Origin of the sequence: Sporosarcina sp. P12(2017), assembly GCF_002743035.1 — a bacterium.
Lineage (GTDB): Bacteria > Bacillota > Bacilli > Bacillales_A > Planococcaceae > Sporosarcina > Sporosarcina ureae.
On sequence record NZ_PDYL01000015.1, the window covers coordinates 1 to 93,053 of the forward strand.

The window sequence follows — 93,053 nt, forward strand, 5'->3', positions numbered from 1 at the left end:
GTTTCTGTCACAGTAGCCAAAAGGTATAGTAAAAAAATGGATGTTGACTGTCTCTGTTCAGCTGTCTTCGATTTTTTCCTTGTGGACAGAAAAGTATAGACGGAATATTGTGAACTCATTTATGCGACGCTAGTGACACGAGAAGGAAATAGTAGGGATTTTCCATTCATCGTGATCCGCCAAAATATAAATCAGCTATGAATCTATAGAAGAAAAACTAGTGCAATGCTCAACATTCAATTTTTTACTCCGATACTATACATAACGATTGTTCATTGAAGACGGGGGGAACCAGTATGATCAGCCGAATAGGCGATGGTCCCGCAACGCAACCAGTGCAAACATCTTACGAGAGTGGGTCCGTTGAAAACAAAAGAGAAGTTTCAAACATTCAACCCATTGGTCAGCCAACTCAACAGACGACACCAGAACGAAAAGCGGAGTTGTCAAAGAGTGAAACGAAAGAATTAACGGATGGCATGAACAAATTCCTTGAAAGTGCGAATGTCCAGTTACGATTTAAATTTCATGAACAGCTAAATGAATACTACGTAACGATTGTGGACCCAGATACAGAAGAGGTAGTTCGTGAAATACCGCAAAAAAAATTGCTCGACATTCACGCAGCAATGAAAGACTTCATTGGATTACTAATTGATCATAAAATTTAACAAAAAAGGTGTGAGGCACGATGAGAATCGGTGGATTAGCATCGGGAATCGATACAGAATCAATCATCAGAGACATGATGAAAGCGCATCGGATTCCTCTTGATAAAATTACACAAAAGAAACAATACACACAATGGCAACTGGACGACTATCGTTCCACGAACCGTGACTTAAGAAAATCAAGCGACAAGCTATTTGATACCGTCATGAAGCAGAGTACGTATATGAAGAAAAACGTCAGTGTATCTGATGAGAAGGCAGTTAGTATTACGGCGAAAGGTTCTACTTCTGACTTTTCGGGGACGATTGAAGTAAAACAATTGGCTACGCAGGCTAATTTACAGAGTGGTGTGATGAAGCATGACTCAGAAAAGATTTCAGATACACAGGCAAAGACATTACAATTTAAAGATATGAAGAATTCAGATGGTAGCCCTCTGATATCAGGCAAAGATACATTAAAGATTACAGCACCTGGAAGAGAAGCAGTCGATATTGAAGTACTTGAAACAGATACAATTGATTCTCTATTAGCTAAGATTAATGAGAAATCAGGAGTTAGCGCATTTTTTGACTCTGGAACTGGAAAAATAGCGATGAGTGCTAAAGATAGCGGGAAAGGTATAATTGAGATTTCAAGTAAAACAAACCTAGTAGAGAACCTAAAATTAAATGCTCCAAAGCCACCTGACCCTGATAATCCAGATGCTTTAGTTCCTCTTTTTGAACCTGAAGGACCTAGAGCATCGTATGGAGCAGATGCAAAATTCACCTTTAATGGTTTGGAAACAACCCGACCTTCAAACACGTTCACTATAAATGGATTTGAAATATCACTAAAGCAAAAAACGGACTCCCCAGTGACATTCAGTTCCTCTACAGATACTGATAAAATTTTAGATTCAGTAGTAGAGTTCGTCAATGACTATAATGAAATGATTGAAAAACTCAACAGTAAAATAAAAGAAAAACAATTTAAGTCTTTCCATCCACTATCCGCTGAACAAAAAGCCGATATGAAAGAAAAAGAAATTGAACTGTGGGAAGAAAAAGCTATGAGCGGTACGTTAAAAGGTGATCCAGCACTTTCTTCTATGTTAAATAATTTACGTTCTATTATGAGTAGCACTGTTACAACTACTGATAAAGATGGAAAAGAAATAGAAATCAGTCTAAATGATTTAGGGATTGAAACAACAAGTAATTATTTAGATAACGGTAAATTGACGATAAATGAAGATAAATTACGTGCTAAAATTTCAGAAAATCCAAACGCAGTCTATGATTTAATTGGTGGAACAGACAATGGAATTGCACAAAAATATCGTACAGAATTACAAGACGCTCAAAAAAAGATTACCGTAAAAGCAGGTAGTTCTACAGCGGTCAATGATAGTTTTGCACTTGGTCGTTCTATTAAGAACATGGACAAACAAATCGAGCGCTTTGAGAGTAAGTTAGAAATGATGGAAAGTCGTTACTGGAAACAGTTTAACGCAATGGAGCAGGCTATCCAGCGTGCAAATTCACAGTCTGCTCAGTTAATGAGTTCACTTGGCGGCGGCATGTAACGCAACTTAGCTAGAAAAAGGAGAATGACATAAATGGCTACTAACAACCCTTATGCAGCATATCAAACAAATACGGTGACAACTTCCACGCCTGGCGAGTTGACGTTAATGCTTTATAACGGATGCCTCAAATTTATTCAGCAAGCGAAGATGGAGCTGGCTAAAGGTAATTTGGAGCAAAAGAATATTGCGATTCAAAAAGCACAAGCAATCGTGACTGAATTGATGCTGACATTGGATACATCCTATGACGTATCCAAGAACATGCTCGTTCTGTACGAATTCGTTAATAGCCGCTTGATCGATGGCAATATCCAAAATGATCCGGCAATGTTCGAGGAAGCAGCAGGGATCATTACAGAATTTCGCGATACGTGGAAACAAGTCATCCAGATTAATCGTTCGAAACAATACTCCAACGTGAGTGAGATATGATCCGACCTGCAATGACGATGTGGCGAGACCTTTCACTTCAATTGATTGCGCTTGTCCAAGTAGTAGATGAAGAAAAACGTGACGACGTGATCGAGCAAATCGACAAGATACTAAATGAACGTGATCTGTTGCAGTCACAAATAGTCCAGCCATTCACAGCGGAAGAAGATGAATTTGGTAAGGAATTGATTCGTTTGGAGAAAGATGTACAGACTAATCTGGAACGCTTTACCAATACGATACGCACAAATATTTCACAATCCCAAGCCAAAAAAGAAAACATGAATAGCTATGTAAATCCATATGGTAAGATGTCTCAAGACGGTGCCTATTTCGATTCGAAGCACTGATGACCGGAAGAGAGGAATCTCTTTCGGTTTTTTTACATATAGGTATTCAGAAGAGGGGAATTATCCTATGCGTTATAATCGCCATGATTACTTTCGGTATTCATTCAATTCATACATACCTGCCACATTCCGAATTCAATTAAATAATGAAGAGAAAAGCCTGTCTAATGAAGGCCAATGTGAAATTTTAGATATTAGCACAGGCGGAGTAAAGTTTGTGACGCATCTAGATCTGCCTGTACGTTCAGAAATTCTTGCATTGCAATTAGTGTTTACAATCGTTAACCACCCCTTTGAAATCTTAGGGAATGTGGCTTGGAAAAATGAGACCGAATTTGGCTTTGAGTATGGATTCGAGTTTGGTGAAGATCAACAAGTAGATGCGCTGATTACGGAAGAATTAAAACATCATGCCCGAAAAGAGAAAGAAACAGAGTGAAATCAACAAATACCAGAAGTTTCTTTACAATTCCGCATATTTCATAAGTTTTAGAAAGGGATTTAAGGGTACTATGAAGAAGTAAGGTAGTGAGGGTTTAAACAAAGGAGGAGTTCATATGTTAGACTTCAATATTCGCGGTGAAAACGTCGAGGTTACTCCGGCGATCAGAGAGTACGTTGAAAAGAAAGTTGAGAAACTGGAGCGTTATTTCACTGAAGGTGTAAACGCTACAGCTAATGTTAACTTGAAAGTTTATAGTGATAAACAAACAAAAGTGGAAATTACGATTCCAATGAAGAATTTGACACTTCGCGCAGAGGAGCGTCACAACGATATGTATGCAGCGGTTGATTTAATCGTCGACAAGCTCGAGCGTCAAATTCGTAAATATAAAACACGTGTGAATCGTAAATCACGTGAGCGCGAAGGCGTAGCAGCTTTCTTCCAGTCAGTTGAAAACAATAATACCGAAGAGCTTGAGGACGACAATGAGTTCGACGTCGTACGTACAAAGCAGTTCGATTTGAAGCCAATGGATCAAGAGGAAGCGATCCTTCAAATGAACATGCTAGGCCACAGTTTCTTCATCTTCACAGATGCAGATTCCGACGGCACACACATCGTCTACAAGCGTAAAGACGGCAAATACGGCCTAATCGAAACAAACTAATAAGCACCCAAACAAGTCCAGCTTAGGCTGGGCTTGTTTTTCGTTCTGGACATATGAGTGACATAGTGAGTAAGAGGGATTGAAGCTCCAGCTGGGGGACGCTTTCCCATGGGCGTGGCCTTGAGCCGCTTCCTACGCTTCGCTTCGTCCAGGGTCTCAAGGCGCACGCTGATCCATCGGGAGTCGCCCCCAGCTTCCGCTTCAATCCTAACTATATGGTGGAGGACGTATATCATTCACTTTCGATAGTATGTGAATGGATAAAAACCTTGGACCTGGTTAAGTTTAAAGGTGGGTCAAGAACTATTATAGAAATGATTACTACCCCATATTCAATGGACTATAGAAAGTGTCACCCACTCAGATTGCAAGGGTTTGGCGCGCAGGAGGGGCGACTCTGGGAGGATCAGTCCGATCAGGTAAGACCACTAAAGGAGCGCAGCGACTAGGGGGCTTACCGCGGGCCCTCCAGAAAGCGTCCCCTCCGAAGCACCAATCCTTACCCCAACAGCACCTCCAGCCTATCCCACGCAAATTTAGGAAAAAAGATACAGCGCCCCATTTGCACCTAGCTTTTTACAATGCTAAAATGGACTGTGACTCAAAAATACCTAGACAACGAACTTACAACTAGCAGGCGCGTCCTGCTAATTAAAGAAGCTATGAGGAAGTGACAATAAATGCTTGGCGTATTAAATAAAATGTTCGACCCAAACAAACGTGACCTAAAACGACTTGAGAAAATTGCCGATCAAGTAGAACTATTGGCTGACGATATGGAAAAGCTGTCTGACGAACAACTGACAGCCAAAACAGATGAATTCAAAGAACGCTACCAACAAGGCGAAACAATCGATGACCTGCAACCTGAAGCGTTTGCTGTCGTGCGTGAGGCTTCCCGCCGCGTGCTTGGACTATACCCATTCCGTGTGCAAATCATGGGTGCTGCGGCTCTTAACGAAGGGAATATCGCAGAGATGAAGACCGGTGAGGGGAAGACATTGACTTCTACACTCGCCGTTTATTTAAATGCACTGACTTCCAAAGGCGTTCACGTAGTAACAGTCAACGAATACTTGGCTAGCCGTGACGCGGAAGAGATGGGGCAGTTGTATTCATTCCTTGGCCTGAACGTAGGCTTGAACTTGAACAGTCTCAGTAAAGAAGAGAAACGTGAAGCGTACGAAGCAGACGTAACATACAGTACGAACAACGAACTCGGTTTCGACTATTTGCGTGACAACATGGTGTTGTATAATGAACATAAAGTACAGCGCCCGCTTCATTTCGCCGTAATTGACGAAGTCGACTCGATCTTAGTCGATGAAGCACGGACACCCTTAATTATTTCCGGTCAGGCAGCGAAAGCGCAGGAATTATATCGCTTAGCTAACCGCTTTGTGATCACGTTGAAAAAAGAAGAAGATTATTCATTCGATGAGTCGACTAAAGGTGTTGTGTTGACCGAACAAGGTATTGAAGCGGCTGAGAAAGCGTTCAGTATCGACAACTTATTCGATCTGCAACACGTAACGCTCAACCACGCAATCAATCAGTCATTGAAAGCACATGTAAGTATGCATAATGACGTAGACTATGTGGTGGAAGAAGGCGAAGTGGTCATCGTTGACTCCTTCACGGGTCGTTTGATGAAAGGCCGTCGTTACAGTGACGGATTGCACCAAGCGATTGAAGCGAAGGAAGGACTTGAAGTTCAGAACGAGTCGATGACACTTGCGACGATTACGTTCCAGAACTATTTCCGTATGTATGAAAAGCTGTCCGGCATGACAGGAACAGCGAAAACTGAGGAAGAAGAGTTCCGCAATATCTATAATATGAACGTAATTGCGATTCCGACCAATCGACCGATTGCTCGTGATGACCGTCCAGACTTGATCTTTGCATCGATGGATGGAAAGTATAAAGCAGTAGCGGAAGATATTAGAGATCGACACAAAAAGGGCCAACCGGTGCTAGTCGGTACGGTTGCAATTGAGACATCAGAAATTATTTCAGCATTCTTGAAAAAATACGGTATTCCGCATAATGTTTTGAACGCGAAGAATCACGAGCGAGAAGCCGAAATCATTCAAGATGCTGGTAAAAAAGGTGCCGTAACGATCGCAACTAATATGGCCGGTCGTGGTACGGATATTAAACTGGGTGAAGAAGTCCAAGACGTTGGCGGTTTAGCGGTCATCGGTACGGAGCGACATGAGTCACGACGTATTGATAATCAGCTCCGTGGACGTTCAGGACGTCAAGGTGACCCAGGTGTTACGCAGTTTTATCTTTCATTAGAAGATGAACTAATGCGACGTTTCGGTTCTGAGCAAATGAAGTCGATGATGACTAAACTCGGTATGGACGATGAAACGCCGATCCAATCAAAAATGGTGTCACGTTCAGTTGAGTCTGCTCAGAAACGGGTAGAGGGGAATAACTTTGATTCACGGAAACGCTTATTGCAATATGACGATGTACTTCGTCAACAACGTGAAGTGATTTACAAAGAGCGTAATGAAGTACTTGGTTCAGAAAATATTCGCCCCGTTCTTGAAAATATGTTAAATTCCGTGATTGAACGCGTAGTGGCGACCCACACTGCAGACAATACGGTGTATTCAAAAGGCTTGAAAGACTATCTGGAAGCAAACTTACTAGCTGAAGATACGGTGACGATCGAAGACTTAGAAAGTAAAACACCAGAAGAGTTGCAAACATTTATTCACGAATTGGTTATTGCGCGCTATAATGAGAAAGAGCAAGAAATGTCCGAAGAGCGTATGCGTGAATTTGAGAAGGTGGTCTTGTTGCGTGCGATTGATACCAAGTGGATGGATCATATCGATGCGATGGATCAGCTTCGTAACGGAATTCATTTACGTGCCTATGGACAGAATGACCCACTTCGTGAATACCAAGCAGAAGGGTTTGCGATGTTTGAAGATATGCTACTGGCCATTGAAAACGATGCGACGAAGTATGTCATGAAGGCAGAAATTCGCAATAATTTGGAGCGCGAAGAAGTAGCAAAAGGTCAAGCGAACAATCCGAAAGAAGACGGCGCGCCGGTTGCTAAAAAGCCGATCCGACGTACGGTCAATACCGGACGCAATGAACCTTGTCCGTGTGGTAGCGGCAAGAAGTACAAAAACTGCCACGGTAAAGCATAAAGAGAAACAACCACTCAGGAGGAAACAATTATGATAGAATTATCCGATGTTCGTAACGATCTCGACAAAACAGCTAAGAAATTAGCGGACTTTAGGGGGTCTCTTTGACTTAGAAAACAAAGAGGCTAGCATGCAAGAATTAGAAGAAATGATGATGGAGCCAGGGTTCTGGGATGACCAGGACGCAGCGCAGAAAGTTATTTCACAATCGAATGCATTGAAAGACATTGTCGGCGAATATAACGAATTGAACGAAATACAAGAAAATTTGGAGATGACGCTTGAACTTCTGCGAGAAGAAGCAGACGCAGAGTTACAAGAGGATCTTATTTCCGAATTAAAAGAGTTCAAAAAGAAGATGGAGCAATTTGATCTTCAAATGTTATTGAGCGATGAATTTGATAAAAATAGTGCAGTAGTTGAAATACACTCAGGCGCAGGCGGCACCGAGTCCCAAGACTGGGCGTCGATGTTGCTTCGCATGTACACTCGGTGGGCTGAGCACCATGGCTTTAAAGTTGAAACTCTCGATTATCAAGCAGGTGACGAGGCGGGCGTGAAGTCTGTCACACTTGGCATCAAAGGGCATAATGCCTATGGCTACTTGAAAGCAGAGAAAGGTGTGCACCGACTCGTTCGGATTTCACCATTTGACTCTTCAGGCAGACGCCATACATCCTTCTCTTCTATTGAAGTCATGCCGGAATTTGATGGCGACATCGAATTGGATCTGAAGACGGAAGATATCAAAATTGATACGTATCGTTCAAGCGGTGCCGGCGGACAGCACGTTAACACGACGGACTCTGCTGTGCGTATGACTCACATTCCTACGGGTGCGATTGTTACGTGTCAGACGGAACGTTCACAAATCAAGAACCGTGAGCGTGCGATGAATCTTTTGAAGGCGAAGATTTACCAGATTCGCGTGGAGGAAGAGGAAGCGCGCTTGGCGGATATCCGTGGCGAGCAGAAGGAAATCGGTTGGGGCAGTCAGATTCGTTCTTATGTGTTCCATCCGTATTCGATGGTCAAGGATCATCGTACGAATGAGGAGACGGGTAACGTTAGTTCTGTGATGGATGGCGAGATCGATCAGTTTATCAATGCGTATTTACGTTCGAGAATTTCTTAATTATAGAAAGGCAGCCGGACAGGTCATTTTTAATGACTTGGTTCGGCTGTTTTTTAGTTAATTTGGGTAGGTTCATTGTGGGTTTGGAGGTAGAGAGGCTGAATGGCTGTTGGGGTGAGGATTTACGCTTCGGAGGGGACGCTTTCCTGAGGGCTCGCGGTGAGCCAACCAGGTCGCGAGCTCCCTCTTGGTTGTCTCGCCTGTCGAGCTGATCCTCTGGGAGTCGCCCCCTCCTACGCGTAAATCCCTACAATGTAAGTGGGTAGCAATTCGTGCGGTTCATTATTCGTTCGCTTGGCTGTCATTTTTAATGACTTGGTTCGGCTGCTTTTTAATTAATTTGGGTAGGTTGATTGTGGGTTTGGAGGTAGAGAGGCTGGCGTGGCTGTTGGGGTGGGGGATTTGCGCTCTAGGCGGACGCTTTCCCGAGGGCGTGGCTTGAGCCAAGCGAACAGCGAAGGGTTCGCTTTGCCGTATTTCTGCGTACTTTGAAGAAATTAAGGCACCTGTCCAGGGTCTCAAGGCACACGCTGATCCTCCGGGAGTCGCCGCCTGCCGCTCCAATCCCTACAATCCATCATAATCTGGCTTGGCTGTTCATTGTTAAAAGAAGTTACATGCGTATTGAGTTAAGGATTTAGGGAATATTATACCTTTAGCGTTGTGTTGATACATATAAAAAGTTTATGGAATGATTTTTTCTGTTTCAAGTGAAAATGAATCATGATAAATGATAACTTGTTTTGTTATTGTATATGGATATGAGTTTTTGTCACATTTGTGCTTTAAATATTACAGAGAGGTTACAATATTACAGATTGTGACAAAGAACGATCTACATCGAACTAATTTTTCTGTAAAATTTTACGGAAAGAGACTCCAGCTGCCGTGGAAATCTCCTCGTGGATGCTGAATGTATTCTCTATTTTCACCACTTAACAAGATATTATGTTTAATAATTGGATGTTTGGTCAATACTATATATGTATTAACTACCAGAAGGGCTTTTTATGGCGTGAAATAGTAGGAGAACACAATTGTCCAGGATAGTTTGTAACTTTATCATCTATTTTCACCATAATTCGGTCGTTATTTGGTATACTACTTGTTGTGTTAGAAAAATTTAAGTAAAAGGGAGGATATTACATGAAGAACAAACTATTAGCTACACTCTTCGGAGCAGCACTAGTTCTCGGCGCTTGTGGTGGAGGCGACGATAACGCTGCCCCAAAAGATGACGCTGCAAACGACAATGGTGCAGCTACTACTGATGTAGATGCAGAAGCAGTTGTACAACAAAGCTGTGCGTCATGTCACGGAGGAAACTTAGAAGGTGGAGCAGGTCCAGCACTAGACAAAGCTGGAGCTACACACTCTGAAGAAGAAATCCATGATATTATCATTAACGGTAAAGGCGCTATGCCTCCTGGTATTATTCAAGGCGAAGAAGCAGACGCAGTTGCTGCTTGGTTAGCTGAAAAGAAATAATGAGAATTCCGATCGTCTCCAAGATTTTCTTGGGACGATCTTTTTTTGTACATAAATCCGTAAAACACACTATTTTTTACTATTATGCTTGCTTGATCAATTGATACATAACTGTAATACTTGGTAGGGGAAAGCCCATGCTATAATTAAAATGGCGAATATGAGAGAAAAACAAAATTCAGGTGGTTATGATGTATGATTGTAATGAAAAATGTATACAAAAAGTACCCGAATGGTGTTGTAGCCTCTAACGGAATTCATGTCGAAATCGAAAAAGGGGAATTTGTATATGTTGTCGGGCCGAGTGGGGCAGGTAAATCCACGTTCATTAAAATGATGTATCGTGAAGAAGTCCCGTCTAGTGGACTGATTTACTTCAACAATACGGAACTGACAAAAATGCATAGAAAAGACGTCCCTTATTTGAGAAGACAAATTGGCGTAGTATTTCAAGATTTTAAACTACTGCCGAAACTGACTGTCTACGAAAATATTGCGTATGCGCTAGAGGTAATTGAAGAATCACCGAGCGTCATACGTCAAAAAGTGACAGAGGTGTTGAAATTAGTAGGGCTCACCAGAAAAACTAGAATGTTTCCAAATGAACTGTCAGGTGGAGAACAGCAACGCGTGTCGATTGCACGATCGATCGTCAATCAACCGAAGCTTGTCATTGCCGACGAACCGACAGGGAATTTAGATCCAGAGACTTCATGGGAAATCATGAAGATTTTTGAACGGATAAATGCACAAGGCACAACGATCATTATGGCTACACATAATAAAGATATTGTGGATAATCAACCACATCGCGTGATACAGATCGAAGGCGGACTCATCACACGAGATGAGCACGAAGGAGAATACTCCAATGAAATCTAGAACAGTACGACGTCATATTCGGGAAAGTTTCAAAAGTCTTAGTCGAAACGGCTGGATGACCTTTGCATCAGTTAGCGCTGTGACCGTGACTTTATTATTGATTGGCGTATTCATCGTCATCATGATGAACTTAAATCAACTGGCGGATAACATCGAAAACGATGTGGAGATTAAAGTCGTCGCGGAACCAGGAGCGAGTGAAGTAGAAGTCCAGGAACTATTGAAGGAAGTTAAAGAAACCCCAGGTGTTGCCGAAGTCAAGTATTCCTCACGCAAACAGGAATTGGAGCGAATGATTCAATCATTCGGTGATGAGTTAGCGCTCTACAAACAAGACAATCCCCTCGGTGATGCATTATATGTTAAAGCGGATGATCCGAAAAACACGGCATCCGTCGCCAATGAAATCGCAACGTACACGTATACTTTTGACGTGGAGTACGGTGAAGGTAAGGTAGAGAAACTTTTCAATGTCTTAAAAATAGGACGAAACGTCGGACTAGGCTTAATATTAGCCCTGCTGTTTACTGCCATGTTCCTCATATCGAACACGATTCGACTCACCATTGTAGCGAGGCGGACAGAAATCGATATTATGAAACTGGTCGGTGCAACAGATAGTTTCGTGCGGATTCCTTTCATGCTCGAAGGCGTGTGGCTTGGAATTTTTGGTGCGATCCTTCCGATGACTCTCATGACAATATTTTATTCGAAATTGTATGATTTCTGGGAAGGTCGTTTGCAAAATCAGTTATTCCATTTGCTCGATCCTAACCCGTTCCTATTACAATTAAACTTTTTACTACTATTCGTCGCTGTCTTTATTGGCGTCTGGGGTAGCTTCATGTCAGTTAGGAAATTCTTAAAATCGTAATTTTTACTAAGGGGAGAACACGGATTTGATAAAAAGACATAGAATCATTTCAAGTGTCCTTGCGGTTTGTTTGCTTACCACAACGGTTGGAAGTGCAGACGTATTCGCGGACTCTCTGAAAGATTTGCAGAATGAAAAAAATGCAGCAGAAATGAAGAAGAAAAATTTAGATTCGACTATTCAAAAGAAAGAGATTCAAATACAGGAGAAGCAGTCAAAAGTCGATGTGCTGATCACTCAAATCAAAAAACTGAATGACAAGATTGAAGAAACCAATCAAAACTTGGATCGAATCATTGCAGAAATGAATCAGACCAAAATTGAAATTGATGAACTTCAAGCGTCTATTAAAGAATTAGAGAATCGGATCGAACAACGAGACGAAGTATTGCGTGAGCGTGTTCGCGTTATGCAAGTCAAGGGGAATAAAGTCAGTTATTTGGACGTACTTCTTGGTGCTAATAGTTTCGCAGATTTCATTGACCGCTTCTCGGCAGTATCTACATTGATGGATGCAGATCGAAAAATCATTCAACAGCAAGAAGAAGATATGGCGTTACTTGAAGAAGAAAAGAAACTTGTAGAGCAAAAATTAGCTGAACAACAAGAGCGCAAGAAAAAAATTCAAGCCATGAAAGACGAATTGGATAAACAAAAGCTCGAAAAAAGAGATGTTGTCAATGAGCTTGAAAAGAGTCAGGAAAAACTATCAAGTGAAAAAGGCGCGTTGGAAGAAGAATATAGCGATACGGTAGCATTCAGTTCAAAACTCGAAAAGAAAATTATCGCAGAACAAAATCGTTTAGCGGAAGTCGCTCGTAAAGAGCAAGCGAGAAAGCACAAGTTGCAGCAAGAAAGATTGGCAGCACAAGCAGCGTCTGCAGCAAATAGCCGTTCAGGTGCTTCTTCAAGTTCAAGTGCCGCTCCGCCCGTCTCCAGCGGATCGTGGACAAAACCGACAACGGGTAGATTCAGTTCAGGATTCGGCTGGCGGACTCATCCGATATCGAAAGTGAAAAAACAACACCGTGGAATGGATATTAGCGCCCCTACAGGAACTCCGGTTGTAGCAGCAGGAGATGGCGTCGTATCGTACGCGGGCACTATGGAAGGATTCGGTAACGTGGTTATGATCACGCACTCCATGAAAGGTCAAATTTTGACGACGGTCTATGGTCACCTCTCAACGATTGGTACAAGCTCAGGACAATCTGTCGATAAAGGTCAGTTAATCGGAGCAGTCGGTTCGACAGGTTACTCTACAGGTCCACATTTGCACTTTGAAGTGCACGTAGGAAACTTCTCTGCGACAGGTCCGAGTGCAGTCAACCCTTTGCATTACGTTTCTTTTTAATATAGCATGAAATGAAAACCTGCCTGAAAAGGTGGGTTTTCATACGTTCGTAGAAAGAATAGGAGGATTGACGATGCGGGTTACGCAGTATTATCCAATCGGTTCCATTACAATGCCTTCGTCATGGATTGCGTTCATTGTGGGTTTTATAGTTACCTATCTATTCATTCGCTTATACTTTGGGAAAGTACATGGTGCACGAATTGGTGATCTATTTTTCAATGTTGTAATCATCTGGAAATTATCAGTGATTTTAACAGATTTCTCTATGGTCATAAAAAATCCACTCTCTATTCTTTATTTTCACGGGGGAACGTTTGGCTGGATACTCGGGCTCGTCGTAGCTGGTTTATGGATGCTCCGGCAAGTATATAAAGAGAAGTGGAAGCGTATCGATAAATGGTCGCTATTGCTCGCATTGATTTGCTGGCAAGCTGTCTATCAAATCGCTATGGCCTTACTAAATGAAGGCAGTCTGATAGTGAAAAGCGCAACGATTGTATTATTTGTCGCCATCTTTGTGCTGTCATGGTGGAGTGAACGAAAGAAAGTCAATACAGTGAGCGAACTTGCTAGTGTTTTGATAGCGGTTCATTTTCTCGTATCCGCCATTCAAGGAAATCTACTGAATACAGCATTCATCACGACTATTTTCATCGGATTGTTCCTATGGAGAATAGAGAGAGTTGCGGCACAACCGATTAGCAGAAAGGAAGAGGTAGAGTGAGTAAGAAAACGCTTGGGTATATCATTACGGCATTAATTATCGGTGCATTGATCTTCATTATGGTACAAAATACAGTTGGACAGAAAGATCCGGTGGAAGCACCGATTACACAAGTACATCCTGAAGAAGCATTGCAAGAGGAAGGTTTGGAGCAATATTCACCTGCACCAGACTTTACACTTGAAACACTTGCTGGCGAAACGGTGACGCTTTCCGAGTTGAAAGGCAAGAAAGTTATTTTGAACTTCTGGGCAACGTGGTGTCCTCCGTGTAAAGCAGAAATGCCGCATATGGAAAGTTTTTATTCGAAACTAACGGATGAAGACCAAGTAGAACTCATCGCTGTCAACGTTACGGAATCCGAGAGGCTTGGTTTAGGTGAAGTGGAAACGTTTGTGGATTCTTATGAATTAAGCTTCCCGATTCCACTAGATAAAACGGCGGAAGTCACACATACATATGGTGTGTTCTCGATGCCTACAACGTATATGATTGATACACAAGGGCGCATTGCACAAAAAGTCATTGGGCCTTTAGATGAAAAAGCATTGAATGAATTAGTCAATTCCATGGACTGAAAAAAGAGTCTGTTCTCGTGTCGTAACTTCTTGTCTCCCTTCATATAGTGAAGAGAGGAGGAGGTTATGAATGCGTAAGAGCAGGCTTTTTTTGGTGGGGGTGTTATTACTAATCGGCGTCATATGGCTAAATGGATGTGGTAAGGAAGAAGCTGCAAAGAATGAGTCGATCAGTAAGTTGCCTGTAGTGGATGAGGTGTTTGAAAAGATTCAGGAGAGAGCTGTATACCCGGTGAAAAAGGACGAGCTGATTGAAGGGGCATTGCGTGGTATGACCGATACGATCGGCGACCCGTATTCGACGTATCTGACCGGGCAGGAAGCAGAGTCTCATCGGGAATCACTCGCAGGATCACGTGTAGGGATCGGTGCGGAAATGACGCGGACGAACGGCAAGTATGTTATCGTAGCCCCAATCAAAGGGGGGCCAGCAGAAAAGGCAGGATTACTGCCGTATGATGAAATTGTACGTGTCAACGGGGAACGTTTGGCCAATGAAACATTACGCGATGTAGTGAATATGATACGCGGTGATAAAGGAACAGAAGTGAAATTGACGATTTTTCGACCTGAAGCGGATAAGCATATGGAATACACGATCACACGCGATCATATGCCCGTGCAGTCTGTGTCGCATCAGCTGATTAAAGAACGGGATGCTAAGCTCGGGTACATAGCGCTAAGCATGTTTGGTGAAGAGACTGCAAAAGAGTGGCAAAAGGCTACGTCTGACGTCATCAAAAAAGGTGCCCAAGCTATCATCATCGATCTCCGAGGTAATCCAGGCGGCTATTTGAAGGCAGTATCTGAAATTTCCAGTAGTCTATTAGAAGAAGATCGAACGTTCGTCGTGATGCAAGATGCACAGGGGAATTTGACGCCTGTCTCAACGGAGAAAGACGAGAAGCTTTCATTCAATGAACGCTTGAAACAAATTCCGGTTGTCGTCATACAAGACGTCGGCAGCGCATCGGCGAGTGAAGTATTGAGTGCAGCAATCAAAGATCTAAAACGTGGTGAGATCATCGGCACAACAAGTTTCGGAAAAGGAACGGTGCAGGAAACGATGGAATTATCCAATGGCGGAGAATTGAAGCTGTCGACGAGTAAGTGGTTGACGCCTAAAGAGAAATGGATTCATGGTAAAGGGGTCACAGCGGATATTGAAGTAAAGCAGCACACGTTATTCACAGAGCACTTGCAGATGGTGACGGACACGATGAAAGAAGGGCATTTCAATGATCAAGTGGCTTATGCGCAACGCATGCTCAAAGCATTTGATCACCTTCCAGGCAGAACGGATGGCTATTTCGATCGTGAAACGGCAGAAGCTGTGCATGCATTCCGTGCGGAGTATGAAATCAAGGAAGGCTATGATATGGACAGAGAATTCTTCACTGCATTGAAAACAGCTGCAGAAGAATATCGAGCAGAACGAAAGAACGACAAACAGTTGCGAATGGCGGTCGATTTCCTCGTCAATGAACTGGAAAAATAATAGTAGAGGCGGTTCGGCAAGGTCTTGGCAACAGGACACTCGCGGACAGCCTCTTTTTTTGTTGTGCAATTTAGCTTAAATTGGAACTTCCTTAAGAACTCTCTCGCTATTTTCCTTCTTTTTTTGTACAATGAAGAAAAGAGCTGTAAAGATAAGCGAGAAAGGTGACAGAAGATGTCTAGCGAACTATTACTCAATTTACAAGAAGCATTACTTTACTTTTTTCTGAATCCAGTCTGGCTAATCGCTTTAGTGGCTGCCTATATGCTGGGCAGTAAACGGGTAAGCCGCGAACGAACAGATTTCAATGTGGGCATAAACAAAGGTTCCACTGAAATGAAACACATTCTTTCAGTAGGTTGGTTGCACGGTCTCGTCCTGTCGATTCTAATCGCAGGTGTAGGGTTGATCGTCGACTTTAACTGGATCATCATTTTATCCGTTATCATGTTGCTCGTTATTGTCTCATTCTCTTATAAACTAGCATCACCGATCTACTATGTTACTCTCGCGTTTTTTGCGCTATGGGCATTGGATCGTTTTGCAGGAGACTTTTCAATCGGCACATGGTTCGTTCTAGAAGATCTGGACTTCTTCGGTACATTAGCCATAACGGTACCGATTATTGCAGGATTATTGTTAATTTCTGAAGGCCTATTGGTTCGTCGTCACGCGGCGCGTCATACGTCTCCAACATTCGTTCCGACTCAGCGCGGAATGCGTGGGGCAATTTATCAGTCGAAGTTACTTTGGCTCGTGCCTGTTGTATTTTTAGTACCTGGACATATGGTGGCGGAATATGCTCCATACTGGCCACAATTCACATTAGGTTCAGAGCAATTTTCATTCATTCCCGTACCTCTAGTGATTGGATTTTCGCAACTGGTACGTTCTACGTTCCCAGACGTGCTGCTTCCTAAGATGGGAAAAGCAATCGCTTGGCTTGGTGTAGCTGTCGTGCTTGTAGGTATTGGTGCGATCTGGATGCCAGTACTTGGTTGGGCTGCATTAATTGCGGGTGTTCTATGCCGTATCTTGTTGAGCGCTATGACTTCACTATCAGAACGCAACAAGCAAGTGTTGTTAGTGCCTCAATCGGAAGGTGTATATGTAGTAGCCGTTCTTGCCGATTCACCAGCAGAGAAAATGGGCATTGTTCCAGGTGATTTGATCAAGTCGGTGAACGGGATCTCGATTCATAATGAAGATCAACTGTATGAGGCCATCCAAGTCAACGCTGCACATTGTCGTTTACAAGTAATCGGCCGCGATCAAGAGGTACGACTGAAGCAACAAGTGCTGTTCCGTCATGATCACTTCCGTCTAGGTATTGTGGTTGTACGATAAAAGGGGAGAACAATATGCATGATTTCGAAACGAAGTTGATGTTTGCGATGTTGTTGCCAGGGATTTTAGTTGTATTTTTTACGCGCGTGACATTTCATCACGTCGTTGGATTAATTTTGACAGTATCTCTCATTGCAGCTTCCGTCTATGCAGGATATACGCATAACTGGATGTTGTATGTGGCGGATGCTGTGTCATTGACAGTAGGTTTTTGGTTTGCATCGCGCATGGTGAAGAATGCGCGACTGAATCAAGCCGAGGAATGAAGAAAAGCGGTTTTCAAAGAGCATATATGCTTTGAAAACCGCTTTTTTGTTACGAATACTAGCTAGTAACTGTTTTAATTGTCTGCGCTGTGGGGAATAGTGAGAGTAAGAGTTAAAATAAACTGTAGACAGCGAGCGTGGCAATTGTACCAATCACGACAAACATTACGTCGAGGCCGATGAACGCTAAAACGAACGCTGTGACAGCACCTATTATGCCAAAGAGAATATCATCTTGGACATGTAAAATAGCCGGGAAAATAAGTGCACCGAGTACTGCATAGGGAATGTTGCGTAATACACCGCTAACAATTGGCGGCAATTCCTTGCCATCGAGAATGGTCAACGGAATCATTCGAGGCACGTATGTGGCGATGGCCATGCCGAGCAACATCCACCAATAAGTAGATCCCATCAGTTTTCCTCCTTTTGTTCAGTAAAGCGTTCAACGTTTTTATTACTCTTTACATATAGAATCTCAACAAAGATAGCGGAAGCGAGCGTCGCGACCAATATCGACCATCCAGTAGACAATAGATGCGTGTAATAGAGCACGCAATGAATGGCTGCTGCGATCACTGCGAGCAACACCACTTTGCGATTGCCTTTCATAGACGGGACGAGCAAGCCGATGAACATTGCATACAGCGCAACAGACATGGCTTGTTGTAGAAATTGCGGTAAGTTGGCCCCAATGACGTGACCTACCGCTGTGAAGATCACCCAACTGCTATAGGCGATCAAAGCAACACCGAATGCGAAGGCGGTCGTGATCTGTCGATTCTGTTGTGTGGCGAGAACGGAAAACGTTTCATCGGTGATGCCAAAAGCATAAATAGCCTTCTTCCATTTAGGTGCGGGTTCCACTTTTTCACTTAGTGCAGCCGTCATGAGGAAGTGCCGGATATTGACGATAAATGTATTCGTCACGATGAGCCACGGAGCAACGCCAGTCGCAAGTAAACTAAGCGCCATATACTGAGCCGCTCCTGCGTAGACGAATAGACTCATTGCAGTTGCTTCCATAATAGAGAGACCGGTCGTTTTAGCGAGCAGTCCGAACGTCAGTGCGACGGGAAAGTAGCCGATAGCAATGCTCAATCCTGCTTTCAGGCCATGAGAAAAGGTTGTATTCACTAGGCAGCCCATCTTTCTTTTACCAATCTAGGAGCTAGTATACTATAATTCAACATATTCTACAGCATTATGACTAAAAATTATGAAAACCAGTGAGGGTGTCAGCGATGAATGAATGGCTAACAATTGATAAAGTGGAAGATTTGGCAGAGGAGTATGAGGCGCTAGGTTTTTTGATGGGATTAATTCCGACGTTTTTGGAAGCATTCCTACCGTTCCTGCCGCTCTTCGTATTCGTCATTGCCAATGCCATCGCGTTCGGTTTTTGGCTAGGCTTTGCACTTTCCTGGGCAGGAACCGTTGCGGGTTCATATGTCGTGTTCTTGCTCGTCCGTAGGTTTGGCGGCAACAAGTTCTTCTCGTTCCTGACGCGTCCTAAAAAAGTACAACAGCTGATTCAATGGGTAGAGCGTAATGGCTTTGGTCCGTTATTTGTCTTAATTTGTTTTCCGTTTACTCCTTCTGCTTTGGTGAATCTCGTGGCGGGCTTGTCGAATATGAATAAGAAGAATTATTTGTTCGTGTTGATGCTTGGTAAGCTCGTGATGATTATGATGATTACGTTTATCGGCTATGATGTGCGAGCGCTCGTTACGCAGCCGATCCGGACGTTGATTATGTTCGTAGTCATTTTCTTGCTTTGGTTGGTTGGGAAATGGTTTGAGCGTAGGCTGACGCGGAAGGTGGAGGACGATTTTAGGAGTTTTTCTAGTGTGCATGGTAATGGTGAAAAAGAATAGAGGTTAACGGTTCCTGTCTCTCTTTTCTTTCGGTACAATGGAAGAAAGAGTGGCAGGATTTTTTCTTTCTGAAATAGAGAGAAGTGATGGAAGTGTGAGGACGCTGTTGATCTGCGTTCCAGGCGGATCAACTACATTGTGGTTTTGGTCATTGTGTTGTGGATAAATCCTTCTTGTAGAAAGTTAAAGTGAATACACAAGATATAGTGTTGGGGCGTAGCTCGACTGGTTGTTGGGCTCTAAAGTTAGTGAGTGTTTGCTTTCTGGACCCACACAGGCACGTGGGGGATTGCCTACAGCCAGGAGCCAGCTGGCGGTGGAGCTGCCAGTTGTCTCCTGGCCACGGCCTACCCCGCAGTTGTGCCTGTGCTACTAAGTGGTAGTTATTTTAGTTGTGGTTCTAATAGTAAAAAATATCAGCTACATCATGATATCTAGTATGTATTGCTTGCGAAAGAAGTCTACGAACTGCCCTAGACTCGACGCAACGAAGGCGCCTGCTGTGGTAGGCGTAGCGAGGAGACAGAGACAGGCGCACTTTCCTGTCTGTGGCTCATCGCGAGAGCCATCCACCAGCGCCGTAGTGATGACTATGAAGTTGCCACTTAGATTGCCAGCTAAACCACAACCTCCTAATTGAACAGGAAAAAGAAAAGCACGTGCAAGAACCACAACCACAACCGAACGCCGCTTATTAGGCATGCTAAATAGAAACGGAATACAAAAGCACTTCGACGATTAAAACAACTAGTCGAACTGCCCTACACCTAATGCAACGAGAGCCATCCACCAGCGCCGAAGTGGGTACAATGAATTTGCCACTTAGATTGCTAGCTAAACCACAACCTCCTAATTGAACAGGAAAAAGAAAAGCAAGTGCAAGAACCACAACTGAACGCCGCTTAATAGGCATGCTAAATAGAAACGGAATACAACAGCACTTCGACGATTAAAACAACTAATTACTTTAAAAACCTTATATAAATCCAACATCCAACGAAAGGGGAGAAAAATATGACACTGCGCTTTATTACAGGTCGTTCCGGAACAGGGAAAACGACTTTTATTGAGCGAGAAATCGCGCAAGAATTGAAAGAACGACCGATGGGGGCGCCTATTATCGTCATCGTACCCGATCAGTTATCTTATTCTATGGAATATAGTCTGTCGGTCAAATCTGGACTGTCTGGCATGATTCGTGCCCAGGTGCTGACATTTAAACGATTGGCATGGCGAGTGTTACAAGAGGTCGGCGGCATCACGCGCGAAGAAGTAGACAGCTTCGGCTATCGCATGCTCGTCCGCAGTGTGCTAGAAGACAATAAAGACTCGTTCAAGCTATTTAAACAAGCGGCTTCGAAGCATGGATTCGCTGAGCAGATTAGTGACATCATGAAGGAATTCAGTAAATATTGTATCGATCAGCAGGCGTTTAGTGAATTGAAAAATTTACTGGCGGATCAGCAAGCTCCTCGGATTTTGCAGGACAAGGCGCATGACTTGCAGTTGTTGCTAGAGAAAATTGAAGAACGTCTTGGCACGACCTATATGGACAGTGAAGGGCAACTCAATGCGCTAGCAGATCAGTTGGCACATTCGGAGTGGCTACAAGATGCGTCGATCTACATAGACGGCTTCGGCGATTTCACGACTCAGGAATATACGATTATTACGCAATTAATGAAATATACGAAACGTGTGACGGTCGTGTTGCCAATGGAGGAAAAAGTGCATAACGGTGAGCATGAATTATTCCATACGGCGCAGCAACAGTACGAAACGCTTCAGCAACTAGCGTACAGTGAGTCTGTCGATCGTGAAGAACGCGTTCATTTGACGGAGTTGCAGCGCTTTTCAAATCCAGAATTGGCCCATTTAGAAGAGCAGTTTGATCACTATCCTCCTGAATCGTTTGAATCGGAAGGGGCGATTCAAATAATTGAAGCGTCGAATCGACGTGCGGAAGTTCATGCAGTGGCACGTTCGATTCGCAGGATGATGCGGGAAGGCAAGCGGTACCGAGGGATGACGGTGTTAAATCGACAACCGGATGTCTATAACGAATTGATTCAGAACATATTTACGCAATATGATATTCCAGTGTTCATTAGCCAGAAGAAACCGATGCTTCATCATCCATTGATCGAATTTGTGCGTTCATTACTTGAGGCAGTGCGTACCGATTGGTCATATGAAGCGGTGTTTAGAGCAGTGAAGACCGATCTGTTTTTCCCTGTCAATGAAAGCAAGCAAGTATGGAGAGAGCGGGCAGACCGCTTGGAAAATTTCGTACTGGCTAAAGGAATTCATGGCAAATCTCGCTGGCAAGATGAAGAGCGTTGGAAGGTCAGTCGCTATAGAGGTTTGGAAAAAGTCCGTACTGTACAGACAGATGAGGAACTCGCGACACAAGCGGAGTTTGCTGAGACGCGCGATATGATTCGCGAGCCGATCGAGCAATTGCAGCAGAAGTTACAGTCTGCACGTACTGGTCGGGATGTAGCGGAAGCGTTGTTTTACACAATAGAGTCTCTTAGTGTCTACGATAAAATTATAGAGTTGCAACAAACGGAACATACAAATAATCGTTTGCAAGCAGCAGCGGAACATGAACAAGCGTGGACGAGTTGGATTAATGTGTTGGATCAGTTTGTCCTGATGTTTGGAGAGAAGCAACTACCGATTGCAGAAGCGATTAAAATATTGGATGAAGGATTCGATACACTTGAATTCAAATTGATTCCGCCTTCGCTTGATCAAGTCACTGTGACAACTATGGAATTATTTAATTCGATGGGTGTCGAAGCAGTGTTTGTACTCGGTGCGAATGAAGGGGTATTACCACTGCGCAATGATCACGAAGGGTTGCTGTCGGACAGTGACCGAGAGTTGTTTAGTGAAATTGGCATTACGCTTGCGCCTACGACAAAGCTTCAGCTCATGCGCGAATCGTATATGGCGTATCGTGCGTTTACCGGAGCGAGTGCGCGTTTAATTGTCAGCTATCCTATTGCGGATGAAGAAGGGAAAGCGTTGATTCCCTCTCTTTATATTCCAAGACTTCAGCAGATTGTATCGAATATTCCTACGGAGATCGCTGTCATGGAGCCAACGGAATTGTCCGAAGTAGAAGACAAGCTTGCCTATATCGAACATCCTGACGTGGCACTATCTTATGCGATTCGTACTATGCGGCAAGCATCAATACAAGAAGAAATTGCGCCTGAATGGCAAGCGGTTCTTGCGTATTATAAAGAAGATCCACTGTGGTCTTCAGTTATAGAGTCAATCGTACAACCAGCATTGAAGCGTCAGAAGACCGAGTTACTGGATACAGATCTGACAACAGGTTTATACGGGTCGTCCTTTACGACGAGTGTCTCGAGAATAGAATCGTATTACAGTTGTCCGTTCCAACATTTCACGACATATGGACTGAATTTGCAAGAGCGTTTTGAATTCCAGCTTGAAGCACCGGATATCGGGGATTTATTCCATGCGGCATTAAAGTGGGTTTCCGATGAAGTTATGCGCCAAGGTTTGTCTTGGGCTGCGTTGACGAAAGAACAGTGCTGGCAGTTAGGCCGTGAAGCGATCGATGCACTCGCGCCGAAGTTCTTCCATCGAATTTTATTGTCGAGTCAACGCTATGCGTATATTCAGCGAAAGTTGATGCAAATCATTCAACGGACGATCCGTGCCCTGCAGTCGCAGGCGCGCAATTCAAGCTTCACGCCAATTGCGATCGAAGCTGGTTTTGGTCCGGATGAAGAAATTGCACCGCTTGAAATCAATCTAAAAAATGGTCAACAGATGCATATTCGAGGGCGAATTGACCGAATTGATACGATGAAAAAAGAAGATCAAACGTATTTGCGGGTAGTCGATTATAAATCGTCGGCACGTGCACTTGATTTGACCGAAGTGTATTACGGCTTATCGTTGCAAATGCTGACGTATTTAGATGTTGCACTTGAGCATGCGGAAGATTGGCTCGGTGTCTACGCAAATCCCGCGGGTGTGTTGTATATGTACGTTCACAATCCGATGCTGCGTTTGACGAAAGAGTTGAACGAAGATGCTGTGGAAAAAGAATTATTGAAATCCTATAAAATGCAAGGTTATATACTGGAAGATGCAGACGTCGCGCTGGCAATGGATGACAACATCGAAAGTGAGTCATTAATTATTCCAGCGCGCTTAAAGAAAGACGGCTCGTTTTATTCGAGTTCAAAAGTCGTACCTCCTGAAGATATTAATATTTTGCGTTCATATGTCCGCAAGAAACATCAGCAGGCAGGGGACGGCATGTTGTCAGGTGATACACGAGTGTATCCGTACCGCCTGAAAGAACATATGCCGTGCACGTTCTGTTCGTATCAGTCGATATGTCAGTTTGATAGCACGGATCCGACACAGCCTACACGAAACTATACAGCCTATAAGCCGGAAGATTCATTAGAAAAGATGAGGAAGGAGATCGATCCAGATGCGAATTCCAGATAAGCCGCCACATGAGACCTTTACGGACGATCAATGGAAAGCCATCCACGCGTCCGGGAAAGATATTCTCGTATCTGCTGCGGCAGGTTCAGGGAAAACAAAAGTCCTCATCACGCGGATGATTGAAAAAGTATTGAACACGGAACAGCCGATAGATGTGGATCAGCTACTCGTTGTGACGTTCACAAATGCAGCAGCGGCCGAAATGCGTCATCGTATGGCTAGTGCGCTCGAGGAAGCGATCGTTCAAGATCCTTCTTCCGTCCATTTGCGCAGACAGTTGAATCTACTTAATAAAGCACAGATTTCTTCCTTGCACTCATTTTGTCTGCAAGTTGTTCGGCAGTATTCGTATGTACTCGATATAGATCCTGGGTTCCGTATTGCCGATGCAACCGAGGCGGCGATTTTACGTGATGACACGATTGCACTTGTTTTAGAAGATGCCTACAGTCAGCCGGATCCCGAAGCGATTTATCGTCTAAGTGATAGTTTCACAGCAGACCGTAATGATCAGGCGATCGAGACGCTGATTGATAAACTCTATGATTATTCGCGTGTACATCCGAATCCATCACAGTGGCTAGAGCTCATTCCGCAACAATATGAAATTGGAGATAACGCGACGATCGACGGCTTATCATTCATCGATTCGCTGAAAGTATCGATCCAACATACGCTTGAAGAAGCGAAAACGGTCACGCGTGATTTACAGCGAGTGGCGGAAATGAATGACGGACCGCTGCCTTTGCTTGAAACTGCGAGAGCTGATGAAGCGTGGATTGATGGAGCACTTGACTATATGCTTCACGGCAAGTGGGAAGATGCCTTTGCATATTTCCAGACGTTGAAGTGGGTCAAGGCAGGTACGATTCGCAAAGATACATGTGACGAAGACTTGGCTGCGCGTGGTAAATCGATGCGTGATCAAGTGAAGAAAATCGTCAATGCATTGAAAGATACGTACTTTACTCGAACGCCTGCACGATTACTAGAAGAAATCCGTTTGATGGCGCCACTTATGCACACGCTAGTCGGTTTGGTAGAAGATTTCACGACGCGTTACCAAGCGATGAAAGAAGAGCGCGGCTTAGTAGACTTCTCGGACCTCGAGCACTATGCGTTACAGATTTTATCCGAAGAAGTAGACGGTGAGCGCGTTCCTTCTGATATTGCGAACGATTACCGAAATCGATTTGCAGAAGTATTGGTGGACGAGTATCAAGATACGAACTTCTTGCAAGAAGCGATATTGCAGTTAGTGAAGAAAGGCGGAGAAACAGACGGCAATTTATTCATGGTAGGGGACGTCAAGCAGTCAATTTACCGATTCCGTCTGGCAGAGCCCGGCTTGTTTTTAGGAAAGTATGATCGGTTTACATCAGGTGTAGGGGATCAAGGATTGAAAATTGACTTGAATGCCAACTTCCGGAGCCGAAAAGAAGTGCTCGATGCAACGAACTTTATTTTTAGTCAGATTATGGGGACACGCGTTGGAGAAATTGAATATGACGATGCGGCTGCGCTAAAGTACGGTGCGCAATATCCCGAAAAAGACGTTTCAGCGGGACTGACAATTTTGTATGAGAATGAAGAAGAGGACATGTCTGAAGAGCAAGAAGCACAGCAAGAGCTGAAGAAATCTCAAGTGGAAGCGCGGTGTATTGCACAGAAGATCAAGGCGTGGAAAGAGGAGCAAGCACAAGTGGCGGATGCATTTAGCGGTAAGCAACGTCCGCTCGAATACAGGGATATTGTCATTCTCATGCGCTCGATGACGTGGTCAAGTGAAATTGCGGATGAACTAAAAGCCGCTGGGATACCCGTTTATGTCTCCTTATCTTCCGGTTATTTTGACGCTATTGAAGTGATGATTATGCTCAATACATTGCGTGTCGTCGATAATCCATATCAAGATATTCCGCTTGTGTCAGTGTTACGTGCGCCATTCGTTGGCATGACTGAAAATGAATTAGCGCAAATTCGTCTCGTCAATCGTAATGCCACGTTTTATGAAGCACTGCAATTATTCATGCAGACAGGTGGTGCAGGAGTGAACCCTGCTACACAGGAAAAACTTCAACGCTTTTTCCTATTACTTGAAGACTGGCGGAATATGGCGCGGCACGGTTCGTTATCGGAATTGATCTGGCAAGTGTATCAAGATACGCATTATTATGAAATGGTTGGAATCTTGCCGAACGGTAAACAGCGTCAAGCCAATCTACGTGCGTTACATGACCGGGCGATGGCTTATGAAAAGACGTCTTTCCGTGGATTGTTCCGTTTCCTGCGCTTTATCGACCGCATGCGTAAACGCGGCGATGATCTCGGAGAAGCACGGTTCATGAGCGAAAAGGAAAACGTCGTGCGGATCATGACCATTCACTCATCAAAAGGGTTGGAGTTCCCGTATGTATTTTTAGCGGGAATGGGACGTCCGTTCAATAAAATGGACTTCCATAATCCGTATTTATTTGATCAGCATTTCGGACTCGCTGTCAAAGCGATCGATCCCGATAAACGTATTATGTTCACGTCACTACCGTTCCTAGCGATCAAAGAGAAAAAGGAGCTAGAGATGCGGGCAGAGGAAATGCGCGTGCTCTACGTAGCGATGACACGTGCTAAAGAGCATTTGGAATTAATAGCTTCCGTTAAAGACATTGAAAAGACGATGAACAAGTGGCAAGAAGCACAGTTGTTGGATGAAAATGAACCACTGCCGGAATACACACGTTCACGGGCGACCGGTTATCTCGACTGGATAGGTCCAGCCGTTGCGCGCCACATGGATTTTGGTAAGTTTGGTAAGACGACTGGTGGAACACTGATGGATGATCCGTCATCATGGGAAGTAAATGCCTATCCGTTTTCTGCTTTCCACAGTACGAATGAAGTGGAGATTGAGGACTGGATACCTGTCGATCAAGAAGCAGCCGTGGAGGATCCGAAGCTGGTAGAAGAAGTGCGAAGTCGTTTTGATGCGTATTATCCGTTTGACTTTGCGGTGGAACTGTCTTCCAAACAATCCGTCAGTGAGTTGAAACGGATTGCGTTGCTGGAGATCGAACGAGGAGATGCCGATCCATTTGAAGAAATGGAACCTGACGTCACAAAACGTATCTCGAACCTTCATTCACGGCCATCATTTCTGCAGAAGCGTTCATTGACGAAAGCAGAAATTGGAACGGCGATGCATACTGTCATGCAGCATCTTGATTTGAAGGCGGAACTTGATCATGCGAGTGCAACGGAATTTGTTAAGCAGCTCGAAAGACGTGAACTGCTGACGAAAGAAGAAGCAGCTGCGATTGATGTTCAGGCGGTTGTGGCATTTTTCCAGACGACACTTGGCAAACGGATGAAGCAAGCCGATCAAGTGTTGCGTGAAACACCGTTCACCTATGCACTTCCTGCTGTTGAAGGAGAGTTCCAGTTGCTACAAGGTATTGCTGACTGTCTGTTCCATGAAGAAGGCGAGTGGGTACTTGTTGATTACAAAACGGATGATATGAGTAAGTTTCATTCCGATCAGGCGATTGCAAAAGAAATGCAAGTCCGTTATGGCACACAGTTGAATTTGTATAAAAACGTACTGGAATCCATTCTTTCGATTGAGATTAAAGAAATGTTGCTCTATTTATTCAGCGAAGCAAAAATTATTAGCTTACAGGAGGAATTCGTTTGAAATTGACTCCTACACCTCTAACCGAACGGGTGGAAGCACTCGATTACTTGAGAGGAATTGCGTTACTCGGGATTTTGATTGCAAATATGCTTCATTTCCATTCGCCGTATGCGTATATGGATCCATATTCGTGGTTTACCGTTCCGCATGAGCAGTCGATGTTTCATTTTATCGATGTGTTTATAGAAGCTAGTTTCTATCCACTATTCGCCATGTTATTTGGCTATGGTGTGAATATGCAGTATGAAAAATCATTGAGGAATGGTACACAGTTTGCGCCATTCATGGCACGACGCATGGGGATTTTACTGGTTTTTGGCGTGTTGCACGCGGTGCTGATCTGGTCAGGTGACATATTGTTCACCTATGCGTTGATGGGATTCATTATGATCGCGGTAATCCGAATTCCGAAGAAGTGGTTGTTGGCACTTTCGCTCGTCATTTATTTTGTGCCAACGCTACTGTTGTACGGTATATTGGCATTGACTCGCAGCAAGACTACTTCGAATATGTTGGATGGGTTCGTTGATACAAGACAGATCGAACTGGCGATTTCATCCTATGGTAACGGCACATTCAGCGAAATTTTCGCTTTCCGTTTGAATGAATTCTTTGTTTTTGAAATCGTCGGTTCAATTACAGCGGTCTTTATCATTTTGCCATTGATCATGTTCGGTGCAGTGTTATCGAAATTCAAGATTATTGAGCGTATGTATGCGTTGAAAGGAAAGTTGCTAGTCGCGATGCTAGTATTTATTCCGATTGGCGTTGTATTAAAGAACATCCCGAGTTGGGACGGTTCGAAATTCGAAAATATCTTACTCGTTCAATCCATATTTGGTGGACCGATTTTGACGCTTGGATATGGGGCATTATTTTTATTACTGTTTCAAATTCCATTTTTAAAGAGTATTACGCAACCTTTTGCAAATGTTGGTAGAATGGCTTTTACGACGTATATTATGCAGTCGGTGATTGCGACGATGGTATTTTATTCATATGGAGTAGGTCTATATGGTAAAGTAGATATAGTGACCGGCACATGGTTGGCAATCGGAATTTTTGCGATTCAGCTCATTGTAGCGCAGGTTTGGTTAACGAAATTCCGAATGGGACCACTTGAAGCTGTGTGGCGGAAGTGGTCTTACGGAAAGAATTTCGTCGTTAAAGAGGAAAAAAAGTAGATTTTGTCGTAACATAGGAATATGTGAATTCACATGGAAAGGGTTGGGTATTGAAATGAAATTATTGTCATTCCGTTACGAAGGACAGACTTTATTCGGACCAAAAGTTAAACGTGAGGAAGCTGTATGGGATTTACTCGCAATGGCTGAAGCGTTGGAACAAACTGATTTCCCGAAAACGATGATTGAAGGCGTTTCCCATGGTATGGATTTTTTAGAGGAAGTTCGTAAATTGGTAGAGAAAACTGAAGCTGAAGGAAACGTAGAGCAGTTTAAGCGTGCGTTTACTGACATCGAATGGTTGTCTCCAATTCCACGCACACCGAAAAACGTGTTATGTGTGGGTAAGAACTATCTTGACCATGCGGAGGAACTTGGATCAAAAGCACCCGAGAAATTGATGTTATTTACCAAATCTCCAACAGCCATCGCAGGGGACGAGCAAACGTTATCGATCCATAGTGAAGTGACGGATTCATTGGATTATGAAGGAGAATTGGCTGTCGTGATCAGCAAGACAGGCAAAAACATTCCAAAGCAACTGGCATATGATTACGTATTTGGTTACACGATTGGTAATGATATTACAGCACGCAATATCCAGACGGAGCACAAACAGTTCTTTTTAGGTAAAAGTTTAGACGATTCTTGTCCGATGGGGCCTTATGTAGTGACAAAAGACGAAATTCCAAACCCGCAAAATTTATCCGTCGTAACAAAAGTGAATGATGAAGTGCGCCAAAACGGCAATACTTCCAATATGATTTTTAAAATTGATGAATTGATCGCTGAAATCTCTAAGTACGTCACATTAGAGCCGGGTGATGTAATCTTAACAGGTACGCCAGCTGGTGTTGGTAAAGGTATGACACCCCCAACGTACTTGAAAAAAGGCGATACAGTAAAAGTATCCATCGAAGGAATCGGAACATTAGTTAACCGTTTCGAATAATACGCAGGTCTATGAAATAAGCAACAGAATAGTCGTAGTTTGAAAGATATGGTAGAATATCAATCGACTATACTAATGATGAGGTGGAAGTAATGGGATTTTTAACTGATACAACCCACATGCATATTTTTACATGGGTAGTAGGTATTGTACTATTTTTAGTAGCAGCAAGTATGGCAAATGGAACAAAAGGAAAAAAGATTACACATATGATTTTACGACTGTTCTACGTCTTGATCATCATCACAGGAGCTGCGTTATTCTTTAAGCATATGACTATTGATTCCATGCTATATGGCATCAAATTTGTCCTAGGTATTTTGACAATTGGATTTATGGAAATGGTTCTTGTTCGTGGAAATAAAGGGAAGAACACGGGGCTTATGTGGATTCTTTTCATCATCGCGTTACTTGCTACGATGTTCATAGGTTTCAAATTACCAATGGGCTTCAACTTTTTCGCATAATAACTACTGACTACTAGAGGAGATGAGCAAATGGCAACACAGGCCGGCTGGATATTTTTGATGGTAATCCTGTTGCTGATCGCGTTGTTTGCGGTCTCCGTTGTAGTTAGTGCGCGTAGACAGCGGGATCCGAATTTCTTTACTGAAAACGATAACGAATGACTATGCGCAAGCAGTGGAGGGTTTTTCCTCCACTGCTTTTTTAAATTGACATGGGCATCATACTTTCACAAGATTGCCGTATTTACAGAACGCGTCAATAGTTTTCATAAGAAAGAATAGCATGGCTTGCTACCGTTTGATAAACTAAAAGAAGAGTTTGTATGAGGAGGATTTACTAAAGTGAAACGAATAATCGGACTACTGGCAACCTGTATGCTTGCCCTATCGATAGCACAACCCGCTTTTGCAGATACCGATCGATCTTTCAGCAATGAAAGTATCTATGATTTACTTGTCGACCGTTTCAATAATGGGATTGAATCTAATGATTTCGATGCCGACGCTAAAAATCCAGCTATTTTTAACGGTGGCGACTTTGCAGGAATCAGCAATCGATTGCAACACTTGATCGATATGCACTTTACGATGATTTCTGTCGGACCGGTTTTTAAAACGGCATCGTATGATGGAAATGAAGTTCTTGATTATCAAGAGATTGAACCGCACTTCGGTACAGCGGAAGAGTTCACCGCGTTAATTGAAGAAATGCATGAGAACGACTTGAAAATCATGGCAGATTTCCCTCTAGTAGGTGAAGTAAGCGATCCTGCTGTACAGCAAGAACTGCTGGAATTCGCTGTACAATTTGTTTCGGATTATGAATTGGACGGGCTTCGTTTAACATTGCTTAATGATGCGGATACGGAGTTCCTGAACGACATGATCAAAGCAGTGAAGGAAGTCAACGTTGGTCTGTACGTAATTACAAATGAACAAAGTGATGCATCATTTGACAGTATGCCGGCTGAAAAACGAAGTGCAGCGATCCAAGAATCATTTGTGCAAGTAGACCCAGATACGTCTTCACTAGATCAGTTTAGCAATGAGGACGCAGGGAAATTACTGCAGTATGATGATTTAACTGGACCACGTTTCACATATAAAATGGTGGAACTTCGTCAATTCCCACCGACACGTTGGAAAGTAGCGACGGTTGCACAATTCATGCTCCCGGGCGTTCCATTAGTTCCATACGCGACAGAAATAGCGGTAAATGGAAAAGAGGCACCGGAAACTCATCCGTTCTTTAACTTTAAGACAGATATGGAGTTACACGAGTGGATTGGGGATCTGAATACTCTTCGTAATGATTCGGAAACGCTTCGTACAGGAGATTTCAAGATCTTGCATAATGAAGATGGCTTTGTTGTGTTTGAGCGTTCTTCTGAAGAGGAGACGTGGATTATTGCGCTCAATAATACGTCGGAAGTGCAGAGCTTTGAGCTGGATCCTTCGGTGATTGGGGAGAAAAAGAAGCTTCGCGGTGTAATAGGTCAGGATTTGATTAAGGAGACGAAGGATAATAAGTATCATGTCGTACTTGAACGTGAGCTAGCGGAAGTTTACATCATTGAAGAGGATAACGGGTTTAATACGCCTTATCTGATTGCTTCTATTATGGTAGTTGTTCTGTTTGTGTTGTTTTTGTATATGGTTATACGGAAGGGCAAGCAGGGACGGACTGAGGAAGTTGTTAGAGAGAAGAAGTAAGATAGATAGGTGGGAACACCGTTGATCGACGTTCTGGGCGGACGCTTATCCATTGGGAGTCGCCGCCCTGCGCTTACGATCAACTAGGCTAGCACATTAATGCGTTAATTCATAAAGAAGAAAACCCAAGATAAGTTCCTAGTCTGGAATTCATCTTGGGTTCTAGACAGTCTGCGGTTTATGCGGGCTGTTTTTTTATTCGCTTTTTGTGTTGTTGAGGAAGAATAGGGCGATGGTTCCGGGGCCGGCGTGGGAGCCGATGACGGAGCCTATTTGGTGAATTTCGATTGCTTTTGGTTGGATGACTTCTTGGATCATTTCTTGGAACTCTTTAGCAGTGGATAGGTCGTCACCGTGGCTGATCGCGATGGTTTGTTCTTGTAGATTGCTGCCGCGTTCTTCCATCATTTCGATCATGCGCCGTAGAACTTTTTTGCGTCCACGGTGTTTTTCAATTGGCACGAGTTTTCCGTCTTCTACGTGAAGTAGCGGTTTGATGTTAAGTAGTCCGCCGAAAAATGCGCTTGCTTTGGATACGCGTCCACCTTTGGCCAAGTAGTCTAGGTCTTCTACTGTGAAAAGGTGTTCCATATGTGTGGCCATTGTGCGAATTTCTTGTTCTATTTCTCGCATGCCGATGCCTTCATTGCGCAAGCGTACGGCTTCTTTTACGAGTAGACCATAGCCAAGTGAAGCGCAGTGTGTATCAATGACTGCCAAGTTCATGGAAGGGTTGTCTTCTTTCACTTGATCACTCGTCATGACCGCCGTTTGGTACGTTCCTGACAGTTGGGACGAGAAGGCGATATAGATGCCGTCTTCACCGGATGCTGCAAGATCTTTCCAAGTTGTCATCATTTGATCGGGTGAAGCTTGGGAAGTTTTTGGTTGCTGTCCTTGACGGATCGCATCGAAAACTTCCTTAGAGTTGATCTCGACGATATCTTCGTATTCTTTGCCGTCTAGAAGAACGCTTAATGGGAATAGTTCAACTTCGTTTTCTGCAAAGAAGTCTAGAGGTAAATCACATGCGCTATCCGCAAAAATCTTCATTTCTTTTCCCCCTTATACGACAATGTTTTTCTGTAAGGATAATCGTTCTTCCAGTATACGTGAAATTCCGTCTTCATTATTCGTGTCCGTTATTTCGTCTGCGATGGATTTTAATCGGTCGATGGCATTCCCCATTGCGACACCTGTACCCGCATAGTCAATCATTTCAAGATCGTTGTCTTCGTCTCCGAAGGCGATAATGCGATCTTTCGGCACATTCATCCATTTCGAAACCGCATCAATGCCTACTGCTTTATTAAGGCCGTGACGCACTATTTCCACAATATTAAATGGAGCCCCCCAACGGCGGTGATCAATGACTTCCGCATGCAAGTCTTCTAGATGCTGTCGAATTGGATCGACTGTTAGAGAATCGGCTTGGATTAACAAGCTAGTTGGTTCGGTTTTTAATGAATTCCGAATATCTCCCGATGTGATGAGTGGGTTGCCAAAGTTTAAAATATCTAAAAAGCGCTCATCATGATAGTGGGCATAGACGTCATCCATCACTTCTGCGACGATATTTTCGACTGAGAAGTTTTGCATGGCATCTACTACTTCATTGACGACTGGCAAGGCAATTGTTTCGTGAATCGTTTGCCATGAACGGTCGGTAGGGTGGTGGACAAAAGCGCCGTTAAAGTTGACGATTGGTGTCGTCAGACCAAGCTGTTGGTAATATATTTCACTAGCGCGGTATGGTCGTCCTGTCGCAATCATAACATGGTGTCCTTGCGAAACAGCTGTGCGAAGTGTCTGTTCTGTTTTGGGTGAAATCACTTTTTCATCCGTTAATAATGTTCCATCTAAGTCTACTACTATTAAATGTGGTTTCAAGAAATCCTCTCCTATTACTGCTTATACTACCAGAGTGTTATGTCTTTACAGTTTATCGTTAACCGTGTAAGTAAGTCAAAAGAATGAGCAATGAGGTGAAGGTTTTGTATTATCTGGTATATGTTGCTATTCTAACATAACAGTAAATGATTGTAGGAAAAGAGGAATCGTCATGATTATTCGTTCAGAAAGATGGCAAGAGATCCCCGTACTTCACATCGTAGAAGAGTCAAAAGAGAAAGAACGCATTCCTGTTGTACTATTTTTTCATGGATTCACTAGTGCAAAAGAACATAATTTACACTACGCATATAATCTAGCTAAACGAGGAATTCGTGTCATCTTACCCGAAGCTAAACTGCATGGTGATCGCTCGGAATCCTTAGATGAATTTCAATTAGCATTAAGTTTTTGGGACATCGTGCTGACTTCTATTAAAGAAGCAGATGTTTTACATGATGAACTTTATGAAAAACAATTGATCGATGATGATACACTAATTGGCATGGGGGGCACTTCAATGGGCGGAATCACGACATTCGGCTGCCTTGCGAATTACGATTGGATCGACGCAGCTTCCGTGATGATGGGTTCACCTGCATTCACGCGCCTAGCCAAAGGACAAATTTCTTACGCAGAGCGTGGCGGTAGGGAAATTCCGGTATCTCAAGAAGAACGCCAGCAACTATTCGCAGCCCTTGACCAAGTGGATCTATCACAAAATCCAGGCAGATTGCATCATCGTCCACTTTTCATTTGGCACGGGGAACAAGATACGATGGTGCCGTTTGAGTTTACGAAAGAATTTTACGAAGAAATTCAAGAGGATTACGAAGACGAGCCGGAGCTATTGAAATGGATGCCAGATGAAAATGCCGGGCACACTGTTTCACGTCCAGGAATGCTTGCAGCAGTCGATTGGCTTGCACTGCATTTGCGTGCAAGGTAGTATGTTGGTAAGATAAGATTACTACACAGCAGAGAGGAGCATTTCGATGAACACAGAAGAAGAGATCAAGCAGTATTTATTTGGTGCGTTGGAAAACGTCATCGACCCTGAATTGGGTATTGATATCGTCAATCTTGGATTGGTGTACAATGCAGAGTTGCTTGACGAAGGAGTCGCGAAAGTTACGATGACGCTGACGTCAATGGGTTGCCCAATGGGTCCACAGATTGTAGCGAATATTGAGCAAGAGCTAATGGAACTCCCAGAGGTGAAGGATACAGTGGTAGATATCATTTGGAATCCACCATGGTCCCGCGATAACATGTCACGCTATGCCAAGATTGCACTAGGCGTACGTTAATAGATCATACCAACCACACCGTTTTAAAATGGTGTGGTTTTTTTAATCGAAAGGGTAGGCTGCCGGGCTGTTGGGGTAGGGATTGGCGCTTCGGAGGGGACGCTTTCCTGAGGGTTCGCGGTGAGCCAACCAGGTCGCAAGCTCCCTTTTGGTTGTCTCACCTGTCGAACTGATCCTCTAGGAGTCGCCCCTCCTACGCGCCAATCCCTTACAGTCTGAGTGGACGACACTTTCTGTTATCCAGTGAACTCTGGCTTGTAATCTTGTTATAACTTGAACTAGTGAAACTACTGCAATAATTCACTTTCTATCCACAGTGTGTAATCTAGTTGTCTTAACTTTGTATCTAGGATTGCAACGGAAGCTGGTGGCGACTCCTGGAGGATCAGCGTGAGTTCGAGACCCTGGACAGGTGCCTTAATTTCTGCAAAGTGCACAGAAATACGGCAAAGCGAACCCTTCGCTGTTCGCTTGGCTCGGGCCACGCCCTCAGGAAAGCGTCCACCAGCTGGAGTTGCAATCCCATTACGGACGTCCTGTAATTATCCTTAGCAAATACTTGTAACTTTTATGACAATATATAGATTAAAAAAGGAAATGCAAGATTTTGTCGAATAGGAATTAGGGTAGCGTCAAACAGAATGTACTAGGGGGAATGGGAAATGTCAGTTAAAACAGCAGACCTTTGCGATGACTTCATCGACGAACTGCAAGTATGTACAGTGGAATTCAAATCTTACGGAAAGCATAAGAGATTCTCGGGGCCGATCTCGACAGTGAAAGTCTTTGAAGACAACGTACTAGTCAAGGAAGCGCTTCAAACGATTCCTGAAGGCCATGTATTGGTTGTAGACGGTGGGGGGTCAAAGCGCTGCGCACTTATGGGGGACATGCTCGGTGAAATTGCACAGGATCGTAAACTTGCAGGCGTTATTATCTATGGCTGCGCGCGCGACACAGCGGATCTTGGTACACAGGAAATTGGTGTCATGGCGATCGGTAGCATGCCGGTCAAGAGTATCAAACGTGGTGAAGGGCAGAAAGACGAAGTTCTGCGCTTCGGAAACGTTGAATGGACACCAGGTCACTATGTCTACGCAGACGAAGACGGGGTAGTCGTTGCGCCACGCCAACTAGTGTAATACACGTCGCTCGCATACTTGCGGGCGACTTTTTATGTTTGAAAATAGTTGGCTAATTCGAGTGTTAATCTTTTACTTCAGACAAAAAATATTCTATAATTGAATTAATCAAAGATAGTCAAAGTCAAATAAACGAGAGGCGGATGTATATGCGTATGGACGGAATGCAAGAAGATCAGCGCTCACCACTAGAGCAATTCGGTCGTAATCTTGTGGAAGAAGTGAAAAATGGAAAAATGGATCCGGTTATTGGCCGGGATGAAGAAATTCGAAATGTAATCCGAATATTATCAAGAAAGACAAAAAACAATCCAGTTCTCATCGGAGAGCCGGGAGTCGGTAAAACTGCGATTGTGGAAGGATTGGCACAGCGTATTGTAAAAGGGGATGTGCCAGAAGGATTGAAAGTCCGTCAGATTTTCGAACTTGATATGAGTGCACTGATTGCGGGTGCGAAGTATCGTGGAGAGTTTGAAGAGCGTCTGAAAAGTGTTTTAAAGCAAGTGAAAGATAGCGATGGCGAAATCATTATGTTCATTGATGAGATTCATACGATAGTTGGAGCTGGGAAAACTGATGGTGCGATGGACGCGGGGAATATGTTGAAGCCGATGCTTGCACGCGGTGAATTGTATTGTATTGGTGCGACTACACTCGATGAATACCGGATGTATATCGAGAAAGATGCGGCACTTGAAAGACGATTCCAACAAGTGATGGTGCGTGAACCGTCTGTTGAAGATACGGTATCTATTTTGCGTGGACTAAAAGAACGTTTTGAATTACACCACGGTGTGCGTATTCATGACCGTGCGATCGTTGCCGCTGCCACATTGTCTGATCGCTATTTAACGGAGCGCTTCATGCCGGATAAAGCAATTGATTTAATTGATGAAGCGAGCGCGATGATTCGTACGGAAATTGATTCGATGCCATCCGAGCTGGATGCGGTAACTCGTAGAATCATGCAACTCGAGATTGAAGAGCAAGCATTGCGTAAAGAGAAAGATACGATGAGCCAGTCACGTCTACAGACATTACGCGAAGAGCTAGAGGATTTGAAAGATTCTTCAAAAGGTATGCGAGAGCAGTGGGATGAAGAAAAAGCGGCATTGAAAATTATTCAAAGTAAACGTGAAGAACTGGATCGCTACCGCAGAGAACTTGAAGAAGCGCAAGGCAGTTTTGATTTAAATAAAGCCGCTGAATTACAGTACGGTAAAATCCCAGCATTAGAAAAAGAATTGAAAGCATTGGAAAGTCCGTTAGAAGGAACGAAAGATATACGTCTGTTGCGTGAAGAAGTGACGGAAGAAGAGATTGCTTCAATCGTTGCTCGTTGGACAGGTATTCCGGTAACGAAACTAGTTGAAGGAGAGCGTGAGAAGTTATTGCGCTTGCATGAAACATTGAAAGAACGCGTCATTGGACAAGACAATGCAGTACAACTCGTCACAGAAGCTGTCTGGCGTGCGCGTGCTGGGATTCAAGATCCAAATAAGCCTATTGGATCGTTCTTATTCCTCGGACCGACTGGCGTAGGGAAGACAGAGCTTGCGAAAACATTGGCTGCGACGTTATTTGATTCGGAAGATCACTTCGTACGAATTGATATGTCTGAGTATATGGAGAAACACAGTGTGTCACGTCTAGTCGGCGCACCTCCAGGATACATCGGCTATGAAGAAGGCGGTCAGTTAACGGAAGCTGTACGAAGAAATCCATACGCTGTAGTGTTATTGGATGAAATTGAAAAAGCGCATCCTGATGTAGCGAATATTTTACTGCAAATTTTAGATGACGGTCGTATTACTGATAGTCAAGGGCGTTTAGTAAACTTTACGAACACTGTCATCATCATGACATCGAATATCGGGTCAGCTTATTTACTCGAGAATGATTTAGATGATACAGAGCATGCCAAAGAAGATTTGATTATGGCAGCACTTCGTAGTCATTTCAAACCTGAACTATTGAACCGAATGGATGATATTATTATCTTTCATTCATTGACCACTGATTCATTTAAAGCGATCATCAACAAGATGCTTGGTGATTTGGTTGAGCGTCTGGAAGAGCAGGATTTAGTGCTTGTCTATGATGATGAGGTACTCGACTGGATTGTTCGAGAAGGGGCAGATGCGGACTTTGGTGCGCGACCATTGAAACGATTCATTCAGCGACATGTGGAAACAAAAGTTGCGAAAGAGGTTATACGAGGCGGTCTTGTGGAAGGACAGCAAATCAAATTGTCCATGCAAGAAGGAGAATTGGTTGTGGAAGTTGTCCGATGAGATCAAAATAAAAAGCGTAGGAACTGTTGAACAGTTCTTACGCTTTTTGGTCGTAAATCAAACGTCTGCTGGTGATTCGTCTGGAATGATTGTAGTGATAATCAATACAAGGATAGCCAAAACGATTGAGACGGTGACGCCCGCCATGAAGTCAAATGCATTGCCCCCAATGGAGCCAGCAACATAGTTTAACATAGCTACCAAGAGGAACGACCAAACAAATGTCATAATATAGTGCATGATTTTCACCTCGACTAGTCTATTTCATAGTACATCATACCATAGTAAGCTAAAACGTTGAAATGAAATTATACATTATATTTGACGGAAAAGTGTCCTCGTCTTGAAAAAGCATGTTTTTTCTTCTATAATTACTACCAGGTACTAATATTAGATGATAAGGAACGGGGTAGATAAGATGAGAGCTGGACTTTTAGGGATGGGGAAATATGTTCCACCAACTGTTGTAACGAATGAAGATTTAGAAAAAAATTTAGATACTTCAGACGAATGGATTCGCACGCGTACGGGAATTGAAGAGCGTAGAATCGCATCAGATGAAATTAATACATCGGATATGGCGTTTGAAGCAGCGAAAAATGCATTACAATCAGCAGATATCCGTGCTGATCAAATCGGTCTGATTTTGGTAGCAACGGTTACACCGGATACTATTTTCCCGTCAGTGTCAACAATGATCCAGGAACGTCTAGGTGCAAAGAACGCAGCAGCGATGGATGTTTCTGCAGCGTGCGCAGGGTTCATGTATGGTGTGGTAACAGCGAAGCAGTTTGTTGAATCTGGCACGTATGATTATGTTCTAGTAGTAGGCGTGGAAAAGTTATCGAAAATCGTTGACTGGGAAGACCGCAATACAGCTGTCTTGTTTGGAGATGGCGCAGGAGCGACAGTTGTTGGGAAAGTAAGTGAAGGAAGAGGGATCCTTTCATTTGAATTGGGTGCAGACGGTTCAGGAGGAAAGCATCTTCATCATGACGAACATTTAGAAATGAATGGCCGTGAAGTATTCAAGTTTGCGGTCCGCCAAATGGGAGAAACAGCAGTCAGTGTCGCTGAAAAAGCTGGTTTAACGACGAACGAAGTAGACTATCTAGTTCCTCACCAAGCAAATATTCGTATTATGGAAGCGTCACGTGAGCGTTTAGGCTTGCCGGTTGAAAAAATGTCGAAAACGGTTCATAAGTACGGGAATACATCGGCTGCATCTATACCGATTACATTGACGGACGATTTAGCAGAAGGTCGAGTGAAAGATGATGATGTGATTGTTCTGGTAGGATTCGGTGCCGGCTTGACATGGGGCGGCTTATGTATAAAATGGGGTAAGTAAATAGCCTGGCAAATAAAAGTTAACAATAGAAAGGAAGTTTGAAATTGGAAAAACGACGTGTAGTGGTAACGGGTATCGGTGGAATCTCTCCAGTAGGTAACTCGGCTGAAGAATCTTGGAAATCAGTGTTAGAAGGGAAATCTGGTATTGACACGATGACAAGACTGGATCAAGAAAAATTTCCGGTTAGTGTAATGGCAGAGGTAAAAGGTTTCGATATCGAGGAATACGTTTCCCGCAAAGATGCCCGCAAGATGGATCGATTCACGCACTATGCAGTGGCGTCTGCGATGATGGCAATGAAAGATGCGAACCTGGAACTTGAAGGCGACTTAGCGCTACGTACAGGAGTTTGGATCGGTTCTGGAATCGGCGGAATGGAATCACACGAGACACAATTTAATACATTCCTTGAAAAAGGTTATCGACGTGTCAGTCCATTTTTCGTTCCTATGATGATTCCCGATATGGCTGCAGGACAAGTATCGATTTTCACAGGTGCTAAAGGAATCAACTCTTGTTCCGTCACAGCTTGTGCATCTGGTACAAACTCTATCGGGGATGCATTTGAAGTAATCCTACGCGGAGATGCAGACGTCATGATCACAGGTGGAACGGAAGCGCCGATCACGTCACTTGCAGTAGCGGGATTCATCGCAAGCACAGCGCTATCTTTGAATGGTGATCCTACAAAAGCTTCTCGTCCGTTCGATAAAAACCGTGATGGTTTCGTAATGGGTGAAGGTGCAGGTATTTTGATTTTGGAAGAATATGAACATGCGGTTGCGCGTGGCGCGAAGATCTATGCAGAAATCGTCGGTTACGGTTCAACTGGAGATGCGCACCATATTACAGCACCAGCACCAGGTGGAGAAGGCGGAGCGCGTGCGATGCAACAGGCATTAGCAAAAGCGGGCGTTGAGCCTACGCAGGTGGATTATATTAATGCGCACGGCACGAGCACGCCGTATAATGATTTATTTGAGACGCTGGCAGCGAAGACTGTGTTTGGTGATCATGCGTATAAGTTGGCAATGAGTTCGACTAAATCGATGACGGGTCATTTGCTTGGTGCGGCTGGCGGTATTGAGGCGATCTTTACTGTGAAGGCGTTGCAGGAAGGGATTTTACCTCCTACGATGAATTACGAGACGCCGGATCCAGAGTGTGATTTGGATTATGTAGTGAATGAGGCGCGTAAAGCAGATATTACGTATGCTATGAGTAATTCGCTTGGCTTTGGCGGGCATAATGCTTCGTTGGTGTTTAAGAAGATCTAAAGATGGACGGAAAGGGTCTTTGAGACTCCTTTCCGTTTTTTTATTGGAGAAGTTCAAGTTCAAGAGTAAGTGGGAGGGCACCGTTGATCTGCGTTCCAGGCGGACGCGTTCCGCGGGCACGGCTTCAATCTCCTCGTCACTGCGTTCCTGCGGGGCTTTCAGCTCGCGCTGTTCCCGCTGGAAGAGCCGTCACGAAGAACGGCTTTTGCGAGTAAAAGCGAAGCGTTAGGAGCACATCTTTGCACTCGCCGCCTTCCACTCCGTTCAACTCTTGTATGTTTTATCAAAATAAGTTTGTTACATTAAAATTCTAAATCAATATTAAAGCCAAAACCAAAACCAAAACCAAAACCAAAACACATTAAATGAATTTATAATAAAAAGACTGAAGACAAGCTCCTTATAATGTTCTGGAGATGTTTTCAGTCTTTTTTGGTTATGACTTTTAAGACTCGTCTAATTACACCTGGTCTGAACATAGGATGAAAGAAAAGGGTAAAGGACGAGATGTCTGTGACGCGTTTTTTTGTGTTTGTTTGTAGTTATTGTGTGATTGTCGTGACATTGGCTAATTTGTTGTTTTACTTGAATTATTCTGCGCTTGGTTATAATTATCGACAGATATTGATTTTTATATTGCAGTCGACGGATTTTATGATGTTGGTAGCGGCAATTATTTTATTGCTGCTTACCGTGTACGTCCCAAGCCCATCGCGGCCTCCATCTTTTTGAGTGTGGCGGAAGCGATGGTGTTTGCTTTTTCTGCTCCTTGGTCGAGGATTGCATCGAGTTCAGGAGAGTTGATTAGTTCGTGATAACGTTCTTGGATTCCAGCTAAGTGTTGGTTGATAGCTTCAGCGACACCGGCCTTAAATGCCCCGTAGCCTTGGCCTTCGTATTTTACTTCTAATTCTTCGATCGACAAACCACTTAGTGAAGATTCAATAATCAATAAATTGGAGACACCTGGTTTATTTTCTACGTCGAATTTCACGATACCTTCAGAATCCGTTACAGCACTTTTGACTTTCTTTTCAATTTCTTTTGGTGTATCTAAAATTGTAATCGTCGCTTTTTTATTTGGATCAGATTTACTCATTTTCTTCAGAGGATCTTGTAAAGATTTTATACGAGCACCATTTTTAGGAATACGAACGGCTGGAATGGTCAATACTTTTCCATATCGGCTATTGAAACGCTCTGCTAGATCTCTAGTTAGCTCTAAATGTTGCTTCTGATCTTCCCCGACAGGCACAATATCCGTATTATACAATAAAATGTCCGCAGCCATTAATGGAGGGTAGGTAAGAAGTGCGGCAGATACACCTTCTGCTCCATCTGATTTGTCTTTAAACTGTGTCATACGTTCTAGTTCACCAATGTACGAAATGCATTGCATGATCCATCCAGCTTGTGCATGAGCTGGAACTTCTGATTGGATAAACAATGTGGATTTATTTGGATCAATGCCACTTGCGATATACGTTGCAGCTAATGAACGAATCGCTTGTTTAAGGTCATCTGGATTTTGTTGTACTGTGATTGCGTGCTGATCTACGATACAAAAAATACAATCCTCGTCGTTTTGTAGTTCAACGAATTGACGGAATGCGCCAATGTAGTTCCCTAATGTGATGACACCTGTTGGTTGTACGCCCGAAAAAATGGTTTTCATAATAATGTTTCCTCCTTTTGATTGTCGACTGGAACGAAACAGTCTGTATCATACGTGAAAAATGGCATAAAAAAACATCAGTCATCCCCTGTAAATAGGGACGATTGATGAAAGGTAACCGTGGTACCACCCGAATTGCTACTAATAGCCGCTCAATTCCCGTAACGTGGGAAGACGTGATAGACTACTGTTTTCATCCATCAAGCTCAGGAGCCCATTCTTTTTGTGAGGTTTTACTTGTTTTCACCTTATACAAGCTCTCTACAAAAACCACCACAAAAATACTTATTCCTTCAATGCCATTCACTTATTGCTTAAGATTATATCGATACCTTGTAAAGAATGCAACTTTGATTGGATGAAAAGAAAAAGAATTGCATAACATGAAACCTTTTAGTACACCTGTACGTACTATACAGAGAGGGAATAATTAGCAGAAGTATTTTCTAAATGAGAATGCATTTATTTACAAATGCAATGTTTAAAACATTTCTGCCCTGGGTATAAAAGAAGAAGATGTTCATTTATCGCAGAAAAATGCATGATTCTCTACTGGAATGTTGAAAAATAAGAAATTGTGTATTCCAGAAAAGTTTTTTCAAAAAACTATATTAATTGAGAATGATTATGTGTATAATGAACAGTATAGACATTAATTATAATAATTCTAAAGTGTATTACACGAATTGCAAATATACTAAAACTAATGAGCGTAAGCCGTGAAAGGACGTGTCAATAAATGGGTGTCACACTTTATACATCGCCTAGTTGTACATCTTGTAGAAAAGCAAAAGCATGGTTGGAGGAACATGAGATTCCTTATACAGAGCGTAACATCTTCTCTGAGCCATTAAATATTCAAGAAATCAAACAAATTCTTCGCATGACGGAAGATGGTACTGACGAAATTATTTCAACACGATCCAAAATATTTCAAAAGCTAAATGTTGACGTAGAAAGTCTTCCGCTTCAAAGACTATATGAATTGATACAAGAACATCCTGGTCTTTTAAGAAGACCAATCATTCTAGATGAAAAAAGACTCCAAGTAGGGTATAATGAAGATGAGATTCGTCGTTTCCTACCGAGAAAAGTTAGAGCCTATCAGCTGCTCGAAGCGCGGCGGATGGTAAACTAATCTTAATAACAAAAGCTGATAGGGATGACACGGGATACAATTGTGCCTATCAGCTTTTTTGAATTGATATTCCCTTGTATTCCTCTAGATGAGCCACTTCAATGCAAACATCGGTAAAATGAAATACAATTAACCCTTACGAAAACGTCGGAGCCGACATATAGTAGTAATAAGCATTGCAAGTGTGTATTAGTATATGACAGGGGAGGGCCTGTTCTACAGAAGGGAGAGATAAGGGATGGAAATAGAGCGCATTAATGAAAACACGGTAAAGTTTAATTTATCCTATGGAGATATTGAAGCCCGTGGTTTTAGTAAAGAAGACGTCTGGTATAACCGCGATAAAAGCGAAGAGCTTTTTTGGGATATGATGGATGAACTTGGTGATGATACGGAATTTGAAGTAGAAGGACCGCTTTGGATTCAAGTCAACGCTATGAATGAAGGCATTGAAGTGATTGTAACTCGCGCACATCTTCCGAAGAACGCAGAATCATCACAGTTTCCTTTTGGAATTGAAGATCCAGAAGAATTATTCGACCCAATTTTCGATGCGATTACTGAGTCTGAAGAGGAAAGTGAAGAAGAGTTACAAGTTACAGATAGATTATTTGTTTTCAATGAGTTTGACCAGATCATACCATTGGCCAGCAAAATGATTTCACTCGAAGACGAATTTGATTCGCAACTATATGCATTCGAGGATCGTTATTATCTCAACTTACGCTTCGACTATTCTCTCATTGAGAAGAAACGTGCGAAGGACATTGCCAGCATGGTAACAGAATACGGTGCAGTGTCTAAAATGTCTATTCATCGTATAGATGAGTACGGCAAGGAAGTCATGGGATCTGACGTATTTGAACAAGTAAATAAATATTTCTCATAATACTCTAAAAAGCTACCAGTATCTTGGTAGCTTTTTTGTTTTGTCACCTAACGTTAGCTTTTTCGTTTGGTAGTATATGGGGCTAGTTCAAGTACTTGTCGGGATACGTTTCTATTTAGCAGGCCTAATAATCGAAGTTGGCTTGTGGTTCTGCCACGTACTTTTCTTTTTCTTGTTCAATTAGGGGTTGTGGTTTAGCTGGCAATCTAAGTGGCAACTTCATTGTCCCCACTTCGGCGCTGGTGGATGGCTCTCGCGAGGAGCCACAGACAGGGAAGTGCGCCTGTCTCTGTCTCCTCACTACGCCTACCACAGCAGGCGCCTTCGTTGCATTAGGTGTAGGGCAGTTCGTCTAGTTGTTTTAATCGTCGAAGTGCTTTTGTATTCCGTTTTTATTTAGCATGCCTAATAAGCGGCGTACGGTTGTGGTTCTTGCATATGCTTTTCTTTTTCCTGTTCAATTAGGGGGGGTGGTTTAGCTGGCGATCTAAGTGGCAAGTTCATTGTCCCCACTACGGCGCTGGTGGATGGCTCTCGCGATGAGCCACAGACAGGAAGTGCACCTGTCTCTGTCTCCTCACTACGCCTACCACAGCAGGCGCCTTCGTTGCATTAGGTGTAGGGCAGTTCGTCTAGTTGTTTTAATCGTCGAAGTGCTTTTGTATTCAGTTTTTATTTAGCATGCCTAATAAGCGGCGTACGGTTGTGGTTCTTGCATATGCTTTTCTTTTTCCTGTTCAATTAGGGGGGGGTTAGCTGGCGATCTAAGTGGCAAGTTGATTGTCCCCACTACGGCGCTGGTGGATGGCTCTCGCGATGAGCCACAGACAGGAAGTGCACCTGTCTCTGTCTCCTCGCTACGCCTACCACAGCAGGCGCCTTCGTTGCATCAGGTGTAGGGCAGTTCGTAGACTTCTTTCGCAAGCAATACATACTAGATATCATGATGTAGCTGATATATTTACTATTAGAACCACAACCAAAATACATACCACTTAGTAGCGCAGGCACAACTGCGGGGTAAGCCGTGGCCAGGAGACAACTGGCAGCACCACCGCCAGCTGGCTCATGGCTGTAGGCAATCCCCCACGTGCCTGTGCGGGTCCAGAAAACAAACACTCAGCAACTTCAATCCCCAACAACCAGTCGAGCAACGCTCCCAACCAAAAGTGCCAGAGACCCGAAGCCGCCTAGTCTCTCTGCCAATGGTGTTTGTAGGTCGGGTAAGCTACGCAATTCATCATTCTAAGAACCACAACCAAAATAAACACTACTTAGTAGCGCAGGCACAACTGCGGGGTAGGCCGTGGCCAGGAGACAACTGGCAGCACTACCGCCAGCTGGCTCATGGCTGTAGGCAATCCCCCACGTGCCTGCGCGGATCCAGAAAGCGGACAGTTACTAACTTTAATGTCCAACAGCCAGTCGAGCGACGCCCCCAACCAAAAGTGACAAAGCACTGCAGCCGCCTAGTCTCTCCACGAACCACGCTTGCAGGTTGAGTAAGGTGCAATTCATCATTCTAAGAAGCACTACTAAAATAACTACCACTTAGTAGCGCAGGCACAACTGCGAGGTAGGCCGTGGCCGTGAGACAACTGGCAGCACCACCGCCAGCTGGCTCATGGCTGTAGGCAATCCCCCACGTGCCTGCGCGGATCCAGAAAGCGGACAGTTACTAACTTTAATGTCCAACAGCCAGTCGAGCGACGCCCCCCAACAAAAAGTAACAAAGACCCGTAGCCACCTAGTCTTTACGCCAACCGCGTTTATAAGTTGACGAATATAGGCAACTCCTAAACTGACTAACCTAGTCAAAATCGAAAAAATATATAACTTGCCTCTTGCCAACTAATCAGAAAATTCGTAGTATAAAAGAGAAGGAGTGTGAAGGCCTTGTTAACAGCTCTTACAAGTGGCGGGAAGCAAGTCGTGCTAACACGGCAGTCATCCCTGACCAGCTTACGAGAGTGGCGTAAAAACGAAACCTATTATTGTCCTCAATGCAAAGAACAAGTACTCCTGAAAGTCGGCGAAATTGTCATCCCACACTTTGCTCATCTGAAGCAAACCACCTGCCGGGACAGCTTTTCAGAAGGGGAGTCCCCAACCCATCTGCTCGGTAAAATCCAACTCTATGAACTATTTTCACAGCTACACCTCCAAACTAAAATGGAGCCATATCTGCCCGCTATTCGGCAACGTCCCGATCTGCTAGTAACATGGCAAAACGAACAAATTCCTATCGAATTCCAATGCAGTACGATTCCCATTGCACGTATCCTCGAGCGTAATGCAGGGTACCATACCGTAAATATGCTCCCTATATGGATCGTCTTAACGCCACCAAAAGTTCAAGACACTTCGGCAGTTGTTCTTACCTATCAATTGACTCAATTCCAACAACACTTTATCCGCCACATTCATTCAAGTACTAAAGAAAAATTGTCAGTTTTCTTAACGTACAATCCGTCAAAACAACAATTTCACTATCTCAGTCACTTCATTCATCTTCGCGGCACCGCGTTTGCGATGTGTCACTCCGTTATGCGAATCAAACATCAAACGATTCCGTTTGCTATTCCTGCTACTCCATCCACAAAAGATATAGAAGAACTGACGCGTCAATATCAATCTGCACTTCGAAAGTATCTTCGGTCGGTAATTGGGTATAATCAAAGAGGTATCCATCATCGCTTTTTGCGTGCGTGTTATGAAATGCGTGTGCAGCCCATTCTATTACCCGCATGGATTGGTGTTCCGACATTTGGACAAGCGGCATTTACAGAGTCTGATTGTGAATGGCAGTTGCTACTTATTGCGGCTATCCGACAAACGAGAAAGACACCTTTCCAATTAGATCACTCCATTCTTCATTCATTTATCAAAACATTTGAAGGAGATTCGATGCAACAATTGGAAGCTTGTCAAAACTATGTGGATTTCTTGAGAGAGCAACGCATAGATATTTATCGGATGGATAAATTTATGAGGAGAGATTTTGTACTGGAAATACTTTCAGGGCGATTTCTTGCAATGCATGCTAGGAATTGAGAAAATACAATAGAATCAAATAACGGTAAATGCAGAAGGAGGAATTGGATTGACGAATGATAACAAAGTATTGACGCGCGATGAGGTATCGGAAGAGGAAACATGGCGCTTGGAAGATATATTTTCTTCTGATGAAGAATGGGATAAAGAATACAGCAAAATTGAAGAGATGGCTAAAGATGCAGAACAGTATAAAGGCACTCTTGGCAATGGCGCTCGTCCACTTTTTGAAGCGTTAACCTATCGTGATAAATTGGCAGAACGACTACGTAGATTGTATACGTATGCGCATCTGAAAACAGATCAAGATACAACGAACAGCTTTTATCAGGCAATGGATGGCCGAATTCGAACGTTAGTTGTAAAAATATCTACAGCGTTATCTTATTTCACTCCAGAGTTACTTTCCATCGATGAAAAGCAATTGAATGAAACAATTGAGTCACATGAAGGCTTGCGTTTATATAAACAGGAATTTGAAGAGTTGAATGCAGAACGTGCTCACGTCTTGTCCTCAGAACAGGAACAATTAATCGCGCAGTTGTCTGAAGTAACAGGAAAGTCTTCTGAAACATTCAGTATGTTGAACAACGCGGATCTAACTTTCGGTTTGGTCAAAGACGAAGATGGCAATGACGTGCAATTAACACATGGTCGTTATTCACAATTCCTAGAGAGCAAAGATCCAAAAGTTCGCGAAGCGGCATTTAAAGAAATGTATTCAAGGTACGGAGAGTTCAAAAATACATTTGCTTCGACGTTAAGCGGTAATGTAAAAGGGCATAATGTGAATGCAAGAATTAGAAATTATAGTTCAGCGAGAGCGGCAGCATTATCCAATAACCATATTCCCGAGCAAGTATATGAAAACCTGTTGTCTACCATCAATAAAAATCTAGGTTTATTGCATCGCTATGTAGCATTGCGTAAAAAAATATTGAAAGTAGATACGCTTCATATGTGGGATATCTACACGCCACTAGTGGAAGATACAGAGATGAAATACACATACGAGGAAGCGAAAGAAACTATGCTTGAGAGCTTCCATCCGCTCGGTGAAGATTATCAGGCTGTTGTAAAAGAAGGTCTTGATAACCGCTGGGTTGATGTTCGTGAAAATAAAGGGAAACGTTCAGGCGCGTATTCCTCAGGTTCTTATGGAACAAACCCATATATCTTAATGAACTGGCAAGACAATGTGAACAATCTATTTACTTTAGCACATGAGTTCGGACATAGTGTACACAGTTATTATTCACGTAAGTATCAACCATTCATTTATAGTGGTTATTCTATATTTGTGGCCGAAGTGGCGTCGACAGTCAATGAAGCATTGCTGAATGATCACTTATTGAAAGTGACGACAGACGAAGATCAGCGAATCTACTTGTTGAACTATTGGCTAGATGGATTCCGTGCGACGGTGTTCCGCCAGACCATGTTTGCGGAATACGAACACTTAATTCATAAGCTGGATCAAGAAGGTGTGCCATTAACGGCTGAAAAGTTAACAGAGGAATATTATGCTTTAAACAAAAAGTATTATGGTGACGCGATTGTTAGTGACGAGGAAATCGGTTTAGAATGGGCACGTATTCCTCACTTTTATATGAATTATTATGTCTATCAATACGCGACAGGATATAGTGCAGCTGTAGCACTCAGTAAGCAGATTCTAGAAGAGGGGGAGCCTGCAGTAGAACGTTATATTACAAACTTCTTGAAGGCGGGATCATCGGATTATCCTATCGAAGTACTGAAAAAAGCGGGTGTCGATATGACATCTGAAAAACCGATCGAAGAAGCTTGCCGAGTATTTGAAGCACGATTAGATGAGCTGGAACGTTTATTAGCAAAAAGAGGGTAATTTTCGATTCCATGTTTCGACAGACATCTGCGAATACCGTGACATTTAAATGAAAGCTGTTATAATTTGTTGAAGTCATAAGTCATTTATGATATGGTGTAAATGTGGAATAAATCACATACCAAACATACACCCCTTTTGTTTGAACGTGAACATTTCTCCCATTCCCTTTGAAGAAGAGCATTCACTCCCCCCCAGGAGCGGATGCTCTTTTCTTTATGTTATTTTCATAGTAAAAAGTCGAAGCCCCCAAGTAATTGGTGGGCTTCGACTAGTATAAGGACTATTTAATTAGTGAACAATTAGGTTGCTTTTTGCGCCATAACGTACGATCTTGAAATGGAATTCGTTCGATTTCCTGTTTCAGTAAGCGTTTCTTTAATTCGCGTTCAGCTTCTTTTTCTGTCACATGACACATTTCTGCGATTTCTGTCGTGGTGAGTAGATCGAAGCGATTGAACAAAGAATCAATAGAAGGGGGAATCTCTGGTAGAAGTTGTCCTCCGACTAGTTCTTCTAAAATCTGTTCGTAGATTGTGTAGTCATAGAGACCGCTCACTTTCAATCCTTCGTCTTCAATGTTGCTATTGAAGAAGACGAAAGTTGGAGCTTCATCCACTTCCATTTCGTTACCTAAATACATATCGACTTGCAAAGCACGTGATGTTTCTTCAGAAGTAAAATCTGCAATAAATTCATCTACGTCTAAATTAATGCGTGCAGCAATTTCAATGAGTACTGAATAGGATGCGACGTCACGCTTTTTCAAAAAGGAATACTCAAGTAAACAGGACAAGTAACGGAATCCAGCTCTCTTACCTTGGAACTCGGCAGCTTTTACTGCAATATTAGGAAAACAAGGATTTGACCGCTTCGTTGAATTCGCATCGTTCGGATCTATTAAAGAAGGTGGATTCAGTTTTGTCATAGGCGTTCTCAACGCGATGCGTAACGTAAAATAATGATCGTATTGGACTTGCATTTTACGTAGCAAAGGTTGCAGTGACCAACAATCCTTACAATAAGGATCTAGAAATACATAGAGTTCAATGGGCTTTACTGAAGCAGAGTAGTGTAACGTATCATCAATAACAGTTAGATAGTTCACTGATCTTCCTCCTCGTTCCTATTTACCATATGGTTGGCTGTTAAGACAAGGCGCTTATAGTAGACTTCCCGAAGTGGACCCTCCAGTCCTACGTCGTCCATTGCCTCAGCCATGCAAGCTAGCCATGCTTCCGCGCGTGTAGGTGTGATAGGGAAAGGGTTATGTCGGGCTTTCATCATAGGATGTCCATGCTCTTCAGTGAACAGGTTGGGTCCACCTAGATATTGTGTTTGAAATTGTTTTTGCTTCCTAATGGTTTCGGATAAATCATCAGGGAATATTGGAATGAGGTCTGGATGAACAGCCACTTTTGCGTAAAATGTTTCAATCAGTTCGTGCAACTTTTTCTCGCCGATCTCCTCAAAAGGGATGACAGGTTTTCGAGTCATTGAATTCACACCCCTTCGTTCATCTGTATCTGTATTCTATCAACGAACGAATTTCTATACAAATAAAAGAACTTATTTTATTTCTTGTTATATAGCAGATTTGCTGTTTAGAGTCGGATAAACCATTGGTACTAGTGACTCGATGGACGCCGTTGACCTGCGTTCCGCGGGCACGGCTTCGATCTCCTTGTCCGCTTCGAGTACAAAGATGTATTCCTAACGCTTCGCTTTTACTCACAAAAGCCGTACTTCGCAACGGCTCTTCCTGCGGGGCTTTCAGCTCTCGTTTTTCCCCTGGAGTCGCCTTGCACTCCGATCAACTGAATAGCTTTTTAGAAATAGTATGCGGAATCATTGATGTAATACAGAATATTACACCATTTGCTGGTAGTAGTTCATGACTTTTTTTACGTAGTTCTGGGTTTCTTTGAAGGGAGGGATGCCTCCGTATTTTTTTACGTTCCCCGGTCCAGCGTTGTAGGCTGCTAGTGCCATTTCGTTTGAGCCGAATTGGTTAAGCATGTTGCGCAGGTATTTGGCTCCGCCCATGATGTTTTGTTTTGGATCCATGGGGTTGGATACGCCAAGGTATTTGGCTGTGCCTGGCATTAGTTGCATGAGTCCGGCTGCGCCTGCATGACTTTTTGCGTTGCTTTTAAAGTTGGATTCTTGTTTGATGACGGCAGCAATTAGTTTTTCCGGTAGTTGATATTTGTCGGCAGCTTGTTTGATGATGTCTGCATATGGATTGTTCGTTCCTGGTGACGAGGTGGCGGGTGATGTAGCGGTAAATTCTTCAACTAGGTTTGTGGATATGCCAAACGGTATTACGTTGCTTCCTTGGCTAAATAGTTGCTCGGATTGTTTTGCGAGTTCAGGGCTCAATTGATTGCCTTCCATCAATTGTGTAAGCATCATTTGAAATTCATTGGTGCTAGTCGGTGGATTGCTACTAAAGGACTGAACCGCTCCAAGAGTTTGCAATGTATTGATTTCAAGGAGCAACCGAGTGTTAATTGGGTTGAGATTCATACTTTTTCCTCCTGTTTTTTGAAGATAGTAAATGTATTCATTTATTATATTCATTATACCAACTTTCTTACTATAATGCACAAGAACGAAATGCAACTATGTGTGGCATATGGTAGACTAAACGTAAACACTTAATTAAGGAAGTGGATGTCTTGGTTATGAAAAATGAAATCATTGAAACAAGTAAGAACGGTAATGAAATTCAATTTATATTGAATCCTGAGGCAGAGTGGCCGTTAGGTTCTCCAACTGGAAAAATGTTGACAGACACGGATCGTCAATCGTTTGTATATATCTTTGATCACGAGAGTGGCTATCGTTATGCGAATTTCCCAAAGGATAGTTGGAGCGGACTAGTGGATATGCTGTTACAGCAAGCAGAACCCGTATTGATTTGGCAAGATGAGAAAATATTATTAACAGGTGCTGCAGACGAATTGCAGGCGTTGATTTTCAATATTGAGGGTAATGATAACTATGGCGAGGAATTCAGTACAGCTGTCGAAGAAATATTCAGGCCGGTGCTGGAAAAGGTGAATTGATATATGGCGAAACAAATTCACAAAAAGAATGGAAGTGACGTAATGAAATTCACAATTCAGTCGCGAAATGACGAGATATCCAATAAGTTAATGAAAGAAGCACGTGTGTATTTACGCGATTTCGGTTTGAAATACGATGAGGAAGAACCGGATATTGTCTTGTCCATCGGTGGGGATGGAACGCTATTACATGCTTTCCATAAATACATACACCGCTTAGATAAGACATCGTTTGTGGGGATTCATACGGGACACTTAGGGTTTTATGCAGACTGGAAACCATCTGAAATAGAAAAATTGGTAATCTTGATCGCAAGACAAGAGTACGAAGTCATCGAGTATCCTTTGATTGAAGTAACGATCAATTATCGTCATTCTGAAAAAAGTGCATCTTATTTAGCGTTGAATGAATCCACAGTTAAGTCACCTGAAGTTACTTTGGTGATGGATGTTGAGTTAAATGGAGAACACTTTGAACGCTTTAGGGGAGATGGACTTTGCATGTCGACACCGTCTGGTTCAACTGCTTACAGTAAATCTCTTGGTGGTGCGATTATCCATCCTTCATTGCCATCCATGCAATTGACGGAAATGGCATCAATTAATAACCGGGTTTTCCGTACAGTCGGATCTCCACTCATTTTACCGGATCATCACATCTGTACATTGACGCCTGTAAAAGGCCCTGATTTCATGGTAACAGTCGATCATTTACAGCTCCTTCATAAAGATGTTAAATCCATTGAATACAAAGTATCCAATGAAAAAATGGGCTTTGCACGCTTCCGTCCTTTCCCATTCTGGAAACGTGTAGAAGAATCATTCGTAGCGAGTGATTTAATCTATGAACGTGAAGATGATGAAAAGAAAAAATAATACGTTGTTTCAATTACAATTCGTTGTGAAGGAAAGTGGCCTGCTTCGTGAATTTTTGGCACAGCATGAAATTTCCAAAACGACGTTAACAGCTATTAAATATCGCGGCGGAGAGATTCTGGTGAATGGACAGTCTCAAAACGTGCGTCATAAGTTGCAGCCATATGATCAAGTGACAGTATTGTTCCCTCCAGAACAGGTGAGTGATGGGTTGACTCCACAAGAGGGTGCTTTATCCATTTTGTATGAAGATGAAACCCTTCTGGTGCTTGATAAACCAGCTGGACAGAGCACGATACCTTCTCGCAATCATCCTTCTGGAACGCTTGCGAATTTTGTCTGTGGAAAATTTGAAAGAGAAGGTATTCTTTCAACTGCTCATATGGTGACACGCCTTGATACAGATACATCAGGAATTATTTGTGTGGCGAAAAACCGCCATATCCATCATCTTTTGAGCAAGCAGATGGCGCAAGATTTGTTTCAACGCCAATATACTGCATTCGCACAAGGTATCATTACTACACCATTCGTGACGATCGAACAACCGATTGGCAGAAAAGAAGGTAGTATCATTGAAAGAGTTGTACGGCAAGATGGTCAGTATTCAAAAACGGATATATCAGTAAAGGCGCATTATCGTAATGCAGAAGACTGTTTCTCCGTCATAGACTTGACGTTGCACACAGGCCGTACGCATCAAATTCGTGTGCATATGCAATGGCTCGGTCATCCGCTTGTGGGTGATGATTTATACGGTGCGAACCTAGATGTATTCCCACGCCAAGCATTGCATTGCTCGGGCGTCAGTTTACTTCACCCAATCACGAGAAAGAGAATGCATTTTACTAGTCCGTTGCCGGGAGATATGAAATACTACTTACGGCAAAGTCAGCAAGTGTGCGGATTCTCTCAACAGCAACAACCCTGAAAATGTAAAATAATATGTACGGTGTATAGGAACTTACTAGTACGTGAGAGCGTACTGTATGTGCAGAAGGGAAGGTGTGAAATCATGACTACTCAACCAGAACAAATGAAAAGTGAAATTGTTTTGGATATAGATAAGTTGCGAGAATTGCTAATCAACGAAGATATCCATTCGTTCAGACAGGAATATCTTGCACTTCATCCATATGATCGAGCGACTTTTTATGAAGAAGTTGGTGCAGAGCTTCGGGAATTAATGTATTTTTATCTATCACCAAAAGAACTTGCAGAAATATTTGAAACAAGTGAAATTGAAGAAGATGAATACGAAGAGTTCCTTGAGGAGATGGACGCGACATATGCCGCAGAGATGATTTCATACATGTTTGTGGATAATGCGGTAGATGTCCTGAAAGAACTAGATAAAAAGAAAGTCGTCAGCTATCTAACGTTGATGGATAAAGAAGCTGCGATTCAAATTAAAGCATTACTACACTATGAGGAATATACAGCCGGTTCGATCATGACGACAGAATTCGTTACGGTTTCTGAGAATTCAACTGTTCGTTCCGCTATGACCATTTTGCGTAGTGAAGCACCAAGCGCCGAGACGATTTACTATATTTTCGTTGTAGATGACTTTCAACGTTTAACAGGGGTCGTTTCGTTACGTGACTTAATTATTGCGGATGAAGATACATTAATTCGTTCCATTATGAGTGATCGCGTCGTTAGCGTATCTGTTTCCGATGATCAGGAAGACGTTGCTCGCACGATTCAAGACTATGATTTCTTGGCTGTGCCTGTTGTTGACTTCCAACAACATATTTTGGGGATTATCACAGTTGATGACATTATCGATGTTATCGATGAAGAAGCATCGGATGACTATTCTAAGCTTGCTGGTGTCTCGACAATGGATACATTTGATAAGAACCCATTCTCTGCTGCAAAAAAACGGATTCCCTGGCTGCTAATTTTATTAATTCTTGGAATGTTGACAGCCAACTTAATTGACCTATTTACTGAAACGATTTCCCAAGTTGCACTATTAGCAGCATTTATTCCTTTAATCGCTGGAACTGCCGGAAATAGTGGGACACAGTCATTGGCTGTTGCGGTTCGTGGTATTGCAACGCGTGATATTGAAGATGAAAGTAAGATAAAGTTACTAATACGAGAAGCGGGCACTGGGATTATTACAGGTGTGATTTGTGCGATATTCGTAGTCCTGTTAATCTTTATCTGGAAGCATGAATTAGTTATTGCTTTACTTGTAGGAGCAGCGATGATGGTCTCTATTTTCGTTGCAACCATTTCAGGGTCATTTATTCCATTATTTATGCATAAACTCAAAGTGGACCCGGCTGTTGCCTCAGGACCATTTATTACAACTCTTAACGACGTGATCAGTGTCGTCATTTATCTAGGACTTGCAACAGTATTCCTTAGTTCTTTATGAACTGGGAATATTGTTTTTTTTATTTCGGAACGTTAGGCGTTTAGCTCACATATGCTAACTAAAAGGAAGTGATGAAAATGCATCATGAAAAGCCGTTACTGTTCATCTCAAGCCCGATTATTAGAAAATATCGGTTTACGCCTATTACAGAAGAAGAAGAAAGCACGTCCGTTTTCCAACCGGAAAACACAAGAGCAGTGGAACGTATCAACGATTTAACCGCACCTAAAAACTCATTGGCACAAGAGTCACCAATGATTCAACAAGAATCAGTAGCTACTCAACTTTTCCGTGAAAGATTAGAATACTTACAACACCCATTCCGCAAAGAATTATATGCTCCATTAGAAATCATCACCGAGAACGGTGTCATTAAAGGCAAGCTGCACAATCTAGAAAACGAAATTGTCTGGATCAACTCGAACAAAGAAATAACGTCAATCCGTATTGAAGAAATCTTAGATATCCTCTGGAAACAGCAATCATTTACTATTTAATTTTTACTACTCAAAAGGCGAACCTATTAAATGGGTTCGTCTTTTTGTTCTTTTCTATACCTAAAAAAAGGACGAACCCTATGAATATAGGATTCGCCATTTAGCATTGCAAGTAACAAATTAATCTTCGTCGCAGAAATCGATATACACATCATCAATACACTGAATACCGCAGAAACAACTCAAGTCAACCGTCAAACACGTATTCGTAGGTCCGAAACCATTCACCTTACAAATTTTTTCATAACAGATCTTTCCGTCCGTAGTAATATCAAACGGCTTTCCGTTATATAAAGGCTGCAATACTTGAATGGTAGCACAGCAAGAATCAAACACTGTCTGTACGCGGAAAAATACGGAAACACAGCTCGTATGCATATGAGGTGCTGACTTGTGATCAGCTAATGACTCCTCTGCCGTCATTTTAGGATAATACTTACGTTTTCCACCTCGGAACACTGCCTTGAAATAGTCCCCGTTACCCGTCAGTAAACTGAACACGCGTGTGTTGACACGGCCTCTAACTGGGCTGACCAAACTGCCAAGTGGTGCCATGAAACAATCTGTATCACACTCTACGCAATCCACTTCGGGACACGTATTCTGGACGCGTTGGATAAAGCGTACTACTTCACAAATACAATTCGACTTATGACAACCATCATGTTTGTTGTCTTTCTTTTCACATCCCACTACTGTCCACCTCCTGTTTGTCGTTCTCTATACTTTATGCATGGGTAATCGACATGACAGGGCGCTTTCCTCAATATGCATAAATCCGACATAAAAGATACATGCTAGACAGAAGGGAGGCGTTGCATTTGAAGAAGCTGAGTATATTGTTAATTATTCTTGGTCTACTTACTGGTTGCAGTGAAAAAGGAACGTATATTAAAAATACAACTTCGCAGGATGAGAATTCGGTAGAGAAAGTCATAATGAGTAATGACCATGTAAAGCTAGCAAAGGTACTGTTATTTGAAGATGAATTGCTGGCAGGTATTCGTGTCAATACGTTTTCCCGATTTCAAAAGAAATCCATTGCTACTGACATTAAGAAAAAATTGGAAAAAGAGTATCCTGATTTAAAAATTACGGTATCAGCAGATAGTAAAATTCTGTTGGAAACGGAGAAGTTGATTCGTAAAAAAGGTGAAAAAGATTATCAAAAGAAAATAGATAAAATCAAATCAATTGAAAAGGAGCAAACCTAATGCAACAAGAAAAGTATGCCCAAATAGAGAAAGAGTTATCACCTAAACCTCCTATTTTGAAAAATGTAATTAGAGCTTTCTTGACAGGTGGTTTGATTTGTCTGGTTGGACAGTTCATTGCACTCTTTTATATTACGTACTTTGATTTTACGGAACGGACCGCGAGTAATCCAACTGTTGCCACAATGATTTTCATTGCGATGTTGTTAACGGGATTTGGATTATATAAAAAGATTTCTCAATTTGGTGGAGCAGGGGCAGCTGTACCGATTACAGGATTCGGTAACGCCGTCGTTTCGGCTGCTATAGAACATAAGTCAGAAGGATATGTACTAGGTGTGGGCGGGAATATGTTTAAATTAGCGGGTTCAGTTATATTATTTGGTGTTTTTTCTGCCTTCGTTGTAGCGCTGATCAAGACCATCTTAGTGAAATTTGGTGTGGTCTCATGGTGAAACGAGGCGTGTTAACCTTTCATTCCAAGCCAAGTATTTACGCAACAGGCGTAACAGCAGGACCATTGGAAAAAAACAAAAGCGTGTTTGCACAGCAATTTGATAAAGTATACGAAGATGAGCGTTGTGATTTACCGACCAACGAAGACGGTCATAAGCAGTTAATGTATGATGCTGTATTGATTGCACTCAGTAAAGCGAAGAAACAACCGGAGAAAATCGACTTTTTCTTAACTGGTGATTTGGTTAATCAAATGACCCCTTCAAATTTTACAGCCCATGCACTAGCTATTCCGTATATTGGTCTGTTTTCAGCATGCGCTACTTCAGTCTCTTCTATGATTACTGCGGCATTACTCGCGGATGCTAAGCAAGCGAACTGGATTATGGCAGGTTCTTCTAGTCAACATAACGCAATTGAACGACAGTTTCGATATCCACTGGAGTATGGATCGCAAAAAGGTGCAACTGCACAGTGGACGGTCACGGCAGCGGGTGCAGTATTGATTGGACAACATAAACAAGGGACTCCAGTTATTAATTGCGCTACTGTAGGTAAAGTGATAGACATGGGAATGACGGATCCTTTGAATATGGGATCTGCGATGGCCCCAGCTGCCTGTGATACATTGATGAATCATTTAACAGGACATAATAGGACGATCGATGACTATGACACGATTATCACTGGAGATTTAGGAAGTAATGGTTTCAAAATACTTAAAGCGTTGGCAAATGAAAATGGTTTACCACATACGAAAAACTTTCGGGATGCCGGAGAAGAGTTTTATGGAAATGATCCGTCCTTTAAAGCGGGAGCAAGTGGTTCTGGTTGTTCAGCAGCGGTGTTTCTTTCAGACGTCTATCAAAAAATGCTGACGGGAGAGTATAAGCGGGTTTTATTGTTGGCAACTGGTGCGTTGCTATCTCCTTTGTCATTTCAACAAGGGGATACGATTCCGTGTATTGCCCACGCGATTGAACTGTCCATGGATGAGGTGACGGCAGAATGATATCTATATACATCACAGCGTTTATAGTAGGTGGCTTAATTTGTGTCATTGGACAATTGCTAATGGATGTCGCCAAATTAACGCCTGCCCATACATTAGTTTCGTTGGTTGTGGCAGGGTCGGTACTGGACGGCATTGGCTGGTATGAACCATTTATTGATTTCGCTGGTGCGGGAGCTACGATTCCCATTACGTCATTCGGTAACGCGTTGACACACGGCGCAATGGCGGAAGCGGAGAAACATGGTCTGATCGGTGTGGTAACTGGAATGTTTGAAGTGACAAGTTCGGGAATCAGTGCGGCAATCATTTTCGGACTAATCGGTGCGTTGCTCTTTACTTCAAAAGGAAATGTCTAAAATACTCAAATGCCCTCTCCAATTCATTCTTCTCTGCATATAGTAGAGGAGATAGGAAGGAGGGGTTTTTCATGTACGGATGTTATCCATCTCAAGGTTTCGGCGGTTACGGATACGGCGGAGGATGCGGTGAAAGATATGGCGGTTCTTCATTCGTCTTGATTGTAGTTCTGTTTATTTTATTGATCATCGTAGGCAGAAGCTATTTCTAAGGAGGAGAACTGAATATGAATGATTCATTCTTTAAAAAAATAGAATCTAAAACGGGTGTGCCAATGGAAGAAGTCTTTGCATTAGCGAATGCCATCCAATACGCCGATTTCAAAGACGAAAAACAAGTGAGAAAAATCATTCAAAAGGTAAGTCAAGTAGCAAACAAAGACGTGCCACAATCAGTAGAAGATGAATTAGTCAACTCTATCATAACAAGTGGTAAAGGACTGAATTTGAACGATATTTCACAAATGCTTGGCGGTAAGTAATATAAATTTACTAAAAGATGTTTATGATGCTTGCTAAGTGGGTAAACTAGTAATGATGATATAGTGAAGAGGGAGGTGTGCGTTATGGGTTATATACTACCAATACCAAACTATCAAGCACAGCAGTATGCAGAACGTATGAATAACGAACGGCATAATTTTGCTTATATCGGACGAGTAAATCCTGTGCGTCTGAAAAATGAGGAATCGAGCTATTGGGAAGACGTTGTAGCAGATGGAGCAAGACGTCGTGAAGAACAAATGGAGCAGCGAAAAAATCGCGCACCTCAACCTTTAGTGAAAAAAGGATTCATTGCTCCAAATCCAGCCCAATTCTCACCTGAAATTGCAGATGTCGTAGGAAAGGGCCGAGCGATTAACACATACGTCTGATACATTAAAAATCCCCTTCACCACTTAAAAAAGCGGTGAAGGGGATTTTTTTGCGCAATTAGTTGTTCTTCAAACTTTTTTCCATGGCACGATGAGGAATATCCGCATCCATAAACTCAGGAGATGTTACAACATAGCCTAGTTTTTCGTAAAAGGGCACAGCATAGGACTGTGCATTCAACACAAGTTTCTTCATGGAGTTTTTTAGTGCATGTTCTTCTAATGTGTTCATAATCAAAAACCCAAGATGTTTACCGCGATGTTCAGGTAAAATACAAATTCTCTCTATTTTACCGTGTGCATTTACTAGACCCCTCATTCGGCCGGCGCCGATTGGTTGATCCACTTCATCATAGACGACGAAGTGGATAGCCTCCTGATCGTGTTCGTCCAACTCGAGAATCAACGGGACGCCTTGTTCTTCCACAAATACTTTCTTGCGGACAGTATATGCATCCTGCTGTCCTATTTCATCTGAGACGATTTTTACAGTGATCTGCAAATCAAGACTCACGATCAAGACGGAATGTCTCGTACACTGTCCACGACCCGTCTTCTAGTTGATAAAGTAAATGAATACGATCGATGACTTCCGAATGGTCAACACCTACCATTTTCATTTGGTTAATGACATCATCATGTTCACCAGAAGTCAGGTTTTGCGCAATTGTAACATGCGGAACGAAAGCATAATTATTTTCATCATGATAGAAGTTTACATTTAAATCCTTGTGTAACGCGAGAATTTCGTCGTTTGGTACAACTTTAAAGTAAATGGTGTTCGTAGTCGGCGCGAATGAGCCGACTTTTGTAACGTTCAACTCAAAAGGGCTGTTTTTAATTGTAATTTCTTTTAACGCATTTGCTACTTCTTCAATTTCCTTGTCATTCGCTTCGAATGGATCTTTCAGCGTCATATGAGGTGTGATCAGCGCATAATGGGGATCATACCTCTTCCGATAGCCATTTGCTAAATCTTGAAGTTTTTTTGAAGGGAATGCAACAATACCGTATTTCATTTAAGATTGCCTCCTTGTGAATTGACTGAATTTTAGGTACATCTCTTTAAGTATATCAGAAAGTAGTCCAACGTGTCTCCTTCTATTACTAAAGGCTATTTATTTCGATCAGCGCGCGTCGAATATCAGGCTGCCATGACTTCCATGTATGATCTCCGTCCAGCTCTTCATAATAGTAAGGAAATCTTTTTTCTTTTATGACTTTATGCAACTCACGATTAGGTGTTAGAAAATCCAATCTGCCGTCAGCGGTTGTGGGTACATAGGTTTCTTTATCACCGATCACATGATAAATAGAAAGGTTGGCTGGGTTTTGATTGGTCTTCACTGATTCAAGTACTTGCTCATTAACGAATGGTGAATGCAACACTACTTTTCCGAAGCAATTTGGATATTTTAAAGCGGTCAATAAGGAGATGGATGCTGCTAATGAATCACCTATTAGCATTCTTGAAGAGCCCATTTGGTATGTTGGGTAGGTTTCATCAATATACTGAATTAACTCGTGTGCTAAAAAGCGGATATACGCTTTGTGTCGATCGCCTTCAGGGTGATACATACGTCTGCGTTCTTGCACCGTTTTGTATGGAATACCTACAATGATGACAGGTTCTATGATTTCTTCTTCCATTAATTCATCGGCAATTCGGCCAATCCGTCCGTATTGAAAATAGTCCTTGCCATCAGATACAAGCATGACATTGTGTTTGTACAAAGGGGAGTAGCGTGTTGGTAAATATATTAACAGTTCCATTTCTTCCTGTAGTTCATTGCTGTAAAAACGGATTTCTTCAATTTTTCCTGGATTCATTTTGTAGGACCTCCATAATTAATGTACACTTAGTAAATATCATACCGATAAATAACAGTGTAAAGCTAGTGAAAACTATTATGTATGAAGAGAGAGGAGAAATAATATGGATGAAGGTAAAAATATTGTTCATTCGGACGTCGTGACAGCAGCAACAAAAGACGCGCTGATCCGTCGCGGGGTTACAATTCAAGATATCGCAAAAATTGTTTATGAACTGCAAGTACCTTATAACAAAGGTTTGTCACTGGAACAGTGTGTTGACTCAGTAGAAAGCGTTCTTCGCAAACGTGAATTGCAGCACGCCATATTGGTCGGGGTTGAATTGGATGAAATGGCTGAAAGAGGTCAGTTATCGGAACCACTTCAACAAATCGTTGAATCAGACGAGGGCTTATTCGGAGTAGATGAAACGATCGCGTTGGGTGCGGTATACACGTATGGTTCAATCGCGGTGACTACATTCGGTCACTTAGATAAGAACAAAGTCGGCATCATTAACGATTTGGATACCAAAAAAGGAATTGGTATTCATACGTTCTTAGATGATTTGGTAGCAAGTGTGGCAGCGTGTGCAGCGTCAAGAATTGCGCACAGAACTCGTGATCTGCAAGAAGCAGGCCTAACGTTTAAAGATGTGCAGAATGGCAAGAGCTAATATCGAAATCGAACTGCCCTAGATCATTATTTCTAGCGGCAGTTTTTTGTTTAAAGTGAAGTTGTTGAGTGCTTGTTTGATTACGGTTCTGTTAGTAGTGAGAAATAAGCGGCGTTGGATTGTGGCTTTTGCACGTACTTTTTCTATTCGTGTATGGTCAGAAGTTTGCTGTTTTGCTGCCAATGTTAGTGGAGAGTTCATTGGTCCTACTACGACGCTGGTGGATGGCTTTCACAATGAGCCGCAGACAGGAAAGTCGCCTGTCTCTGTCTTCTTGCTACGACTATCACAGCAGTCGCCTTGGTTGGATTGTGTGTAAGGCCGTTCATATTCATCTTTTTCAAAAGCAGAAAATCAGTATCACCAAGTCGCAGATCTTCTTCCTATTAGAACCACAACCAAAATAAATACCACTTAGTAGCGCAGGCACAACTGCGGGGTAGGCCGTGGCGATGAGACAACTGGCAGCACTACCGCCAGCTGGCTCATGGCTGGAGGCAATCCCCCACGTGCCTGCGCGGGTCCAGAAAGCGAACACTCGCTACTTTCCGTACCCAACAACGAGTCGAGCAACGCCCCCCAACAAAAAGTGAACAAGACGCGCAGCCACATAGTCGTTCTACCAAACGCGTTTGTTCGTCGGGTACTATATGAATTTACTTTTCTCACCTAAATGAATCCAAAAGACTGAAAGATACTAATTCTGGGTATCTGACATGTGGTAAAAGCATTATATTGACAAGGGTGAATAGCATGAATGGTACATAAAAATTATATAAATTATTATATTGACAAGTTAAAGCGCTTTCATGGTAGAATGGTAATGTCTATGACTACAAATTGTAAAGGGGAGATGGTCACATGAAGAAAAACTCACTTCGCCTACTGGCGTTAGTTTCCATGCTCGCGCTTCTTGTGCTCGCAGCTTGCGGTAACGACGAAAAAGCTGATGGCGACAAAGACGCAGACGGAAACAAAGAAGAAGGTAAGGCAGAGCAAGACTACAAATTCTTAAGCTTACTTACTGGGGGAACACAAGGAACTTATTATCCACTAGGTGGATCATTTGCTGAATTCATTACCCAAGAGACAGGAATCAAGACGACTGCTGAAGTATCTCAAGCATCTGCTGCGAACATGACAGCGCTTAAAGATGGAGATGCAAACATCGCATTCGTACAAACAGACATCGCATACTACGCTTCTAAAGGTGAAATGATGTTTGACGGAGATGTAATCGACGGAGTATCTGCGGTTGGTTCACTTTACCCTGAAACAGTTCAATTGGTTACGTTGAAGAAAAGCAACATTAAGACGTTTGAAGACTTAAAAGGCAAAAGTATTTCAATAGGAGCGCCAGGTTCAGGAACAGCTGCAAACGCTGAGCAATTGCTTGAAATTCATGGTTTAGCTTTAAGTGATATCAAAGCACAAAACTTGGACTTCGGTGAGTCACAAGAGAGTCTACAAGCTGGACAAATCGACGCGGCATTCATTACAGCTGGAACTCCAACAGGTGCTGTTGAAGGTCTAAACGCTACTTCTGAAGTTTTCATTATTCCAGTAGAAGACGCTAAGGCTGATGAATTAATCGAGAAATATCCATACTACGCTAAAGAAATGATCCCTGCTGGAACGTATGGTTCTGAAGTAGAGACACCTGCAGTATCAGTAGGTGCAATGCTTGTTATGCAGAACGATATTTCTGAAGAACTTGGTTACCAGATCACAAAGGCGATTTATGAAAACGCTTCGAAAATCCAACATGCCAAAGGTGCTTTGATTAAAGCAGAAAATGGTTTGAATGGTATTGGTATTCCTGTACACCCGGGTGCACAGAAGTACTTTGATGAAGTGAACTAATAAACTGTCAGTTATCTGATAGGGTCACGAGGGACGGTAAAGCGAAAGCTTTGTCCGTCCCATTCTTAATTTTCAAAAGTTATGAGCGGAATTCATACATTATTATGTCTATTGCATGTAATGTAACAGAAAGGATTAAGCGGATGAAATCACGAAGAATAATTCTTCTGCTGACGTTTCTGATAGCAATTGTAATGCTGATCATATGGTTTTATCCATACAGACAAATGATCATACTTGAAGAGGTTCGGAGCGAACAGCCAAAAGCGTATTATCTTCCATTACACGAGAATCGAAATTTCCAAGTTCAGTATATTCACTCGATCCATTTGTCCAATGTGAAAGAGCAATATCGCATTACCGACAATGGAAAGCTCCGTTTCGAATGTATGCAGTATGAAGACGTAGCCATCGGATTACCAGGTTATGCTGAAGAAGGCGAAGCATTGCAAATAGAAGATGGCGTTTATACGCTTACATTCGAAAACCGCGTGATAGATTCGTTTGTTCTCTATATAGGTAGGGTGAATGCAGATCTGTCTTTGCGATATGAGCAACAAGATTATCATCTAAAAGAATTTCTTCAAAAGGGTCATTCTTATGAATTTCATGTGGCGAAGGTATCAAATTATAAGTTGTTAAAAGGAGTCAGATTAAATGGAAAATAATAAAGACCGGGAAAAAGATATTCCCACCATCTCCGATGAAGAAATGAGTACACTTTCTGAACAAGAGCAACTCGAAATTCTTCAAAAGTACGACCCGGAATCCAATACGAGAAATTTGAAAGGTTTATTAGGCAAGATTGTATTTTTCGGCTTATTGGCATTCTCGATATTCCAGTTGTATACGGCGATCGGTAAACCATTTACAGCTCAAATCCAGCGATCTATTCACTTAGGATTTGCTTTATCTCTTATTTTTCTCATGTTCCCTGCTAGAAAAAAGATCGGTGTACGCCGTGACAAAGTACCATTCTACGATATTATTCTTTCTTTATTGGCTATAGCCGTTGGTTTATACTGGCCGCTATTTATCGATGAGCTAGTATTTCGTGTAGGACGAGTATCTGATCTCGATTTAATTATTGGTATTTTAGCGGTTCTACTGACATTAGAAGCAGCGAGACGTGCGGTAGGATTACCGATTACAATCATCTCAGTCGTGTTTCTGGCGTATGCATTCTTTGGACCTTATTTCCCAGGGTTCCTTGCGCATAGAGGACAAAGCGTGGACAATCTTGTTCAATTAATGTTCTTTACAACGGACGGGATCCTCGGTACACCGATTAGTGTATCTGCCACCTTCATATTCGTCTTCCTGTTATTTGGAGCGTTCTTAGTGAAGACTGGTGTTGGTAACTACTTCAATGACTTAGCAGTAGTATTAGCAGGTCGTTTGACTGGTGGACCCGCAAAAGTCGCAATATTCTCAAGTGCGTTGCAAGGTACCATTTCAGGTAGTTCCGTAGCAAACGTTGTTGGATCCGGTTCATACACGATTCCAATGATGAAGAAGCTAGGTTATCGTAAAGAATTCGCTGGTGGAGTAGAGGCAGCAGCATCTACAGGTGGGCAGATTATGCCACCGATTATGGGAGCCGCTGCATTCCTGATGGTTGAATTCATCGGCGGTGTGACGTATTGGGAAATTGCCAAAGCGGCAGCTATCCCTGCGTTGCTGTATTTCACTGGAATTTGGATTATGACACATTTCGAAGCAAAGCGTGTTGGTTTGAAAGGAATGGACGCATCACAGATTCCGAATCGTAAAGAAACACTGAAGAAGATTTATTTATTACTACCGATTTTAGGTATTATTGTCTTCTTGTTGATAGGGATCCCAACGATGAAAGCAGCATTACTCGGTATCGTACTGACTATCGCTGTGAGTGCAATCAGCAAAGAAACAAGAATTGGATTGAAAGATATGATTGACGCGTTAGTAGACGGTGCTCGTACTGCATTGGCTGTAGCTGCTGCGACTGCTTGTGCTGGTATTATTGTCGGGGTTGTTGTCAAGACAGGTCTCGGGCTTAGCTTGGCAACTGGCTTGATTTCAGCTGCTGGCGGTAACGTCTTGCTTACATTGATTTTCACGATGTTTGCGGCTATCATTTTAGGCATGGGTTCTCCAACGACAGCTAACTATGTTATTACGTCTACAATCGCAGCGCCCGCCATCATTACATTATTGATGCTGGGTGAGCCTACAGGTGCAGCTGTGCCGATTGTAGTAGCAGTATCTGCACACTTATTCGTATTTTACTTTGGTATCATTGCCGATATCACACCGCCAGTCGCATTGGCTGCCTTTGCAGCTTCTGGTATTTCGGGTGGAGATCCGATTAAGACAGGTGTCACTTCTGCAAAACTGGCGATTGCCGCCTTCATCATTCCGTATATGTTCGTCTTTAATCCGGCGATGTTAATGCTCGACTCGAGTGTAACGGAGATTGTATGGGTGACGTTGACCGCCATTGTTGGTATGGTCGCCATCGGCGCAGGCATAATTGGCTTCTGGTATAGTAAATTGAACTGGATTATGCGGATTATTACGATAGGCACAGGTATGTTGTTGATCTATCCAGAAACTATGACGGATATCGTCGGTTTAGTATTATTCATCATCTTGTTCGCTTTCCAGTGGATGGGTAATAAGAAAAACAATACACCTAAATTAGCTTCAAATTAAATAACTCCTAAAAGACTTATCAGCTCGTAATTGAGTTGATAAGTCTTTTTGTTTCGATGAAATAAAAATATTTTGAAAAGCCTCCTCACTTTTCTGACAATTCACTAGTCTGATAACGTAAAAAGTACTAGATTAAAGTGAATTTCTAATAGAGGACGAGTCTAGTAGATATAAGGATTTTCACTGAAATGCGATTTCTAAAACACATGATAAAATAAATGTCAAGAAGCCGAAGGACTAGAAATTGGTGAAACTATTTTGGACTAATTACGCAGTTTTACCAACGCGAGTTCTGTATATACTACAAATAAGCGAATCAGTCATGACGAATAAAATATATAGGTCGGTACAGAAACCAATCAAATAAAAAAGGAGAGAAAATACTATGAATACACAAGAAACATGGTGGGAAAACGTGTTTGAAGGGCACTTAGCACATGGCTTTAACAAAGAACGTATGAGTGAGCTGGATCATGAAGAGTTTTTATATTTTGAGAATGAACCCATAGAAGAACAAGTAAATCCAATGCAGTAAACGAAAGGAGAAGCGTCCCTGAATATTGCAACGAATTTCCATAAAAATCGGTAATTTTTCGGGTAGCATAGAAAAATTATCGATTTTTAATTTCCTTGTTTACAACCAGGATAGATAATGCTATTATAGTATTTGTGCTTGAGAGCTTAACTAGCTCACTATAAAATGCACATCCTAGTATGATCGATTCCGTAGCTCAGCTGGGAGAGCGCCACCTTGACAGGGTGGAGGTCGCTGGTTCGAGCCCAGTCGGAGTCATAGGTGCCAAACCTAAGTTATTTACCGTCGGAACACGGTTTATAACAATAAGCAGTCCTATTAGACCGAATGTCTAGGGGCTGTTTTTTTTATGTCTAAATTTCAAATAAAGTTTGCATTACTGTCAAATCATATTCAATTACACTGATCAGTCATGCGGTGTATACTTATAGTGCGAGCACCTATTTAGATAAGCAGGAGGGCTAATATACGATGAAAAGAAAACAAGTAACATCTAATGTAAAAGAATATACAGTGGAAGAACCAATCGAACTATTACCGTATTTATTGAAGATCATGTCAAAAAGCAGTAGGAATTCGGTGAAATCCATTCTTACACGTGGCCAAGTTATGGTGGATGGTCAAATGACAACAAAACATAATCAGCCATTAGCTCCTGGGCAAAAGGTTGAAATACAAAGTAACAAAGCGGCTATAAATGTCTCGAAATTAGTCGGTGTATCTATACTTCATGAAGACGACGATCTCATCGTGATCAATAAAGATGCAGGCGTTCTTTCCGTAGCTTCGGAAAAAGAAAAAGATCAGACAGCTTATAGAGAAATTACGAAGTATGTTAAGAGAAGCCACCCTGAAAATCGAATCTTTGTCGTGCACCGTCTTGATCGAGATACATCAGGCGTGATGATGTTTGCCAAAAATGAAGAGACGCAGCAAGCTTTGCAAAGTACATGGAATGAATCCGTAAAGGAACGTTTGTATACTGCACTTGTCGAAGGAAAAGTACGAACAGAATCAGGAACTATTTCTTCTTGGTTAACGGAAAATAGTGCGTTCAGAGTTTATTCAAACCCAACTGATAATGGTGGTCAGCATGCCATTACACATTATAGAAGAGTACAAGCAAACAAAGATTGTTCATTGTTGGAAGTTCTTTTGGAAACGGGACGAAAAAATCAAATTCGTGTGCATATGGAAGAATTGGGGCATCCCGTTATAGGTGACAAAAAGTATGGCGCTACAGGTAACCCATTGCGCAGGGTGGGACTTCATGCTACAGCATTGTCTTTTTTACATCCACGTACAGGAGAGGTAGTACGATTTGAAGCAGAAGTGCCCCAGGTTTTCATTACGCGCTCTAAATAATAAACCGTGCAATTTGCAGTTCCTTGGTATTCCTAAGGAACTGCTTTTTAACGTCAATTCATTCAAATGAATATTTGAATGAATAAATTGACAAAATATATGGAATTGCATATACTAAAGCTAATCAATCAAATGGACAGTTGAATGATGAAGACGTTATAATGAACGAAATGTTGAGAGGACTGGTTACATGACTTCTGAGAAAAATGTCTATCGCCTGCAGAATTTATCATGCACAAGTTGTGCTGCGAAATTCGAGAAGAACATCCGCCAGATTGATTCTGTGGAAGATGTGCAGCTGAACTTTGGAGCATCCAAGTTAACAGTTGCGGGAGATGCCTCTATTTTGCAATTAGAAGAAGCAGGTGCATTTGACGGCATTAAAGTATTTCCTGAAAAACAGCGGATTATTAAACAGCATACGCCGTTTTGGAAAAAACGTGAAAATCAAACGACTATAGCTTCGTTAGTTTTACTACTAGCAGGGTATGCCGTATCTACCGCAAATGGTGATCATAACTGGCTGTCGATTGCTCTGTTTCTCTCTGCTATTATAATCGGCGGATTCAGTTTGATGAAAGAAGGATTAACGAATCTTTCCAAACTTGAATTTGATATGTCTACATTGATGACAATCGCAGTCATCGGTGCCGCGCTCATTGGTGACTGGGCAGAAGGTGCAGTGGTCGTCTTCCTCTTCTCTGTCAGTGAAGCATTAGAAAGTTACTCAATCGATAAAGCTAGAAATTCTATTACATCATTAATTGAAATTGCTCCCACGACTGCGACGGTACTTCGTGGTACTAATGAATATGAAGTAGATGTGGAAGATTTACGTATCAATGATGTCATTTTAATTAAACCGGGACAAAAAATTGCAATGGATGGTGAAGTCATTCAAGGTGACTCATCCGTGAACCAGGCCGCAATTACAGGTGAGTCTGTGCCTGTTCATAAAGCACTTGGAGACGAAGTATTTGCAGGTACATTGAATGAAGAAGGTGCAATGCAAGTCCGTGTAACAAAGCTTGCTGAAGATACTACAATTGCCAAAATCATTCACTTAGTCGAAGAAGCACAGGCAGAAAAAGCACCGACACAACAATTTATTGATCGCTTTGCGAGATACTATACACCAGCTATTTTAGTTACTTCGTTACTGATCATGATTATTCCGCCACTTTTCATGGGGGGAGTATGGGGCGAATGGTTCTATAAAGGTCTTGTCGTGTTAGTAGTTGGCTGTCCTTGTGCGTTAGTCATTTCAACACCTATTGCGATCGTTACAGCGATCGGTAACGCTGCACGTAATGGAGTGTTGATCAAAGGTGGCATTCATTTAGAAGAAACGGGACAGATCAAAGTCGTGGCGTTCGATAAAACAGGAACGTTGACTGAAGGGCGTCCAGAAGTAACAGATGTCTTGACGGTTTCGTCATTAACTGAAGATCAAGTATTGCAACAGGCAGCGTCAATCGAGAAGTTCTCCCAACATCCATTAGCCTCTTCCATTATGCGGGCGGCAGAGAAATTATCGCTTGAATTACTGGCAGTCAATCAATTCCAATCCATTACAGGCAAAGGTGCAAAAGCTGTGATTGGAGAGCATCTAGTGTATGTAGGAAGTCCAAATTTATTCAGAGAAATGAACACAGTGGAACAATCAATTGAACAGCAGATTCTCGCGTTGCAGAAGCAAGGTAAAACCGTTATGCTCGTCTGGTCTGAAGCAGGTCTAGAAGGAATTATAGCAGTAGCTGATCAAGTCCGTAAAAGTAGCTTGAAGGTTATCGAGAAGCTTCGTGAGATGGGTAAAAAGACCGTCATGCTGACGGGTGATAATCAATCAACCGCTCTAGCAATCGGAGAGCAACTTGGCTTATCGGAAGTCAAAGCAGAATTACTACCTGATCAAAAAGTCGAAATGATTAAATCGTTGACTCAATACGGTAAAGTGGCAATGGTGGGTGACGGAGTGAACGACGCACCGGCATTAGCTACAGCAAATATCGGTATTGCGATGGGCGGTGCAGGAACAGATACTGCACTTGAAACAGCAGATATTGCATTGATGGCAGATGATTTGGAGAAACTTCCATATACTATTAAATTAAGCTCACGCACTAAACAAATCATTCTTCAAAATATTTCGATCTCACTTGGATTAAAAGTCATTGCGCTATTACTCATTATTCCAGGCTGGCTAACATTATGGATGGCCGTCATGGCGGATATGGGTGCTACCGTCATTGTAGTATTAAATTCATTGCGGCTCATGAAAAATAAAATATAATGTAGGAGAAACTTCAGTCGAATAAATCGTCTGGAGTTTTTTCTGTTGAAGAAAATGGTAGACTGATCATAAGAACAATCATGAGGAGTGTGGATAGTTTGGCAATGACCCGTCTAGAACTTGAAGTGATTATGAACAAACAGAAACAATATTATACATCAGGAGTGACGCGCAGTATTTCATTCCGAAAAATGATGTTGGAAAAACTGTATAAAGCAATTCAAAAGCATGAAAAAAAAATTTTAGATGCATTGCATAAAGACCTACACAAACATCCCTTTGAAGCGTATGTAGCAGAAATAGGTTTCGTCTTATCCAGCATTACCCATATGATAGACCACTTGGATGAATGGGCAGCACCTGAAAAAGTGAAGACACCGCTCCATTTACAACCGGCAACGAGCTTTATCGTGAAGGAACCATATGGCACTGTATTGATCATTGGACCGTTCAACTATCCGTTCCAACTAGTATTTGATCCGCTAGTCGGTTCGATAGCAACAGGGAACTGTACGGTGTTGAAACCTTCAGAAGATGCATTGCATACGGCTAGCGTCGTAGATAAAATCATTTCAAGTGTATTTCCACCGGAGTATGTATCCGTGGTGCATGGTGAAAAAGAGGAAACGAAACTGTTACTTGACGCACCATTTGATTATGTATTCTTTACTGGAAGTGCAAAAGTAGGGAAAATTGTCATGAAAGCTTGTGCGGAGAGATTGACTCCATTGACGTTGGAGTTAGGCGGAAAGAGTCCAGCCGTTGTCGATCATACTGCTGATATCAAAAAGGCAGCGGAGAAAATTGTTTGGGGTAAGTACATGAATGCAGGCCAAACGTGTATAGCACCTGACTATGTATTGGCTGACGCTTCAATTTACGATGAATTAATCCATGAAATGAAGAGCGCTATCCAACGTTTTTACGGGGGTGACGCACAGAAGAGTGCTGACTACGGACGCATCATCGCGGATCGTCATTTCGATCGATTAGCGAACATACTAGATCAAGATCAAGCATATATCGTAGAAGGGGGCAAGACAGATGCCGCGGATAAATATATCGAGCCGACGATTTTAGCGCTATCAGACTGGAATAGCGCTAGTATGCAAGATGAGTTATTTGGTCCGATCTTACCTGTCCTGCCGTATGATAATTTAGGCGTCGCAATTCAGCAAATTAGTACGTTACCTAAGCCACTAGCTGCATACTTTTTCACTGAGAATGATGAGGCAGCTAATCATTTCATCGAAGTATTGCCATTTGGTGGCGGTTGCATAAATGACACGATATCACATGTCGCGAATATTCATCTACCGTTTGGCGGGGTAGGACCTTCTGGAATGAATCAATACCATGGAAAAGCAAGTTTTGAAACATTCACTCATTCGAAATCGATGATGAAAAAGAGTACGGCAGTCTCGGTACCTATTGCATTTCCTCCATACAAAGGAAAACTTCCATTAGTGAAGCGTTTCATTCGCTAACGGTAGCGAAATCCAAACTTTTGTCCACGCGCTTTGCTGGCTTTCGACCAGCAAAGTGCCTTTGTGGTCCACAATAATATTTTTAGTAATGAACATACCGAGACCTGTGCCATTTTCTTTTGTAGAAAAGAAAGGCTGATCAATGGATGCTAAGGTCAACTGATCCATTCCACAACCGTCATCCTCAATGCAAATGTGGAGAGTTTCTTCCTGGTTTGTCAGTGAAATTATAATGTTTCCAGTGTGCTCAATTGCATCGCAACAATTTGACAAGATATTGTAAAACGCTTGATGCAGTGAGGACTTGTCGCCTTGAATGAAAAGTTCTAATTCCTCAGCATTCAGTTGACATGAAATCGCACGTTCATCAAATTGCTCTTCAAATTCAATGAGCATTTCTTCGATGACTTCTAGAATAGAAACTGGCGCAGTATCATGTAAAGTTGGTTTTGCTAATGCTAGGAAATCCGTAACGATTTGGTTGACACGGCTAATTTCGTTCCCCATAATTTCTGTGAAATACGAGTAAGGATTCGCGGAGTCTTGATTCATTAACTGAATAAACCCCGTGATTGCGGTCATAGGATTTCGTACTTCGTGCGCTACTTTCGCTGCAATCATACTCATCGTTTGCAGACGTTCAAACTCAAGTGTCTTCTGCTCCATTTGCAAGCGACTAGTGATGTCTCGTGCAATATGAGAAATAGCGACCACTTCATTGAGCTCGTTAAAAATGGGTGTCATGCTAATTTCTGCTTGAAACAGTGTGCCATCTTTACGCATCTCAGTGACTCTTTCATTAGCTAACGATTGACCTTTATACAATAACTCACAACGTGCATGTACTTTTTCGTATTCAGTTTCAGGATAAAACGAAATGGATTTCTCTGAGCACTCCTCCAAAGTCCAACCATATAACTGTTCGAATGCAGGGTTACAAGTAATTATATTGTCATCCAAATCAAATACGGAGATCGCATCCTGTGACTGCTCGAAAAACAAGTCAAGATAATTCAAGTAACGTACTGTAGGAATAAATTCTTTTGACATTTTGATAGATACTCCATTCTATAATCCAGGGTGGATGTGATAAGAAAAGACGCGTATGATATGGGTAAATGATTCATTATATAATACATCATTTAAAGGAATTAAGAGTCTTTTTTAAAGAAAGACTTTTTTTGTTATAATGAGTAGAGTTATTCACCAACCTATTGGAGGAAATCACATGAATACGAAAGAATTATTATCTGTACTACCTGTAAAGACTATAAAAGGAACATTGCCAGAACATGTGACAGACGTGGCAGTAGATTCACGAGCCGTTCAAGATGGTGGAGTATTTGTCTGCCTAAAAGGTTATACAGTGAACGGCCATCAATTTGTCAAGAATGCATTGTTGAGTGGTGCACGTGTCATAATCGCATCAGAGCCGATCATGATAGATGAAGAGCGCACAGCGGTGGTCTATGTTGAAAACACTTCAAAAGCGATAGAGTTACTGGCGTCTAAGTACTATCAGTATCCTTCAAAGCGTATGAAAATGATCGGTGTAACCGGAACGAATGGAAAAACGAGTGTCGGCAATATCATTCATGACATGCTACGCCAGACTGAAGAAAAGGCAGCTGTTTCAGGCACGATTGGTTTTAAATTAAATGATATTCTGTATGAAACGGAAAATACAACGACTGATGTTTTGACTACCCAGCAAATGATTGCGCAAGCTGCAAATGAAGGCTGCGAATCGATGATCATGGAAGTTTCTTCACACGGTTTAGTTGAAGGCCGACTGGCAGGAACAGAATTTGATATTGCGATTTTCACTAACTTAACGCATGATCATTTGGATTACCATAAAACAATGGAGAACTACAGTACAGCGAAAGGCTTATTGTTTGCACAATTGGGTCAGCAGCTTGATCAGAATAAGTTTGCGATCATTAATGCGGATGATCCGTGGAGCAGTAAAATGATCGAAATGACTTCGTTCCCCATATTTACATACGGAATCCATGTGAAGTCTTCATTCCAAGCAACAGCGATCGAAATGCAGTCGAACTACACGAGATTTCAATTGCAGGCACCGGATGGAACATTCACCGTCACGATGCCGTTGATCGGTGAGTTTAACGTCTATAATTCATTGGCAGCAATTGCAGCCTTATATGCCAAAGGAATGGCGACAGAAGATATTTTACCGCTGATAGCGAATGTATCGACAGTGAAAGGTCGTCTTGAAAAAGTGGAAACATCATTACCACTGACGATTTTCATTGATTATGCACATTCACCGGATGCAATTGAAAAAGCCATTGCTACAGTACAACCTTTAAAAAAGGAAGGCAACCGCCTACTATTCCTAATAGGAACGGGTGGCAATCGTGATCGTCTGAAGCGTCCAATCATGGGAGAAAAAGCAGCAGAAGCAGATTATGTCGTCTTTACGACAGATGACCCACGGGATGAGCCGTATGAGTCGATCATATCGGAACTTAGTGCCACGATGCCGCATAATCAGTATGCATGTATAGGAGATAGAGAAGAAGCTGTCCGTCATACTATTGAGCAAGCGAATGCAGGAGATATCATTATATTTGCCGGAAAAGGCCATGAAGATTTTCAAATTATCGGCAATACGAAATATGCGCATTCAGATGCAAACATTGCACTTGAGGAAGCAACTAAAAAGTTTGGCGATACAACGATCAATAAATGAAGTGTAGTTTGAATTTGAGAGTCTATAGTTTTTTAGTCAATTCAATGAAAATCATTGAAATGCATCCCTATTCTCTCTATGATAGAAAACGTAAGCAAAAGGAGAGTACGATTGATGCAAAAGAATAAACATGATGAAATTACATCGCGACGAACATTTGCGATTATTTCTCACCCGGATGCCGGTAAAACGACAATTACTGAAAAGTTACTATATTTTGGCGGAGCGATTCGCGATGCTGGAACAGTTAAAGGAAAGAAATCAGGGAAATTCGCTACGTCTGACTGGATGGAAATTGAAAAACAACGTGGAATATCGGTAACTTCCTCCGTTTTACAATTTGACTATGCAGGCAAACGTGTCAATATTTTGGATACACCAGGACACGAAGACTTCAGTGAAGATACGTATAGAACATTAATGGCGGTGGATGCTGCCGTCATGATGGTTGATTCAGCAAAAGGAATCGAGCCACAGACGATTAAATTGTTCAAAGTATGTAAAATGCGAGGAATTCCGATCTTTACATTCATCAATAAAATGGACCGACAAGGTAAAGAACCATTGGAGCTAATGGAAGAATTAGAAGAAGTGTTAGAAATCCAATCGTACGCAATGAATTGGCCGATCGGTATGGGAAAAGAATTCCTAGGTATTTATGATCGTTTCAATAAGCGTATAGAGTTAGCGCGTCCGAATGCAGATGAGGATCGTTTTCTTCCAATCGACGGTGAGGGAGAGCTTGCAGTAGAACACTCCATGAAAGAGACTTCTTATTATAAGCAAGCGCTAGAAGATGTCATGCTATTGAATGAAGCTGGAAACGACTTCGATGAAGATCGTATCGCAAAAGGTGAGTTAACACCTGTATTCTTCGGTAGTGCACTAACTAATTTTGGCGTTCAGACATTTCTAGAAACGTTTTTACAGTTCGCACCTGAACCCCAACCTAGGTTAACGAAAGATGCAGAATATGTAGATCCAGAGTCTGACGTTTTTTCAGGCTTCATTTTCAAAATTCAGGCTAACATGAATCCTGCACATCGTGATCGTATTGCATTTGTCCGAATTGTCTCAGGTGAGTTCGAACGTGGCATGACTGTAACGGTTCCACGGCTTTCGAAGAACTTTAAGTTAACTCAAACTACACAATTCCTGGCAGATGATCGTGAAACTGTCAATCAGGCAGTAGCTGGCGATATCATTGGGTTATATGACACGGGTAACTATCAAATTGGTGATACGGTCATCAGTGGTAAGGCAAACTTCCAATTTGAAGCACTTCCACAATTTACTCCAGAGTTATTCGTTAGAGTAAATGCCAAAAACGTAATGAAATCTAAACAGTTCCACAAAGGGATCTTACAGCTTGTGCAAGAAGGTGCTATTCAATATTACAAAACATTGCATACGGAAGAAGTCATTCTCGGTGCAGTGGGTCAACTTCAATTCGAAGTTTTCGAACACCGTATGAGAGCGGAATACCATGTAGAAGTCCAGATGGAAACAATGGGGTCGAAAGTAGCACGTTGGATTGAAAACGAAGAGGATGTAAAAGAGTCTATGGCAGGACAACGTGCATTACTCGTAAAAGATCGATACGAGCGCAAAGTTTTCTTGTTTGAAAATAATTTTGCGATGCGCTGGTTCCAGGATAAATTCCCGGATATCAAGTTGTATAATCAATTATAAATCATATAACATACGGCCCGGTCGGATTAATGGTAATCCGTCCGGGTTATTTGTTCAAAATGTGAATGAACTCTGTGCTGATTCATTATTATTCGAGCAAATCATGGTGAAAATACTCTATTCAGGTGGTATGGTGGAAAGATGAAAAGTCTTCCCTAGTTGGAGTGCTGAGAAAAGAGAGGAATAGATAAATGAAGATTAGTAGCTTTTCGGTCAAACGACCTGTTTTTACGTTAGTCACTATGTTTCTCGTCATTATTTTAGGTGCAGTATCCTTCTTTAAAATTCCCGTTACACTGATTCCAGACTTAAATCCACCTGTAGCGGTAGTTGTCACGAATTATCCGGGTGCTTCACCAACAGAAGTGAGCGAGAAAATCACCAAGCCGTTGGAAGAAAGTTTATCGACAGCTCCTGGCTTAAAGTCGATGCAGTCTTCTTCTCAAGAAGGAGCTAACTTAGTATTCCTACAGTTTGATTGGGATTCTTCGATTGACGATGTCCAAATGGATATCCTCCAACGGATTGATCAAGTAGAAGTGCCCGATGGTGCTAATAAACCACGTTTCATGAAGTTTGATCCATCTCAATTCCCGGTCATCCAACTATCTTTACGCTCCGTCGATGAAGATACAAATATACGGAAGATTGCAGAAGAGTTGGAGAAAGAATTACGCCGTATTGACGGTGTAGCTAGTGTGAACGTGTCAGGTAAAATCATTGAAGACGTCCAGGTTATTTTAGATCCTGATAAATTAAAAGAATTTGGTTTAGCGCAATCAGATGTCGTCCAGGCAATCCAAGCTAGTAATGTATCTATGCCAGGTGATCCGATTGACACGAGTGATGGAAGAAAGTTAACTACAAGAATCTTAAGTACAGTTCAAAATATCTCAGATGTACGAAGTATTCAAATAGGTGCCAATCCGCAGACAGGTGACAAAATCAAAGTCTCTGACGTGGCGGATGTAGCATTGTTGGAGCCGAAACTACAAACAGAAACACGAGCCAATGATGAGCAGGCCGTATTATTGTCCGTACTTCAAGAGTCAGGAGCAAATACTGCAACTGTCTCTAAAGAGTTTAAAAAGTCATTGGATAAGTTATTGGAGAAAGATGCATACAAGGATGTTGAATCGGATGTTATTTTTGACCAAGGGGATTATGTACAGCTGGCTATCGGCAATATCGGTCAATCATTAATTCTCGGTGGCTTGTTCGCGATGCTCGTATTATTTGTCTTCTTACGTGGAATTAAAAGTCCAATCATCATTGGAGTAGCGATTCCGTATTCGGTTATTGTGACATTTGTTCTTATGTATTTCGCAGACTTCTCATTAAATATCATGACACTCGGTGCACTTGCACTAGGTATTGGTATGTTAGTCGATAATGCGATTGTCGTTATCGAGAATATTGAGCGACATTTAGCCATGGGGAAAACGCCAACTGAAGCAGCAAAAGATGGATCGAAGGAAGTGGGCGGAGCTATAACTGCGTCTACGTTAACTACTCTAGCTGTATTTGTACCAGTAATCTTCATCACGGGTATTATTGGTCAAATCTTCACAGAGTTCGCGTTAACGATTTCATTCAGTTTATTTGCATCGTTAGTCGTTGCATTGACTGTCGTGCCAATGCTGGCAAGTCGTTTGTTGCAGACGCCTACTGAAGAAACACTTGAGAAAAAGAATCGTGTAAAGAAAAATCAGAGATTCGAAAAGTCCATCAAGTGGGCATTAGGGCATCGTTTACTCGTGTTACTATTAACAACTGCTTTACTTGCAGGAAGCGTATTCGGCATTCTAAAAGTAGGAACGGAATTCCTGCCTGCTACGGATGAAGGAGCTTTCAGTATTAATGTTAAGCTACCAAATGGTGCTTCACTTGATGCGACAGATGACGTAGTTGAACGAATTGAAGAAGAAATGAAAAAGCAAGACGACGTGGAAGTGTACGTCAGTTTAGTCGGTGGAACGCAGCAAAGTATGGCGCAAGGCGGATCAGAGAGTAATATGGCAGAAGTGTATGTGAAACTTATACCACTCGACGATCGCGACCGCTCTGTCTTTGAATTTGTAGACAAAGTACAGCCAATTGTAGAGGACGAAGTTGGGGATGACGCAGAAATCAGTTTCAACTTGCAGACCGCTGCCGGTTCGAGTCCGAACACATTAACATTCTCCCTAAATGACACAAATGAAGAACGTTTAGGAAAAGCTGTATCAAAGCTAGATAAGAAGTTACGCGAGATGGATTCCGTGACTGATGTTGAGAATGATTTAGTAGATACTGTAGAGGAAATAAAAATTGAAGTAGATCGGGAAAAAGCTTCAGATGTCGGATTGGCTCCCTATCAAATAGCACAAACAGTTAGTGACGTTACGCGAGGGGTCTTTGCTTCACAAATCGTCTTTGAGAAAACAGGCGAAGTAGTCGGAGTGAACGTAGGGTACGATGAGCGTTTCCGCAATAGTATAGATAAATTAAAAGAATTGGAATTAAAAACACCGCTGGATACATTTGTTAAGTTGAAGGATATAGCGGATGTGGAAATCGCAGAAGGTCCTGCAGCAATTGTGCGTGTGGACCAAGCACATTCGATTGCATTTACAGTGAAATATCTATCTGGTGAATCATTAGGTGATATGACGAAAAAGGTAAATGATATTGTAGAGGATCTGGACCTACCAAGTGAAGTAGAACTATCATACGGCGGAGATCGCGAACTATTTGAAAGTGCGATTAACGATATGCTATTGGCGATTGTACTGGCAGTGGTATTAGTATATATCGTAATGGCTGCACAGTTCGAATCATTCAAATATCCATTCGTTATCATGTTCTCTGTACCACTCATGCTAATCGGTGTTTCACTTGCGTTATTCTTTACGAATACACCAGTCAGTGTAACGGCAGTCATTGGTCTCCTCATATTAGTGGGAATTGTCGTGAACAACGGGATTGTATTGGTTGATTATATTAATCAACGTAAAGAAGCAGGACTCAGCTCGTACGATGCGATTCTATCATCTGTACGCGACCGTGTCCGCCCCATCTTAATGACAGCTCTCACAACTATTTTGGGCTTACTACCGTTAGCGCTAGGACTCGGTGAAGGTTCTGAGTTAAACCAGCCGATGGGGATTGCAGTAATTGGTGGATTGATCAGTTCTACATTCTTGACGTTGTATATTGTTCCGATCATATACAGTTTGTTGGATCGGGAAACACGCAAAGGCATGAATACGCCAAAAAAAGCACAGCCGATAACGGGACAACAACCCGTCACGGTAACTGAAACTGTCACCGTGACAGTAACGGAAACCGTAACTGTAAGAGAATCCAAGTAATTCATACTGCCGGCAGATGGAATTTTCCATTTGCCGGCTTTTTAAAATGATGTTGAATAATTTGTGCAAAAGAATAGTATAGTAGTACTAGTAAAGTACACGATAGGGAGTCGCTTAACAATGCGCTTGTTTTTACATCGTCAACTATCTGCACTTTTAATTTAATAGCTTTATAGGCATCACCTAAATCATTTGCAAATCAAAGTTATCATGTTATAATACTTTAAAAGTATCCGATATCTTAATAACTTTTGACGCAATGTCAAAGGGGAGTAGCTATAGGGAAACCTATTTCATAATCGTCAATACGTGACTGCCTCAACGGTCATCGGTTATGATAGCTGGATTTTGAACGTGAAATTCCGACTTAGCGAGACCTTTGCCTAATTATTAGGTGAGGGTCTTTTTATTTTGTGAAAAACAAGGAGGAATTATGTTGGATCCGATTTTATTAGAATATGCATGGGTACTCTTAGTATTAATCGTACTTGAGGGCCTATTAGCAACAGACAACGCAGTAGTGATGGCAGTAATGGTAAAACACTTACCGAAACTCCAACAAAAGAAAGCACTATTTTATGGTTTACTAGGGGCATTCGTCTTCAGATTTACTGCACTATTTATGATTACGTTTTTAGTGAAGTTCTGGGAGATACAAGCCATCGGTGCCATTTATTTATTGTTTATATCCGGTAAGAATATATACGATAAAATTACCCATAAGCCGGAAGGGCATCCAAATAAAAAGCCTAAAAAACAATCAGGTTTCTGGATGACCGTGTTGAAAGTGGAACTTGCAGATATTGCGTTCGCATTGGACTCCATGCTTGCAGCTGTTGCGCTTGCGGTAACGTTGCCTGAGTTAGGTAACTTCCAAGTCGGTGGCATTAACGGTGGGCAGTTCTTTGTCATGTTGTTAGGTGGTATAATTGGTTTAGTCATGATCCGTTTTGCAGCGAAACAATTTGTTGTTATGCTTGAAAAGTATCCAACATTGGAAACGGCAGCATTCTTAATTGTAGGATGGGTAGGTGTAAAGCTAGCTGTGTTAACTCTTGCACATCCTGCACTGCTAATCATTCCAGAAACATTCCCGCACTCTACAATGTGGAAAACGACATTCTGGGTTGTGTTATTAATCTTGGCAATAGGTGGATATCTACTGGCCGTTGCAAAATCTAAAGTGAAAGCTAACAGATAATACGAAAACAGTCTCTTCTTAGTAAGAAGGAGAGACTGCTTTTTTTGCTTCTATAGTTTAGATTAGTGTAAAGAGTGTAAAGTTCTATGTATAGCTATCTTTTCATCATGGGATTTGATAAAGTAGGAAAATGAAGTTTCCGTTATGAAAGGAATTTGAAAAAGATGAGGCTTTCCAGGGAAGTTTTTCATAAGTTTACTCCAGCACAGATTATCGCCTTCTACTACTTTTTAGCAATTGCATCCTCTTTTCTCTTGTTGAATTTGCCGGGTGTATATAAACCGGGTGTGAAAGTGGCCTTTATAGATAGTTTGTTTACCGCTGTGAGCGCTGTGAGCGTAACGGGATTGTCACCTATTAGTATCGGGGAAACGTACTCTGTATTCGGCCTTTGCATGATTATGCTCGTGCTTCAGCTCGGTGGTATCGGCATCATGTCATTAGGTACTTTTTTCTGGCTACTTGTAAAGAAGAAAATCGGCATGAGAGAGCGGCAACTGATAATGATTGACACGAATCAGTACACATTACAAGGTGTCGTTCAATTAATTCGTCAAATCATTCAACTGATCGTTGCCATTGAGATTATTGGTGGCGGTATTTTAACATTATATATTTATCGTTTTTATAATTCATTTAGTGAAGCGTTGTTGAACGGTATGTTCATGGCGGTGTCTGCCACTACGAATGCGGGTTTTGACATTACCGGTTCATCGATGATGCCTTATCATGATGATTATTTCGTGCAACTTATGTTGATGATATTAATTATTTTAGGTGCTATTGGATTTCCAGTACTAATTGAAGTGAAGAGCTTCTTTTCAAAAAAAGTACCGCATTTTCGCTTTTCGCTTTTTACTAAGATTACGACGGCGACATTTGGTGTTCTGCTACTTGTAGGTACATTAACTATTTGGTTGTTAGAATCATTCAATTCATTTAAAGGAATGAGCTGGCATCAGCAATTTTTTACGGCATTATTCCATTCAGTTTCTGCACGCTCTGCAGGTCTTGTGACGTATGACGTGACGCAATTTAGTGAAGCGACAGATATCTTTGTTAGTGCGCTTATGTTCATTGGTGCTTCGCCAAGTTCGGTAGGCGGGGGGATCCGTACGACGACATTTGCCATTGCGTTATTATTTCTCATTAACTTTGCAAGAGGAAATGACGTCATACACATTTTTAAACGCCAAATTAAGTTGATCGACGTATTCCGTTCGTATGCAGTTATTCTCGTTGCGTGTTTTATGGTGTTGGCGGCGTTACTGTTACTGTTACTTACCGAGCCTGGTATACCTGTTATTCCATTGCTATTTGAAATCACATCAGCCTTCGGAACGTGTGGTATGTCACTCGGTATTACAAGCGATTTATCGGTGTTCGGTAAGTTGATTATTATGGTACTAATGTTCATCGGACGAGTAGGGTTGATATCGTTTATTTATACGATCGGTGGCAAATCGAATAAAACACCGTATCATTATCCAAAAGAGCGTGTTATTATTGGTTAATTTAAAATAAAAACCGCAGCAAGCGAATTTTCGCGTGCTGCGGTTTTATTATGGAGAGACGGTTTCCAGTACTTGTTCGGACAAATGATAGTGCTGTGCTATTTCACCTGGTATGTATTGGACAATAAGATACCCAAGGTCTTTTATCACAGAAAGATCTTCTTTCAATTGAGCTGAGGTCTTTGTAACGAAAACTTGCTTCCGAATCGTTCGTTCCGTATAACCAATTGACTCAAACGTATCTCCGAGCAAATGTGGAGAACGTAAAAGTGTCTGATAAACCTCTTTTAGCTCTTCTTCTGGTACTACAGTATTCCACCAAATCTTTCTAGGTAAAAACTTTTGGTGAAGTAAATAGTCCATCTTCAATAGACTTACTGCTATAGACGTATCGATTTTTAATATGTCTTCTAGGAAGCATTCCAAGCGGGTGAACAAGTCTTCGAACTGATGACCGATTCGTGACCAGCCTTGCTTTTCCCAAAACGCTCCGAATAATTGGAAAAAGTCAAATGGTGTATCGACTAATTCCGTTACGATATACTCCATAGAGTGTATAAATCGACCCGAATTCCAATATTTCTCGAGAATGTCTTCTGTTTGTTTGATCCTCAGCATATCATCAAAGGACAGGACGTTGTTTGATACAATTTCATAAGGAGCGGTGTCGATGTAACGATACCCATATTGCTCTGCTTGGATACGTAAACCAGTTCCGCGCAGAAGCTTCAAAAAACCTAGTTGTAATTCTTCAGGTCGTAAAGCAAACACTTCATTAAATGTGTCACGGAAAGATGCGTAATCTTCTTCAGGTAGTCCGGCAATTAAATCAAGATGCTGATCAATTTTCCCGCCTTCTTTCACCATCGTGACTGTGCGAGATAATTTAGTGAAATTTTGTCTTCTCTTAACTAGCTCATTTGTTAGATCGTTTGTAGATTGAACTCCAATTTCAAATCTGAATAGGCCTTTTGGCGCGTTATCGTTTAAAAACTGAATCACTTCTGGTCGCATGATATCGCCAGTGATCTCAAATTGAAATACGGTGCCAGGCAGATGTTCATCTATAAGAAACTGGAACATCTCCATTGCATAACTTCTACTAATATTGAAAGTACGATCGACAAATTTAATTGTTTTAGCACCATGCTGCATCAAGTAGCGAATGTCTTCTTTTATTGCTTCTCGATTGAAGTATCGAACGCCGACTTCGATTGAAGAAAGGCAGAATTGACAAGAGAAGGGACAGCCGCGGCTTGTCTCAATATACATCACACGATTTGAGAGATGTGTAATATCCTCTGGAAAACGAAAAGGGGAAGGTAGTTCACGAAGATCCAATTTAGGACCTGGAGCTGTGATCTTCAACTTTCCATCTGAACGATATGCAATGCCTTGTACGGAAGAAAGATCTGCTTGTCCATCTACTGCTTGGAGTATATCTTTAAAGGTTTTTTCGCCTTCACCTATCGCGATAATATCGATTTCCGGCACTCTTTTTAACCACTGGTCATAGTCATATGTCACTTCAGGCCCACCACAGACTATAACGGTTTTAGGACTAGTTAGCTTTAGCAGACGAATTACCTTTATAGTTTCTTCTATATTCCAAATATATACGCTGAAGCCAACGACGTCTGGCGAATGTTGATACAGCTCTGAGACGATAGAAAGTGTAGGGTCATGAATAGTGAATTCGGCCAGCTCACAATGAAATTCTGGTGCTGCAAAAGCCTTTATATAGCGTATTGCGATATTCGTGTGTATATATTTAGCATTTAATGTAGATAAGACAATATTCATAGTAAAACTCCTAATCTTAAGTTAAAATAAGTATTTGAAAAGATAAAATAGACTATAGTCCTATGTGAACAGGAGCGTCAGTATGGCATAATAAGAAGCATTCAGAATTTATTTCCAAAATTGAAAATGTGTTACAGGTCCATAATGGATAGGTGCAATTGAGTTAAGGGGGTACTGCTACAGTGTTGAAAACATTAAATATCAATCGTTATCTAGAAAGTTCACTTTTTAAAATCGTTTTAGATGAAGATGGCGATATACTTGATATGACAGAAGCTGTTAAATTACTAATGCCTAAAGACTTTATCCCACACCATATATCTGAAATATTTGATCAAAGTTTGTTGGAACAAATAAAGAAACGGTTGCTTCTGTTGAAAACAGAAACGATAGCCGATCAAAATGTATTGATTGGTCATCTAGAAGTGCCGAATAAAAAAAGTGAACCTTGTTATATTATATACCAGCAATATAGCGGTAGGGCGATTTTAACAATAAAAATTGGTGAACAAAGCTATAAATTGAATCAATTATATGAAAGTGCTTATTTAAAGGCGACTATGCCAATGGCGCTAGTGAATGAATCGGGGTATATTATTTCGACGAATGATTTATTCTTGGAAATATTTCCTGACCAAACTTCCAGTGAACTTATACATCTACAAGACCTTTTTTATTTAATGGTCCCAACCTCTCCATTTACGTTTGAAGAATATATCTTAAAAGCACTAACACAAGAATCTTCGACAGTGAAAATGTCTTACACATCTAAAGGAATACAGCGTTATCAAGATGTTAGTTTGACATTGGACTATAAAACACAAATGTTTATCTTACGAATTGTAGATATTACTGAACAGGAACGTCTATTTGAGCAACTAGCGCACTCCGACCAATTATGCACGACTGGGGAAATTGCCGCAAGCATTGCACATGAAGTACGTAATCCGATGACGACATTACAAGGGTTTCTCCAACTACTGGAACACGAAGTAACGGGTAACGCACAAATGTATGTAAAAGTTATTCAAGACGAAGTCAAACGCATGAACGAAATATTGAATGAAATGTTAGTTCTATCAAAACCGGCTGTAGATGAAATTACTATATTTTCGTTATCCGTTTTAGTAGAAGAAGTACTTATATTGCTTCGCCCTAAAGCATTGTTGGATCAAATTCACTTAGTGAATGAATTCAATGCTAAGGGATCTTTACTAATTCAAGCAAATCCAAACCGTGTTAAACAAGTATTTATAAATCTTCTTAAGAATGCAATGGAAGCTATGAAAGCAAATGATACATTGTCTATCATGATAAGTGAAGGGCATCAGCAAAATGTGGATATATTTATATCCGATACAGGAGCTGGAATGGGAGAAGAAATGCTTGAAACTATTTTCTTGCCATTTGTGACAGATAAACCAGGAGGAACTGGTTTAGGACTTCCATTTGTTAAGAAAACCGTTCAAGAACATGGAGGATCCATATCCGTTACTAGTGAAATTGGTAAAGGAACGGTTTTTCATTTATCATTTCCTTTAATTCCTGTAATAGTATAGTAATGACTAGAAGTTCAAATAGAAAAAGGCTGATCCAAAGGATCGGCCTTTTTCACATTGGCAACATTACTTGATGGTAGCTGCCATGTCTTTGAATTCTTCCATATGTTCGTTATCTTCTTTAGCGTAAATGGTTACGCGAATTAACTTGTCTTCCCGTTCAATGACATAGCCTGTGAAATAACCTTCTGTAGAATCTACTACTGCACCTTTAACAGACTTGATATCATCAGCTTGTGGAAGGTCTGTTTCATCTGTAATCTCGATAGGTGTTTCACCGTCACTAGAAGCCATCAATAACTCTCCCATATTTTCATAGAGTTCATCGAAAGTATACGATTCTTCATCTTTGGGCATAGTTTCGATTCGCATGAACATTTCACTGTCTTCTTCTAGATATAGACTGTCTCTGCCCGGTTCTTCACTTGTAAGTGTATATCCAGGGAGCACCATCATGGAGTAATCCTGTTCATCACTTGTTGTTTCTACAGCATCTTTCATTACATCTTCGCTTGCTTCTACTTCAGTATCTGTTTCGATTTCTGCTTCATTTTCGGAAGAAGTGTTTTCTTCTGCATTTGTTTCAGGAGCAGCAGGTTCTTCTATAGCATTACCTGTTGTATCTTTTTCTGGGTCCGCATCAGATGTTCCGCACGCTGCAAGCATGATAGAGGCGGTTAGTGAAGTGAAAATAATACGCCATTTGTTGTTCATTTGGTACCACTCCTTCATATACTATTCTATTTTATTGGACGGATCACAGCGAAGAAGGTTTCAATCTTGTGTACTGTTGTTTAAGATAATATAACGTTTATGGTTGATTACTGTTTTTTCCTGCATGACCGATTCATCGAAGTCTTCCATATACGTTAAGTCTACAATTACAGAGTTTTCGTTCACTTTTTCTACAATTCCTTGTAAGCCTTCTTTAAATTCAATAATATCACCAATTTCTGCAATCGTCATTCTAACCACCCTTTCTTCAATCATTATTATGCTAAGCAAAGAAATGAAACTGTACTTTTGGGAATTCCTTTATAGTTTGCCTTATAATCTCCAAAACGTAAAGTCTTATCTTAAAAAACATAGAAATATATTAGTATACATTTTGTCGAAAATTATCGATATTATTTCGGTTTAATAATAGTAAGTTGTTGGTATATTAAAGAGTAGCGTATTTACAGATGAAAGGTGTGCAAGTAGTGCATAATTGTAAACTTGAAATAGAACAAGTTAGAGAACAATTAATTCAAGCTGCAGAAAAATATGGTATGGACGCCGAAAATACCATTGAACTTAGTCGTAAATTGGATGTATTAATTAATGAATTCAATGATAAAAAAGAAATACAACTGCCTTGAATTTACGCAAAAATGAATGTTTAACTCATAATAAAAGTGGGAACACTATTAAAGAACACAGCAACATTCTCATTTCCCCCTTTTGTGGACCAATCTTGTATTGGTCCTCTTTTTTTGTTTAATTGTAAAAATATTTAAACTTCTGTACGATAGGATTAATCTTATATATTGAGGAGTGAAAATATGCAAAAAGAAAAGATTGCATTTATTGGAACAGGTGTCATGGGTTCGAGTATTGTCAAGCATTTGATTAACGCATCTTATGAGGTAACAGTATTCACTAGAACGAAATCAAAAGCTAAACAATTAGTAGGACAAGGAGCAAAATGGGCAAACAATGTCGCTGAAGCTATTGAACATGCTGACATTATTTTCACAATGATCGGTATGCCAACGGATGTGGAAGAAGTTTATTTATCCGATCAAGGTATATTGGCAAACGGTCATCCTTCTCAAATCGTAGTGGATATGACTACTTCTAGTCCAGAACTAGCTATTGTCATTGCAGAAAAAGCAGCTTCTTTACAAATGGATTCACTGGATGCGCCTGTATCAGGTGGGGATATTGGAGCTCGAAATGGCACGCTATCTATTATGTGTGGAGGTAAAAAAGAAGTATTTGAAAAGTTATTACCGATTTTATCTGTTTTTGGTAAACAAATTGTTTATCAAGGACAAGCGGGAGCCGGGCAACATGCTAAAATGTGCAATCAAATTACGGTTGCTGGAAATATGATAGGGGCATGCGAAGCGATTGCGTACGCTATGGAATCGGGTCTTGATCCGGATACGATGTTACAATCCGTCACTTCGGGTGCAGCAAATTCTTTTAGTTTGTCTGATCTTGGACCACGAATTATTACTGAGAATTATGAACCAGGATTTTATGTAAAACATTTTGTGAAGGATTTACATATTGCATTACAGGAAGCAGAAAGACTGAATCTTAAATTGCCAGGCTTACATCTTGCTTATGATATGTATGCAGATTTACTCTCAAAGGGTTATGGGGAAAAAGGAACACAAGTCCTGATTAAAAAGTATATAAAGTAAAATGTAAGAAATAATGTAATTTTCTTTATGTTTGTCGTGTGAAAATCCACAATGGCAAATCTGTTGTACAGTAAATTTAAAAGCATCTATTTGCGAATAATCCACGGAGTGTAAAATACGCATACTTACTCACTAATTGCACATGCTCTTTATTATAGTATGAGCGAAAAGGAGGGAGTTATGATGTGGGATATTTGGTTTTGGCCTATGGTGTTTGTATCCGCTATAATGCTTTGGATCGGTCTAGCTGGAGTCAGGAAAACGAGTCGTTCATTTCAGTTAAACGAAAAGAACAAAATACCCGATATTGCAGCTGAGCACCCATATGCAATGAACCCATTACTGTGGATCATCATTGTCGCTTCAGTTTTTATCATTTTCATCATTTTTTATTATTGGGCCTCTTTCTATTAAAGAAAGGGGTTTTTTGTTTTGTGAATCCGCTTTCTTTTAAGGTGAAAATTGGCTTTTTGTGGTATGATGGATTTGAAGCAGTGAACAGATTTTTAGGTAAATGTATTTAGATGAAGAATAGAAGGAGCGATCACCAATGGTTTCTATAAACAATAAAGATTTTCTTACTGCGCCCATCATAGATCAAATTATTTCTTCGGAAAAGGTTGCTCACGTGCAAATCGGAAATAACGCAGAGCATGCACTACTTGTTTTGACCAAGACTGGCTATTCTGCAATCCCTGTACTGGATAATCAGTATCATTTGAAAGGGCTCCTTGGGATTGGAATGATTACAGATTCTATTTTAGGTATGGAACGCATTGAATATGAGAGATTAGAAGATATAAAAGTAGATGAAATTATGGATACGAATCTACCGACGATTCGTGTGAAGGACCGTTTTCAACGCGCAGTAGATCTTTTAATTAATCATCCGTTTTTATGCGTCACTGAAGAAGATGGAACATTTGCCGGTATTATTACGCGACGTGTGATTATGAAAGAATTTAAAAAGTATATTTATAACGTTTAATAAACTTACTGTAATAGAGCAGTGAAGCAAGCGCTATAGTAAAATAGTAAAGGGCTCCGATATAGGAGCCTTTTTCTAATAGAAGGAGTTGAAATAGCTGTGCCCAAAGAAACTAATCGGCCCTTTGTTCTTGCTGCTGTTATGCTTGCTATGTTTGTAGGGGCAGTGGAAGCGACAATTGTTACTACTGCAATGCCGACGATCGCTTCTGAATTAGGTGGGTTTTCTCGGTATAGTTGGATATTCTCATCTTATTTATTAATGAGTACCGTGACGGTATTAATTTATGGAAAGCTAGCAGATTTATTTGGACGAAAGCCAATTTTTTTTATGGGCGTGACGATTTTTTTAATTGGTTCCATACTTTGTGGATTCGCTGTCTCAATGGAGCAGTTGATAGTCTATCGCCTCATACAAGGCTTGGGAGCAGGAGCTGTTATGCCAATTGCGACGACGATTATCGGTGATATTTATTCAACGGAAGAACGTGCGAAGATACAAGGATATTTGTCGAGTGTGTGGGGCGTATCGGCAGTTTCAGGTCCTGTAATCGGTGGATTGATTGTACAGTATGTGAGCTGGCAATACATATTTTGGGTAAACGTGCCGCTCGGACTACTGTCAATGGGTGTCATATATTTCTTTTTACATGAACCAAAAGAAACTCAAAAGGCTTCTGTCGATTACAAAGGTGCTTTTCTACTGACGTCTGCATTATCCACTCTCTTAATCTGGCTCGTAGAGGGAGGTCAAGGATTCGGACGATTTTCAACTATCGGTATAGTATTGATTATACTTTCTGGCATTTCATTTTGGCTATTTTTCAAACAAGAGAAACTGGCAAAAGATCCACTGATCTCATTTAGTATCTGGAAAAACCCCGTTATTTTATATGCGAATCTCGTATCGTTGACAACAGGAGTAATATTAATAGGAGTTTCCTCTTATTTACCTACTTACGTATCCGGAGTGATGGAACAACCAGCCATCATAGCAGGTTTCACATTAACTGCCATGTCGATTGGCTGGCCTCTAGCTTCCTCATTGGCGGGGCATTTACTCATACGTTTCGGCCCATTTCTCGTATCGTTTGCTGGCGGTGTGTCTCTTGTAATCGGCACGACGATGTTTGTCCTCATGACCTCAACACTAGGACCGGTATGGGCGGGGTGTTCAAGCTTCTTCATAGGTGTTGGAATGGGGCTGACCAATACATCTTTCATTGTTACGATTCAAGGGGCTGTACCGCGCGTACAAAGAGGCTCAGCTACTGCAGCGAATATGTTTATGAAGAATTTTGGCAATACAATTGGTGCTTCTGTGTTTGGAGCAATTTTGAACGGTGCACTCATTACCTATTTTACGAAAGAAAAATTGCCCTATACGATTGATCACGTGAATACATTGTTAACAAAAGACGGTCGCTCGATGATGACATCACAGGAGTTAGTCAGTTTACAAAGCGGTTTAGACAGCTCATTGCACTGGGTGTACATAACGATTGCTTTATTTGCAGTCATTAGCTTATTATTGATTTTACGAATTCCACGAGGGAAGGTGACAGATCATGTCAACCATTGAACTGGATATTATCAAAGCATTGGCTGAAGAGGGCAACATGCGTAAAGCATCAGAGCGCCTTCATTTGTCCCAGCCTGCTTTGTCACAACGCCTCCAGACGATTGAAAAAGAGTGGGGTATGCAGTTGTTCATCCGTTCACAAAAAGGCCTGGAACCGACGCCAGCAGGTGAACACGTCATCAGCTACGCGAGGGAATCATTGGCAAAGAAAGACGAGACGATGGAATTGATCGCCTCACTTGAAGATAAAGTACATGGAACATTGAAGATTGCTTGTGCCTCTATAATTGGTCAGACCTGGTTGCCTCAAGTATTGAAAGACTATGTAGCACTTTATCCAGATGCTAAGATTTCTTTGATGACGGGATGGAGTTCAGAAATCTCCAAAGCTTTGTATGAAGGGGAAGCGCATATCGGTATTGTTAGAGGGCAAACAGATTGGAAAAGTAATCGTGTCTACTTATTTCGGGATCAGTTGTATCTAGTGGATTCTGAAATCTCGACCATTGATGAATTAAAAGACACCAATCGCCACTTTATTCAATATAAAAGTGATTCAAACTATTATATGGAAATCCAGCGCTGGTGGAATAAGCATTTCAATCAAAATCCAAGTCGCCAAATCATAGTCGATCAGATTGAAATGTGTAAGCAGCTCGCGTTAAAAGGTATCGGCTATGCTATACTGCCTTCCATCACATTGTCAGGTGATGAGAAAGTCAATCTAATCCCGTTGTTGAATAGCGAGGAAGAGTTTGAGCTGACACGCGATACATGGCTAATCGGATATGGTTCTACATTTGAGTTGAAGCAAGTAAAGGCGTTTGTAGAGATCGTGCAGGAATATGCGGAGTTATTAAGGAAAGGTCAATAAAAACATACTAACATTAGTAGCACAAACCAAGGCCATGGTTTGTGCTACTATTTTTTATAGTAGAAGTGAAGAAAAGCCGACCAGCCTCTGGGACCATTTGTGAGTCCGTATATAAAACCGGCTAACTTCACGCC

Annotated in this window: 85 protein-coding genes, 1 tRNA gene and 1 other annotated feature; of the genes, 69 read left to right on the forward strand and 17 right to left on the reverse strand. The window is 41.8% G+C overall.

Annotation, left to right across the window (positions count from 1 at the left end):
* Nucleotides 1-296: 296 nt before the first annotated feature.
* The 17 genes from flaG (at nucleotide 297) to CSV80_RS12575 (ending at nucleotide 17,467) form a co-directional block, all read left to right on the forward strand.
* Nucleotides 297-671, forward strand: coding sequence for a flagellar protein FlaG (gene flaG / locus CSV80_RS12490; protein ID WP_099671611.1), 375 nt, complete (start codon nucleotides 297-299; stop codon nucleotides 669-671).
* 20 nt (nucleotides 672-691) lie between these two features.
* Nucleotides 692-2,242: a flagellar hook-associated protein 2 gene (locus CSV80_RS12495; protein ID WP_099671612.1), complete on the forward strand. Its 1,551-nt coding sequence runs from the start codon at nucleotides 692-694 to the stop codon at nucleotides 2,240-2,242.
* 33 nt (nucleotides 2,243-2,275) lie between these two features.
* Entirely contained in the window at nucleotides 2,276-2,677 is a 402-nt protein-coding gene (gene fliS / locus CSV80_RS12500; protein ID WP_099671613.1) for a flagellar export chaperone FliS, read from the forward strand.
* Entirely contained in the window at nucleotides 2,674-3,027 is a 354-nt protein-coding gene (gene fliT, locus CSV80_RS12505) for a flagellar protein FliT (RefSeq protein WP_099671614.1), read from the forward strand. The genes fliS and fliT overlap by 4 nt, the downstream gene beginning before the upstream one ends.
* A gap of 67 nt (nucleotides 3,028-3,094) precedes the next feature.
* Nucleotides 3,095-3,466, forward strand: a complete 372-nt coding sequence (locus tag CSV80_RS12510) for a PilZ domain-containing protein (protein WP_158231929.1) — start codon at nucleotides 3,095-3,097, stop codon at nucleotides 3,464-3,466.
* 118 nt (nucleotides 3,467-3,584) lie between these two features.
* On the forward strand, nucleotides 3,585-4,139 hold the full coding sequence (gene hpf, locus CSV80_RS12515; RefSeq protein WP_099671616.1) for a ribosome hibernation-promoting factor, HPF/YfiA family: 555 nt from the start codon (nucleotides 3,585-3,587) through the stop codon (nucleotides 4,137-4,139).
* 680 nt (nucleotides 4,140-4,819) lie between these two features.
* On the forward strand, nucleotides 4,820-7,318 hold the full coding sequence (gene secA, locus CSV80_RS12525; RefSeq protein ID WP_099671618.1) for a preprotein translocase subunit SecA: 2,499 nt from the start codon (nucleotides 4,820-4,822) through the stop codon (nucleotides 7,316-7,318).
* Nucleotides 7,319-7,351: 33 nt separating this feature from the next.
* A protein-coding gene (gene prfB / locus CSV80_RS12530) for a peptide chain release factor 2 (RefSeq protein ID WP_099671640.1) occupies nucleotides 7,352-8,453 on the forward strand; the annotation gives its coding sequence in 2 pieces (ribosomal slippage) (nucleotides 7,352-7,423 and nucleotides 7,425-8,453; 1,101 coding nt in all).
* A 1,146-nt stretch (nucleotides 8,454-9,599) separates the two neighbouring features.
* On the forward strand, nucleotides 9,600-9,941 hold the full coding sequence (gene cccB / locus CSV80_RS12535) for a cytochrome c551 (protein WP_029052504.1): 342 nt from the start codon (nucleotides 9,600-9,602) through the stop codon (nucleotides 9,939-9,941).
* Nucleotides 9,942-10,136: 195 nt separating this feature from the next.
* A complete protein-coding gene (gene ftsE / locus CSV80_RS12540; RefSeq protein ID WP_029052503.1) occupies nucleotides 10,137-10,823 on the forward strand; it encodes a cell division ATP-binding protein FtsE in 687 nt (228 codons plus the stop codon).
* Nucleotides 10,813-11,697, forward strand: a complete 885-nt coding sequence (gene ftsX, locus CSV80_RS12545) for a permease-like cell division protein FtsX (protein WP_099671619.1) — start codon at nucleotides 10,813-10,815, stop codon at nucleotides 11,695-11,697. The genes ftsE and ftsX overlap by 11 nt, the downstream gene beginning before the upstream one ends.
* 25 nt (nucleotides 11,698-11,722) lie before the next feature.
* Nucleotides 11,723-13,051, forward strand: coding sequence for a murein hydrolase activator EnvC family protein (locus CSV80_RS12550; protein WP_233201618.1), 1,329 nt, complete (start codon nucleotides 11,723-11,725; stop codon nucleotides 13,049-13,051).
* A 73-nt stretch (nucleotides 13,052-13,124) separates the two neighbouring features.
* Nucleotides 13,125-13,778: a hypothetical protein gene (locus tag CSV80_RS12555; RefSeq protein WP_099671620.1), complete on the forward strand. Its 654-nt coding sequence runs from the start codon at nucleotides 13,125-13,127 to the stop codon at nucleotides 13,776-13,778.
* A complete protein-coding gene (locus tag CSV80_RS12560) occupies nucleotides 13,775-14,356 on the forward strand; it encodes a redoxin domain-containing protein (RefSeq protein WP_099671621.1) in 582 nt (193 codons plus the stop codon). The genes CSV80_RS12555 and CSV80_RS12560 overlap by 4 nt, the downstream gene beginning before the upstream one ends.
* Before the next feature lie 70 nt (nucleotides 14,357-14,426).
* Nucleotides 14,427-15,854, forward strand: coding sequence for a S41 family peptidase (locus CSV80_RS12565; protein ID WP_099671622.1), 1,428 nt, complete (start codon nucleotides 14,427-14,429; stop codon nucleotides 15,852-15,854).
* A 174-nt stretch (nucleotides 15,855-16,028) separates the two neighbouring features.
* Nucleotides 16,029-17,201 carry a PDZ domain-containing protein gene (locus tag CSV80_RS12570; protein WP_099671623.1) on the forward strand — a complete coding sequence of 391 codons (1,173 nt, stop codon included), beginning with the start codon at nucleotides 16,029-16,031 and terminating at the stop codon, nucleotides 17,199-17,201.
* Nucleotides 17,202-17,215: 14 nt separating this feature from the next.
* Entirely contained in the window at nucleotides 17,216-17,467 is a 252-nt protein-coding gene (locus tag CSV80_RS12575; RefSeq protein WP_029052497.1) for a CsbA family protein, read from the forward strand.
* 112 nt (nucleotides 17,468-17,579) lie between these two features.
* Here the strand turns inward: CSV80_RS12575 and CSV80_RS12580 are convergent, their stop codons facing one another.
* Together CSV80_RS12580 and CSV80_RS12585 are read right to left on the reverse strand one after the other, a co-directional pair.
* The gene (locus CSV80_RS12580; protein WP_099671624.1) at nucleotides 17,580-17,882 is read right to left on the reverse strand and encodes an AzlD domain-containing protein; all 303 of its coding nucleotides are present in this window, start codon (nucleotides 17,880-17,882) and stop codon (nucleotides 17,580-17,582) included.
* Nucleotides 17,882-18,604 (reverse strand): AzlC family ABC transporter permease, encoded by a 723-nt coding sequence (locus CSV80_RS12585; RefSeq protein ID WP_233201619.1) that lies wholly within the window; start codon nucleotides 18,602-18,604, stop codon nucleotides 17,882-17,884. Before CSV80_RS12585 ends, CSV80_RS12580 begins: the two co-directional genes overlap by 1 nt.
* Nucleotides 18,605-18,711: 107 nt before the next feature.
* Here CSV80_RS12585 and CSV80_RS12590 point away from each other — a divergent pair, with 107 nt between their 5' ends.
* From CSV80_RS12590 to CSV80_RS12625, 8 genes are all read left to right on the forward strand, one after another.
* On the forward strand, nucleotides 18,712-19,344 hold the full coding sequence (locus CSV80_RS12590; RefSeq protein ID WP_099671626.1) for a TVP38/TMEM64 family protein: 633 nt from the start codon (nucleotides 18,712-18,714) through the stop codon (nucleotides 19,342-19,344).
* A 1,014-nt stretch (nucleotides 19,345-20,358) separates the two neighbouring features.
* Nucleotides 20,359-23,850 (forward strand): helicase-exonuclease AddAB subunit AddB, encoded by a 3,492-nt coding sequence (gene addB / locus CSV80_RS12600; protein WP_099671628.1) that lies wholly within the window; start codon nucleotides 20,359-20,361, stop codon nucleotides 23,848-23,850.
* On the forward strand, nucleotides 23,834-27,538 hold the full coding sequence (gene addA / locus CSV80_RS12605; protein ID WP_099671629.1) for a helicase-exonuclease AddAB subunit AddA: 3,705 nt from the start codon (nucleotides 23,834-23,836) through the stop codon (nucleotides 27,536-27,538). The genes addB and addA overlap by 17 nt, the downstream gene beginning before the upstream one ends.
* A complete protein-coding gene (locus CSV80_RS12610; RefSeq protein WP_099671630.1) occupies nucleotides 27,535-28,722 on the forward strand; it encodes a DUF418 domain-containing protein in 1,188 nt (395 codons plus the stop codon). Before addA ends, CSV80_RS12610 begins: the two co-directional genes overlap by 4 nt.
* 55 nt (nucleotides 28,723-28,777) lie before the next feature.
* Nucleotides 28,778-29,674 carry a fumarylacetoacetate hydrolase family protein gene (locus CSV80_RS12615; RefSeq protein WP_099671631.1) on the forward strand — a complete coding sequence of 299 codons (897 nt, stop codon included), beginning with the start codon at nucleotides 28,778-28,780 and terminating at the stop codon, nucleotides 29,672-29,674.
* Nucleotides 29,675-29,766: 92 nt separating this feature from the next.
* Complete coding sequence (locus tag CSV80_RS12620) at nucleotides 29,767-30,141, forward strand: YisL family protein (RefSeq protein WP_029052488.1); 375 nt, start codon at nucleotides 29,767-29,769, stop codon at nucleotides 30,139-30,141.
* Nucleotides 30,142-30,171: 30 nt separating this feature from the next.
* Entirely contained in the window at nucleotides 30,172-30,303 is a 132-nt protein-coding gene (locus tag CSV80_RS17890) for a resistance to Congo red protein (protein WP_233201620.1), read from the forward strand.
* A gap of 180 nt (nucleotides 30,304-30,483) precedes the next feature.
* Nucleotides 30,484-31,854 carry an alpha-amylase family glycosyl hydrolase gene (locus CSV80_RS12625; RefSeq protein ID WP_099671632.1) on the forward strand — a complete coding sequence of 457 codons (1,371 nt, stop codon included), beginning with the start codon at nucleotides 30,484-30,486 and terminating at the stop codon, nucleotides 31,852-31,854.
* A gap of 195 nt (nucleotides 31,855-32,049) precedes the next feature.
* Here CSV80_RS12625 and CSV80_RS12630 read toward each other — a convergent pair whose 3' ends face one another.
* Both CSV80_RS12630 and CSV80_RS12635 read right to left on the reverse strand, forming a co-directional pair.
* Nucleotides 32,050-32,907 (reverse strand): DegV family protein, encoded by an 858-nt coding sequence (locus CSV80_RS12630; protein WP_099671633.1) that lies wholly within the window; start codon nucleotides 32,905-32,907, stop codon nucleotides 32,050-32,052.
* A 12-nt stretch (nucleotides 32,908-32,919) separates the two neighbouring features.
* On the reverse strand, nucleotides 32,920-33,744 hold the full coding sequence (locus CSV80_RS12635) for a Cof-type HAD-IIB family hydrolase (protein WP_099671634.1): 825 nt from the start codon (nucleotides 33,742-33,744) through the stop codon (nucleotides 32,920-32,922).
* 172 nt (nucleotides 33,745-33,916) lie between these two features.
* On the opposite strand from CSV80_RS12635, the gene CSV80_RS12640 reads away from it, so the two are divergent.
* From CSV80_RS12640 to CSV80_RS12655, 4 genes are all read left to right on the forward strand, one after another.
* Nucleotides 33,917-34,693, forward strand: a complete 777-nt coding sequence (locus CSV80_RS12640; protein WP_099671635.1) for a prolyl oligopeptidase family serine peptidase — start codon at nucleotides 33,917-33,919, stop codon at nucleotides 34,691-34,693.
* Nucleotides 34,694-34,739: 46 nt separating this feature from the next.
* Entirely contained in the window at nucleotides 34,740-35,054 is a 315-nt protein-coding gene (locus CSV80_RS12645; RefSeq protein ID WP_029052483.1) for a metal-sulfur cluster assembly factor, read from the forward strand.
* A gap of 662 nt (nucleotides 35,055-35,716) precedes the next feature.
* Nucleotides 35,717-36,196 (forward strand): ribonuclease E activity regulator RraA, encoded by a 480-nt coding sequence (rraA, locus tag CSV80_RS12650; protein ID WP_029052482.1) that lies wholly within the window; start codon nucleotides 35,717-35,719, stop codon nucleotides 36,194-36,196.
* Nucleotides 36,197-36,351: 155 nt separating this feature from the next.
* Complete coding sequence (locus tag CSV80_RS12655; protein WP_304442307.1) at nucleotides 36,352-38,490, forward strand: ATP-dependent Clp protease ATP-binding subunit; 2,139 nt, start codon at nucleotides 36,352-36,354, stop codon at nucleotides 38,488-38,490.
* 57 nt (nucleotides 38,491-38,547) lie between these two features.
* Here CSV80_RS12655 and CSV80_RS12660 read toward each other — a convergent pair whose 3' ends face one another.
* Complete coding sequence (locus tag CSV80_RS12660; RefSeq protein ID WP_233208487.1) at nucleotides 38,548-38,718, reverse strand: DUF2929 family protein; 171 nt, start codon at nucleotides 38,716-38,718, stop codon at nucleotides 38,548-38,550.
* Between the two features lie 190 nt (nucleotides 38,719-38,908).
* Here CSV80_RS12660 and CSV80_RS12665 point away from each other — a divergent pair, with 190 nt between their 5' ends.
* Entirely contained in the window at nucleotides 38,909-39,841 is a 933-nt protein-coding gene (locus CSV80_RS12665) for a beta-ketoacyl-ACP synthase III (protein ID WP_099671637.1), read from the forward strand.
* A gap of 44 nt (nucleotides 39,842-39,885) precedes the next feature.
* Nucleotides 39,886-41,121, forward strand: a complete 1,236-nt coding sequence (fabF, locus tag CSV80_RS12670; protein WP_099671638.1) for a beta-ketoacyl-ACP synthase II — start codon at nucleotides 39,886-39,888, stop codon at nucleotides 41,119-41,121.
* Between the two features lie 688 nt (nucleotides 41,122-41,809).
* Here fabF and trpS read toward each other — a convergent pair.
* Nucleotides 41,810-42,796: a tryptophan--tRNA ligase gene (gene trpS, locus CSV80_RS12675; RefSeq protein ID WP_029052478.1), complete on the reverse strand. Its 987-nt coding sequence runs from the start codon at nucleotides 42,794-42,796 to the stop codon at nucleotides 41,810-41,812.
* Nucleotides 42,797-42,889: 93 nt separating this feature from the next.
* Nucleotides 42,890-43,102: a binding site (T-box leader), on the reverse strand.
* A gap of 433 nt (nucleotides 43,103-43,535) precedes the next feature.
* Between trpS and spxA the strand changes: the two genes are divergently transcribed.
* From spxA to pepF, 4 genes are all read left to right on the forward strand, one after another.
* A complete protein-coding gene (spxA, locus tag CSV80_RS12680) occupies nucleotides 43,536-43,934 on the forward strand; it encodes a transcriptional regulator SpxA (protein WP_009765721.1) in 399 nt (132 codons plus the stop codon).
* Between the two features lie 238 nt (nucleotides 43,935-44,172).
* Nucleotides 44,173-44,823 carry an adaptor protein MecA gene (gene mecA, locus CSV80_RS12685; RefSeq protein WP_099671639.1) on the forward strand — a complete coding sequence of 217 codons (651 nt, stop codon included), beginning with the start codon at nucleotides 44,173-44,175 and terminating at the stop codon, nucleotides 44,821-44,823.
* A gap of 1,896 nt (nucleotides 44,824-46,719) precedes the next feature.
* Nucleotides 46,720-47,877 carry a competence protein CoiA gene (locus CSV80_RS12690; RefSeq protein ID WP_158231928.1) on the forward strand — a complete coding sequence of 386 codons (1,158 nt, stop codon included), beginning with the start codon at nucleotides 46,720-46,722 and terminating at the stop codon, nucleotides 47,875-47,877.
* Nucleotides 47,878-47,926: 49 nt separating this feature from the next.
* A complete protein-coding gene (gene pepF / locus CSV80_RS12695; RefSeq protein WP_099671605.1) occupies nucleotides 47,927-49,744 on the forward strand; it encodes an oligoendopeptidase F in 1,818 nt (605 codons plus the stop codon).
* A gap of 283 nt (nucleotides 49,745-50,027) precedes the next feature.
* Here the strand turns inward: pepF and CSV80_RS12700 are convergent, their stop codons facing one another.
* From CSV80_RS12700 to CSV80_RS18115, 3 genes are all read right to left on the reverse strand, one after another.
* A complete protein-coding gene (locus CSV80_RS12700; RefSeq protein ID WP_099671604.1) occupies nucleotides 50,028-50,852 on the reverse strand; it encodes a DsbA family protein in 825 nt (274 codons plus the stop codon).
* Complete coding sequence (locus tag CSV80_RS12705; protein ID WP_029052474.1) at nucleotides 50,849-51,241, reverse strand: globin domain-containing protein; 393 nt, start codon at nucleotides 51,239-51,241, stop codon at nucleotides 50,849-50,851. Before CSV80_RS12705 ends, CSV80_RS12700 begins: the two co-directional genes overlap by 4 nt.
* Nucleotides 51,242-51,613: 372 nt before the next feature.
* Entirely contained in the window at nucleotides 51,614-52,273 is a 660-nt protein-coding gene (locus CSV80_RS18115) for a lytic transglycosylase domain-containing protein (protein ID WP_099671603.1), read from the reverse strand.
* A 158-nt stretch (nucleotides 52,274-52,431) separates the two neighbouring features.
* Here CSV80_RS18115 and CSV80_RS12715 point away from each other — a divergent pair, with 158 nt between their 5' ends.
* The 5 genes from CSV80_RS12715 to CSV80_RS12735 all read left to right on the forward strand — a co-directional run bounded on the left by CSV80_RS12715 (nucleotide 52,432) and on the right by CSV80_RS12735 (nucleotide 56,580).
* The gene (locus tag CSV80_RS12715; protein WP_143560508.1) at nucleotides 52,432-52,815 is read left to right on the forward strand and encodes a UPF0738 family protein; all 384 of its coding nucleotides are present in this window, start codon (nucleotides 52,432-52,434) and stop codon (nucleotides 52,813-52,815) included.
* A gap of 42 nt (nucleotides 52,816-52,857) precedes the next feature.
* Nucleotides 52,858-53,691, forward strand: a complete 834-nt coding sequence (locus tag CSV80_RS12720; RefSeq protein ID WP_029052471.1) for an NAD kinase — start codon at nucleotides 52,858-52,860, stop codon at nucleotides 53,689-53,691.
* Nucleotides 53,660-54,622: an RluA family pseudouridine synthase gene (locus CSV80_RS12725; protein ID WP_233201616.1), complete on the forward strand. Its 963-nt coding sequence runs from the start codon at nucleotides 53,660-53,662 to the stop codon at nucleotides 54,620-54,622. Before CSV80_RS12720 ends, CSV80_RS12725 begins: the two co-directional genes overlap by 32 nt.
* A gap of 84 nt (nucleotides 54,623-54,706) precedes the next feature.
* Nucleotides 54,707-56,083, forward strand: a complete 1,377-nt coding sequence (mgtE, locus tag CSV80_RS12730; RefSeq protein WP_099671601.1) for a magnesium transporter — start codon at nucleotides 54,707-54,709, stop codon at nucleotides 56,081-56,083.
* A 77-nt stretch (nucleotides 56,084-56,160) separates the two neighbouring features.
* Nucleotides 56,161-56,580 carry a hypothetical protein gene (locus tag CSV80_RS12735; protein ID WP_099671600.1) on the forward strand — a complete coding sequence of 140 codons (420 nt, stop codon included), beginning with the start codon at nucleotides 56,161-56,163 and terminating at the stop codon, nucleotides 56,578-56,580.
* Nucleotides 56,581-56,700: 120 nt separating this feature from the next.
* On the opposite strand, the gene CSV80_RS12740 is transcribed toward CSV80_RS12735, so the two are convergent.
* Nucleotides 56,701-57,273, reverse strand: coding sequence for a CotY/CotZ family spore coat protein (locus tag CSV80_RS12740; RefSeq protein WP_099671599.1), 573 nt, complete (start codon nucleotides 57,271-57,273; stop codon nucleotides 56,701-56,703).
* 128 nt (nucleotides 57,274-57,401) lie between these two features.
* On the opposite strand from CSV80_RS12740, the gene CSV80_RS12745 reads away from it, so the two are divergent.
* The 7 genes from CSV80_RS12745 (at nucleotide 57,402) to CSV80_RS12775 (ending at nucleotide 60,496) form a co-directional block, all read left to right on the forward strand.
* The gene (locus CSV80_RS12745) at nucleotides 57,402-57,794 is read left to right on the forward strand and encodes a hypothetical protein (protein WP_099671598.1); all 393 of its coding nucleotides are present in this window, start codon (nucleotides 57,402-57,404) and stop codon (nucleotides 57,792-57,794) included.
* A complete protein-coding gene (gene spoVAC / locus CSV80_RS12750) occupies nucleotides 57,794-58,249 on the forward strand; it encodes a stage V sporulation protein AC (protein WP_029052465.1) in 456 nt (151 codons plus the stop codon). The genes CSV80_RS12745 and spoVAC overlap by 1 nt, the downstream gene beginning before the upstream one ends.
* On the forward strand, nucleotides 58,243-59,262 hold the full coding sequence (locus CSV80_RS12755; RefSeq protein ID WP_099671597.1) for a beta-ketoacyl-[acyl-carrier-protein] synthase family protein: 1,020 nt from the start codon (nucleotides 58,243-58,245) through the stop codon (nucleotides 59,260-59,262). The genes spoVAC and CSV80_RS12755 overlap by 7 nt, the downstream gene beginning before the upstream one ends.
* The gene (gene spoVAE / locus CSV80_RS12760; protein WP_029052463.1) at nucleotides 59,259-59,621 is read left to right on the forward strand and encodes a stage V sporulation protein AE; all 363 of its coding nucleotides are present in this window, start codon (nucleotides 59,259-59,261) and stop codon (nucleotides 59,619-59,621) included. Before CSV80_RS12755 ends, spoVAE begins: the two co-directional genes overlap by 4 nt.
* 71 nt (nucleotides 59,622-59,692) lie before the next feature.
* The gene (locus tag CSV80_RS18055) at nucleotides 59,693-59,833 is read left to right on the forward strand and encodes a YjcZ family sporulation protein (protein ID WP_081657799.1); all 141 of its coding nucleotides are present in this window, start codon (nucleotides 59,693-59,695) and stop codon (nucleotides 59,831-59,833) included.
* A gap of 15 nt (nucleotides 59,834-59,848) precedes the next feature.
* Nucleotides 59,849-60,103 carry a stage VI sporulation protein F gene (locus CSV80_RS12770; protein ID WP_099671596.1) on the forward strand — a complete coding sequence of 85 codons (255 nt, stop codon included), beginning with the start codon at nucleotides 59,849-59,851 and terminating at the stop codon, nucleotides 60,101-60,103.
* Nucleotides 60,104-60,187: 84 nt separating this feature from the next.
* Entirely contained in the window at nucleotides 60,188-60,496 is a 309-nt protein-coding gene (locus tag CSV80_RS12775) for a hypothetical protein (protein ID WP_099671595.1), read from the forward strand.
* A gap of 58 nt (nucleotides 60,497-60,554) precedes the next feature.
* On the opposite strand, the gene CSV80_RS12780 is transcribed toward CSV80_RS12775, so the two are convergent.
* The 3 genes from CSV80_RS12780 to CSV80_RS12790 form a co-directional block, all read right to left on the reverse strand.
* Entirely contained in the window at nucleotides 60,555-61,010 is a 456-nt protein-coding gene (locus CSV80_RS12780) for a GNAT family N-acetyltransferase (RefSeq protein ID WP_233208488.1), read from the reverse strand.
* Complete coding sequence (locus CSV80_RS12785; RefSeq protein WP_029052459.1) at nucleotides 61,000-61,515, reverse strand: YjcG family protein; 516 nt, start codon at nucleotides 61,513-61,515, stop codon at nucleotides 61,000-61,002. The genes CSV80_RS12780 and CSV80_RS12785 overlap by 11 nt, the downstream gene beginning before the upstream one ends.
* A gap of 88 nt (nucleotides 61,516-61,603) precedes the next feature.
* Nucleotides 61,604-62,326 (reverse strand): alpha/beta hydrolase, encoded by a 723-nt coding sequence (locus CSV80_RS12790; protein ID WP_099671594.1) that lies wholly within the window; start codon nucleotides 62,324-62,326, stop codon nucleotides 61,604-61,606.
* A gap of 106 nt (nucleotides 62,327-62,432) precedes the next feature.
* On the opposite strand from CSV80_RS12790, the gene CSV80_RS12795 reads away from it, so the two are divergent.
* The 10 genes from CSV80_RS12795 to CSV80_RS12830 all read left to right on the forward strand — a co-directional run bounded on the left by CSV80_RS12795 (nucleotide 62,433) and on the right by CSV80_RS12830 (nucleotide 73,221).
* Nucleotides 62,433-62,984, forward strand: coding sequence for a phosphatidylglycerophosphatase A family protein (locus CSV80_RS12795; RefSeq protein WP_029052457.1), 552 nt, complete (start codon nucleotides 62,433-62,435; stop codon nucleotides 62,982-62,984).
* Between the two features lie 46 nt (nucleotides 62,985-63,030).
* Complete coding sequence (locus CSV80_RS17370; protein ID WP_144034640.1) at nucleotides 63,031-63,303, forward strand: hypothetical protein; 273 nt, start codon at nucleotides 63,031-63,033, stop codon at nucleotides 63,301-63,303.
* Between the two features lie 542 nt (nucleotides 63,304-63,845).
* A complete protein-coding gene (locus tag CSV80_RS12800) occupies nucleotides 63,846-64,847 on the forward strand; it encodes a TAXI family TRAP transporter solute-binding subunit (RefSeq protein WP_099671593.1) in 1,002 nt (333 codons plus the stop codon).
* A gap of 194 nt (nucleotides 64,848-65,041) precedes the next feature.
* On the forward strand, nucleotides 65,042-65,515 hold the full coding sequence (locus CSV80_RS12805) for a DUF1850 domain-containing protein (protein ID WP_158231987.1): 474 nt from the start codon (nucleotides 65,042-65,044) through the stop codon (nucleotides 65,513-65,515).
* Nucleotides 65,505-67,541, forward strand: coding sequence for a TRAP transporter permease (locus tag CSV80_RS12810; RefSeq protein WP_099671591.1), 2,037 nt, complete (start codon nucleotides 65,505-65,507; stop codon nucleotides 67,539-67,541). The genes CSV80_RS12805 and CSV80_RS12810 overlap by 11 nt, the downstream gene beginning before the upstream one ends.
* Nucleotides 67,542-67,926: 385 nt before the next feature.
* The gene (locus tag CSV80_RS17670; protein WP_169535185.1) at nucleotides 67,927-68,076 is read left to right on the forward strand and encodes a hypothetical protein; all 150 of its coding nucleotides are present in this window, start codon (nucleotides 67,927-67,929) and stop codon (nucleotides 68,074-68,076) included.
* Nucleotides 68,077-68,261: 185 nt separating this feature from the next.
* Nucleotides 68,262-68,334 (forward strand) — tRNA-Val (locus CSV80_RS12815).
* A 213-nt stretch (nucleotides 68,335-68,547) separates the two neighbouring features.
* On the forward strand, nucleotides 68,548-69,441 hold the full coding sequence (locus CSV80_RS12820; RefSeq protein ID WP_099671590.1) for an RluA family pseudouridine synthase: 894 nt from the start codon (nucleotides 68,548-68,550) through the stop codon (nucleotides 69,439-69,441).
* 190 nt (nucleotides 69,442-69,631) lie between these two features.
* Nucleotides 69,632-71,734 carry a heavy metal translocating P-type ATPase gene (locus CSV80_RS12825; RefSeq protein WP_099671589.1) on the forward strand — a complete coding sequence of 701 codons (2,103 nt, stop codon included), beginning with the start codon at nucleotides 69,632-69,634 and terminating at the stop codon, nucleotides 71,732-71,734.
* A gap of 98 nt (nucleotides 71,735-71,832) precedes the next feature.
* A complete protein-coding gene (locus CSV80_RS12830) occupies nucleotides 71,833-73,221 on the forward strand; it encodes an aldehyde dehydrogenase (RefSeq protein ID WP_369802841.1) in 1,389 nt (462 codons plus the stop codon).
* Here CSV80_RS12830 and CSV80_RS12835 read toward each other — a convergent pair.
* Nucleotides 73,198-74,271, reverse strand: coding sequence for a two-component system sensor histidine kinase NtrB (locus CSV80_RS12835; RefSeq protein WP_099671588.1), 1,074 nt, complete (start codon nucleotides 74,269-74,271; stop codon nucleotides 73,198-73,200). The genes CSV80_RS12830 and CSV80_RS12835 overlap by 24 nt on opposite strands.
* A 178-nt stretch (nucleotides 74,272-74,449) precedes the next feature.
* On the opposite strand from CSV80_RS12835, the gene CSV80_RS12840 reads away from it, so the two are divergent.
* The 5 genes from CSV80_RS12840 (at nucleotide 74,450) to CSV80_RS12860 (ending at nucleotide 83,700) form a co-directional block, all read left to right on the forward strand.
* The gene (locus CSV80_RS12840) at nucleotides 74,450-75,940 is read left to right on the forward strand and encodes a UDP-N-acetylmuramoyl-L-alanyl-D-glutamate--2,6-diaminopimelate ligase (protein ID WP_099671587.1); all 1,491 of its coding nucleotides are present in this window, start codon (nucleotides 74,450-74,452) and stop codon (nucleotides 75,938-75,940) included.
* Nucleotides 75,941-76,054: 114 nt separating this feature from the next.
* Complete coding sequence (locus CSV80_RS12845; RefSeq protein WP_029052449.1) at nucleotides 76,055-77,632, forward strand: peptide chain release factor 3; 1,578 nt, start codon at nucleotides 76,055-76,057, stop codon at nucleotides 77,630-77,632.
* Between the two features lie 191 nt (nucleotides 77,633-77,823).
* Entirely contained in the window at nucleotides 77,824-80,985 is a 3,162-nt protein-coding gene (locus CSV80_RS12850; protein ID WP_099671586.1) for an efflux RND transporter permease subunit, read from the forward strand.
* Nucleotides 80,986-81,421: 436 nt separating this feature from the next.
* Nucleotides 81,422-82,186 carry a TerC family protein gene (locus CSV80_RS12855; protein ID WP_099671607.1) on the forward strand — a complete coding sequence of 255 codons (765 nt, stop codon included), beginning with the start codon at nucleotides 81,422-81,424 and terminating at the stop codon, nucleotides 82,184-82,186.
* A gap of 164 nt (nucleotides 82,187-82,350) precedes the next feature.
* Nucleotides 82,351-83,700 (forward strand): TrkH family potassium uptake protein, encoded by a 1,350-nt coding sequence (locus CSV80_RS12860; RefSeq protein ID WP_099671585.1) that lies wholly within the window; start codon nucleotides 82,351-82,353, stop codon nucleotides 83,698-83,700.
* Between the two features lie 48 nt (nucleotides 83,701-83,748).
* On the opposite strand, the gene CSV80_RS12865 is transcribed toward CSV80_RS12860, so the two are convergent.
* The gene (locus tag CSV80_RS12865) at nucleotides 83,749-85,503 is read right to left on the reverse strand and encodes a B12-binding domain-containing radical SAM protein (protein WP_099671584.1); all 1,755 of its coding nucleotides are present in this window, start codon (nucleotides 85,501-85,503) and stop codon (nucleotides 83,749-83,751) included.
* Between the two features lie 182 nt (nucleotides 85,504-85,685).
* Between CSV80_RS12865 and CSV80_RS12870 the strand changes: the two genes are divergently transcribed.
* Complete coding sequence (locus CSV80_RS12870; protein ID WP_099671583.1) at nucleotides 85,686-87,062, forward strand: two-component system sensor histidine kinase NtrB; 1,377 nt, start codon at nucleotides 85,686-85,688, stop codon at nucleotides 87,060-87,062.
* Between the two features lie 66 nt (nucleotides 87,063-87,128).
* On the opposite strand, the gene CSV80_RS12875 is transcribed toward CSV80_RS12870, so the two are convergent.
* Together CSV80_RS12875 and CSV80_RS12880 are read right to left on the reverse strand one after the other, a co-directional pair.
* Nucleotides 87,129-87,776, reverse strand: a complete 648-nt coding sequence (locus CSV80_RS12875; protein ID WP_099671582.1) for a hypothetical protein — start codon at nucleotides 87,774-87,776, stop codon at nucleotides 87,129-87,131.
* A 60-nt stretch (nucleotides 87,777-87,836) separates the two neighbouring features.
* On the reverse strand, nucleotides 87,837-88,028 hold the full coding sequence (locus tag CSV80_RS12880) for a YkvS family protein (protein WP_099671581.1): 192 nt from the start codon (nucleotides 88,026-88,028) through the stop codon (nucleotides 87,837-87,839).
* 218 nt (nucleotides 88,029-88,246) lie between these two features.
* On the opposite strand from CSV80_RS12880, the gene CSV80_RS12885 reads away from it, so the two are divergent.
* The 6 genes from CSV80_RS12885 (at nucleotide 88,247) to CSV80_RS12910 (ending at nucleotide 92,919) form a co-directional block, all read left to right on the forward strand.
* On the forward strand, nucleotides 88,247-88,423 hold the full coding sequence (locus tag CSV80_RS12885; protein WP_099671580.1) for an aspartyl-phosphate phosphatase Spo0E family protein: 177 nt from the start codon (nucleotides 88,247-88,249) through the stop codon (nucleotides 88,421-88,423).
* Nucleotides 88,424-88,606: 183 nt separating this feature from the next.
* Nucleotides 88,607-89,476 (forward strand): NAD(P)-dependent oxidoreductase, encoded by an 870-nt coding sequence (locus tag CSV80_RS12890; protein WP_099671579.1) that lies wholly within the window; start codon nucleotides 88,607-88,609, stop codon nucleotides 89,474-89,476.
* 183 nt (nucleotides 89,477-89,659) lie between these two features.
* Nucleotides 89,660-89,890 (forward strand): hypothetical protein, encoded by a 231-nt coding sequence (locus tag CSV80_RS12895; RefSeq protein WP_099671578.1) that lies wholly within the window; start codon nucleotides 89,660-89,662, stop codon nucleotides 89,888-89,890.
* A gap of 136 nt (nucleotides 89,891-90,026) precedes the next feature.
* The gene (gene cbpB / locus CSV80_RS12900; RefSeq protein WP_029052441.1) at nucleotides 90,027-90,464 is read left to right on the forward strand and encodes a cyclic-di-AMP-binding protein CbpB; all 438 of its coding nucleotides are present in this window, start codon (nucleotides 90,027-90,029) and stop codon (nucleotides 90,462-90,464) included.
* A gap of 141 nt (nucleotides 90,465-90,605) precedes the next feature.
* Nucleotides 90,606-92,045, forward strand: a complete 1,440-nt coding sequence (locus CSV80_RS12905) for an MDR family MFS transporter (RefSeq protein WP_199083999.1) — start codon at nucleotides 90,606-90,608, stop codon at nucleotides 92,043-92,045.
* Nucleotides 92,032-92,919, forward strand: a complete 888-nt coding sequence (locus tag CSV80_RS12910; RefSeq protein ID WP_029052439.1) for a transcriptional regulator CcpC — start codon at nucleotides 92,032-92,034, stop codon at nucleotides 92,917-92,919. Before CSV80_RS12905 ends, CSV80_RS12910 begins: the two co-directional genes overlap by 14 nt.
* Nucleotides 92,920-93,053: the final 134 nt, after the last annotated feature.

Bases quoted from the DNA above. Each gene is read 5' to 3' on its own strand.
- flaG (WP_099671611.1), top strand. From the start codon at position 297: ATGATCAGCCGAATAGGCGATGGTCCCGCAACGCAACCAGTGCAAACA.
- CSV80_RS12495 (WP_099671612.1), top strand. From the start codon at position 692: ATGAGAATCGGTGGATTAGCATCGGGAATCGATACAGAATCAATCATC.
- fliS (WP_099671613.1), top strand. From the start codon at position 2,276: ATGGCTACTAACAACCCTTATGCAGCATATCAAACAAATACGGTGACA.
- fliT (WP_099671614.1), top strand. From the start codon at position 2,674: ATGATCCGACCTGCAATGACGATGTGGCGAGACCTTTCACTTCAATTG.
- CSV80_RS12510 (WP_158231929.1), top strand. From the start codon at position 3,095: ATGCGTTATAATCGCCATGATTACTTTCGGTATTCATTCAATTCATAC.
- hpf (WP_099671616.1), top strand. From the start codon at position 3,585: ATGTTAGACTTCAATATTCGCGGTGAAAACGTCGAGGTTACTCCGGCG.
- secA (WP_099671618.1), top strand. From the start codon at position 4,820: ATGCTTGGCGTATTAAATAAAATGTTCGACCCAAACAAACGTGACCTA.
- cccB (WP_029052504.1), top strand. From the start codon at position 9,600: ATGAAGAACAAACTATTAGCTACACTCTTCGGAGCAGCACTAGTTCTC.
- ftsE (WP_029052503.1), top strand. From the start codon at position 10,137: ATGATTGTAATGAAAAATGTATACAAAAAGTACCCGAATGGTGTTGTA.
- ftsX (WP_099671619.1), top strand. From the start codon at position 10,813: ATGAAATCTAGAACAGTACGACGTCATATTCGGGAAAGTTTCAAAAGT.
- CSV80_RS12555 (WP_099671620.1), top strand. From the start codon at position 13,125: ATGCGGGTTACGCAGTATTATCCAATCGGTTCCATTACAATGCCTTCG.
- CSV80_RS12565 (WP_099671622.1), top strand. From the start codon at position 14,427: ATGCGTAAGAGCAGGCTTTTTTTGGTGGGGGTGTTATTACTAATCGGC.
- CSV80_RS12570 (WP_099671623.1), top strand. From the start codon at position 16,029: ATGTCTAGCGAACTATTACTCAATTTACAAGAAGCATTACTTTACTTT.
- CSV80_RS12575 (WP_029052497.1), top strand. From the start codon at position 17,216: ATGCATGATTTCGAAACGAAGTTGATGTTTGCGATGTTGTTGCCAGGG.
- CSV80_RS12580 (WP_099671624.1), bottom strand. From the start codon at position 17,882: ATGGGATCTACTTATTGGTGGATGTTGCTCGGCATGGCCATCGCCACA.
- CSV80_RS12590 (WP_099671626.1), top strand. From the start codon at position 18,712: ATGAATGAATGGCTAACAATTGATAAAGTGGAAGATTTGGCAGAGGAG.
- addB (WP_099671628.1), top strand. From the start codon at position 20,359: ATGACACTGCGCTTTATTACAGGTCGTTCCGGAACAGGGAAAACGACT.
- addA (WP_099671629.1), top strand. From the start codon at position 23,834: ATGCGAATTCCAGATAAGCCGCCACATGAGACCTTTACGGACGATCAA.
- CSV80_RS12615 (WP_099671631.1), top strand. From the start codon at position 28,778: ATGAAATTATTGTCATTCCGTTACGAAGGACAGACTTTATTCGGACCA.
- CSV80_RS12620 (WP_029052488.1), top strand. From the start codon at position 29,767: ATGGGATTTTTAACTGATACAACCCACATGCATATTTTTACATGGGTA.
- CSV80_RS17890 (WP_233201620.1), top strand. From the start codon at position 30,172: ATGGCAACACAGGCCGGCTGGATATTTTTGATGGTAATCCTGTTGCTG.
- CSV80_RS12630 (WP_099671633.1), bottom strand. From the start codon at position 32,907: ATGAAGATTTTTGCGGATAGCGCATGTGATTTACCTCTAGACTTCTTT.
- CSV80_RS12640 (WP_099671635.1), top strand. From the start codon at position 33,917: ATGATTATTCGTTCAGAAAGATGGCAAGAGATCCCCGTACTTCACATC.
- CSV80_RS12645 (WP_029052483.1), top strand. From the start codon at position 34,740: ATGAACACAGAAGAAGAGATCAAGCAGTATTTATTTGGTGCGTTGGAA.
- rraA (WP_029052482.1), top strand. From the start codon at position 35,717: ATGTCAGTTAAAACAGCAGACCTTTGCGATGACTTCATCGACGAACTG.
- CSV80_RS12655 (WP_304442307.1), top strand. From the start codon at position 36,352: ATGGACGGAATGCAAGAAGATCAGCGCTCACCACTAGAGCAATTCGGT.
- CSV80_RS12660 (WP_233208487.1), bottom strand. From the start codon at position 38,718: ATGACATTTGTTTGGTCGTTCCTCTTGGTAGCTATGTTAAACTATGTT.
- CSV80_RS12665 (WP_099671637.1), top strand. From the start codon at position 38,909: ATGAGAGCTGGACTTTTAGGGATGGGGAAATATGTTCCACCAACTGTT.
- trpS (WP_029052478.1), bottom strand. From the start codon at position 42,796: ATGAAAACCATTTTTTCGGGCGTACAACCAACAGGTGTCATCACATTA.
- spxA (WP_009765721.1), top strand. From the start codon at position 43,536: ATGGGTGTCACACTTTATACATCGCCTAGTTGTACATCTTGTAGAAAA.
- mecA (WP_099671639.1), top strand. From the start codon at position 44,173: ATGGAAATAGAGCGCATTAATGAAAACACGGTAAAGTTTAATTTATCC.
- CSV80_RS12705 (WP_029052474.1), bottom strand. From the start codon at position 51,241: ATGACTCGAAAACCTGTCATCCCTTTTGAGGAGATCGGCGAGAAAAAG.
- CSV80_RS18115 (WP_099671603.1), bottom strand. From the start codon at position 52,273: ATGAATCTCAACCCAATTAACACTCGGTTGCTCCTTGAAATCAATACA.
- CSV80_RS12715 (WP_143560508.1), top strand. From the start codon at position 52,432: ATGAAAAATGAAATCATTGAAACAAGTAAGAACGGTAATGAAATTCAA.
- CSV80_RS12720 (WP_029052471.1), top strand. From the start codon at position 52,858: ATGAAATTCACAATTCAGTCGCGAAATGACGAGATATCCAATAAGTTA.
- CSV80_RS12725 (WP_233201616.1), top strand. From the start codon at position 53,660: ATGAACGTGAAGATGATGAAAAGAAAAAATAATACGTTGTTTCAATTA.
- mgtE (WP_099671601.1), top strand. From the start codon at position 54,707: ATGACTACTCAACCAGAACAAATGAAAAGTGAAATTGTTTTGGATATA.
- CSV80_RS12735 (WP_099671600.1), top strand. From the start codon at position 56,161: ATGCATCATGAAAAGCCGTTACTGTTCATCTCAAGCCCGATTATTAGA.
- spoVAC (WP_029052465.1), top strand. From the start codon at position 57,794: ATGCAACAAGAAAAGTATGCCCAAATAGAGAAAGAGTTATCACCTAAA.
- CSV80_RS12755 (WP_099671597.1), top strand. From the start codon at position 58,243: ATGGTGAAACGAGGCGTGTTAACCTTTCATTCCAAGCCAAGTATTTAC.
- spoVAE (WP_029052463.1), top strand. From the start codon at position 59,259: ATGATATCTATATACATCACAGCGTTTATAGTAGGTGGCTTAATTTGT.
- CSV80_RS18055 (WP_081657799.1), top strand. From the start codon at position 59,693: ATGTACGGATGTTATCCATCTCAAGGTTTCGGCGGTTACGGATACGGC.
- CSV80_RS12770 (WP_099671596.1), top strand. From the start codon at position 59,849: ATGAATGATTCATTCTTTAAAAAAATAGAATCTAAAACGGGTGTGCCA.
- CSV80_RS12775 (WP_099671595.1), top strand. From the start codon at position 60,188: ATGGGTTATATACTACCAATACCAAACTATCAAGCACAGCAGTATGCA.
- CSV80_RS12785 (WP_029052459.1), bottom strand. From the start codon at position 61,515: ATGAAATACGGTATTGTTGCATTCCCTTCAAAAAAACTTCAAGATTTA.
- CSV80_RS12790 (WP_099671594.1), bottom strand. From the start codon at position 62,326: ATGAATCCAGGAAAAATTGAAGAAATCCGTTTTTACAGCAATGAACTA.
- CSV80_RS12795 (WP_029052457.1), top strand. From the start codon at position 62,433: ATGGATGAAGGTAAAAATATTGTTCATTCGGACGTCGTGACAGCAGCA.
- CSV80_RS12800 (WP_099671593.1), top strand. From the start codon at position 63,846: ATGAAGAAAAACTCACTTCGCCTACTGGCGTTAGTTTCCATGCTCGCG.
- CSV80_RS12805 (WP_158231987.1), top strand. From the start codon at position 65,042: ATGCTGATCATATGGTTTTATCCATACAGACAAATGATCATACTTGAA.
- CSV80_RS12810 (WP_099671591.1), top strand. From the start codon at position 65,505: ATGGAAAATAATAAAGACCGGGAAAAAGATATTCCCACCATCTCCGAT.
- CSV80_RS17670 (WP_169535185.1), top strand. From the start codon at position 67,927: ATGAATACACAAGAAACATGGTGGGAAAACGTGTTTGAAGGGCACTTA.
- CSV80_RS12820 (WP_099671590.1), top strand. From the start codon at position 68,548: ATGAAAAGAAAACAAGTAACATCTAATGTAAAAGAATATACAGTGGAA.
- CSV80_RS12825 (WP_099671589.1), top strand. From the start codon at position 69,632: ATGACTTCTGAGAAAAATGTCTATCGCCTGCAGAATTTATCATGCACA.
- CSV80_RS12835 (WP_099671588.1), bottom strand. From the start codon at position 74,271: ATGTCAAAAGAATTTATTCCTACAGTACGTTACTTGAATTATCTTGAC.
- CSV80_RS12840 (WP_099671587.1), top strand. From the start codon at position 74,450: ATGAATACGAAAGAATTATTATCTGTACTACCTGTAAAGACTATAAAA.
- CSV80_RS12845 (WP_029052449.1), top strand. From the start codon at position 76,055: ATGCAAAAGAATAAACATGATGAAATTACATCGCGACGAACATTTGCG.
- CSV80_RS12850 (WP_099671586.1), top strand. From the start codon at position 77,824: ATGAAGATTAGTAGCTTTTCGGTCAAACGACCTGTTTTTACGTTAGTC.
- CSV80_RS12860 (WP_099671585.1), top strand. From the start codon at position 82,351: ATGAGGCTTTCCAGGGAAGTTTTTCATAAGTTTACTCCAGCACAGATT.
- CSV80_RS12865 (WP_099671584.1), bottom strand. From the start codon at position 85,503: ATGAATATTGTCTTATCTACATTAAATGCTAAATATATACACACGAAT.
- CSV80_RS12875 (WP_099671582.1), bottom strand. From the start codon at position 87,776: ATGAACAACAAATGGCGTATTATTTTCACTTCACTAACCGCCTCTATC.
- CSV80_RS12880 (WP_099671581.1), bottom strand. From the start codon at position 88,028: ATGACGATTGCAGAAATTGGTGATATTATTGAATTTAAAGAAGGCTTA.
- CSV80_RS12885 (WP_099671580.1), top strand. From the start codon at position 88,247: ATGAAAGGTGTGCAAGTAGTGCATAATTGTAAACTTGAAATAGAACAA.
- CSV80_RS12890 (WP_099671579.1), top strand. From the start codon at position 88,607: ATGCAAAAAGAAAAGATTGCATTTATTGGAACAGGTGTCATGGGTTCG.
- CSV80_RS12895 (WP_099671578.1), top strand. From the start codon at position 89,660: ATGTGGGATATTTGGTTTTGGCCTATGGTGTTTGTATCCGCTATAATG.
- cbpB (WP_029052441.1), top strand. From the start codon at position 90,027: ATGGTTTCTATAAACAATAAAGATTTTCTTACTGCGCCCATCATAGAT.
- CSV80_RS12905 (WP_199083999.1), top strand. From the start codon at position 90,606: ATGCTTGCTATGTTTGTAGGGGCAGTGGAAGCGACAATTGTTACTACT.
- CSV80_RS12910 (WP_029052439.1), top strand. From the start codon at position 92,032: ATGTCAACCATTGAACTGGATATTATCAAAGCATTGGCTGAAGAGGGC.